The 111,869-nt window shown below is 69.6% G+C and carries 105 protein-coding genes, 1 tRNA gene, 1 other RNA gene and 1 riboswitch (2 of these 108 only partly in view); of the genes, 58 read left to right on the top strand and 49 right to left on the bottom strand.

Features of this window, described 5'->3' with window-relative positions; genetic code table 11:
- The 3 genes in view from AL072_RS02105 to AL072_RS02095 are tightly spaced (at most 34 nt apart) and all read right to left on the bottom strand, a layout consistent with a single transcriptional unit that may run on beyond the window.
- Positions 1-136 carry the 5' portion of a carboxymuconolactone decarboxylase family protein gene (locus AL072_RS02105; protein WP_045581716.1) on the bottom strand. Its footprint begins 218 nt before the window's first position, so 136 of the gene's 354 nt are visible here — the first part of the coding sequence; it begins with the start codon at positions 134-136; its stop codon lies beyond the left edge, outside the window.
- A 34-nt stretch (positions 137-170) separates the two neighbouring features.
- Positions 171-374: a YgaP family membrane protein gene (locus tag AL072_RS02100; protein WP_045581717.1), complete on the bottom strand. Its 204-nt coding sequence runs from the start codon at positions 372-374 to the stop codon at positions 171-173.
- The gene (locus AL072_RS02095; protein ID WP_245636728.1) at positions 371-715 is read right to left on the bottom strand and encodes an ArsR/SmtB family transcription factor; all 345 of its coding nucleotides are present in this window, start codon (positions 713-715) and stop codon (positions 371-373) included. Before AL072_RS02095 ends, AL072_RS02100 begins: the two co-directional genes overlap by 4 nt.
- Positions 716-865: 150 nt before the next feature.
- On the opposite strand from AL072_RS02095, the gene AL072_RS02090 reads away from it, so the two are divergent.
- From AL072_RS02090 to AL072_RS02075, 4 genes are all read left to right on the top strand, one after another.
- The gene (locus AL072_RS02090; protein WP_045581719.1) at positions 866-1,255 is read left to right on the top strand and encodes a rhodanese-like domain-containing protein; all 390 of its coding nucleotides are present in this window, start codon (positions 866-868) and stop codon (positions 1,253-1,255) included.
- Positions 1,256-1,403: 148 nt separating this feature from the next.
- Positions 1,404-1,607 (top strand): hypothetical protein, encoded by a 204-nt coding sequence (locus AL072_RS02085; protein WP_045581720.1) that lies wholly within the window; start codon positions 1,404-1,406, stop codon positions 1,605-1,607.
- Between the two features lie 284 nt (positions 1,608-1,891).
- Positions 1,892-2,737, top strand: a complete 846-nt coding sequence (locus tag AL072_RS02080; RefSeq protein ID WP_082108906.1) for a cytochrome c oxidase assembly protein — start codon at positions 1,892-1,894, stop codon at positions 2,735-2,737.
- Positions 2,734-3,885 carry a c-type cytochrome gene (locus AL072_RS02075; protein WP_045581721.1) on the top strand — a complete coding sequence of 384 codons (1,152 nt, stop codon included), beginning with the start codon at positions 2,734-2,736 and terminating at the stop codon, positions 3,883-3,885. Before AL072_RS02080 ends, AL072_RS02075 begins: the two co-directional genes overlap by 4 nt.
- A 129-nt stretch (positions 3,886-4,014) precedes the next feature.
- Here the strand turns inward: AL072_RS02075 and AL072_RS02070 are convergent, their stop codons facing one another.
- The 4 genes from AL072_RS02070 to AL072_RS02055 form a co-directional block, all read right to left on the bottom strand.
- On the bottom strand, positions 4,015-4,365 hold the full coding sequence (locus tag AL072_RS02070; protein WP_045581722.1) for a hypothetical protein: 351 nt from the start codon (positions 4,363-4,365) through the stop codon (positions 4,015-4,017).
- A gap of 7 nt (positions 4,366-4,372) precedes the next feature.
- A complete protein-coding gene (gene ctaD, locus AL072_RS02065; RefSeq protein WP_045581723.1) occupies positions 4,373-6,925 on the bottom strand; it encodes a cytochrome c oxidase subunit I in 2,553 nt (850 codons plus the stop codon).
- Positions 6,922-7,926: a cytochrome c oxidase subunit II gene (coxB, locus tag AL072_RS02060; RefSeq protein ID WP_245636727.1), complete on the bottom strand. Its 1,005-nt coding sequence runs from the start codon at positions 7,924-7,926 to the stop codon at positions 6,922-6,924. Before coxB ends, ctaD begins: the two co-directional genes overlap by 4 nt.
- Before the next feature lie 410 nt (positions 7,927-8,336).
- Positions 8,337-8,421: transfer RNA gene (locus AL072_RS02055), tRNA-Leu, on the bottom strand.
- A 178-nt stretch (positions 8,422-8,599) separates the two neighbouring features.
- Between AL072_RS02055 and AL072_RS02050 the strand changes: the two genes are divergently transcribed.
- Together AL072_RS02050 and AL072_RS02045 are read left to right on the top strand one after the other, a co-directional pair.
- On the top strand, positions 8,600-9,148 hold the full coding sequence (locus AL072_RS02050; protein ID WP_052709973.1) for a disulfide bond formation protein B: 549 nt from the start codon (positions 8,600-8,602) through the stop codon (positions 9,146-9,148).
- Positions 9,145-9,747, top strand: coding sequence for a demethoxyubiquinone hydroxylase family protein (locus AL072_RS02045; RefSeq protein ID WP_082108907.1), 603 nt, complete (start codon positions 9,145-9,147; stop codon positions 9,745-9,747). The genes AL072_RS02050 and AL072_RS02045 overlap by 4 nt, the downstream gene beginning before the upstream one ends.
- Before the next feature lie 17 nt (positions 9,748-9,764).
- On the opposite strand, the gene AL072_RS02040 is transcribed toward AL072_RS02045, so the two are convergent.
- On the bottom strand, positions 9,765-10,328 hold the full coding sequence (locus AL072_RS02040; protein WP_045581724.1) for an HNH endonuclease: 564 nt from the start codon (positions 10,326-10,328) through the stop codon (positions 9,765-9,767).
- A 440-nt stretch (positions 10,329-10,768) separates the two neighbouring features.
- Here AL072_RS02040 and AL072_RS35145 point away from each other — a divergent pair, with 440 nt between their 5' ends.
- Together AL072_RS35145 and gluQRS are read left to right on the top strand one after the other, a co-directional pair.
- Positions 10,769-10,936: a hypothetical protein gene (locus tag AL072_RS35145; protein WP_167543362.1), complete on the top strand. Its 168-nt coding sequence runs from the start codon at positions 10,769-10,771 to the stop codon at positions 10,934-10,936.
- Between the two features lie 123 nt (positions 10,937-11,059).
- Positions 11,060-11,914: a tRNA glutamyl-Q(34) synthetase GluQRS gene (gluQRS, locus tag AL072_RS02035; RefSeq protein ID WP_045581725.1), complete on the top strand. Its 855-nt coding sequence runs from the start codon at positions 11,060-11,062 to the stop codon at positions 11,912-11,914.
- Between the two features lie 105 nt (positions 11,915-12,019).
- Here the strand turns inward: gluQRS and recR are convergent, their stop codons facing one another.
- The 5 genes from recR to AL072_RS02010 all read right to left on the bottom strand — a co-directional run bounded on the left by recR (position 12,020) and on the right by AL072_RS02010 (position 16,731).
- Positions 12,020-12,613 (bottom strand): recombination mediator RecR, encoded by a 594-nt coding sequence (recR, locus tag AL072_RS02030; RefSeq protein ID WP_045581726.1) that lies wholly within the window; start codon positions 12,611-12,613, stop codon positions 12,020-12,022.
- Positions 12,614-12,873: 260 nt separating this feature from the next.
- Positions 12,874-13,197, bottom strand: a complete 324-nt coding sequence (locus tag AL072_RS02025; RefSeq protein WP_045581727.1) for a YbaB/EbfC family nucleoid-associated protein — start codon at positions 13,195-13,197, stop codon at positions 12,874-12,876.
- Between the two features lie 3 nt (positions 13,198-13,200).
- Positions 13,201-15,072, bottom strand: a complete 1,872-nt coding sequence (locus AL072_RS02020; protein WP_045581728.1) for a DNA polymerase III subunit gamma/tau — start codon at positions 15,070-15,072, stop codon at positions 13,201-13,203.
- A gap of 110 nt (positions 15,073-15,182) precedes the next feature.
- Positions 15,183-15,280, bottom strand: an RNA gene (gene ffs, locus AL072_RS02015) — signal recognition particle sRNA small type.
- Between the two features lie 257 nt (positions 15,281-15,537).
- Positions 15,538-16,731, bottom strand: coding sequence for a phosphoglycerate kinase (locus tag AL072_RS02010; protein ID WP_045581729.1), 1,194 nt, complete (start codon positions 16,729-16,731; stop codon positions 15,538-15,540).
- A gap of 307 nt (positions 16,732-17,038) precedes the next feature.
- Between AL072_RS02010 and AL072_RS02005 the strand changes: the two genes are divergently transcribed.
- Positions 17,039-18,643, top strand: coding sequence for a CYTH and CHAD domain-containing protein (locus AL072_RS02005; RefSeq protein ID WP_045581730.1), 1,605 nt, complete (start codon positions 17,039-17,041; stop codon positions 18,641-18,643).
- Positions 18,644-18,655: 12 nt separating this feature from the next.
- Complete coding sequence (locus tag AL072_RS02000; protein ID WP_045581731.1) at positions 18,656-19,279, top strand: ParA family protein; 624 nt, start codon at positions 18,656-18,658, stop codon at positions 19,277-19,279.
- Here the strand turns inward: AL072_RS02000 and AL072_RS01995 are convergent.
- The 3 genes from AL072_RS01995 to AL072_RS01985 all read right to left on the bottom strand — a co-directional run bounded on the left by AL072_RS01995 (position 19,261) and on the right by AL072_RS01985 (position 21,982).
- The gene (locus AL072_RS01995; RefSeq protein WP_045581732.1) at positions 19,261-20,037 is read right to left on the bottom strand and encodes a methyltransferase domain-containing protein; all 777 of its coding nucleotides are present in this window, start codon (positions 20,035-20,037) and stop codon (positions 19,261-19,263) included. The two genes, AL072_RS02000 and AL072_RS01995, sit on opposite strands and share 19 nt — an antisense overlap.
- Positions 20,038-20,168: 131 nt before the next feature.
- A complete protein-coding gene (locus AL072_RS01990) occupies positions 20,169-20,357 on the bottom strand; it encodes a hypothetical protein (protein ID WP_045581733.1) in 189 nt (62 codons plus the stop codon).
- 119 nt (positions 20,358-20,476) lie between these two features.
- Positions 20,477-21,982 carry a sensor histidine kinase gene (locus AL072_RS01985; RefSeq protein ID WP_045582589.1) on the bottom strand — a complete coding sequence of 502 codons (1,506 nt, stop codon included), beginning with the start codon at positions 21,980-21,982 and terminating at the stop codon, positions 20,477-20,479.
- A 129-nt stretch (positions 21,983-22,111) separates the two neighbouring features.
- Here AL072_RS01985 and AL072_RS01980 point away from each other — a divergent pair, with 129 nt between their 5' ends.
- The 3 genes from AL072_RS01980 (at position 22,112) to AL072_RS01970 (ending at position 25,067) form a co-directional block, all read left to right on the top strand.
- Positions 22,112-22,444: a hypothetical protein gene (locus AL072_RS01980; protein ID WP_045581734.1), complete on the top strand. Its 333-nt coding sequence runs from the start codon at positions 22,112-22,114 to the stop codon at positions 22,442-22,444.
- 86 nt (positions 22,445-22,530) lie between these two features.
- A complete protein-coding gene (gene rfaE1, locus AL072_RS01975) occupies positions 22,531-23,976 on the top strand; it encodes a D-glycero-beta-D-manno-heptose-7-phosphate kinase (RefSeq protein ID WP_045581735.1) in 1,446 nt (481 codons plus the stop codon).
- A 140-nt stretch (positions 23,977-24,116) separates the two neighbouring features.
- Positions 24,117-25,067 (top strand): MBL fold metallo-hydrolase, encoded by a 951-nt coding sequence (locus tag AL072_RS01970; RefSeq protein WP_045581736.1) that lies wholly within the window; start codon positions 24,117-24,119, stop codon positions 25,065-25,067.
- 19 nt (positions 25,068-25,086) lie between these two features.
- Here AL072_RS01970 and tyrS read toward each other — a convergent pair whose 3' ends face one another.
- The 8 genes from tyrS to AL072_RS01930 all read right to left on the bottom strand — a co-directional run bounded on the left by tyrS (position 25,087) and on the right by AL072_RS01930 (position 32,937).
- The gene (tyrS, locus tag AL072_RS01965) at positions 25,087-26,334 is read right to left on the bottom strand and encodes a tyrosine--tRNA ligase (RefSeq protein ID WP_045581737.1); all 1,248 of its coding nucleotides are present in this window, start codon (positions 26,332-26,334) and stop codon (positions 25,087-25,089) included.
- 245 nt (positions 26,335-26,579) lie between these two features.
- Positions 26,580-27,239 carry a YcbK family protein gene (locus AL072_RS01960; RefSeq protein WP_052709975.1) on the bottom strand — a complete coding sequence of 220 codons (660 nt, stop codon included), beginning with the start codon at positions 27,237-27,239 and terminating at the stop codon, positions 26,580-26,582.
- A 120-nt stretch (positions 27,240-27,359) separates the two neighbouring features.
- Positions 27,360-28,259, bottom strand: a complete 900-nt coding sequence (radC, locus tag AL072_RS01955) for a RadC family protein (protein WP_052709976.1) — start codon at positions 28,257-28,259, stop codon at positions 27,360-27,362.
- 104 nt (positions 28,260-28,363) lie between these two features.
- Positions 28,364-28,927: a cytochrome b gene (locus tag AL072_RS01950; RefSeq protein WP_045581738.1), complete on the bottom strand. Its 564-nt coding sequence runs from the start codon at positions 28,925-28,927 to the stop codon at positions 28,364-28,366.
- A gap of 64 nt (positions 28,928-28,991) precedes the next feature.
- A complete protein-coding gene (locus AL072_RS01945; RefSeq protein ID WP_052709977.1) occupies positions 28,992-30,434 on the bottom strand; it encodes a sensor histidine kinase in 1,443 nt (480 codons plus the stop codon).
- Positions 30,431-31,144, bottom strand: a complete 714-nt coding sequence (locus AL072_RS01940) for a response regulator transcription factor (protein ID WP_045581739.1) — start codon at positions 31,142-31,144, stop codon at positions 30,431-30,433. Before AL072_RS01940 ends, AL072_RS01945 begins: the two co-directional genes overlap by 4 nt.
- A 113-nt stretch (positions 31,145-31,257) precedes the next feature.
- Positions 31,258-32,211, bottom strand: coding sequence for a hydroxyacid dehydrogenase (locus AL072_RS01935; RefSeq protein ID WP_045581740.1), 954 nt, complete (start codon positions 32,209-32,211; stop codon positions 31,258-31,260).
- Between the two features lie 57 nt (positions 32,212-32,268).
- A complete protein-coding gene (locus AL072_RS01930; protein ID WP_045581741.1) occupies positions 32,269-32,937 on the bottom strand; it encodes a 4-carboxy-4-hydroxy-2-oxoadipate aldolase/oxaloacetate decarboxylase in 669 nt (222 codons plus the stop codon).
- A 337-nt stretch (positions 32,938-33,274) separates the two neighbouring features.
- Here AL072_RS01930 and AL072_RS01925 point away from each other — a divergent pair, with 337 nt between their 5' ends.
- Entirely contained in the window at positions 33,275-34,357 is a 1,083-nt protein-coding gene (locus tag AL072_RS01925; RefSeq protein WP_245636726.1) for a tripartite tricarboxylate transporter substrate binding protein, read from the top strand.
- A gap of 94 nt (positions 34,358-34,451) precedes the next feature.
- Here AL072_RS01925 and AL072_RS01920 read toward each other — a convergent pair whose 3' ends face one another.
- A complete protein-coding gene (locus AL072_RS01920; protein WP_045582594.1) occupies positions 34,452-35,420 on the bottom strand; it encodes a tripartite tricarboxylate transporter substrate binding protein in 969 nt (322 codons plus the stop codon).
- 669 nt (positions 35,421-36,089) lie between these two features.
- Here AL072_RS01920 and ykgO point away from each other — a divergent pair.
- The 8 genes from ykgO to AL072_RS01880 all read left to right on the top strand — a co-directional run bounded on the left by ykgO (position 36,090) and on the right by AL072_RS01880 (position 46,744).
- On the top strand, positions 36,090-36,215 hold the full coding sequence (ykgO, locus tag AL072_RS01915) for a type B 50S ribosomal protein L36 (protein ID WP_012973122.1): 126 nt from the start codon (positions 36,090-36,092) through the stop codon (positions 36,213-36,215).
- A 246-nt stretch (positions 36,216-36,461) separates the two neighbouring features.
- Positions 36,462-37,949, top strand: a complete 1,488-nt coding sequence (locus AL072_RS01910; RefSeq protein ID WP_045581742.1) for an FAD-linked oxidase C-terminal domain-containing protein — start codon at positions 36,462-36,464, stop codon at positions 37,947-37,949.
- A 14-nt stretch (positions 37,950-37,963) separates the two neighbouring features.
- A complete protein-coding gene (locus tag AL072_RS01905; RefSeq protein WP_045581743.1) occupies positions 37,964-39,286 on the top strand; it encodes an FAD-binding protein in 1,323 nt (440 codons plus the stop codon).
- 15 nt (positions 39,287-39,301) lie between these two features.
- Entirely contained in the window at positions 39,302-40,645 is a 1,344-nt protein-coding gene (glcF, locus tag AL072_RS01900; RefSeq protein ID WP_045581744.1) for a glycolate oxidase subunit GlcF, read from the top strand.
- A gap of 162 nt (positions 40,646-40,807) precedes the next feature.
- Positions 40,808-41,515, top strand: coding sequence for a phosphatidylcholine synthase (pcsA, locus tag AL072_RS01895; RefSeq protein ID WP_045581745.1), 708 nt, complete (start codon positions 40,808-40,810; stop codon positions 41,513-41,515).
- Positions 41,516-41,589: 74 nt separating this feature from the next.
- Positions 41,590-42,402, top strand: coding sequence for a DUF72 domain-containing protein (locus tag AL072_RS01890; protein WP_082108909.1), 813 nt, complete (start codon positions 41,590-41,592; stop codon positions 42,400-42,402).
- Positions 42,403-42,560: 158 nt separating this feature from the next.
- On the top strand, positions 42,561-45,332 hold the full coding sequence (locus tag AL072_RS01885) for a DUF2339 domain-containing protein (protein WP_045581746.1): 2,772 nt from the start codon (positions 42,561-42,563) through the stop codon (positions 45,330-45,332).
- Between the two features lie 95 nt (positions 45,333-45,427).
- The gene (locus tag AL072_RS01880; protein WP_045581747.1) at positions 45,428-46,744 is read left to right on the top strand and encodes a hydroxyacid-oxoacid transhydrogenase; all 1,317 of its coding nucleotides are present in this window, start codon (positions 45,428-45,430) and stop codon (positions 46,742-46,744) included.
- Positions 46,745-46,799: 55 nt separating this feature from the next.
- On the opposite strand, the gene AL072_RS01875 is transcribed toward AL072_RS01880, so the two are convergent.
- A complete protein-coding gene (locus tag AL072_RS01875; protein ID WP_045582596.1) occupies positions 46,800-47,222 on the bottom strand; it encodes a GFA family protein in 423 nt (140 codons plus the stop codon).
- A 207-nt stretch (positions 47,223-47,429) separates the two neighbouring features.
- Entirely contained in the window at positions 47,430-49,226 is a 1,797-nt protein-coding gene (locus tag AL072_RS01870) for an acyl-CoA dehydrogenase (RefSeq protein WP_045581748.1), read from the bottom strand.
- A 223-nt stretch (positions 49,227-49,449) separates the two neighbouring features.
- Between AL072_RS01870 and AL072_RS01865 the strand changes: the two genes are divergently transcribed.
- Positions 49,450-50,505 (top strand): lysozyme family protein, encoded by a 1,056-nt coding sequence (locus AL072_RS01865; protein WP_045581749.1) that lies wholly within the window; start codon positions 49,450-49,452, stop codon positions 50,503-50,505.
- Positions 50,506-50,641: 136 nt separating this feature from the next.
- On the top strand, positions 50,642-51,667 hold the full coding sequence (gene cobT, locus AL072_RS01860) for a nicotinate-nucleotide--dimethylbenzimidazole phosphoribosyltransferase (protein WP_045581750.1): 1,026 nt from the start codon (positions 50,642-50,644) through the stop codon (positions 51,665-51,667).
- 198 nt (positions 51,668-51,865) lie between these two features.
- Here cobT and AL072_RS01855 read toward each other — a convergent pair whose 3' ends face one another.
- The 4 genes from AL072_RS01855 to AL072_RS01840 all read right to left on the bottom strand — a co-directional run bounded on the left by AL072_RS01855 (position 51,866) and on the right by AL072_RS01840 (position 55,396).
- On the bottom strand, positions 51,866-52,435 hold the full coding sequence (locus tag AL072_RS01855) for a membrane protein (RefSeq protein ID WP_045581751.1): 570 nt from the start codon (positions 52,433-52,435) through the stop codon (positions 51,866-51,868).
- A gap of 33 nt (positions 52,436-52,468) precedes the next feature.
- Complete coding sequence (gene dapE, locus AL072_RS01850) at positions 52,469-53,620, bottom strand: succinyl-diaminopimelate desuccinylase (RefSeq protein ID WP_045581752.1); 1,152 nt, start codon at positions 53,618-53,620, stop codon at positions 52,469-52,471.
- 91 nt (positions 53,621-53,711) lie between these two features.
- A complete protein-coding gene (gene dapD / locus AL072_RS01845; protein ID WP_045581753.1) occupies positions 53,712-54,554 on the bottom strand; it encodes a 2,3,4,5-tetrahydropyridine-2,6-dicarboxylate N-succinyltransferase in 843 nt (280 codons plus the stop codon).
- Between the two features lie 92 nt (positions 54,555-54,646).
- Entirely contained in the window at positions 54,647-55,396 is a 750-nt protein-coding gene (locus AL072_RS01840) for a pyrimidine 5'-nucleotidase (RefSeq protein WP_045581754.1), read from the bottom strand.
- Between the two features lie 326 nt (positions 55,397-55,722).
- Between AL072_RS01840 and AL072_RS01835 the strand changes: the two genes are divergently transcribed.
- The 4 genes from AL072_RS01835 (at position 55,723) to AL072_RS01820 (ending at position 60,191) form a co-directional block, all read left to right on the top strand.
- A complete protein-coding gene (locus AL072_RS01835) occupies positions 55,723-57,477 on the top strand; it encodes a sensor domain-containing diguanylate cyclase (RefSeq protein ID WP_045581755.1) in 1,755 nt (584 codons plus the stop codon).
- Positions 57,474-58,784, top strand: a complete 1,311-nt coding sequence (locus tag AL072_RS01830) for a DUF2336 domain-containing protein (protein WP_045581756.1) — start codon at positions 57,474-57,476, stop codon at positions 58,782-58,784. The genes AL072_RS01835 and AL072_RS01830 overlap by 4 nt, the downstream gene beginning before the upstream one ends.
- Before the next feature lie 31 nt (positions 58,785-58,815).
- Positions 58,816-59,448 (top strand): hypothetical protein, encoded by a 633-nt coding sequence (locus tag AL072_RS01825; RefSeq protein WP_045581757.1) that lies wholly within the window; start codon positions 58,816-58,818, stop codon positions 59,446-59,448.
- Positions 59,449-59,534: 86 nt separating this feature from the next.
- Positions 59,535-60,191: a hypothetical protein gene (locus tag AL072_RS01820; RefSeq protein ID WP_045582597.1), complete on the top strand. Its 657-nt coding sequence runs from the start codon at positions 59,535-59,537 to the stop codon at positions 60,189-60,191.
- A 24-nt stretch (positions 60,192-60,215) separates the two neighbouring features.
- Here AL072_RS01820 and AL072_RS01815 read toward each other — a convergent pair whose 3' ends face one another.
- Positions 60,216-61,568, bottom strand: a complete 1,353-nt coding sequence (locus AL072_RS01815) for a pentapeptide repeat-containing protein (RefSeq protein ID WP_045582598.1) — start codon at positions 61,566-61,568, stop codon at positions 60,216-60,218.
- Between the two features lie 336 nt (positions 61,569-61,904).
- Between AL072_RS01815 and ffh the strand changes: the two genes are divergently transcribed.
- The 15 genes from ffh (at position 61,905) to thiC (ending at position 74,980) form a co-directional block, all read left to right on the top strand.
- On the top strand, positions 61,905-63,290 hold the full coding sequence (gene ffh / locus AL072_RS01810) for a signal recognition particle protein (protein ID WP_045581758.1): 1,386 nt from the start codon (positions 61,905-61,907) through the stop codon (positions 63,288-63,290).
- A 76-nt stretch (positions 63,291-63,366) separates the two neighbouring features.
- Positions 63,367-63,723, top strand: coding sequence for a 30S ribosomal protein S16 (rpsP, locus tag AL072_RS01805; protein WP_045581759.1), 357 nt, complete (start codon positions 63,367-63,369; stop codon positions 63,721-63,723).
- Positions 63,724-63,790: 67 nt separating this feature from the next.
- On the top strand, positions 63,791-64,357 hold the full coding sequence (gene rimM, locus AL072_RS01800; protein WP_045581760.1) for a ribosome maturation factor RimM: 567 nt from the start codon (positions 63,791-63,793) through the stop codon (positions 64,355-64,357).
- Between the two features lie 59 nt (positions 64,358-64,416).
- Positions 64,417-65,163, top strand: a complete 747-nt coding sequence (gene trmD, locus AL072_RS01795) for a tRNA (guanosine(37)-N1)-methyltransferase TrmD (RefSeq protein WP_245636788.1) — start codon at positions 64,417-64,419, stop codon at positions 65,161-65,163.
- 41 nt (positions 65,164-65,204) lie between these two features.
- Complete coding sequence (gene rplS, locus AL072_RS01790; RefSeq protein WP_045581762.1) at positions 65,205-65,600, top strand: 50S ribosomal protein L19; 396 nt, start codon at positions 65,205-65,207, stop codon at positions 65,598-65,600.
- Between the two features lie 101 nt (positions 65,601-65,701).
- Entirely contained in the window at positions 65,702-65,836 is a 135-nt protein-coding gene (gene rpmH, locus AL072_RS01785) for a 50S ribosomal protein L34 (protein ID WP_012973146.1), read from the top strand.
- Positions 65,837-65,844: 8 nt separating this feature from the next.
- Complete coding sequence (gene rnpA, locus AL072_RS01780; protein ID WP_045581763.1) at positions 65,845-66,243, top strand: ribonuclease P protein component; 399 nt, start codon at positions 65,845-65,847, stop codon at positions 66,241-66,243.
- Between the two features lie 15 nt (positions 66,244-66,258).
- The gene (gene yidD, locus AL072_RS01775; protein ID WP_045581764.1) at positions 66,259-66,588 is read left to right on the top strand and encodes a membrane protein insertion efficiency factor YidD; all 330 of its coding nucleotides are present in this window, start codon (positions 66,259-66,261) and stop codon (positions 66,586-66,588) included.
- A 55-nt stretch (positions 66,589-66,643) separates the two neighbouring features.
- Positions 66,644-68,386, top strand: a complete 1,743-nt coding sequence (gene yidC / locus AL072_RS01770) for a membrane protein insertase YidC (RefSeq protein ID WP_045582599.1) — start codon at positions 66,644-66,646, stop codon at positions 68,384-68,386.
- Between the two features lie 134 nt (positions 68,387-68,520).
- Positions 68,521-69,204 carry a ribosome biogenesis GTP-binding protein YihA/YsxC gene (gene yihA / locus AL072_RS01765; RefSeq protein ID WP_045581765.1) on the top strand — a complete coding sequence of 228 codons (684 nt, stop codon included), beginning with the start codon at positions 68,521-68,523 and terminating at the stop codon, positions 69,202-69,204.
- A 16-nt stretch (positions 69,205-69,220) separates the two neighbouring features.
- The gene (locus AL072_RS01760; RefSeq protein ID WP_045581766.1) at positions 69,221-70,528 is read left to right on the top strand and encodes a cation:proton antiporter domain-containing protein; all 1,308 of its coding nucleotides are present in this window, start codon (positions 69,221-69,223) and stop codon (positions 70,526-70,528) included.
- Between the two features lie 75 nt (positions 70,529-70,603).
- A complete protein-coding gene (gene argB, locus AL072_RS01755; protein WP_045581767.1) occupies positions 70,604-71,503 on the top strand; it encodes an acetylglutamate kinase in 900 nt (299 codons plus the stop codon).
- A gap of 60 nt (positions 71,504-71,563) precedes the next feature.
- On the top strand, positions 71,564-71,860 hold the full coding sequence (locus AL072_RS01750) for a hypothetical protein (protein WP_045581768.1): 297 nt from the start codon (positions 71,564-71,566) through the stop codon (positions 71,858-71,860).
- 62 nt (positions 71,861-71,922) lie between these two features.
- The gene (locus tag AL072_RS01745; RefSeq protein ID WP_045581769.1) at positions 71,923-72,906 is read left to right on the top strand and encodes a magnesium transporter CorA family protein; all 984 of its coding nucleotides are present in this window, start codon (positions 71,923-71,925) and stop codon (positions 72,904-72,906) included.
- 79 nt (positions 72,907-72,985) lie between these two features.
- Positions 72,986-73,122: riboswitch (TPP riboswitch) on the top strand.
- A gap of 115 nt (positions 73,123-73,237) precedes the next feature.
- Entirely contained in the window at positions 73,238-74,980 is a 1,743-nt protein-coding gene (gene thiC, locus AL072_RS01740) for a phosphomethylpyrimidine synthase ThiC (protein ID WP_045581770.1), read from the top strand.
- Positions 74,981-75,212: 232 nt separating this feature from the next.
- Here thiC and greB read toward each other — a convergent pair whose 3' ends face one another.
- Positions 75,213-75,764, bottom strand: a complete 552-nt coding sequence (gene greB, locus AL072_RS01735; RefSeq protein ID WP_045581771.1) for a transcription elongation factor GreB — start codon at positions 75,762-75,764, stop codon at positions 75,213-75,215.
- A gap of 101 nt (positions 75,765-75,865) precedes the next feature.
- Positions 75,866-78,949: an Rne/Rng family ribonuclease gene (locus AL072_RS01730; protein WP_045581772.1), complete on the bottom strand. Its 3,084-nt coding sequence runs from the start codon at positions 78,947-78,949 to the stop codon at positions 75,866-75,868.
- Between the two features lie 660 nt (positions 78,950-79,609).
- Between AL072_RS01730 and AL072_RS01725 the strand changes: the two genes are divergently transcribed.
- Positions 79,610-81,091, top strand: coding sequence for an N-acetylmuramoyl-L-alanine amidase family protein (locus tag AL072_RS01725; RefSeq protein ID WP_045581773.1), 1,482 nt, complete (start codon positions 79,610-79,612; stop codon positions 81,089-81,091).
- A gap of 213 nt (positions 81,092-81,304) precedes the next feature.
- Positions 81,305-83,848 (top strand): penicillin-binding protein 1A, encoded by a 2,544-nt coding sequence (locus AL072_RS01720; protein WP_045581774.1) that lies wholly within the window; start codon positions 81,305-81,307, stop codon positions 83,846-83,848.
- A 40-nt stretch (positions 83,849-83,888) separates the two neighbouring features.
- On the opposite strand, the gene AL072_RS01715 is transcribed toward AL072_RS01720, so the two are convergent.
- Both AL072_RS01715 and AL072_RS01710 read right to left on the bottom strand, forming a co-directional pair.
- Complete coding sequence (locus tag AL072_RS01715) at positions 83,889-84,839, bottom strand: SGNH/GDSL hydrolase family protein (RefSeq protein WP_045581775.1); 951 nt, start codon at positions 84,837-84,839, stop codon at positions 83,889-83,891.
- Between the two features lie 24 nt (positions 84,840-84,863).
- Complete coding sequence (locus tag AL072_RS01710; RefSeq protein ID WP_245636724.1) at positions 84,864-86,345, bottom strand: MBOAT family O-acyltransferase; 1,482 nt, start codon at positions 86,343-86,345, stop codon at positions 84,864-84,866.
- Positions 86,346-86,635: 290 nt separating this feature from the next.
- Between AL072_RS01710 and prfB the strand changes: the two genes are divergently transcribed.
- Both prfB and AL072_RS35480 read left to right on the top strand, forming a co-directional pair.
- Positions 86,636-87,767, top strand: a protein-coding gene (gene prfB, locus AL072_RS01705) for a peptide chain release factor 2 (protein WP_144428105.1) whose coding sequence is annotated in 2 segments (ribosomal slippage) — positions 86,636-86,704 and positions 86,706-87,767 — 1,131 coding nt in all. Because the reading frame shifts where the segments join, the coding sequence is not laid out codon by codon here.
- Positions 87,768-87,994: 227 nt separating this feature from the next.
- A complete protein-coding gene (locus tag AL072_RS35480) occupies positions 87,995-88,222 on the top strand; it encodes a peptidoglycan-binding domain-containing protein (protein WP_245636723.1) in 228 nt (75 codons plus the stop codon).
- Positions 88,223-88,245: 23 nt separating this feature from the next.
- On the opposite strand, the gene AL072_RS01695 is transcribed toward AL072_RS35480, so the two are convergent.
- The 4 genes from AL072_RS01695 to AL072_RS01680 all read right to left on the bottom strand — a co-directional run bounded on the left by AL072_RS01695 (position 88,246) and on the right by AL072_RS01680 (position 91,637).
- Positions 88,246-88,482: a hypothetical protein gene (locus tag AL072_RS01695; RefSeq protein WP_045581778.1), complete on the bottom strand. Its 237-nt coding sequence runs from the start codon at positions 88,480-88,482 to the stop codon at positions 88,246-88,248.
- A gap of 74 nt (positions 88,483-88,556) precedes the next feature.
- Complete coding sequence (gene otsB, locus AL072_RS01690; protein WP_045581779.1) at positions 88,557-89,357, bottom strand: trehalose-phosphatase; 801 nt, start codon at positions 89,355-89,357, stop codon at positions 88,557-88,559.
- Between the two features lie 940 nt (positions 89,358-90,297).
- Positions 90,298-90,510, bottom strand: a complete 213-nt coding sequence (locus AL072_RS01685) for a hypothetical protein (protein WP_245636722.1) — start codon at positions 90,508-90,510, stop codon at positions 90,298-90,300.
- Positions 90,511-90,710: 200 nt separating this feature from the next.
- Positions 90,711-91,637, bottom strand: coding sequence for an ROK family protein (locus AL072_RS01680; protein ID WP_045581780.1), 927 nt, complete (start codon positions 91,635-91,637; stop codon positions 90,711-90,713).
- 216 nt (positions 91,638-91,853) lie between these two features.
- Here AL072_RS01680 and AL072_RS01675 point away from each other — a divergent pair, with 216 nt between their 5' ends.
- On the top strand, positions 91,854-94,322 hold the full coding sequence (locus AL072_RS01675; RefSeq protein WP_082108977.1) for an ankyrin repeat domain-containing protein: 2,469 nt from the start codon (positions 91,854-91,856) through the stop codon (positions 94,320-94,322).
- Position 94,323: 1 nt separating this feature from the next.
- Here the strand turns inward: AL072_RS01675 and AL072_RS01670 are convergent, their stop codons facing one another.
- Both AL072_RS01670 and AL072_RS01665 read right to left on the bottom strand, forming a co-directional pair.
- Positions 94,324-95,124 (bottom strand): hypothetical protein, encoded by an 801-nt coding sequence (locus AL072_RS01670; RefSeq protein ID WP_144428104.1) that lies wholly within the window; start codon positions 95,122-95,124, stop codon positions 94,324-94,326.
- 32 nt (positions 95,125-95,156) lie between these two features.
- On the bottom strand, positions 95,157-96,131 hold the full coding sequence (locus tag AL072_RS01665; RefSeq protein WP_060721685.1) for a caspase family protein: 975 nt from the start codon (positions 96,129-96,131) through the stop codon (positions 95,157-95,159).
- Between the two features lie 275 nt (positions 96,132-96,406).
- On the opposite strand from AL072_RS01665, the gene AL072_RS01660 reads away from it, so the two are divergent.
- Positions 96,407-96,670 (top strand): DUF3126 family protein, encoded by a 264-nt coding sequence (locus tag AL072_RS01660; protein WP_082108912.1) that lies wholly within the window; start codon positions 96,407-96,409, stop codon positions 96,668-96,670.
- A 135-nt stretch (positions 96,671-96,805) separates the two neighbouring features.
- Here the strand turns inward: AL072_RS01660 and AL072_RS01655 are convergent, their stop codons facing one another.
- Entirely contained in the window at positions 96,806-97,447 is a 642-nt protein-coding gene (locus tag AL072_RS01655; protein ID WP_045581782.1) for a hypothetical protein, read from the bottom strand.
- A 193-nt stretch (positions 97,448-97,640) separates the two neighbouring features.
- Between AL072_RS01655 and AL072_RS01650 the strand changes: the two genes are divergently transcribed.
- The 7 genes from AL072_RS01650 (at position 97,641) to AL072_RS01620 (ending at position 103,868) form a co-directional block, all read left to right on the top strand.
- Entirely contained in the window at positions 97,641-98,516 is an 876-nt protein-coding gene (locus AL072_RS01650) for an ABC transporter ATP-binding protein (protein WP_425388564.1), read from the top strand.
- On the top strand, positions 98,509-99,387 hold the full coding sequence (locus AL072_RS01645) for an ABC transporter permease (RefSeq protein WP_045581783.1): 879 nt from the start codon (positions 98,509-98,511) through the stop codon (positions 99,385-99,387). The genes AL072_RS01650 and AL072_RS01645 overlap by 8 nt, the downstream gene beginning before the upstream one ends.
- Positions 99,384-100,544, top strand: coding sequence for an ABC transporter permease (locus tag AL072_RS01640; RefSeq protein WP_045581784.1), 1,161 nt, complete (start codon positions 99,384-99,386; stop codon positions 100,542-100,544). The genes AL072_RS01645 and AL072_RS01640 overlap by 4 nt, the downstream gene beginning before the upstream one ends.
- 72 nt (positions 100,545-100,616) lie before the next feature.
- Positions 100,617-100,952: a hypothetical protein gene (locus tag AL072_RS01635; protein WP_045581785.1), complete on the top strand. Its 336-nt coding sequence runs from the start codon at positions 100,617-100,619 to the stop codon at positions 100,950-100,952.
- 203 nt (positions 100,953-101,155) lie between these two features.
- Complete coding sequence (locus AL072_RS01630) at positions 101,156-101,929, top strand: ABC transporter ATP-binding protein (RefSeq protein WP_045581786.1); 774 nt, start codon at positions 101,156-101,158, stop codon at positions 101,927-101,929.
- Positions 101,922-102,776 (top strand): ABC transporter permease, encoded by an 855-nt coding sequence (locus AL072_RS01625; RefSeq protein WP_342669585.1) that lies wholly within the window; start codon positions 101,922-101,924, stop codon positions 102,774-102,776. The genes AL072_RS01630 and AL072_RS01625 overlap by 8 nt, the downstream gene beginning before the upstream one ends.
- Positions 102,777-102,830: 54 nt before the next feature.
- On the top strand, positions 102,831-103,868 hold the full coding sequence (locus AL072_RS01620; RefSeq protein ID WP_052709979.1) for an ABC transporter substrate-binding protein: 1,038 nt from the start codon (positions 102,831-102,833) through the stop codon (positions 103,866-103,868).
- Positions 103,869-103,929: 61 nt separating this feature from the next.
- Here AL072_RS01620 and AL072_RS01615 read toward each other — a convergent pair whose 3' ends face one another.
- From AL072_RS01615 to AL072_RS34785, 6 genes are all read right to left on the bottom strand, one after another.
- Complete coding sequence (locus AL072_RS01615; RefSeq protein WP_045581787.1) at positions 103,930-104,643, bottom strand: ABC transporter ATP-binding protein; 714 nt, start codon at positions 104,641-104,643, stop codon at positions 103,930-103,932.
- The gene (locus AL072_RS01610; protein WP_045581788.1) at positions 104,640-105,383 is read right to left on the bottom strand and encodes an ABC transporter ATP-binding protein; all 744 of its coding nucleotides are present in this window, start codon (positions 105,381-105,383) and stop codon (positions 104,640-104,642) included. Before AL072_RS01610 ends, AL072_RS01615 begins: the two co-directional genes overlap by 4 nt.
- Positions 105,380-107,215, bottom strand: coding sequence for an ABC transporter permease (locus AL072_RS01605; RefSeq protein WP_045581789.1), 1,836 nt, complete (start codon positions 107,213-107,215; stop codon positions 105,380-105,382). The genes AL072_RS01610 and AL072_RS01605 overlap by 4 nt, the downstream gene beginning before the upstream one ends.
- 55 nt (positions 107,216-107,270) lie before the next feature.
- Complete coding sequence (locus tag AL072_RS01600) at positions 107,271-108,530, bottom strand: ABC transporter substrate-binding protein (RefSeq protein WP_045581790.1); 1,260 nt, start codon at positions 108,528-108,530, stop codon at positions 107,271-107,273.
- 142 nt (positions 108,531-108,672) lie between these two features.
- Positions 108,673-109,113 carry a MarR family winged helix-turn-helix transcriptional regulator gene (locus AL072_RS01595; protein WP_045581791.1) on the bottom strand — a complete coding sequence of 147 codons (441 nt, stop codon included), beginning with the start codon at positions 109,111-109,113 and terminating at the stop codon, positions 108,673-108,675.
- 374 nt (positions 109,114-109,487) lie between these two features.
- Positions 109,488-109,661 carry a hypothetical protein gene (locus AL072_RS34785; protein WP_158511028.1) on the bottom strand — a complete coding sequence of 58 codons (174 nt, stop codon included), beginning with the start codon at positions 109,659-109,661 and terminating at the stop codon, positions 109,488-109,490.
- A 390-nt stretch (positions 109,662-110,051) separates the two neighbouring features.
- Here AL072_RS34785 and AL072_RS01590 point away from each other — a divergent pair, with 390 nt between their 5' ends.
- Both AL072_RS01590 and AL072_RS01585 read left to right on the top strand, forming a co-directional pair.
- A complete protein-coding gene (locus AL072_RS01590) occupies positions 110,052-111,320 on the top strand; it encodes an outer membrane beta-barrel protein (protein ID WP_045581792.1) in 1,269 nt (422 codons plus the stop codon).
- A 298-nt stretch (positions 111,321-111,618) separates the two neighbouring features.
- On the top strand, positions 111,619-111,869 hold the 5' end (the start) of the coding sequence (locus AL072_RS01585) for a polysaccharide biosynthesis/export family protein (protein ID WP_045581793.1). The gene runs 331 nt beyond the window's last position; 251 of the gene's 582 nt are visible here — the first part of the coding sequence; the start codon lies at positions 111,619-111,621; its stop codon lies beyond the right edge, outside the window.

Here is a 111,869-nt window from a genome sequence, read left to right as displayed (position 1 = left end):
TGGTGTCGAGCGCATCCGCCTTCAGCGCCGCCTGGGCCATTCCGGAAAATGCCCTCATCACCTCAGGCGCGCCGCCCCGCAGTTCGCGGATGGCGCCGGACAGTTCGCCGGTCATCTGCGGCCAATCCTTGTGCATGGTCGTCTCCTTTGGAAAAGATCGAAGAAATGGATCAGCGGAACGCCGGGCCGGCGGCGGCGCCGGCCCGCTTCAGCAGGATCGCCAACGGGCAGAAGCCGGTGAAGGACGATTGCAGCAGATTGGCCCCGACGAAGGCGGTCAGCCACAGCCACCCCGGGCCGTGCAACTGCGACAGCGCGAGACTGGCAAGGATTACCGTGCCGGCGAAGGCCATGACGATGCGGTCGATGCTCATGGTGTCTCTCCTGACGTGGAAGGGCCGCCGCAGGGACCGCCGGCTGTTCCGGCCCCCCGGTCGGGATGGCAGTACAGCTCGGCCAGTACGGCGATGACCGCCGTCACCTCACGGCTGGCAAGCGAATAGAGGATCGTCTGCGACCGCCGTCGGGTGCGGACCAGCCCGTCGGCACGCAGCCGCGCCAGATGCTGCGACAGGGCCGACTGGCTGAGCCCGGCCACCTCGCCCAATTGACCGACGCTGCGCTCGCCCTGGCCCAGTTCGCACAGGATCAGCAGGCGCGCCTCGTGCGACAGTGCCTTCATCAGCGTCACGGCGGGCCGCAGCCCCGGGGTCATGTCGAAAACATTCATTGACACTAATTTAGGAAATGCTGAATTATTGGTCAAGTGCTTTCCGCAGGCGCTTTCCGCAAGCGCTCTCCGGGGCCGCGGCTCCGCCCGCCCGATCCCATCCTTCGACGACGCCAACCGAGAGGTGCCCCCACCATGTGGCTCTGCTCCCTGATCCGCCGCCTGATCCCCGCCGCCCCGTCCGACATCCCGGCCGGCTCTCCCGCCGGCCGCATTGCGCAGGCCGACCCGCGGACCGTGATGCAGTGGCAGGCGGCCGGCGAGACCATCATCGTCGACGTCCGCGAACCCCACGAACACGCCGCCGGCCACATCCCGGGCGCCATCCTGAACCCGCTGTCGCGGTTCGACCCCGCGCGGGTTCCCGCCGATGCGGCCAAGCATCTGGTCTTCCACTGCCAGGGCGGCATGCGCTGCGGTCCGGCCGCCGAACGCATGATGGCGTCCGGCTTCACCGGCACCGTCAACCGCCTGCGCGGCGGCTTCGCCGGCTGGGTCCAGGCCGGCGGCCCGGTGGAGCGCTGACCTCGTAGGCATCACGATGCCGGCCGCTTCTGCATGCTTCCGGCAAGGTTGCATTCGGACCGGCCTTGCGGAAAAATACCGGGGTCATGACAGAAATCACCATCTTCCCGGATCGATGCCGGCGCGCGCAAACCAGCGGGGCCGCCGAATGAAACCCGCCTCCTCCTCGATCGTGGTCGACGAGGCCGGCCCACAGAATTTCACCCTCGCCGTGATGTTCGACGGCCGGCGCTTCGAGTGCGGCAGCTACATCAGCCGCGCCGCGGCGATGCAGGCCGGCCGGCTGTTCATCCAGCGCAAGGAGGGCGAGGCCACCGGCGGCCGGACGAAGCGCAAGCCCGGCAAGGGCTGACGATGGCCGCTCTCCCGGCTCGGCTCGGCGGGACCGTCCCGGCCGGGACCGACGGAAGGGCGAACCGGTGCCGTCGCGTCGGGAGATGGAGACCGCCCGGCGTCGATCCGCGGTGAACGCAGCCCCGGAGGGGATGCGGGAAAGATGGCGCGGCCCTCGGCAAGGCGCATCGCGTCGGCGCAGGTTCACCCGAAGATGTCCGTGCAGCAGCCTGCCCGTGGAACCAACGTCCCCGCCGTTCATTGGACAGAGCGAGGGAAACAGGGATCACAGGGAGGCATGCCGTGCCGGTCGAGGCGCCATCCGTCGTGCCGTATTGCGGCACTCCCCCCATACCGGGTGAATGGCTCACGGCCTGGAACCGCGATCCCGTTCTGCTCGGCGTCTTTGCCGCGGCCTTGCTTCTTCTCATGGGGCTGTCCCGCCGCCATGCGGGGGACGGCGTCCGCCACAGGCCCCTGTGCCTGACGGCGGGATGGCTGGTGCTGGCGATCGCCCTGATCTCCCCGCTGTGCAATCTCACCTCGGCGTTGTTTTCGGCCCGCGTCGCCCAGCATCTCCTTGTCATCCAGGTCGCGGCGCCGCTGTTCGTCCTGGCATGGCCGCCCGCCGCCATCCGCTGGCCGGGCTGGATTCGGGCGCTGGCGCGGCCTTTCGGGAGTCCGGAGATCGCCTGGGGCGCGTTCGGCCTGTTCCTCTGGCTGTGGCATCTCCCCGGCCCCTACATGGCCGCGCTTTCCAGCGATGCGGTGCTGTGGGCCATGCACGGGACGCTGTTCGCCGGCGCGCTCGCCGCGTGGAGAAGCGTGCTTGCGCCGTCGGAGCCGACCTTGCGGGTGCGGGGGCTGCTCGCGGCGTTCGGAACGTCGGTCCATCTGGCCATGCTGGCCGGCCTGCTGATCTTCGCGGCCGGACCGCTGTTTCCCTACCACGCGACGACCACGGCCCCCTGGGGGATCTCGCCATTGGAGGATCAGCAGCTCGGCGGCCTGATCATGGGGGTGGTCGGCTCCACCGTCTATGTCGCGCTCAACCTTCTGGCGGCGGCGCGCTGGCTCCGGCAGGCCGGGGGGAGCAGTGGTCGGGCGGGCGGCGCGCTTCTGCGGAAGCCGACGGGAGGGGGGGCATGATCCGGCTCCTGGTCGGGCTGGTCGCCGGGCTGGCCGCCACCGGCCTTGCCGGTGCCCTCCTGTTCGCCTGGTCCGGCCTCTACAGCGTCGCGGCGACCAAGGAGCATTGGCCACCCATCCGCTGGTTCCTGGACATGGCGATGCGGAACTCCGTCGAGACGCACGCCCTCTTCATCGAGGCGCCGGACCTGGACGACCTCGCGTTGATCGAACGGGGTGCCGCCCATTTCGAGAATGGCTGCGCCCCCTGCCACGGCGCACCGGACGCGCCGCGCAACCCGGTTTCGCAGCGCATGATGCCGCCCCCGCCCGATCTGCCGGGGCGGGTGGCGGACTGGAAGCCGAGGGAGCTGTATTGGGTGACCCGGCATGGTCTGCGCTATACCGGCATGCCGGCCTGGCCGGCGCCGGAGCGGGAGGACGAACCCTGGGCGGTCGCCGCCTTCCTGCTGCGGCTCGACGGCATGAGCGCCGAGGAGTACCGCCGCCTTGCCTTCGCGGAGGCGCCGCCCGCCCGCCGGGCCCGGCTCACCGAGCTGGCCGGCCGGGAGGAGGGCGCCCTGCAAACCTGCACCCGCTGCCATGGTCGCGACGGTGCCGGCAGCAACACGGGGGCCTTCCCGCGGCTCTCCGGCCAGCGCGCCGCCTACCTGTACGAGTCCCTGCGCGCCTTCGCGAGCGGCGAGCGCCCCAGCGGCATGATGCAGCCGGTCGTGGCGGGGCTGGACGAGGACACGATGCGGGCCTTGTCCGGGCATTACGCCGGCCAGACCAACGCGCCCAGTCCGCCGGTGCCCGAGGCGGAACCGGCCCTGCTGGAGCTGGGGCGCAGCCTGGCGACGGCCGGCGATCCCCAGGCGGGCGTTCCGGCCTGTTCCGGCTGCCACGGGCCGGACAACGACCCGCGCTATCCCTCCCTGGACGGCCAGCACGCCGGCTATATCGGCGATCAACTGCGGCTTTGGCGGACGGGCACGCGCGCCGACACGCCGCTGTCGCGAATCATGGGCGCCGCCGTGCGCACCCTGACGGAGGAGCAGATACGGGCCGTGTCCCTCCATTACGCCCGTATCCGGCCGCTCCAGGCGGCACCGCCCCAGGCAGAACCGGACAAGGCGGCAACAGGCGATGCCGGCGGCGAGCCCTGACGGGCGCGCGAAATCCTTATACCAGCGGCTCTTGATCCTGACAGGTCAGGATCAAGAGCTTCGGCGGCATGGGCCGCCGCCGCGCCAGTCGGCGCGGATACCAGCGGTCATCATCAATGACCGCTGGTATTAAGCGCAGGCGGGAAGCTGAAGCGCCGGCAGGCCGCTCCAGAGGATCGCGACGAATGCGACCCCCGCGCCGGCCATCCTGAGCCACCGTCCGAACCGCCGCAGATCCGGGTCGGCGGGGCCGGTGTCCCGGGCCGCCCACACCGCCACCGCCGCCACGCACAGCAGGGCCGCCAGCGTCGCGACCGTCACCGCGACCGGGGCCGGCGAGACGCCCCACAGGGTTTCCCGGTCGAGCCCGCGGGCGCAGATCACCGTGTTGATCGCGTAGACCGCCCCGAAATGCCCCGCCCAGATCAGGAAAGGCGACAGCATCCCGGCGAAGATGGATGGAAAGCTGCGTTCGCTCATGGCGGCCTCACACCGCCAGGCGCGGGAAGAGATGCAGCAGCAGCAGGGCCACGGCCCCCTGGGCCGCGCTGTACCACCCCATCAGCATCGTGTTGTCGAAGGTCACCCGCCGTTCGGCGTGCATCAGCCCGGCCAGCGAGCGCGCCAGGGTGAAGCCGATCATCAGCGTCATCACCGCGACATGGAAGGCCTGCCAAGCCACCAGCATCCAGGCGATCGCGCCATAGGCGCTCTCGGCCCCCTTCACGCCGCTGCGGAACTGGGCCTGTCCGTCGAACAGGACCGCCGCGAGCATGGCCAGCCACGCCAGCAGCAGCCCGATCCGCAAGGCGCCCTGCCGGTCGCGGCCGAGGGAGCGGCTCGCCCAGCCGATCGCCAGCGCCGCCAGCATCCACAGCGCCAGCCCGCCGCCCAGCCATTCCAGCCCGGGCAGGCGGGCGGCGTCCGGCCAGACCTCCGGGCTGACCGTCCACAGGAACAGGTAGGTGAAGATCAGGCAGGCGAAGGCGGTGCCGTCGACCAGCAGGAGGACCACGACGCCCCACCAGGAATGGCTCTTCGGCCCCTGGACATAGACCGGAACCCGCCAGCCGCCGCCGATGTCCTGGGGCGGGCGGTCCGCGCCCCTGTCCAGGCCCCACAGCCACCACATCACCATGGCGACGGCCAGCACGGCCGGAACCAGTGATGCCTGGTACCATTGCACGGTCAGCATCAGGAAATGCGCCGCCGTGAACAGCCCGGCCAGGAACGGCCCCCAATGCGGCCCCGGCAGCTGCATCAGGTACTGCGGCCGGGCATCGAGCGGGGCGGTGACGATGGTCTCGCGCCGTCCGGTCGGCGCGCCGGGCAGGTAATGGGCGCCCGCCTCCACCTCGCGCGGCAGGTCGGGGGTGTCCCACAGCGGGTATCGGCCGGTGACGTGGGGGATGCTGCGGGTCGCGTAGAGCCGGCCGGGCAGCCATTCCAGCGTGCCGGCGTTCCAGGGGTTTCCCGGCGCCCGCCGGCCCCGCCCCAGCACGCTGCGCGCCATGTCGACCAGCACCAGCAGCACCCCCAGCGCCAGCACGAAGGAACCGGCGGTGGAGATCAGGTTCAACGCGTTCCAGCCGAGGTCGCCGGGGTAGGTGTAGACGCGCCGGGGCATGCCGAGCAGGCCGCTCAGATGCATCGGAAAGAAGGTGACGTTGAAGCCGATGAACATCAGCCAGAAGGCCCAGCCGCCCAGCCGCTCCGACAGCATCCGCCCGTCGAGCAACGGCCACCAGTGGTACAGGCCGGCGAAGACCGGGAACACCATCCCGCCGATCAGCACGTAATGCAGGTGGGCGACGATGAAGTAGCTGTCATGGACCTGCCAGTCGAAGGGCACGACCGCCACCATGACGCCGGTCAGCCCGCCCAGGACGAAGATGAACAGGAAGCCCATCAGGAAGCGGGTCGCCGTGGTCCATTGCACCCGCCCGCCGCCGAGCGTGGCGATCCAGGCGAAGACCTGGATGCCGCTGGGCACCGCGACGGCCATGCTGGCGGCGGAAAAGAAGCTGAGCGACAGCGACGGGATGCCGGTGGCGAACATGTGGTGGACCCACAGCCCGAAGCTGAAGAAGCCGGTTCCCACCAGCGCCAGCACCACCCAGTCATGCCCGACCAGCGGGCGCCGCGCCAGCGCCGGCACCATTGTCGACACCAGCCCGGCGGCCGGCAGGAAGATGATGTAGACCTCCGGATGGCCGAAGAACCAGAACAGATGCTGCCACAGCAGCGGGTCGCCGCCCTTCGCGGCGATGAAGAAGGGCCAGTGGAAGGCGCGCTCGATCTCCAGCAGGGCGGTGGCGACGATCACCGCCGGGAAGGCGAAGATGATCATGCCGGCCATCACCAGCATCGACCAGGCGTAGATCGGCAGCTTGTCCAGCGTCATGCCCGGCGGCCGGGTGCGCAGGATGCCGACGACGATCTCGATGGCGCCGGCGATCGCCGAGATCTCGATGAAGCCGATGCCGAGCAGCCAGAAATCGGCGTTGATGCCGGGCGAGAACTGGAAGCTGGTCAGCGGCGGGTACATGAACCAGCCGCCGTCAGGAGCGGCGTCGAAGATCAGCGAGCAGAAGAAGGAGATCCCGCCGAAGGCGTAGGCCCAGAAGGCGAAGGCCGACAGGCGGGGAAAGGGCAGGTCGCGCGCCGCCAGCATGGCGGGCAGCAGGTAGACGCCGATGGCCTCGACGATCGGCACGGCGAACAGGAACATCATGCCGGTGCCGTGGACGGTGAAGAACTGGTTGTAGGTGCCATGGTCGAGCAGCGTGTTCTCCGGCACCGCCAGCTGCACGCGCATGGCGAGCGCCAGCAGCCCGGCGATCAGGAAGAACAGCAGCGCCGTGGCGATGTACCAGACGCCGACGACGGAGTTGTTGACCGCCGTCAGCCGCGCCAGCCCGGTCGGCAGCCGCCACAGCCGGCGGAGCGCCTCCTCCTCCCCCGGCGGGCGCGGCAGGGGGCTGGGAAGGGAGTCCGGAAGAGGACCGGGAGGGGGGGAGCGGTCGCCGGGCAGGGTCATGTCAGGCTCTCCAGCCAGGCGGCCAGCGCGTGCAGGGTGTCCGCGTCCATCACGTCGAAGGATGGCATGCGGCTTTCGGGTTTCAGATGCTGGGCGCCGGCGATCCAGCCGGCCAGCGGCCCCGCCCCGTTCGGCAGGCTGCCGGCGCCGAGCGACCGCCGTCCGCCGACCTTGCTGAGGTCGGGGCCGAGGCGCCCGTCGGCCGGCGTTCCGCGCACGGTGTGGCAGGACTGGCAGCCGAAGGCGAAGAAGGCGTCGCGCCCCCGCTCCAGCAGCGGGTCGGCCGGCTCCGCGGCCGGCCGGCGCTGACCGGCCAGCCACGCGTCGAAGCGGTCCGGCGGCTCGACGACGACGGCGAAGGCCATCAGCGCGTGCTGCGCCCCGCAATATTCGGCGCACTGGCCGCGATAGACGCCGGGCGTCTCGGGGGTCAGGGACAGCCGGTTGACTCGGCCGGGGATCATGTCGAGCTTGCCGGCCAGGCTCGGGATCCAGAAGCTGTGGATCACGTCGGCGCTGTCCAGGCGGATTTCGACCGGCCGGCCCGCCGGAAGGACGATCTCGTTGGCCGAGCGCACCGGCTCCTGGCCCGGAATGCGGTAGCGCACGTCCCACCACCACATGGCGCCGGTGACCTCGATCACCAGCGCAGGCTCCGGCGTGGCGGCGAGCCGGCGCGTCAGCCCGAACTCGTACAGTTGCAGCAGGGTCAGCGCGGCGATGGGAAAGAGAAGGCCGCCGCCGACCACCCAGCCGCGCCCGCCCCGGAAGCGCTCCGGCGGGACGGCCACGGCATAGAGCGCCAGGGCCATGACGGCGACGAAGATCGCCGCTCCGCCACCGAACAGGATCCAGGTGGCGTCCAGGGTCTCCCGCGCGCCGTCGCCGGCGGGAGCCAGCGCGGACTGCCGTCCCTCGCACGCGGCAAGAAGCGCCGAGCCCAGGGCGGTCGTCACCCTGGATGGGCGCATGCGCGGCGTCCACAGCGAAGGCAAGGCCATGCACGTCCTTTCCGGAGAGTCCCGGTCGCTCCTGGCGAAGCCACTGCTTGCCCTGTTCCCTCACAAACGCGCGATCGGGGAAATGGTTGCACCGGGTTCCGCTCCGGATCGGCGATCGCACCCAGCCGTTCACGCCGGTCGACACCCATGCCCCGGTGTTCCGTATGGGCGGTTCCGTATGGGCGGGACCGGCACCACAGGCATGGCGCGGCCCGGATGGTTCTGCGGTGGCCGGGCCGTCATGTGCATGCCAGTGTGCATGCCATCGCGCGCAGCAGCCGGGCAGCAGCTCGGGATGGCTGAGCGGAGCGGGGGGACAGGACGCTCGAAGGCTGGGAAGGGGGAGCCGGCAGCTTCGATGCGCTCGGCTTGCGCGGCGCAACGGCGAGACGCATCATGCCGGAATAAGATGGTGCGGGCGGTCGGACTCGAACCGACACTCCTTGCGGAACCGGATTTTGAGTCCGGCGCGTCTACCAATTTCACCACGCCCGCAGCGACGCCTCTTCTAACGCAACCGTTCGGAAACGGAAAGTGCAAAAGAACGGGGCGACGCCGCCGCCGCGCCGCTTATTCCCCGTCGCCGCCGCCGCCCCTGTCATGCCGTCGCAGGGGTCGGGCGGGCGGAGCTGCCGGCTGGCCGAACGGCTCCGTACGCGCTACCTTGTCGGCCATGACGACCAAGCCCCCGACCTCCCCCCTGTTCTGCCGCGTCCTCGACGATCCCCGCGTGGCCTCCCTGCTGCTGGCGCTGGCCAGCGCCGGGGTGCTGCTGTCGGCGCTGTTCTTCCAGTTCGTGCTGGATTACCAACCCTGCGTCCTCTGCATCATGCAGCGCTGGCCCTATGTGGCGGTGATGGCGTTCGGGCTGGTGACCTGGCTGTTCCGCCGCTGGAAGGGGCTGGGCGACGCGTTGCTGGTGGCGAGCGGGTTCGCCCTGCTGGCCGGCGCCGGGATCGCCGCCTATCATGTCGGGGTGGAACAGCATTGGTGGGCCGGCACCTCCTCCTGCGGCGGGTCGGCGCCAGTCAATTCGATCGAGGCGTTGCGCGCCCAGGTGATGGCCGCCCCGGTCACCCGCTGCGACGAGGTGGCATGGTCGCTGTTCGGCATCTCCATGGCGGGCTACAATGTGGCGATCTCGCTGGCGCTGGCGGCCTACGCCTTCGTCGCCGCGCGCATCGCCTACACCCGCACCCCGGTGTCGAGGACCGCATTGTGAGCGAAACGAGCTTCCCGAACTCTGGGCCGAACGCCAGCCGAACCCGCCATCCGTCCGCGTCGCGGGGCGCGCTGCCCGGCGACCTGCCGCGGCGCGACCGGCTGGCCCGCATCGTCCGTGTCGACCATGCCGGCGAATATGGCGCGAAGCGCATCTACGAGGGCCAGATCGCCGTGATCGGCAAGGGCCGCCACGGCAAGACCCTGCGCCACATGGCCGAGCAGGAGCTGGAGCATCTGGAGTATTTCGAGAGGCAGCTGACCCGGCGCCGCGTGCGCCCGACCCTGCTGCAGCCGCTGTGGCACGTCACCGGCTTCCTGCTGGGCGCCGGCACTGCGCTGCTGGGCGAGCGGGCGGCGATGGCCTGCACCGTCGCGGTGGAAGAGGTGATCGAGCGGCATTACGAGGCGCAGTTGAAGGAACTCGGCCCCGACGAGCAGGAGCTGGCCGACAGCATCCGCAAGTTCCAGGCGGAGGAGGTCGAGCATCGCGACATCGGCCTCGTCAACGAGGCGGAGCTCGCGGCCGGCTATCCGGTGCTGACCGCCGCGATCAAGGCCGGCACGCGGGCGGTGATCTGGGTGGCGGAGCGGGTTTAGGGGGCGTCCGCATCCGCCTACATCGGATCCAGTTCCGAGTCCCAATAAAGAAAATCCCGCCAACTTTCGTGAAGGAAGTTTGGCGGGAAGGCACGTCCATTCTCTTGCAGTTCGTAGGCGCTCGGCTGGAAGGGCGGACTGAGGGGGATCATGCCGCAGACATGCGGCAGCCGGTCGCCCTTCGCCAGGTTGCAGGCGGAACAGGAGGTGATGACGTTTTCCCACGTCGTCCGGCCGCCGCGCGACCGCGGGACCACATGATCGAAGGTCAGATCCTGGGTGGGGAAGGGGCGGCCGCAATACTGGCAGGTGAAGCGGTCGCGCAGGAAGACGTTGAAGCGGGTGAAGGCCGGGCGGCGGGTGGCGGGGATGAACTCTTTCAGCGAGATGACGCTGGGCAATCGGAGTTCGAAGCTGGGGGATCTGACGACCCGGTCATAGTGCGATACGATGTTGACCCGTTCGAGAAAGACCGCCTTGACCGCTTCCTGCCAGGACCATAGCGACAAGGGGAAGTAACTGAGCGGGCGGAAATCCGCGTTCAGCACCAGAGCCGGACAGTGATCGGGTGGTGGAGCCAATGGCCACTCCCTTGTCTGAAACCGTTTCTGTAACCGTGTCACGAACCCGGCGCGCGGTGTTGCGGCTCGTGCGCGGGCTGCTGTCTTATTGCCGTCTTATCAGCCCCGGCAGCCGGATCGCCGATCCGGGACAACCAGATACATAGAGGATCGGCAGCCGGGACTCAACATCTTGACCCGGCGGGACCCAATTTCTTCACCGATGTGTAACCTTTTTCGCGCTGTGGGCATCGCTCCCGGGGCGGGACAGGCCAGGGCGGGGGGAAGGACGGCCCAGGCGGGAGCACTCGCGCATCGGCTGTGACATCCCGAAAAAGATGCGTCCCTGCGCTTGTGCGGTTACCCCTCGTTAACCATGACGGCGGCATCGTGGACCTCGTTGATCCTAGACGATCCCGCCGGTTGCGCCGGCCGGACGCGACCCCGAGGAAAGTCCCGCCATGACCGCCGTCATCATCGACCTCGCCCAGAAGCGCCGCGAACGCGAGGAGCGTGACCGTCAGATCCGCATCGACGCCTTCGATCGCGAACTGCGCCGTCGGCTGGCTCTGTATCTGGAGGGTGAGGACATTCCGGTCGAGCCGATCCGCGACAACCCCTATTTCTGAGCCCCTCCCCCCTCGCGCATCGCGCGCCCGATCCGGCGGGCGATGCGCTGGCCTTATGTTTGGCGATCGGATTCACGCTTCAAATCGATGCCGATTTTACGCGATCCGATCTATAAGGCGGGAATGAGCGACCTCGTCACCCGCTTCGCCCCCAGCCCGACCGGGCATCTGCATCTGGGCAATGCCCATTCCGCCCTGTTCGGCTGGACCATGGCCCGCGGCGGCGGGCGCTTCCTGTTGCGGATCGAGGACATCGACCGCAACCGCTGCCGTCCCGAATATGAACGCGACCTGATCGAGGATCTGGCCTGGCTCGGCCTCGACTGGGACGGTCCGGTCCGGCGCCAGTCCGACCATTTCGACGATTACCGCGCCGCCCTGGCCCGGCTCGGGGCACTGGGCGTGCTCTATCCCTGCTTCTGCACCCGCAAGGACATCGCCGCCGAGATCGCGGCCGAGATCGCCGGGGCCGGCGCCGCCCCGCACGGCCCCGACGGGCCGCTCTATCCCGGCACCTGCCGCCACCGCCCGGCGGAGGAGCGGACGGAGCGGATCGCCGGCGGCGAGGCCTGGGCGCTGCGCCTGGACGTCGCCGCCGCATCCCGGCTGACCGGCCGCCTGCGCTGGCACGACCGCGGCCGGGGATGGCAGGAGGCGGTGCCGGAGCTGCTGGGCGACGTGGTGCTGGCGCGCAAGGACACGCCGACCAGCTACCATCTCAGCGTCACCGTCGACGACCATCTCCAGGGCGTGACGCTGGTCACCCGCGGCGAGGATCTGTTCTTCGCCACCCATCTGCACCGGCTGTTGCAGGCGCTGCTGGGCTACGATCCGCCCGATCACCATCATCACGGCCTGCTGCGGAACGCGGCGGGAGAGCGGCTGGCTAAGCGCGACCGCGCCCAGACGCTGCGCTCGCTCCGCGACGAGGGTCGCAGCCCGGCCGAGATCCGGGCGATGGCCGGCTTCCCCGGCTGAGGCGCCACCCCGGCAGGGTTGCCGGCAGGGCCGGTGGATGTTCGGGTTGCCGGTACTTCGGCATCGGTGCCAAGTTGCTGCAACTTGGCGTTCACCGTCATGCCGCTACAACGGCCGCCGTGCCTTCAACGCCGCGGTCAGCGTGCCGTCGTCGAGATAGTCCAGTTCGCCGCCGACCGGCACGCCATGGGCGAGGCGGGAGACCGAGACGTCGGCATCGGTCAGACGGTCGGTCACCACATGGGCGGTGGTCTGGCCGTCGACGGTGGCGTTCAGCGCCAGGATGACCTCGCGCACCGCCGGATCCTTGGCCCGTTCGGCGAGGCCGGAGATGTTCAGGTCGTCGGGGCCGACGCCCTGCAACGCCGACAACAGGCCGCCCAGCACATGGTAGGTGCCGTGGAAGGCGCGGGTGCGTTCCAGCGCCCACAGGTCGCCGGGGTCCTCGACCACGCAGATGACCGAGCGGTCGCGGCTGTGGTCGGCGCAGACGGTGCAGGGGTCGCGGCTGTCCAGGTTGCCGCAGACGGAGCAGGCGCGGATCGATTCGCCGGCCGCCGCCATCGCCTCCGACAAAGGCACCAGCAGGCTGTCCCGCCGCTTCATCAGATGCAGCGCCGCCCGCCGCGCCGACCGGGGACCGAGTCCCGGCAGCTTGGACAGCAACTGGATCAGGCGTTCGATTTCAGGTCCGATCATGGGGTGGGGTGCCGACACATATCTCCCTCTCCCGCCCCGGGAGAGGGAAGGGGCCCAAGCGGAGCTTGGGAAGGGTGAGGGGTGATACGAGGATAAGGGGGCCCATGTCCGGATCGCCCCTCACCCTCCCCGCCTGCGGCGGGTCCAAGGCCGCTCGCAAGTCTCGCGACCGCGCTCCGCCTACGATCACCTTCGGTGCTCGTCCGGCCTATGGCCGGCGGCTCCGCGCCCTCTCCCGGGGCGGGAGAGGGCAAGAAAGATCAGAAGGGCAGCTTCATGCCCGGCGGCAGCTTCAACCCGCCCATCATCTTCGAGGTCTCCTCGGCGACATGCTGCTCCACCTTCTTCTTGGCGTCGTTGAAGGCGGCGACGATCAGATCCTCCAGAACCTCGACGTCCTCGGGATCGACGATCGACTTGTCGAGCTTGACCTTCTTCATCTCGCTCTTGCCGTTGACGGTCACGACGACCATGCCGGCCGCGCTTTGGCCGGTCACTTCGACCTGCTCCAGGCTCGCCTGCATTTCCTGCATCTTGGCCTGCATCTGCTGGGCCTGCTTCATCATGTTGCCGATATTCTTCATCGGTCAGTACTCTCCTTCGTCGTCGAGGGGGTAATAGACCCCGTCGTCCTGCTGCTGAACAATGAAATCGGGTGTCTCGCCGTCATCCGCAACCGCTGCACTCTCCGCCGCGGCGACTTCGGCCAGATCGCGGACCTCGACGATCTTCGCGCCGGCGAAGGCCTCGATCACCGCGCGGACCACCGGGTTGGCTTCCGCCTCCGACCAGGCGCGGCGCTTCTCGGCCTTCTCCTGCTCGGCCAGCGTCGGCTGGGCCTGCCCGTCGGACAGGGCGACGATCCAGCGCTGGCCGGTCCATTCGGTCAGGAACTGTCCGACCTTGGCCGGCAGGGTCGGCGGCGCGGCCGGGCGCAGCTTGAGTTCGAGCCGGCCCGGCTCCATCCGCACCAGCTGGACCGTCTCCATCAGATAGCCGTAAAGCGCGCCCTCGCGCCGGTCGGAGAACAGCTGCACAAGGTTGCGGAAATCCGGCGGCATCGGCGACAGCTCCTCGCCCGCCGCGATGGCGGCCGGGGCGGGCGCCGCCGCCATGACGGCCTGCGGCTGGGCTGAGCCGTTGGAGCGCGCGACCGCATGGGTGGCGACCGCGACCGGGCCGCCGCCTGGACCACCGCCTTGGCCGCGGCCCATCGGCGCGCCGCCATTCGCCCCGCCGCCATTCGCCTGCTGGGCCTGGAACTGGCGGATCAGCTCGCCCGGGGTCGGCAGGTCGGCGGCATAGGACAGGCGGACGATCACCATCTCCAGCGCCTGCTGGGGCACCGGCGCCGCCTGCACCTCGCCCAGCCCCTTCAGCAGCAGCTGCCACGCGCGGGTCAGCGCCGGCATGCCGAGCTTGCCCGACAGCGCCGCTCCGCGCGTGCGCTCGGCCTCCGGCAGGGACGGGTCGTTGGCGCTGTCGGGCACCACCTTCAGCCGGGTCAGGTTGTGGACGAGATCGAGCAGGTCCTGCAGGATCACCACCGGGTCGGCGCCGACCCGGTGCAGGTCTGACAGGATGTCCATCGCCTCGGCGGGGCGGGCGGAGACGGCGGACTCGAACAGGTCGATCACGCGGGTGCGGTCGGCCAGCCCAAGCATGTCGCGCACCTGCTGCGCGGTGACGGTGCCGGCGGCGAGCGCGATGGCCTGATCCAGCAGCGACAGCCCGTCGCGCACCGACCCGTCGGCGGCGCGCGCCACCAGGGCGGCGGCGTCCCCCTCGATCTCCGCCCCTTCCAGCGCGGTGATGCGGGTGAAATGCTCCTTCAGCACCTGGGCGTCGACGCGGCGCAGGTCGAAACGCTGGCAGCGCGACAGCACCGTCACCGGCACCTTGCGGATCTCGGTGGTGGCGAAGACGAACTTCACATGGCTCGGCGGTTCCTCCAGCGTCTTCAGGAGCGCGTTGAACGCGCTCTTGGACAGCATGTGGACCTCGTCGATGATGTAGAGCTTGTAGCGGGCCGAGACGGGAGAATAGCGCACGCCGTCGATGATCTCGCGGATGTCGTCGACGCCGGTGTGGCTGGCGGCGTCCATCTCCATCACGTCGACATGCCGGTCCTCGGCGATGGCGCGGCAATTGTCGCAGACGCCGCAGGGGCTGACCGTCGGCCCGCCGGTGCCGTCGGGGCCGGTGCAGTTCAGCGCGCGGGCGATGATGCGGGCGGTGGTGGTCTTGCCGACGCCGCGCACCCCGGTCAGCATGAAGGCCTGGGCGATGCGGCCGGACTGGATGGCGTTGCTCAGGGTGCGGACCAGCGCGTCCTGGCCGATCAGCTCGTCGAAGGTCTTCGGCCGGTATTTGCGCGCGAGCACCCGGTAGGCCAGCCCGGTGGCGGGAGCCGGGGCGGGGGCGGAAAGGGCGGTGCTGTCGGCGGTGGTATCGGTCACGCGGCTGGCCTGTCGAAACGACGGGAGGGAAGGGGTTCGTTCGGGCCGCAGGATAGCGTCCCGGCGCCGCGCTGTCGCCGTCTGTTTCGTTCTGGCAATGTGAGAGGAGGGTGGGAGACTGGACGAACGACCCGAGCCGTAACTCGTTGCGGCTGCTTCCTTCCGGACCTGACCGGGTTGGCGAGGGACTCGTCCGACGCCAGCCTCCCGGCGCTGTTATGGCGATCCGAGCGGCGGGATGCAAGCCTATTCGAGCGCGGGGGTTTCGATATCGTGACGGTCAGGTGACAGCCGCTGAGCGGATTATGGGCAATTATGGCGCGCTCCATAATTTATGGCCGGCGATATAATTGCCTATAAAGCGGCTCAGCAGGCGTACGGCCTGGCATCGCCTCTCCGTTCCGATATGAAAAAGGCTCCGGGCATGAGCCCGGAGCCTTTCGCTGTGCGGTCCCTTGGAGCCGCTTACTTCTTCAGCGCCGCGACGCCCGGCAGTTCCTTGCCTTCCAGCCATTCCAGGAAGGCGCCGCCGGCCGCCGAGACGTAGGTGAACTTGTCCTCGACCCCGGCATGGGCCATCGCCGCCACGGTGTCGCCGCCGCCGGCCACCGACAGCAGGCCGCCGGCCTCGGTGCGGGCGGCGACCAGACCGGCAACCGCGTTGGTGCCGGCGTCGAAGGGCTGGATCTCGAAGGCGCCGAGCGGGCCGTTCCACACGATGGTCTTGGCGCCCTGCAGCTTCACGCCCAGGTACTCCACCGTTGCCGGGCCGACGTCGAGCGCCATCTCGTCCGCGCCGATGGCGTCGAAGGCGACCACGCGGTTGGCGGCGCCGGCCTTGAACTCCTTGGCGACGACGAAATCCTTCGGCAGCAGGATCTCGCAGTTCGACTCCTCGGCGGTCGCCATGATGGCGCGGGCCTGGTCGGCCATCTCCTTCTCGCACAGCGAGGCGCCGACGTCGGTGCCCTTCGCGAACAGGAAGGTGTTGGCCATGCCGCCGCCCAGCACCAGCAGATCCACCTTGCGGACCATGTTGCCGAGCAGTTCCAGTTTGGTCGAGATCTTGGCGCCGCCGACGACGGCGGCCACCGGACGCTCCGGCTTCTCCAGCGCGAGCGTCAGCGCCTTCAGCTCGGCTTCCATCAGGCGGCCGGCGGCGTTCGGCAGCAGGCGGGCGACGCCCTCGGTCGAGGCATGGGCGCGGTGCGCGGCGGAGAAGGCGTCGTTGACGTAGAGGTCGCCCAGCTCGGCCATCTGCCTGGCGAAATCCTGGTCGTTCTTCTCCTCCTCGGCGTGGAAGCGGGTGTTCTCCAGGAGGACGATGGCGCCCTCATGCACCTTGGCGATGGCCTCCTTCGCCTTGTCGCCGACGCAATCCTCGGCGAAGGCAACCTTCTGGCCGACGGCGGCGCTGAGCGCGTCCAGCACGTTGCGCAGCGAGTTCTTGGCGTCCGGGCCGTTCTTCGGCCGGCCGAAATGCGACAGGACCACGACCTTGGCGCCCTTGGACGACAGCTCCGTCAGGGTGGGGGCGAGGCGGTCGATGCGGGTGGTGTCGGACACCTTGCCGTCCTGCATCGGAACATTCAGGTCGGCGCGCACCAGCACCGTCTTGCCGCTCACCTCGAGGTCGTCGATCGTGTTGAAATCGGTCATCGTCGCACTTCCCGTATGTATGGCCGTCTTTATGGCCGCATTTATGGCCGTCCCGCGATGGATGCGGCCCCAGAGTCTATTCGGCGGAACCCAATCACAGCCCTGCCCGCTTTGCAACGGCCCAGGGGTGGGGCGAAATGGGGCATAATGACCCTGCAACCCCTTGAACGGAAGGGCGGATGCAGCGCCCGACATCGCCGCAACCACAGGCTTCTGCAACATTTCCGTAACTTGACCCTGTGCATGGCCTGTGCAAACACCCAACTGTAGGCCGATGGGCCGCAAAACGGGGGTTGAAGCGCAGGCGATGGCTGAGGCGGACATCAACCGCGAGACGGAATTGAAGCTGGCTGCGCAGCCGGAGGATTTCGACAGGCTGCGCGCCGCTCCCGCCATCGCAGACCGGGCGGCAGGCCCGGCGGCGACGCGAACCCTGGAAAGCACCTATTACGACACCGAGGACCGCCGGCTCGCCGCGCGCAAGGTGACGCTGCGGGTGCGCAAGACCGGCGACGGCTTTGTCCAGACGGTCAAGTCGGCCCCGGACGAGGACGGGATCGGGCGCGGCGAGTGGGAATGCGCGGTCACCTCCGCCACCCCCGACCTGACGCTGATCGCCGACGAGGCGGCCATCGACCTGCTGGGTCCGCTCGGCGAGTCGGAGTTGCAGCCGGTCTTCACCTCCATCGTCGAGCGCACGACCCAGGACGTGACGCTGGGCGAGGGGGACGGGGCCGCCCGCATCGAGATCGCCTTCGACCGCGGCAGCATCATGCTGCCCGACGGTCGGTCGCGCGAGCTGTGCGAGGTCGAGCTGGAGCTGAAGGAGGGCACGCCCGCCGCCCTCTACGAGCTGGCGCAGGATCTCGCCAAGGCCGCCCCGCTGCGGCTGGAGATGCGCAGCAAGGCGGAGCGCGGCCATGCGCTGGCCAACGGCGAGGCCGACAAGGCGGTGAAGGCGGAGAAGCTGCTGCTCGACCCCGAGACCACGGTGGAAGGGGCGGTCGCCCGCATCGTGCGCGCCTGCCTCGCTCACATGATCGCCAACGAGGCGGTGACGCTGGCCGGCGAGGATCCGGAGGGCGTCCACCAGATGCGCGTCGCCCTGCGCCGGCTGCGCTCGGCCACCGCGCTGTTCCGGCCCTTCATCCCGACCGTGCAATACCTCTGGCTGGTCGGCGAGATCAAATGGCTGGCCGGCAGCCTGGGGCCGGCGCGCGACTGGGATGTGTTCGGCGAGGAGCTGCTGGCTCCGGTGCGCGACGCCTTCCACCGCGCCGATGGGCATGGCCGCTCGGCGGTCGAGGATCTCGACACGCTGGCCGCCGCCGCCGAGGCCAAGCGCCTGCGGGCCTATGAGGGCGTGCGCGAGGCGATCCGCTCGGACCGCTACACCGCCTTCCTGCTGGGCGTCGGCGGCTGGGTGGAGAAGCGCGGCTGGCGCGACCAGCCGGTCAGCGAGGAATCGGTGCGGCTGTTCCAGCCGGTGATCGGGCTGGCCGACCATCTGTTGAACAAGCGCCACAGGAAGGCCAAGCGGGCCGGGCACGGCTTCGCCCATCTGCCGGTGGCCCAGCGCCACCAGTTGCGCATCGCGCTGAAGAAGCTGCGCTATGCGGTCGAGTTCTTCCGCAGCCTGTATGACGACAAGCCGGTGCGCCGCTATATCCAGCAGCTCGCCGCCTTCCAGGACGCGCTGGGCCATCTGAACGACGTGGCGACGGCGACACGGCTGCTGCACGAGCTGCATGACGACGGCAGCCGGTCGGCTCCCGGCGAGCCGCGCGCCGCCGGCATCGTGATCGGCTGGCACGCCCGCGGGGTGGCCGACACCGAAGCGGCGCTGGTCGCCCTGTGGCATGATTTCATCGACACCAAGCATTTCTGGTCGAAGCCGGACCCTGCGGTGTAGAGTCCGCGAGACATGCTCACGATCCTCGTCGCCAACATCAAGGGCGGCTGCGGCAAGACGACCGTCGCCACCCATCTCGCAGCTGCCTCCGCCGCGGCGGGGCTGCCCACCGTGCTGGCCGACGTCGACCGTCAGCGCTCCTCGCTCGGCTGGCTGGAACGCCGGCCGGACAAGGCGCCGGTGCTGGTCGGGCTGGACTGGGGGAAGGATTTCACCGACACGCCGCGCGGCACCAAGCGGCTGGTGATCGACGCCCCCGCCGCGCTGAAGACCAAGCAGATCGAGGATCTGGTCAAGATGGCCGATGTCGTCGTGCTGCCGGTGCTGCCCGGCGCCTTCGACGAGCAGGCGACCCAGCGCTTCCTGTCCAAGCTGGACGAGCTGAAGCGAATCGCCAGGAAGAAGACCATGGTTGCGGTGGTCGGCAACCGCATGCGCGCCCGCACCAAGGCGGCCGACCGGCTCGACGTCTTCCTGGGCGGCATCGGGCATCAGGTGGTGACCCGCCTGCGCGACAGCCAGATCTATGCCGACGCGGCGGCGACCGGCCTCAGCCTGTTCGACATGCCGGGCAAGCGCGCCGCCGAGCACCGCGGCGACTGGCAGCCGCTGCTGACCTACATCGACGGGGTTTGACGGATCGCCGCCGTGTTGCGGGCCTGGGCCACGATGAACAGCCAGCCGGTCGGGATCAGCATGCTGCCGCTGGAGTGCTGGGGGTAGGCACCCTCCAGCCGGCGGCGGTAGGCGGTCAGGAAGCCGTCGAGATCCGGCCCGGACAGCCGGTCCATCACCGGGGCCAGCGCCGCCTGATGCAGCCATTGCAGCAGGGGAACATCGCTGTCCACCGCGTGGAAATACCCGGTCTCCCACAGCTCGACGGACGCCGCCTGCGGAGCGAGCCAGTCGTAATAATCCTGAGCGGCATGTCGCGGCATCGCGGTCAGGGCCCCGGCCAGCCGGTCGGCCCAGGGGCCGCCGGCCGCGGTTTCCAGCAGCAGGCGATGGGCGGGCTGGTCCTGCGGCCGGGGCATGGCGATGGCAAGGACGCCGCCGGCGGCCAGCGACTGAAGCAACTCGGGGAACAGGCGGTCATGGTCGGCCACGCGGTGCAGCCCGCCGGCGGAGATCACCAGATCGGCCGGCCAGTGCGGCCGCCAGCCGGCAAGGTCGGCCTGGAGATAGCGCACGCGCGACGGCGTTTCCGCCGCCCAGCGCAGCATCGCCGGTGAATTGTCGACCGCCAGCACGTCGGCCTGCGGCCAATGCGCCGCCAGCATCCGCGACAATTGTCCGGAACCACAGCCGAGATCGACGATGTTGGTTGGCGTCAGGGAGGGGGGAAGTGCCGCCGTCAGGTCGATGACCGGCCGGCGGCGCAAGGCGTCAATCATCGCGAGGGCGTTGGGATCCCACGTCGATGGGCATGTCGTTGTGCATGTCATACGGCACCCGCTTTCCATGGGGCCGTGCCCCGGGCGGATCCGCCCGGCCGTCGCGTTACCGTTCGCCTGTCAGGGGATGGTCAGTGGGCCGAGCCCAAACGGTCGAAATGCCGGCCGATGGCCGAGAAGATGAAGAGCACGCAACCGAGAAAGACGATCAGGCCGCCGACCGCGAAGGCATCGTCCGCCGCGCGCGAGGAGGCGAGCAGTCCGACGAAAGCCATGATGCCGGCGAGGATGGAGTTGATCCAGTAGGAGAAGGCTTTCACGTCCCGGAGTCCTTTCAGAGCGGGGAGAGGGCAGAGGCGAAGCGCCCGCCTCCCGCCCCGCCGGGCGCACCGCGAACGCTTCCGAGTTGAAGGAATTCTGCGGGACGGCGCCCGCGGAATCAATGCGACACAAACGACTTGTGCCCTGCAACATCTACATGGCCGGAACCGGGCTTTCCTTGCGGTATGTCAAGCGCGAAGACCGTCCCGGCCGCCCCGCTCTCCACCAGCCGCAGTTCGCCGCCATGGGCGCGCACCACCTCCCGCGCGATGGCGAGGCCGAGGCCGATCCCGCCGGCACGGGCCGATCCGGCGAAGGGCTGGAACAGGTTCTCGCGCGCCCGCGGCGCCAGGCCGGGGCCGTCGTCGGCGACGGTCAGGGTCAGCCGGCCGCCCAATCCGGTGCCCAATCCGGTGGCGGAACTGGTCCCCGGTTCGGCCTGCAGCGCGATCCGCACCCGGCCGGCGCCCGCCTGCACGGCGTTGCGGCCGAGATTGACCAGCGCCCGGCCGAGCTGGGCGGCATCCACCGTCGCCCGAATGCCGGCCGGGATGTCGTTGACCCAGTCCGCCGCGACCCGGTCGCCGTCGGGACGGACGGTGGCCAGCACCTCCGCGCCCACCTCGTCCACCAGGGCGCGCAGGTCGGCGGGGGCGGGGGACAGCGGCAGCGTGCCGTCGCGGGTGAAGGACAGGGTCTGGCTGCACAGCTCCACCGCACGGTCGAGCGAGGCGACCAGCCGGGGCGTCACCCGCCGCACCTCCGGGTCGGCGCTCTCGCTCAGCCGCTCCGACAGCAGCGACGCGGTGGACAGGATGCCGCGCAGGTCGTGGTTGATCTTGGCGACCGCGGTGCCTAGCGCGGCAAGCCTTTCGCGCTGGCGCAGCGCCGTGCGGACTGTGCCCTGCATGGCGGCCAACTCGCGCTCGGCCACGCCGATCTCGTCGGCACGGCCGCCGGGCCGCAGCGGCGGGGCGCCGTCGGGATCGCGGCGGAAGGCGACGACCCCGGCGGTCAGCCGCCGCATCGGCCGAACCAGCAGCCAATGCAGCGTGACATAGACCAGGACCGCGGCGATCAGCGAGATGGCGATCGACACCGCCAGGATCCGGCGGGAGAAATCGAGCATCGCCTCGATCAGCGGCCGCTCGTCCATCGTCACCTCGACGCGCTGGGCCGGGTCGTTGGGCGAGCGGTCGATCACCCGGATCACGCGGTCGCGTTGGCTGCCGAAGGCCGCGCGCAGGGCAAGCGACAGCGCGTGGCCGGCATCGACGATCTGCATGCCCATGCCGGTGTTGCGCAGGTCGTACACCGCGTCGGCCACCGGCGGCATCGGCCGGGACAGCATGTAGACCCGCGCCCCCGGCTGGATCAGGTCGATGACATGGGCGCCGGTATAGGCCAGCAGCTTGGCCTGAAGCTCCTTCGTCACCATCAGGTCGGGGGCGGCCTCCACCGACAGGGCGGCGATGTGGGCGGCGGCCAGCCGCTCCTCCAGGTAGCTCATGCGGAAGCGCGCGATGGAGGGGGTGTAGATCAGCACCTCCGCCAGCAGGACGAACAGGATGGTGAGCATCAGCAGCTTGGCCGACAGGCTGGCGGCGATGGCGGGGCGGGGCATGGCGGTCCGCATGGGGCAGGGGTGGGGGCGCTTTCGCGCCGGCTGGAAAAGCTTAGGCGGGGACAAGCCCGTCTTCTACACTATGCCTGCTTTCCGCGGTGCGGAGGGGCAGCGGACGGAGATGCGGCGATGCGGGCGTTCCTGAGATACGAGGCGGCGGTGGCGATGGACCGCAATGCGGCGCTGACCGCGGTCGCCGATGCGCTGACGGCCGGCGGCGGCTGGATCGTCGATCACACGCTGTTCTCCGACGTCATGGCGACCATCCGTTTCGCGCTGCCCGGCGACCGGGTCGGGGCGTTCGAGCGGGCGCTGGCCGGGGCCGGCCTGCCGGTCGGGACTACGCCGGTCGGCCCGGCGCCGGTCGGCGATGCGTCCGCGGACGAGCTGAACGGGGTCATCACCCTGACCTTCACCAGCGGGTCGGGCGACCTGCGCCGCGACGTTCCCGCCTTTTCCTGACGGCCCGTTGCCGGGACGCCACGCTGCGTCGCCGCGCCATCTTTGTCCACTGGCGTTACCGCTTGCGGGTTGGTAAGACAAACGCCATGAGCGACCTTGCCCGTCACATCGACACCCTGTCGCGCGCCAAAGTGCTGTGCCTTGGCGACGTGATGCTCGACCGTTTCGTCTATGGTTCGGTGGACCGTGTGTCGCCGGAGGCGCCGATCCCCGTCCTGCGCATCGAGCGCGAGCTGCCCAAGCTGGGCGGCGCCGGCAACGTCGCGGCCAACCTCGTGGCGCTGGAGGCGGATTGCCGCTTCGTGTCGGTGGTGGGACGCGACGGGGTGGGCACAGACCTGCTGGCGCTGCTGCGGCGCGAGGGCGTCGGCGACGGCGCCATCGTGATGGAGGACGGGCGCCAGACCACGGTCAAGACCCGCTTCATTGCCGGACAGCAGCAGCTGCTGCGCACCGACATCGAGACGGTGGTGCCGATCACCGTAGCCGACGGCGTGCTGGACCGGGTGCGCAGCGTCCTGCCGGAGGTCGGTGGGGTCATCCTGTCCGACTACGGCAAGGGCGTGCTGACCGACGGGCTGGTGGTGGCGGTGATCGCCGCGGCGCGGGCGGCGGGGCGGACGGTGGTGGTGGACCCGAAGGGCCGCGACTACCGCCGCTACCGCGGCGCCAACATCGTCACGCCCAACCGCAAGGAGCTGATGGAGGCCACCGGCCTGCCGGCCCGCTCGGACGAGGAGGTTGTCGCCGCCGCCCGCCAGCTGATCGACGGCTGCGGCATCGGCGCCGTCGTCGCCACCCGCAGCGAGCAGGGCATGTCGGTGGTGACCGCCGACGGCGCGGTGCATCTGCCGGCCGAGGCGCGCGAGGTGTTCGACGTGTCGGGCGCCGGCGACACGGTGGTCGCGACGCTGACCGCGGCGCTGTCGGTCGGGATCGATCTGGTCGATGCCGCCCGGCTGGCCAATCTCGCCGCCGGCATCGTCGTCGGCAAGGTCGGCACCGCGGTCGTCCGCTCGGCCGAGCTGCTGTCCGGCCTGCACGAGCAGCAATGGCGCCACGGCGAGGAAAAGGTGCTGACCCGCGACGCCGCGGCGGAACGGGCGGAGCGCTGGCGGCTGCGCGGCAAGCGCGTCGGCTTCACCAACGGCTGCTTCGACCTGCTGCATCCCGGCCATATCTCGCTGCTGAAGCAGGCGCGGGCCGCCTGCGACGTGCTGGTGGTCGGGCTGAACAGCGACCAGTCGGTGAAGCGCCTGAAGGGCGACAGCCGGCCGGTGCAGAACGAGACGGCGCGCGCCACCGTGCTGGCGTCGCTGGGCTGCGTCGATCTGGTGGTGATCTTCGACGAGGACACGCCGGAGATGCTGATCCGCGCGCTGCGCCCCGACGTGCTGGTCAAGGGGGCGGACTACACCATCGCGACCGTGGTCGGTGCCGATTTCGTCCAGGGCTATGGCGGCAAGGTGGTGCTGGCCGAACTGGTGCAGGGCCAGAGCACGACCAACACGATCAAGCGGATGAAGGCGTAGGGTCTGCTCTTTCCGGCGATCCGCCGCGGGGCCGCAAACGCGTTGCATGGTTTCAGGTGAAACGATATGGTTGGCCCAACCGATCAATCTTAGCGGCGCCCCCTGATCTCGGGGACGCGTCCGCGCCTGGGAGCCAGCCGATGTCCAAGAATTTCGCCTCGCATGCCGACCTGGAGGAAAAGACCGTCAGCTTCGACCGGCTGTCGGACAACGCCTATGCCTATACGGCGGAGGGCGATCCCAACACCGGCATCGTCATCGGCGACGACGCGGTGATGGTGATCGACACCCAGGCGACGCCGGTGATGGCGCAGGACGTCATCCGCCGCATCCGCGAGGTCACCGACAAGCCGATCCGCCATGTCGTGCTGTCGCACTATCATGCGGTGCGCGTGCTCGGCGCCTCGGGCTATGCGCCGGAGCAGATCATCGCCAGCGAGGACACCCGCGACCTGATCGTCGAGCGCGGCGAGGCCGACATGGCGAGCGAGATCGGCCGTTTCCCCCGCCTGTTCCGCGCCGTCGAATCGGTGCCCGGCCTCACCTGGCCGACCATCACCTTCCGCGGCCACATGACGATGTGGCTGGGCTCGCTGGAGGTGCAGTTGCTGCAACTCGGCCGTGGCCATAGCAAGGGCGATACCGTGGTGTGGCTGCCGCAGCAGAAGATCCTGTTCTCCGGCGATCTGGTGGAATATGGCGCCACCCCCTATTGCGGCGACGCCTATTTCACCAATTGGCCTGCGACGCTCGACGCGCTGGCGGCGCTTGAGCCGGAAAAGCTGGTGCCCGGCCGCGGCGCCGCCCTGACCAGCAGGGATCAGGTGCAGGAGGGGCTGCGCGGCACCCGCGCCTTCACCAGCGACCTGTTCGAGTTGGTCAAGCAGGGGGTTGCCGAGGGCAAGGATCTGCGGGCGATCTACAAGGACACCTATGCCGCGCTGAAGCCGAAGTTCGGCCATTGGGTGATCTTCGACCATTGCATGCCCTTCAACGTCACCCGCGCCTATGACGAGGCGACGCAATACCCCGACCCCCGCATCTGGACCGCCGAGCGCGATTTGGAGATGTGGCGCCAGCTCGAAGGCTGACGCCACCTCCCCCCCACTGTCAGGGCGCCAGGATCAGGCGGACATGGCGCTTGCGGCCGGCCGACAGCACGGCGGGGCCGGTGAGCACCGCCGCCTCGTCGGTCACCGACTCGCCGTCCAGCCGGGCGCCGCCCTCGCGGATCAGGCGGCGGGCGGCGCCCTTCGAGGCGGACAGGCCGGACGCCACCAGCGCATCGACCAACGGCACCCCGGCCGTTCCGGCTCCGCGCTGCAGGGTGATCTCCGGCAGGCCGTCGCCGCCGGCCGCCAGAGGGGCGCCGGCCGCTGCCGCTGCCCGTTCGGCCTCGGCGCCGCCGTGGCACAGGCGGGTCGCCTCGGTCGCCAGCAGGATCTTCGCCTCGTTGATCTCGGCCCCTTGCAGGCGCTCCAGCCGGGCGATCTCGTCCAGCGGCAATTCGGTGAACAGGCGCAGGAAACGGCCGACATCGGCATCCTCGGTGTTGCGCCAGAACTGCCAGAAGTCGAAGGGGCTGCGCGCATCGGCGTTCAGCCACACCGCGCCGCCCGCGGTCTTGCCCATCTTGGTGCCCGACGCGGTGGCCAGCAGCGGCGTGGTCAGGCCGAACAGCTCCCGCCGCTCCGCCCGGCGGGCCAACTCGATCCCGTTGACGATGTTGCCCCACTGGTCCGATCCGCCCATCTGCAGCAGGCAGCCGTGGCGCCGCGCCAGCTCAAGGAAATCATAGGCCTGGAGGATCATGTAGTTGAACTCCAGGAAGGTCAGCGGCTGTTCGCGCTCCATCCGCTGGCGCACCGACTCGAAGCTCAGCATGCGGTTGATGGTGAAATGGCGGCCGACGTCGCGCAGGAAGGGCACGTAATCCAGCCCGTCCAGCCAGTCGGCATTGTCGACCATGACGGCGTCGGCCGGGCCGTCCCCGAAGGTCAGGTACTGGCCGAAGACGCCGCGCAGCCCGGCGGCGTTGGCGGCGATCCGCGCATCGTCCAGCATCGGGCGGCTGGTGTCGCGGAAGCTGGGGTCGCCGATCCGGGTGGTTCCGCCGCCGATCAGCACGATGGGGCGGTTGCCGGTGCGTTGCAGCCAGCGCAGGGCCATGATCGACAGCAGATGCCCGACATGCAGGCTGCCCGCCGTGGCGTCGAAGCCGACATAGGCGGTCAGTGTGCCGCCGGGCGCGGCGGCGGCAAGGCCCGACAGGTCGCCGGCCGGGTCGCTGCATTGGTGGAGGAAACCGCGCTCGCGCAGGATGCGGAGGAACTCGGCGGCGCTGGAACGGGTGGGCATGGTGACGTCTCTTGCGGAAGGGCCGGGCCGTCCGGAGACTGTCTCTGTGCGAAGAGGACCATGGCCGCCGGACTTGCGACGGCATGGTTTCGGGTATGACCGATCGACGCCGCGCTATGTGAGCGGCGGATAATACGTCGTGGCCACAGGCGTGGCGGGGAGGACGATGCGGTCGGTCATGACGGCATCGATACACCGGCCGGCGGGAAAGCGCCACTCTTCCGAAGGGCAGGAGAGCGATGCGCTCAGCGCCGTCCCAGCATCTGGCGGCGGGCCAGCGCGCGATGCAGCTGCAGGCGCTGGGACACGGTGCGCGGACGGGCGCCCCTGACGCCGGGGGCGAACAGCCCGTCCAAATTCTGGCCGAACATCTCCCAATTGCGCAGCGGGCCGGTGTCGATGTGCAGGAAATGCGAGCGCGGATACCAGCCGACCCCGCCGCGCTTGAGGTCCAGCGCGCTGCGGTGGGCGTCGGGCAGGCGCGACGGGAAGGTCACGTCGAGCGCGCGGCCCAGCAGATGCTGGCTGTGCTCGGCCACGCCCAGGCTGCGGGCGGCCAGCATGGCGTTGGTCTCCGGCGTGCGGAAGGCGGACAGGATGGTGGCCTTCGGCTGCCCGACCGCCTCCATGATGTCGGCCAGGAAATCGAGCGTGCCGACATCGATCGGGCCGACCTTGTTGGCACGGTGGTCGCGCAGCAGCTTGGCGAGGTCGGCCATCGCGTCGGGCAGCGGGCCGGAGGCGTCGCGGTAGGGACCGTCGAAGGTCTCGCCCGTATGCTGGTTCCTGAGGCTGATGCGGCGCGGGGCGGCCGGGGCGGCAAGGGCGCGGCCGGACATCAGCACCAGGGCGCCGCAACCGATCAGCAGGCCGCGGCGCTTCATGGACAGGGGCGGGGAGGACATGGAGTCGGGGGTTCTTTCCGCGGGGGCAGCCTCACGTCAACAAAATGGTGTCCGATTCGCAATTGCAAAGTGGCGGAGCATGGCGCCGCTGCGTGGGCCGCAGGGGCTGGCGCCTGTCCGTCACAGCAGGCGCTGCGACTTGAAGCTGGTGTGCCGGCCGCCCTTGCCGATCACCAGATGGTCATGGACGATCAGGCCGACGGCGTTGGCTGCGCGCACGATCTCCTTGGTCATCTCGATGTCGGCGCGGCTGGGGGTGGGATCGCCGGACGGGTGGTTGTGGACCAGGATCACCGCGGCGGCCGACAGTTCCAGCGCCCGCTTCACCACCTCGCGCGGGTAGACCGGGGTGTGGTCGATGGTGCCGCGCTGCTGCACCTCGTCGGCGATCAGGGTGTTCTTGCGGTCGAGGAACAGCAGGCGGAACTGCTCGGTCGGCTCGTGCGCCATCGCGGCGGAGCAATAGTCGAGCAGCGCCTGCCAGGAGGCCAGCACCGGCCGGTCGATCACCCGCTGCTGCAGGGCGCGCAACGCCGCCGCCCCGACGATGCGCACGGTGGCGACGGCATTGTCGGTGCCGAGCGACACCCCTTCCGCCTTCAGGCCGCGCAGCCGTTCCGGCGGCGCGTTGACCACCCCCCACAAATCGCCGAAGGTCCGGATCAGCAGCTTGGCGAGCGGCTTCACGTCGCGCCGCGGGCTGGCGGCGAACAGCACCATCTCCAGCAGCTCGTAATCCTCCAGCGCATCGGCGCCGCGGTCGAGGAAGCGGCGGCGGAGCCGCTCGCGGTGGTCGACATAATGGGGATCCTCGCCGGGATCCTCACCGCCGCCGCCGCTGTCGGTGGCCGCCCGTTCCGCGTCTTCGGCGCTCCGCACGCTTGCGACGGCACCGGCGTCCGGGACCGGAGTCGCCGGAAAAGGCAGGAGCCCGGCGGCGAGCCCGGCATCCTCCATCTCGGTTCCACCTGTCCTGCCGCCGGTTCCCCGGCCGCGGCCCGTCGTCCTGCGTCCCGCCATCGCCCATCGCCATGCATTTGTATGATGGGAACTATAGCGGCTGGAAGCGCGAGCGCACAGAACAAGCACCCGTCTGGCGCGAGAAAAGGGAGGCGGCCGACCGTTCAGTCGGCGAGGCCGGGCTGTTCGTCATCGTGCCGCCTGGGCAGCATGCGGGCCAGGACGCCGTCGCGGCGGACGAGATGGTGCCACAGCGCCGCCGCCGCATGCAGGGCGGCCAGGGCGAGGATCAGGTTGGCGCCGAGCTCGTGGATGTCCTTCACCGAGCGGCCGAGCGTGCGGTCGGCCTCGACCGGCGACGGGATGGTGAACAGGCCGAAGAAGGACAGCGTGTCGCCGCGCAGCCAGGTCAGCCCCACCCCGACCAGCGGGATCGCCAGCATCAGCGCATAGAGCCCGAGATGGACGGCGTGGGAGGCGCCGCGTTCCACCGACGTCATCGAGGACGGCAGGTCGGGGACGCCGCGGGCGAGCCGCAGACCCAGCCGCGCCAGGACCAGCCCCAGCAGCAGCAGGCCGAAGGAGATGTGCAGCCACCAGATGGTGGCCCGCATCGGGTGTCCGCGTTCGTAGAACTCCTCGCCGAAGGTCAGCAGATAGACGCCGACGATGAGGAGCGCGATCAGCCAGTGCAGGGCCTTCTGGGCCGGGCTGTAGGTGGTGGTCATCGGGGAAACTCCGGAAAGGCTGACGGGTTGCCCACCGGACTAGCCTGCCAGGCTTACGGGCGGCTTACGGGGTGCCGATGACCGCCGCAGCAGGCGCTCCCGCGGCGGTTTGCCGCAGCGTGGCGGGAAAGCGCAGGCTGAAGGTGGTGCCGCCGCCCGGCGTGTCGTCGATGGCGACGCTGCCGCCATGGGCGGCCATCGTGCGTGCGACGATGGACAGGCCCAGGCCGGCGCCATTCCCGCCGCCGCCCGTGCCGCCGCCGCTCCTGCTGTCGCCGCCGCCCTGCCAGAAACGCTCGAAGACGCGGGTGCGCAGGGCTGCCGGGATGCCGGGGCCGCGGTCGATCACCCGCAGCAGCGGCTCGCCCATGGTGGAAACCGCCAGCTCGACGCTGACGGTGCTGCCGGGCGGTGCATGCGACACGGCATTCTCCACCAGATTGCGCAGGGCGCGGAACAGCGGATCATGGGCGCCGCGCACCGGCAGCGGCCGCTCCTGCCCGATCACCTCGATCCAGCGGCCACGGCCGAGCGCCAGCGGGGCGAGATGGGCCGCGACCTCCACCGCGAGCGGGGCGAGATCGACCGACTCGTCCGGCGCGATCTGCAGGGCGTCCAGCCGGGCGAGGTCGAGCAGCTGGTCGACCAGCCGGGCCATGCCGGCGACATCCTCGCGAATCGGGGCGCCGGGGGCGCCGATCAGCGCCAGATGGGCGTCCAGCACCGCCAGCGGCGTGCGCAGTTCGTGGGCGGCATCGGCGATGAAGCCGCGCTGCGCCCGGTAGCCGGCCTCCAGCCGGTCGAGCGCCTGGTTGACCGCGCGGACCAGCGGCAGCACCTCGCGCGGCATGTCCTCTTCCGGCAGCCGTTCCGACACGCTGTCCGGCCCGATCGCGGCGGCCCGGGCCGAGGCGCGGCGCAGGGGCCGCAGGCCGCGGTGGATGATCATGAGGTTGACCAGGATCAGCACGAGGGCGAAGGGCAGCCAGATCCAGCCGAAATGCTCGATGAACTCCTCCAGCAGCCATTCGATGTGCAGTTCCTCCTCGCCGGAGGCGACCTGGATCCACAAGGAGCGGTCGCCGGCGACGATGCGGCGGCTCAGCCCGTAGAGCGCCGGTTCGCCGTCGCGCGCCGGCACCCGGAAGACGCCGTGCGACCGCTCCGATCCGGTCGGGTCGAGCGGGCCGGATACCCCGTCGGACCCCAGCAGCAGCCGGCCGTCGCCATCGACCAGGGCGAAGGACGCGCCGTTCGTCCGCAGCATCGCCCGAACCGGCTCGGGCAGGGCGGTCGCCAGCCGGTCGTCCGGCCCGCGCACCGATTTCTCGATCATGCGGGCGACGCCCGACAGCGTGCGCTGGCGCATGCGGTCGTGGGTGCCCTTGAACTCGACATAGAGCAGCAGCGCGGTGGTCGCGACCGCCAGCAGCGTCACCAGGACGAGCCAGCGCGCGATGGCGGCCAGCAGGGATGGTGGCCGCGATGGAGGCCGGGCCCCGGTCATCCGCCGTCTTTCCCGCCGGTCCCTGCATCGCTGCCGGCCGGACTCTCGATCAGGATATAGCCGATGCCGCGCAGGGTCTGGACGCCGGCGCTGGCGCCCGCGGCCAGCAGCCGCTTGCGCAGCCGGTGGATCAGCACCTCCACCGCATTGGAGCCGATCTCCTCGCCGAAGCCGTAGAGACCGTTTTCCAGCGCCGACTTCGGCACCACCCGGCCGGCGCGGCGCAGCAGCAGCTCCAGCGCGTCCAGCTCCCGCCGGCTGAGGTCGAGCGGCCGCCCACCCACCGTCGCCAGCCGTTCGGCCGAATCGAAGGCGATGTTCCCCAACTGCAGCACCACGCCCAGCGCCGCCCCCGGCCGGCGCAGCAGGGCGCGGATTCGGGCCACCAGCTCCTCCAGCGCGAAGGGCTTCAGCAGATAGTCGTCGGCGCCCAGGTTGAGGCCCCTGACCCGGTCGTCCACCCGGTCGCGGGCGGTCAGGATCAGCACCGGCGTCGCGTCGGCCCGGTCGCGCAGGCCCGACAGCAGGGTCAGCCCGTCGGCATCGGGAAGGCCGAGGTCGAGCAGCACGGCGTCGAAACCGGCGACCGCCAGCGCGGCCGACGCCTCTTCCGCGCTGTGGACGAGGTCGACGGCGAAGCCGGCCTTGCGCAGGCCCTCGGCGGTCAGGGAGGCCAGCCGGACATTGTCTTCGATCAGCAGCAGCCGCAAGGCGGGGACCCCGGAGCCGGTGGGATGGGGGGCGGTGCCGCGACTGTCCGCCTTTTCCCCACCCGCCGCAAGCCGGGCGCCCGCCGGAGGTTGCCCGCCCGGCTCTTGCCCGCTCAGACGATCGCGGTGTCCGGGATGGTGCCGGTCAGCACGGCGCGGACGCCGTCGGCGGTCATGTGGCCGGTGCGCGAGCGTGCCTCTTCGGTGGTGGCGCCGATGTGCGGGGTCAGGATCAGGTTCGGCACGCCGTGGAACGGGTTGTCGGCCGGCACCGGCTCCGTCGCGTAGACATCGAGCAGGGCGCCGCCCAGCCGGCCGTCGGTCAGCGCCGCGGCCAGCGCCGCATCGTCGACGATGCCGCCGCGGGCGACGTTGACCAGGATGGTGCCCGGCTTGAAGCGGGCGATCACCTCGGCGCTGACCAGGTTGCGGGTGTCCGGCGTGAGCGGCAGATGCAGGCTGATGGCGTCGGCATTGTCCCAGATGTGGTCGAACGACACCTTCCGCACGCCGGTACGGGTCCACACCGGATCGTCGTCCGCCACATGCGGATCGGCGGCGATCACCGTCATGTCCAGCCCCTGGGCGCGGCGGGCGACATGACGGCCGATGCGGCCGAAGCCGACGATGCCCAGCGTCCTGCCCGACACCTCGCGCCCGATCAGCCGGCCGCGCGGCCATTGCCCGGCCACCACCTGCGGCGTGGCGAAATAGGTGGATCCTCTCACCAGCATCATCAGGCCGGCGATGGTCAGTTCGGCCACCGACACCTCGTTGGCACCGGTCGCCGGCAGCACCACGACGCCGCGCTGGCGGCAGCCGGGCACGTCGATGTTGTCCAGCCCGACGCCCAGCCGGCCGACCGCCTTCAGGTTGGGGAAGGCGTCGAAGAAGGCGCCGCGGATCTGGGTCTCGTCGCGGATGCAGATGGCGCGGGCGTCGCGGCCCAGGGCGTACAACTCGTCGAGCCGCTTGTGGAGCGTCTCGTCATACAGGACGTCGAAGTCGCGGCGCAGGTCGTCGACCGCGCTTGGCTGCATGAATTCGGAGATGATGATGTCGGGCATGGCGGCTGCTTCGGTCGGTGGGGCGGCGGGGTGGGGCGATGCTGCGGAAGCGCGGCGTTACAGCGTGATGCCGGCGGCGTCGAGATAGGGCTTCAGGTTCAGAAGCTCGATCGTCGTCTCGCCGGCCTGCAGCTTGTGGCGGTAGGACTCTTCCGCGGCCTCGCGCGCCGCCGCCTTCTCCAGCGTCTCGGCGGCCAACCCCTGGGGCACCACCACCACGCCGTCGTCGTCGGCCACCACGATGTCGCCGGCCGACACGATCACGCCGCCGCAGACGATGGCCGTGTTGATGTCGCCCTTGGCGTCGGTCTTGTTGGTGCCCTTCATGTTGGTGCCGCGGCAGAACACCGGGAAGCCCATGTCGCGGATGGCGATGGCGTCGCGCACGCAGCCGTCGATCACCAGCCCGCCCAGGCCGCGGGCGATGGCCGAGGCGGTCAGGATGTCGCCCCAGGGGCCGGCATCGGTCATGCCCTTGAAGTCGACGACCAGGATGTCGCCCGGCTTGGCCAACGCGACGGCGATGTGGATCATCAGGTTGTCGGTCGGCCCGCAGGACACGGTCAGCGCCGGCCCGCACAGCCGCATTCCCGGGAACAGCGGCTTGATCGGATGGCCCATGGCGCCCTTCTTGCCCATCGCCTCGTGCAGGGTGGCGGGGGACTGGGCACGCATCGCCTCCACCGTGGCGGCGTCGGGGCGGATGAAGTCCTTGTGAACGGTCATTTCGGGAAAAGCCTTTCAACTATGAGCGGTATTCGGCCTCGATTGCGCCGGATGCGGCGCGATGCGCGAAGTCCCGATGGAATGAACAAGTATTAGAACATTTTTGTGGATGCTGAAAACATCCAAACGAAGGTTGATCGCGGGAAAATCGCGTTTACGATGGTGTGGCCGCAAGAATGCGCCGGAGCTGTGTCTGGCGATCGATAAAAAGCAATTCAAGGATGCCGCATCCGTGTCGGTGGCGGCCCCGGCTGTTTCAGCGGATGCGAACCGAAGGAGGCGATGTATGGATACGAACGCGCGTTCCGCCCGGTGCGGTGGATCGACAGGACCGGCCATGGCGGCGGCCGGGGGTCGCCGGTTCAGCGGTTTGATGCCGGGCGGCCTGATCCCGCGCGGCCTGATCCCGCGCGGCCTGATCCCGCACAAGGTGGCGCGGCTGGCGGCCGCCGCCGGGCTGGCGGTCTGTGGACTGGTGGCCGCCGCCGGACTGGCGGTCTGCGGACTGGCGGGGTCCGCCCTGGCGGCCTATCCGGAAAAGCCGATCAGCCTGATCGTCGGCTATGCGGCGGGCGGCGGGTCGGACTTCATCGTCCGCTCGCTCGCCCCCTTCATCGAGAAGGAGCTGGGCGGCAGTGCCCGCGTCATCGTGATGAACCGGCCGGGTGCCGGCGGCGAGATCGGCTTCGCCGCCATCGCCGACGCCGCCCCCGACGGCTACACGCTGGGCCTGATCAACTCGCCCAACGTCGTGACCATCCCGATCGAACGCCACGCCCGCTTTTCGCTGGACCGGCTCGACCCGCTCTTCAACCTGGTCGACGATCCCGGTTCCTTCGTCGTCCACAAGGACAGCCCCTTCCAGTCGCTGGCCGACGTCGCGACCTATGCCAAGGCCAACCCGAACAACGTGACGGTCGGCACCACCGGCATCGGCTCCGATGACCATCTGGCCATGCTGATGTTCCAGCGCCTGACCCAGACCCAGCTGACCCATGTGCCCTTCCCCGGCAGCGCCGACGCCCACCGCGCGCTGCTCGGCCGGCACATCCAGCTGACCTCGATGAACATCGGCGAATCGGCACGGGCGCGCGAAGGCGACCCGATCCGCATCCTGGGGGTGATGACCGACCAGCGCTCTGTCCAGGCACCGGATGTGCCGACCTTCAAGGAACTGGGCTTCGACGTGAAGATGTCGTCGTTGCGCGGGCTGGCCGCCCCGGTCGGCCTGCCGCCGGACGTCCGCGCCAGGCTGGTCGAGGCGATCGGCAAGGCGGTCGAGCATCCGGAATTCCAGGAGATTGCCCGCAAGGCCTACCAGCCGCTGCGCCTGCTGCCCTCCGAGCCGTACGCGGCGGAGCTGAAGGCCCAGGAGGCCACTTTCCGCGCCATCTGGAAGGAGACGCCCTGGCTGAAGTGACCGCCCCGGTATGAAGCGGGGCATGAGGCGGACATGAAAAGGGCGCCGGCGGTCTGCCGGCGCCCCTTCTTTTTCATTCAACCCCGGAGTCGGCTTATTTCAGCCAGGGGTTCGTCGCCCACAGCGCGCGCAGTTCCTTGGTCGAATCGGCCAGCTCGGCGGAATATTTCTCCGGCGGCAGCAGGCGGATCGGCTGGTACAGCTCCTTCGCCTTGGCCTGGAAGCCCGGGTCGTTGGCCGCCTTGTCCAGCGCGTCGACCAGCTTGGTGCGAACCTCCGCCGGCAGCCCCTTCGGTGCGGCGATGCCGCGCAGCGACGACATCAGCGCATTGAATCCCTGCTCCTTGAAGGTGGCGGCGTCGGGGGCCTGGGCCACCTTCGACTCGGCCATCACGCCGAGGACGGTGATCGGATCCTTCTGCTTGTACTGCATCGCCTCGCCGATGTTCACCGAGCTCAGCATGATCTTCTTGTTGGCCAGCGCCGCCTCGGCGGCGGCCGACCCCTGGAAGGGCACATGGGTGAAGGTCACGCCGGCCTGACGCTGGAACACCAGCATGGCCAGATGGTCGTCGGAGCCGATGCCGGTGGTGCCGACGGTGACGCCGTTGGGGTTCGCCTTGGCGAAGGTCACGACGTCGGTCAGCGACTTGAACTGGCCGTCGCTGTGGACCGCGAAGGAGCTGGGATCGTCGACCAGATTGTAGAGCGGGTCGAGCCGGTCCAGCGAATAGCGGGCTTGGCGCTCGATCGGGATGGCGTTGACGTTGGGCGAGTTGATGGCGCCGATGGTGTAGCCGTCGGGGGCGGCGTCGGCGATGGCGGCGAAGCCGATCTCGCCGCCGGCACCGGGCTTGTTCACCACCTCGACCCGGCTGCCGTCACCCAGCTGCTTTTCCAGGAAGGGTGCCAGCGCGCGAATCAGCAGGTCGGTGCCGCCGCCGGCGCCGAACGCCACGATCATCGTGATCGGCTTCTCCGGATAGGCCGCCTCGGCATTCGTCGCCGAAGCCAGCAGCGCACCGGCCGCAGCCGCCAGAGTCAGAGCTTTCCAGAACTTCATGATCCCCCCTTGGATGATGCGCCAGGCACGGCTGCCCCAGGGCATGCCGCACGCACGGTACCGGGCGACGCCGGGGCCGGCTTCGGGCGAATTGCCTAAATTCCTGACGAATTCGGCTGTAATCGCACGGGTCGACGGTTCCGGTGCCGCTGAATATCCGAAGATGTTCCTACATCAGCAAGAACAACTCTTCAACTCCGCAGCATACGATTTTGTGGCATCGCGTCAATACACCGCAGAATATTGTGATGGATTGGAGAACGTTGTGGCTTCATTCAAATAAGTATTGTGTATTGGTTCGCGTTCCGCCGGCTTCCTGCCGCTCGTCATCGAATGGCGGGAAGTCTAACCGGCGATCGGCGGAAGTCATCCTTCGGCGGTGTCGCAGTGGCTACGGCAGATGCCAAGTTGTATATCTTCTGAACATATGACCCGGATCAGCGACAGATTTCTCTTTATTGGCGAGAATGGCGTGGGCAGACGATCCGGATTGTTTGTGGTCCGTGCATGGTCTCGCGCCAAGGGATCTCCGGCATGGCCATCTTGCGGCCGGTGCCGGCGGGCGTTCGCACCTGCGTTTCGGGGCGAACCGCGGGCGTTGACAGCCGGTAGGCACCGCACTATGGTGCGCGCCTTCAATCGAGCCGCCGAGCGTTCAGGAATAGCATCATGAAAATCGTCAACTCCCTGAAGTCGATGAAGACGCGCCACAAGGCTTGCCGCGTGATCCGCCGCAAGGGCCGTGTCTATGTCATCAACAAGCAGAACCCCCGTTTCAAGGCCCGCCAGGGCTGATCGGCCCCGCCAGGGTCGATAGACTGCGAGGCCGGGCATCGCGCCCTGCCTCTCCGTCATCGGGTGTTCACGCAAGAGCCGCGCCTTCGGGTGCGGCTCTTGCGTTTTGGGCATCCCGCATCCCGCATTCCGGACATCGGCCTGAGCATCGGCCTGAGCATCGGCTTGTGCATCTGCCGGGGCGAATGATACGTGTGGCTGACGAGTTCGCCGCAACGGGATGCAACGGGATAAGGACGGCCCGCGATGAAGATGCCGGTGCCGGACGGCGGGGTGATCGCCCGCCGCCGTGAGATCGTCGAGGCGTTGCGCGCCATCGTTCCGGGCGAGGGCGTGATCGTCGACGAAAACGAGCTGCGCGCCTACGAGTGCGACGGGCTGACCGCCTACCGCCAGCTGCCGATGGTCGCCGTGCTGCCGTCCACGGTGGAGCAGGTCAGCCAAATCCTGAAGACCTGCAAGGCGATGGGGGTGAAGGTGGTGCCGCGCGGCGCCGGCACCTCGCTGTCGGGTGGCGCCTTGCCGCTGGCCGACGGCGTGCTGCTGGGCATGGGCAAGTTCAAGCGCATCCTCGACATCGATTATGCCAACCGTTGCGTCACCGTCCAGCCGGGGGTGACCAATCTCGGCATCTCCAACGCGGTCGCGCAGGAGGGCTTCTATTACGCCCCCGACCCGTCCAGCCAGATCGCCTGCACCATCGGCGGCAACATCGCCGAGAATTCCGGCGGCGTGCATTGCCTGAAATATGGGCTGACCACCAACAACGTGCTGGGGCTGGAGCTGGTGCTGATGGACGGCACCATCATCCGGCTGGGCGGCAAGCATCTGGATGCCGGCGGCTACGACCTGATGGGCATCGTCACCGGATCGGAAGGACTGCTGGGCGTCGTCACCGAGGTCACGGTGCGCATATTGAAGAAGCCGGCCACCGCGCGGGCGGTTCTGCTGGGCTTTCCCAGCAGCGAGCAGGGCGGCGACTGCGTGGCCGCCATCATCGCCGCCGGCATCATCCCCGGCGGCATGGAGATGATGGACCGCCCGGCCATCCATGCGGCGGAGGCCTTCGTCCATGCCGGCTATCCGCTGGACGTCGAGGCGCTGCTGATCGTCGAGCTGGACGGGCCGGCGGCGGAGGTCGACCACCTGATCGACCGGGTCGAGGCCATCGCCCGGACCAAGGGCGCCTGCTATGCCCGGGTGTCCAACAGCGAGGAGGAGCGGCTGGCCTTCTGGGCCGGGCGCAAGGCCGCCTTCCCGGCGGTGGGGCGGATCAGTCCCGATTACTACTGCATGGACGGCACCATCCCGCGCAAGGCGCTGCCGCTGGTGCTGCAGCGGATGCAGGAGATGTCGGACCGCTGCGGCCTGCGGGTCGCCAACGTCTTCCATGCCGGCGACGGCAATTTGCACCCGCTGATCCTCTATGACGCCAACAAGCCGGGCGAGCTGGAGGCGGCGGAGGAGTTCGGCAACGACATCCTGCGGTTGTGCGTCGAGGTCGGCGGCGTGCTGACCGGCGAGCATGGAGTCGGGGTCGAGAAGCGCGACCTGATGACCGACCAGTTCGACGAGGTCGACCTGCAGCAGCAGCAGCGGCTGAAATGCGCCTTCGACCCCGACGGGCTGCTGAATCCCGGCAAGGTCTTCCCCACGCTGCACCGCTGCGCCGAGCTGGGCCGGCTTCATGTCCACCAGGGCGAGCTGCGCTTTCCCGACATCCCGCGTTTCTGAAGGGCCGGCCCGCCATGACCATCACCACCCTGAAGCCGGAGACCGCCGCCCAGGCCGCCGATGCGGTGCGCTGGGCCCTGTCGGCCGGCGAGCCGCTGGAGATCCTGGGCAGCGGCAGCCGCCGCGGGCTCGGCCGCCCGGTGCAGGCCGGCCACGCGCTCGACCTGTCGGGTCTGTCGGGCGTCGTCGCCTACGAGTCGGAGGAGCTGGTGCTGACCGCGCTGGCCGGCACGCCGATGGCGACGATCCGGGACATGCTGGCCGACCGCGGGCAGCATCTCGCCTTCGAGCCGCCGGCCATCGACGGCGATGGGTGCGGTGAGGGCGGGGGAACGCTGGGCGGGTTGATCGCCAGCGGGCTGGCCGGGCCGCGGCGCATCTCGGCGGGGTCCGCCCGCGACCACACGCTGGGCATTGCCGGCGTCAGCGGGCGGGGCGAGGCCTACAAGGGCGGCGGCAAGGTGGTGAAGAACGTCACCGGCTATGACATGCCCAAGCTGATGGCCGGATCCTTCGGCACCCTGACCGCGCTGACCGAGATCACCGTGAAGGTGCTGCCGGCACCGGAGGACACCGCGACCCTGCTGCTGTTCGGCCTGGACGATGCCGCGGCGGTGGGGCTGCTCGACCGGGCCTTGCGCAGCCCCTACGAGGTGTCGGGGGCGGCGCATCTGCCGGCGGGGATCGCCGCGCGGTCGGGCGTGGCCGGCGTGGCCGGGGCAGGCGGGGCGGTGACGCTGGTGCGGGTCGAGGGCTTCGGCCCGTCGGTCGCCGCGCGCGTGGCCATGCTGCGCGAGGAGCTGCGGGCCGACGCGGTGCTGGATCGCGGCTGCTCGCTGGCGGTCTGGCGCGAGGTGCGGGACGCGGTGTGGTTCGGGGGAGTGGCTGCGGGCGGCCCCCACCCTAACCCTCCCCCGCTGGGCGGGGGAGGGGACTCCGCCGCCCTTGCGCCTGACTCCCTCCCCTGCCCAGTGGGGGAGGGCTGGGGAGGGGGCAACCGCAGCGATACTCCCCACCTGTGGAAACTCTCGGTCCCGCCGTCGGCCGGGCCGGCGACCGTCGCCGCCATCCGCCGGACGCTCGACGTCGAGGTCTTCTACGATTGGGGCGGCGGGCTGGTCTGGATGGAGGCGCCGCCCGAGTCGGCAACCGCGATCCGCGGCGCGCTGTCTGCCGGCGGCCATGCCATGCTGGTGCGGGCGCCGGACGCGGTGCGCGCCGCGACGGAGGTGTTCCAGCCGCTGCCCGGACCGCTGATGGCGCTGAGCCGCCGGGTCAAGGACGGCTTCGACCCCAAGGGCATCCTCAACCCCGGCCGCATGTACGCGGGGCTGTAACGGGACGACGACCAGATGCAAACCAACTTCTCGCTGGCCCAGCTGGCCGACGCCGCGATCCGCGACTCCGAGCAGATCCTGCGCAAATGCGTGCATTGCGGCTTCTGCACCGCGACCTGCCCGACCTACACCATCCTGGGCGACGAGCTGGACAGCCCGCGCGGCCGCATCTACCAGATCAAGGACATGCTGGAGAAGGGCGGCCCGCCGCCCGCGACCACGGTCAAGCACATCGACCGCTGCCTGTCCTGCCTGTCCTGCATGACGACCTGCCCGTCGGGCGTCCATTACATGCATCTGGTCGATCACGCCCGCACCCACATCGAGGCGACCCATGTCCGCCCGCCGGCCGACCGGGCGGTGCGCGACCTGATCGCGCGGGTGCTGCCCAATCCGCGGCTGTTCCGGCTGGCGCTGCTGGGCGCCTCGCTGGGTCGGCCGTTCCGCGGCCTGCTGCCGAAGCGGCTGGCCGCCATGCTGGAACTGACCCCCGCCAGCGTCCCGGCGCCGAGCCACAGCGACCGGCCGGGCGTCCATCCGGCCGAGGGGCCGCGGAAGAAGCGGGTGGCGCTGCTGATCGGCTGCGCCCAGCAGGTGCTGGCGCCGCAGATCAACGAGGCGACGATCCGCCTGCTGACCCGCCACGGGGTCGAGGTGGTGGTGTCCAGGGGGGCCGACTGCTGCGGCGCCCTGACCCACCATATGGGCAAGGAGGATCTCGCCCACGCCGCCGCGAGGAAGACCATCGACGCCTGGACGGCGGAGATCGAGGGTGCGGGGCTGGACGCCATCGTCATCAACGCGTCCGGCTGCGGCACCAGCGTGAAGGATTACGGCCACATGTTCCGCGAGGATGCGGCCTATGCCGCCAAGGCGGCGCGGGTGGCGGCTCTCGCCAAGGACGTCACCGAACTGATGGACGAGATCGGGCTGGGCCGGCCGGTGGTGGAGACCGGGCAGGCGGTCGCCTACCATTCCGCCTGTTCGATGCAGCACGGCCAGCGGATCAAGGAGCCGCCGCGTGCCCTGCTGCGCGCCGCGGGGTTCAAAGTGAAGGAGATCCCGGACGCGCATCTCTGCTGCGGGTCGGCCGGCACCTACAACCTGCTGCAACCGGAGCTGGCCGGGGAACTGCGCGCCCGCAAGGTCGCCGCCATCGAAAGCACCCAGCCCCAGGCGGTCGCCGCCGGCAATCTCGGCTGCATCACCCAGATCGCTTCCGGCATCGGGGGCGGGAGCGGGGGCGGCCTGCCGGTGCTCCACACGGTCGAGCTGCTGGACTGGGCGACCGGCGGCCCGATGCCGGACGCGCTGGCCGGGCGGGCCGCCTTCCGCCAGCCGGCGGCGCGGGGGGCCTGAGACCGGGGTGCAACGGCGGCCGGCGCGTATCAGCGTGGGCGGAGCCGGGGGTTTCGTACCCCCACAATTCTGTGTTTATCTGCGTCCATCTGTGTCAGAAAATCCGCCCGCTCCGACCCCTTGCCGTCCCTCCCGTCCCAGCCACCCACGGAAACTGTCCGCATGAGCGCCGCCTACGGAATCACCCATCGCCTGTCGGCCTGGGGCGTTCACATCTTCACGGCCAGCGGCGCCGTGCTCGGCCTGCTCGGGCTGCTGGCGGCGGCGGCGGGCGATGCGAAGCTGTGCCTGATGTGGCTGGGCATCGCGCTGGTGGTCGACGGCGTCGACGGCACGCTGGCCCGCCGGGTCTCGGTCAAGCAGGTGCTGCCGGGAATCGACGGCTCGGCGCTCGACCTCGTCATCGACTACCTGACCTATGTCGTGGTGCCGGCGGTGTTCATCCACCGATTCGGCCTGCTGCCGGAAGGGCTGGTCAGCGTCGCGCTGGCCGCCTGGATCCTGCTGACCGCGCTCTATTGCTTCGCCAATGTCGGGATGAAGAGCGGCGACAATTATTTCGTCGGCTTCCCGGCGATCTGGAACGTCGTCGCCCTCTATCTCTGGCTGCTCGACCTCGGGCCCTGGATCAATGCGGCGGTGATCGTGCTGCTTGGGCTGTTGACCTTCACCACCGCCAAGTTCCTCCATCCCTTCCGGGTCAAGGCGCTGATGCCGCTGAACATCGCGGTGACCAGCGTCTGGCTGCTCTGCTGCATCGCCCTGGTGGTGCTGGAGCCGGCCCGTCCCGGCTGGCTGTTCGGCCTGTGGCTGGCGACCTCGGTCTATTACGCCGCCGTTTGCGCCTGGCGGACCCTGCGCGGTCCCTGATCCTTTCGGGAACCTGACCGGATGGCGGGCGTTGCCTTCGGGCAGTCCGCCAACCGCTCCGGAAGGGTTCCGCCTTGGCCGAAGACGCCTCCGGGCAAGCTCCCCTCAAGGAATCGTGCGGCAGGCCCGCGGTTCATCCGATCCGGGTCGGCACGGCCGGCTGGGGCATTCCCAAACTGTCGGCGCCGGCCTTTCCCGCCGATGGCACGCATCTGGAGCGCACCGCCCGCGTGCTGCCGATGACCGAGGTCAACAGCAGCTTCTACCGCCCGCACAAGCCGGAGACCTGGGCGCGCTGGGCGGCCTCCACCCCGGCCGGGTTCCGCTTCGCGGTGAAGCTTCCCAAGGCGATCAGCCACGAGGCCCGGTTGGCCGGCGCCGGGTCCGCGCTGGACAGCTTCCTGGCAGAGGCGGGGAGGCTGGGCGACCGACTCGGGCCGCTGCTGGTGCAGCTGCCGCCCAGCCTGCGCCTGGACGCCGCGGTCGCCGACGCCTTCTTCGCAGGCTTGCGCGCCCGATTCGGCGGTGACGTGGTGTGCGAGCCGCGCCATGCCTCGTGGTTCACGGCGGAGGCCGGGGCGCTGCTGGCCGCCAACCGCGTGGCCCGTGTCGCCGCCGACCCCGCCCCGGTGCCCGTTGCCGGGAACCGGGGGGCCGGGGAGCCGGGCGGCTGGGACGGGCTGCGCTATTGGCGGCTGCACGGCTCACCGGTCATCTACCGCTCGGCCTATGGGCCGGCGGTGCTGGATGCGCTGGCCGCGCGCTTCCTGGCCGAGGCGGTCGAGCGGCCGGTCTGGTGCGTCTTCGACAACACCGCCGACTTCCATGCCGTCGACGATGCGCTGGCGCTGACGGCGAGGCTGGGCGATGCCGCGGCCCGGCCGTGAGGACCATCCGGTCGGGAAGAGTGCTCCGGAGTCCCGCCCGATCGCCCATCGGATGAGCCCCAGCGTGACCGAGACAGGCTATTGTTGCGCCGATATGCTGCCATCGATTGTCTCGGGAAACGGGGGCAAGGGTTCAACGGCGTGCAGGCGGTGCGGTTATGGAGTTCCTCGTCCTACTGCTGATCTTCGGCTTCCTGACCCACCGGCTGGACCGCCGGCTGAAGGCGCAGGAGACGGAGATCGCTGCCCTGCGCAGCCGTCTGGACGAGGCGCTGGCCGGTGCCGCCCCCCTGTCGGCGGTGGTGTTGGCGGCGGATGAGGCGGCTCCGGTCCAGGCCCCCGCTCCTCTTGCGGAGCCGCCGCCGGAGGAGAGCGCCGAGCCGGTCCTCGCCGCGGAAACGGCTGTCGAGACGCCGCCCGGCCCTCCGCCCGAACCCGCCGTCCCGCCGCCGCCGCCGCGGCCGGGCTGGCGCGAGCTGGAGGAGTCGCTGGCCTCGCGCTGGCTGATCTGGCTCGGCGGCGGCACCATGGCGCTGGCCGCCGCCTTCTTCATCAAGCTGTCGGTCGAACATGGCTGGCTCGGGCCCGGTGTGCGGGTGGCACTCGGGCTGCTGGCCGGGGCCGGGCTGATGGTGGGGGGCGAGTGGCTGCGCCGCCAGCCCATGCAACGCGCCGTCGCGGCGCTGCGGCCGGACCATGTGCCGCCGGCCCTGACCGCCGCCGGGCTGTTCACCGCCTTCGCCAGCGTCTATGGCGGCTTCGCCCTGTTCGACCTGTTCCAGCCGCTGGTCGCCTTCGCGCTGCTGGCGGCGCTGTCGCTGGCCGGCATCGGCCTGTCGCTGCTGCAGGGGCCGGTCATCGCGGCGCTGGGGCTGCTGGCCGGCTATGTCACGCCGCTGCTGGTGCCGTCCGACCATCCCGATGCCTGGGGCCTGTTCGCCTATCTGCTGGCGCTGAACGGCGCCGGGATGGCGGTGGTGCTGTACCGTGGCTGGCGCTGGCTCGGCTGGGGGGCGCTGGCCGGCGCGGCGCTCTGGCCGCTGGTGTGGATGATCGACCCCTGGCGCAGCGGCGACGCGCTGCCGACCGGGCTCTACCTGCTGCTGACCTCGGCGCTGTTCCTGGTTCCCGCCATGCTGGGGGTGCTCGACCAGGGACTGCCGGAGCCTGAACCGGCAACCGGCTGGCGCGCGGCCCTGCCCGGCTGGATCCGGCGCAAGCGGCGCCATCCCGCCGACCGGCTGGCGATGACGGCGATGTGGCTGTTCGGCCTGCTGGTCGCCGCGGTCGGCTGGTCCGATTCGCATGGCCCGGTGTCGCTCGTCGTGCTGGCGCTGTTCGCGCTGCTGGCGCTGGCCGCCGGCCGGCGGACCGAGCGGATCGCCGGTGTCGCCTGGATCGCGGCGCTGGCCGTCCTGCTGGACCTTGCACCCTGGAGCCTGCCCTATGTCCCGGCCGGCCCGCCGCCGTTGAATGCCGACGGGCAGCCGCTGATCGTCGCCGATCCCGCCGGCTATCCGGGGGAGGTCGCGTATTTCCTGTGGGTGTCGGCCGGATTCGCCGCGCTGTTCGGCATCGGCGGCTTCGCGCTGTTGTGGGGCGCACGGCGGGCGGCGCTGTGGTCCTCGCTGTCGGCGCTGGTGCCGCTGGCCCTGCTGACGCTGGCCTATGCCCTGGTCGAGCCGCCGGAGACCGCCGTCGGCTGGCCGGCGGCGGCACTGGCGCTGGCGGCCCTGCTGGTCGGCGCCACCACGCCGCTTGCCCGCCACCGCCACCGGCCGGGCGCCTCGCTCGGGCTTGCCGCCTTCGCCGCCGGGGCGACCGGCGCCATCGCGCTCGGCGCGACCATGACCTTGCAGGAAGCCTGGCTGACGGTGGCGCTGGCGATGCAGGTGCCGGTGCTGGCCTGGCTGGAGCGGCAGATGGCCCTGCGCGAGCTGCGCGGCGTCGCCCTGCTGGTGGCCGTCGCCGTGCTGGTGCGGCTGGCGGTCAACCCCTGGGTGCTGGACTATGAGGGGTATGGCTGGATCGCCTATGGCTACGGACTGCCGGCGCTGGGTTTCCTGGTGGCGGCGCGCTGGATGCGGACCTCGTCCGACGGAAGAGGCGATGATCTGGTGGTGATGGTGCTGGAGGCCGGCGCCCTGATCTTCACCACCCTGATGCTGTCGCTGGGCATCCATCGCTGGATGGCCGTCAGCCTGGAGGCGGAGCCGTCCGGCCTCACAGAGGTGGCGCTGCACACCCTGTCCTGGCTGGGCCTCGCCCTGCTGCTGGCCGCCGACCGGCGGTGGAGCGCGCGGGCCGTTGCGGTGTGGGGCCGGCGCCTGCTGGCGGCGCTGGCGGCGGCGAGCGCCGTCTTCCTGCATCTGCTGGCGCTGAATCCGCTGTGGAACTTCGAATGGGTCGGCGAGTGGCCGGTGGTCAACCGGCTGCTGCTGGCCTACGGCGCGCCGGCCCTGCTGGGGCTGGCCTATCTGTGGTACGACCCGCCGCCGTCGAAGCCGGTCCGGCAGGCGGCACCGGTGCTGGCGCTGCTGCTGGTCGCGACCAATCTGGCGCTGGAGATCCGCCGGACCTTCCAGGGGCCGGTGCTGTCCGGCTACGGGGTGTCGGACGCCGAATGGTACGCCTATTCCGTCGGCTTCCTGCTGTTCGCCGTGCTGATGCTGGTGGCTGGCATCCGCTTCGGCTGGGGCTGGATGCGCCATGCCGGGCTGGCGCTGGTGCTGGCGGTGGTCGCCAAGGTCTTCCTCAGCGACATGTCTGATCTGGAGGGGATGTACCGCGTCGCCTCCTTCCTCGGGCTCGGCGTCAGTCTGGTCGGCATCGGCTGGCTCTACCAGCGGCTGCTGCGGCCGCCCGCGGCGGGACCGCCGTCCGTGCCACCGACTCCGGCAGATGATCTGTTGGACCAACGGACTCATTGACAGGCTGCGCTGCGGTGCGTTCCCATACGGTGAAGGATGGGCCGGGACGAACCCGGCCGCCACCAGAGCCCATCGCCAGCGGAGGAACGACGCCCATGGACCGCGACATGCACGGCAACGCCTATCCCATCCTGCCCGACGGCGAGGAGGGCTTCATCGTCGAGGCGGCGCGGATGAAGTTCGGGCCCGGCATGCTGGCGGAGTTGGGCGGCGACGCGCTGTCGCTGGGCATGACGCGGGTGGCGCTGTTCACCGATCCGCGGGTGGCGGCGACGGCGCCCTTCGGCATCGCGCTGGAGTCGCTGAAGCGGTCCGGCATCGAGGTCGTGGTCTTCGACCGCTGCCGGGTGGAGCCGACCAGCGCCTCCTTCCTCGACGCCGCGGACTTCGCGCGGGACGGCGGCTTCGACGGCTATGTCTCCATCGGCGGCGGGTCGGTGATCGACACCGCCAAGGCGGCGAACCTCTACGCCACGCACCCGGCCGACTTCCTCGCCTACGTCAACAAGCCGCTGGGGGAGGGCATCCCGGTGCCCGGCCCGGTCAAGCCGCACATCGCCTGTCCGACCACCTGCGGCACCGGCAGCGAGACCACCGGCGTCGCCATCTTCGACCATGTGGAAAAGCAGGTGAAGACCGGCATCTCGTCGCGTTTCCTGCGGCCGAGCCTCGCCGTCGTCGATCCGCGCACCATCGACAGCCTGCCGCCCGGCGCCATCGCCGCCACCGGCTTCGACGTGCTGACCCACGCGATCGAGAGCCACACCGCACGGCCCTTCCGCTCGCGTCCGAAACCTGAGTCGCCGACGGCCCGCCCGCCCTACCAGGGCGCCAACCCCTGGTCGGACATCGGCAGCCTCCAGGCGATCCGGCTCGGCGGGCAATGGCTGGAGCGGGCGGTCAATGACCCCGACTGCCTGGAGGCACGCGACGCGCTGATGTTCGCGGCGACGCTGGCCGGGCTGGCCTTCGGCAATGCCGGCGTGCACATCCCGCACGCCATGTCCTATTCGGTGGCGGGGATGAACCACAGCTTCACCGCGACCGGCTACGAGACGGTGGAGCCGATGGTGCCGCACGGCATCTCGGTGGTGCTGAACGCGCCCGCCGCCTTCCGCTTCACCGGCCCGGCGGCCCCCGAGGCGCATCTGCGCGCCGCCGAAGCGCTGGGGGCGGACGTGCGCGGCGCCGCGCCGGCGGATGGCGGCGAGCTGCTGGCGACGCGGCTGATCGGGATGATGCGGGCGACGGGGTTGCCGAACGGGTTGTCGGCGCTGGGCTATGGCGAGGCCGACATTCCGGGTCTGGTCAGGGGAGCCGCCGCCCAGCAACGCCTGCTGACCATCGCCCCGCGCCCGGTGTCGGAGGACGACCTGCGCGGGCTGTATGCGGATGCGATGCGCTACTGGTGATCGAGAGGGTGGAAGCGGGCGGGACTCGGTGTTCCGCCCCTCCCCATGCCCCTCTCTATTCCGGCACCGTTTCGCCGGAACCGCCGAACTCAGCCGGGAAATCCTTCAGCTTCGGCAGGCCGTCGCGCATGGGCAGCACCGTCTCGGCGTAGTTGACGTGAACGGCGGGGGTGAAGGTCAGGGTCGGTATCGTGGCGGCGAAAACGTCCACCAGGCCGAGCGGCGGGTGGTTGGTCATCAGATGCCCGCCGCATTTCGCGCAATACTGACGTTGGCTGAGCGGCGTCTTCTGGAAGGTCGCGAGGTGTTCGGCGCCCGCGGTCACCCGTACCGCGTCCGGTTTCCACAGGCTGAAGGCGTTGACCGGGCCGCCGGACCATGAGCGGCAGGAGCGGCAATGGCAGTAGCCCATGGCCTCCGGCGAGCCCGTGACCTCAAGTTCGACCGCGCCGCAAAAACAGCTTCCCGTGTGAGTCATGGCGTTCACATCATCTTCGTTTGCGTCACAAACAATAGCAAAATGACGCTGACAATGGTGAGGCTCAACCAATCATTGGGCTCTCATCCCTTCGATAGAGGACGGAAAGCTTCTCCGAACGTTCGGAAATCCATGAGGAGGATACTGGAGGGCAGGTGCGATGGTGAGGCCCCCCTCTCATGAGGGGAGGGGGGCCGAAAGCGATCCTCAGAACTGTTCTTCGCTCAGCGCCATCACCGTGTTGCGGGCGCTGGCGATGGTGGGCAGCAGGGCGGGGGCGGTGGCCAGAACCTGCTCGGCGTAGAAGCGGGCGACGATCAGCTTGCTTTCCAGGAAGGCCGCATTGGCGCCCGGCTGGCGCATCCCCTCCATCGCCTTGACGGCCGACCGCGCCAGCATCCAGCCGCCGGCCACACTGCCCCACAGCTTCAGGTACGCCACCGCACCGGCCGCGGCGCCGCGCAGGTCGCCGTCCGCCTGGGTCGCCACCATCCAGTCGACCGCCTTGTCCAGCGCGTCCAGCCCGGCCGCCAGCTCGGTCCGGATCACCGCGAGGTCGTCGCCGGGGGCGGACTCCAGCGCATGGACCGTCGCCCGCATGTCGGCGACGAAGGTGCGGGCGGCGGCCCCCTTGTCGCGGCCGGTCTTGCGGAAGGTCAGGTCGTTGGCGTGGATGCCGTTGGTGCCCTCGTAGATCGGGGTGATGCGGGCGTCGCGGTAATGCTGGGCGGCGCCGGTCTCCTCGATGAAGCCCATGCCGCCATGGATCTGCACGCCGGTCGAGGCGACCTCGCAGCCGATGTCGGTCGACCACGCCTTGACGATCGGGGTCAGCACGTCGACCCGCGCGGTCGCTGCGGCGCGCACCGCCGGATCCTCGTGGTGGCGGGAGATGTCCAGCTGGGTGCCGGCATAGAGTGCCAGCGCACGGGCGGCCTCGGTCTTGGCGCGCATGTCCAGCAGCATGCGGCGCACGTCGGGATGCCTGATGATGGCGACGCCGGAGCCCTTGGGATCGGCCAGATCCTTGCTCTGCACCCGGCTCTTCGCGTAGTCGCGGGCCTGCTGGTAGGCGCGCTCGGCGATCGCCACGCCCTGGATGCCGACGCCGAGCCGGGCGTTGTTCATCATGGTGAACATGTATTCGATGCCGCGGTTCTCCTCGCCGACGAGATGGCCGACCGCCCCCCCGTCGTCGCCGAAGGCCATCACCGCGGTCGGGCTGGCCATGATGCCCAGCTTGTGCTCCAGGCTGGCGCAGCGCAGGTCGTTGCGCTCGCCCGGCGTGCCGTCGGGCTTGGGCAGGAATTTCGGCACGATGAACAGGCTGATGCCCTTGATGCCGGCCGGGGCGTCGGGCAGGCGGGCCAGCACCAGATGGACGATGTTCTCCGTCAGGTCATGCTCGCCATAGGTGATGAAGATCTTCTGGCCGGTGATGCGGTAGCTGCCGTCCTCTGCCCGCACCGCCCGGGTCCGCACCGCGGCGAGGTCGCTGCCCGCCTGCGGCTCGGTCAGGTTCATCGTCCCGGTCCATTCGCCGGAGATCATCTTCGACAGATAGACCGCCTTCTGCTCGTCGCTCGCATGCTCGGTCAGCAGATCCACCGCGCCCTGGGTCAGCAGCGGGCACAGGCCGAAGGACAGGTTGGCGGCCTGCCACATCTCGTTCACCGCGAAGGCGACGGTCCAGGGCAGACCCTGCCCGCCATGGTCCGGCTCGAAGGGCAGGCTGTTCCAGCCGGCTTGCGTGAACTGGCCGTAGGCCTCCTTCCAGCCGGTCGCGGTGCGGACGACGCCATTCTCCAGCGTCGCCCCCTCCTTGTCGCCCACCCGGTTCAGCGGGGCGAGCACGCCGGAGGCGAATTTGCCGGCCTCCTCCAGGATGGCGTCGACCAGATCGGGAGCGGCGCCGTCGCAATCGGGCAGTGCGGCGATGGCATCGAGGCCGACCACCTCGTTCAGGACAAAGCGCAGATCGTCGACCGGAGCGGTGTAGGTCATGGCAGGGCGATTCTCCCGGGGCAGGATTGTTTGCTTTACCTATAGGTTAACATACAGCATCGGATGGTGTTTGGCGAGTGGGGCTGTTGCTGTGCACCATGTGCCGCGCGTCAGGGAAAGGCTATGCCTGCGGCGGGGCGGCATCAAGAGGGCGGTCGGTCTGGCACGCGATCTGCATGGTTCAGGAAGCCTCCCATCGGGGCCTTCAGACGGGGATCGACCCATGACCTACGCTTCCGCCCTCGGCAACCCCAGCGACACCGCCGCCCGGCAGGCCCGCGCCTCCCAGGGACCGGCCAATGTCGAGGCCGCCGTGCGCAATGCCAGCGCGAAGACGGGGGTCGATTTTTCCTACCTCATGGAAAAAGCTGCCGTGGAGAGCGGGTATCGCACGGACATAAAGTCCTCCTCCTCCTCGGCGACCGGGCTCTACCAGTTCATCGACAGCACCTGGCTGCAGACGATGAAGGAGCATGGCGCCGACCATGGCTACGGCAAATATGCCAGCGCCATCCAGACCCGCGGCGACGGCCGCCCCTATGTCGCCGACCCGGAAATGAAGAAGGAGATCCTGGAGCTGCGCAAGGATCCCACCGCATCCGCCCTGATGGCCGCGGAATACACCCGCGACAACAAGGAGTATCTGGAGGAGACGGTGGACGGCAAGATCGGCTCGACCGAGCTGTACATGGCGCATTTCCTGGGGGCCGGCGGCGCCTCGAAGTTCCTGAACGCGATGCAGGACAATCCGGGCCGCAGCGCCCGCGACGTCTTCCCCGACGCGGCGGCGGCCAACAAGAACGTCTTCTACGACAAGGCCACCGGCAAGGCGAAGTCGCTGAAGGAGATCTACGACCGCTTCGCCACGAAATTCTCCGAGAACCCGCTGGCGAGTTTCGCCCCGTCCCAGGTTGCCACCGACGCGGTGCGCAGGCAGGACATGCCGGACGGCTTCACCACCCAGGTGCCGATGGCCCCGGCCAAGGCGCTGAACGGCACGCCGCTGTCGATCTATCAGGTGCTGGCGCTTAACGCGCTGGAGACGCCGGACGAGGTCGACAGCGTCAGCGGCCGCCCGGCCCGCCTGCGCGACAAGGAGCATCGCCGCATGCGCGACGAGCCGGTGCGCACCGACCAGTCGGACACCGGCGTCGCCATGGGCTTCGGCCTGGGGCTGGGCCGGATCATCGGGCTGGAATCGGCGACGCCCGTCGCCACCGCGACCGCTGGCGCGACCACCGGAGCGGCCGGGACGGTCGCGGTCGGCAAGGCGGCTTGAGCCGGGGCGGAGCGCGGGCCGGAACGGGCGATGCGGGGCGCGGAAGGGTCAAAATGCCCTACGCTGCCGCTTTGACTTGAGGGGCGGATGGGTGCAAGGTCGCGCCGTTTTTGGCGCTCACCCCTCAGGACCGATCATGAGCAACCAGCAGCCCGCCGTCACCTTCGAGGAAATCCGCGCGCTCGTGCGCAACCTGCCCGGCCCCGACCTGGAGGCCGGCACCGCGGCCCTCCAGCGCGAACGGCAGCTGACCAAGCCGCCGGGCTCGCTCGGCCGGCTGGAGGAGATCGCGCAGTGGATGGCGACCTGGCAGGGCGAGCATCCGGCGGACCTGCGCCGCCCGCGCGTCGCCGTGTTCGCCGGCAACCATGGTGTCGCCGCCCGCGGCGTCTCGGCCTATCCCGCCGAGGTGACGGCGCAGATGGTCGCCAACTTCCAGAACGGCGGCGCCGCGGTCAACCGGCTGTGCGAGGTGGCCGACGCCGACCTGCGCGTCTACGAGCTGGACCTGGAGAACCCGACCGCCGACTTCACCCAGGGCCCGGCCATGGGCGAGGAGGACTGCTGCCGCACCATGGCCTACGGCATGATGGCGGTGGAGATGGGCGTACAGCTGCTGGCGCTGGGCGAGATGGGCATCGCCAACTCGACCTCGGCGGCGGCGATGTGCCTTGCCCTGTTCGGCGGCGAGGCGGCCGACTGGACCGGCCGCGGCACCGGCATCGACGACGCCGGCCTGGCCCGCAAGATCGCCGCGGTGGAGGCCGGCGTCGCCGCCAACCCGCAGGCCAAGGACGACCCGTTCGAGACGCTGCGCTGCCTGGGCGGTTACGAATTCGCCGCCATCGCCGGCGCCATCCTGGCCGCCCGCGTCGCCCGGGTGCCGGTGCTGCTCGACGGTTTCGCCTGCACCGCCGCCGCCGCGGTGCTGTTCAAGGCCGACCGCCGCGCGCTCGACCATTGCATGGTCGCCCACCGCTCGGTCGAGCCGGGCCACACCCGCCTGATGCAGGCGATCGGCAAGGAGCCGCTGCTGGATCTCGGCATGCGGCTGGGCGAGGGCTCCGGTGCGGCGCTGGCGATCAACATCGTCAAGTCGGCCGTCGCCTGCCACGCCGGCATGGCGACCTTCGCCGAGGCGGGCGTCAGCACGCAGGGGTGAGTGGGGGGTGGGGCTGGTTGCCCCCTCCCTAACCCTCCCCCGCTCTCAGCGGACCTACGGTCCGCCTGTCGCGTCAGCACAAACCGCAGGTTTGTGCGAGAGCTTTGCGGGAGAGGGAACTCCGCTGCACTCTCGCAAAGCTCCTACCCCCTCTCCCGCGGAACGCGGGGGAGGGATGGGGAGGGGGCCGACAGAGCCTCACAGCATCCCGTCGGCCAGGTCGCTGATGCTTGCCGACAGGAACAGGTCGAGCAGCACCAGCGCCGCGGCGACCAGCCCGGACAGCGACAGGGCGGTGCGCAGCACGAACCATTGATAGGTCAGCATCGCCATCATCACGCCGAACACCATCGCTTCGGACAGCATCGGCGGCAGCAGGCCGCTGACCGACAGCAGGACGGTCGGCAGATAGATCGCCATCTGGACCACCGCCGACCAGTTGTAGGCGGCGAGCGCGCCGGGATAGAGCTGGTCCTTGCCCATCAGCGTGGAGATGCGGAACAGGGCCAGCGGGAAGGCGGTCCAGCTGACGACGTAGGCGATGGCCTCCACCGTCGCCAGTTGCAGGATCGGCGTATCGGCCAGCTGGTCCCACAGCCGAATCACCAGCAGCAGCGCATAGGCCGGCAGGACCACCAGTGCGGCGTAGAAGGACTGCAGGGCTCCGTCCGGCGTTCGGTCGAAGAACTCCATCCCCGTCCGGTCGAAGCGGGCCAGCCGGTAGGCGCCGGTCAGCGCCGACAGGATCGCAGGCGTGGTCAACGGCATCGTCCGGCCTCGGTTTGCGGTCTCACCCGGTCCTTACCCGCCCAGCCGGGTGAACACGTCCTTCAGGATGGACTCGTAGACGGCGGTCAGCTTGCGGATGTCGTCCACCCCGGCATATTCGTCGACCTTGTGCATGGTCTGGCCGACCAGCCCGAATTCGACCACCGGGCAGACATTCTTGATGAAACGGGCGTCGGAGGTGCCGCCGGTGGTCGAATACTCCGGCCGGCGCCCGGTCACCCCCTCCACCGCATCGGCCACCAGCTCGGTCAGCGGGCCGGGCGGCGTGACGAAGCTGTCGCCGGAGCGGTAGATCTCCAGCTCATAGGCGCCGCCGACGGCATCGAAGGTCCGGCGCAGCCACGCCTCGATGCTCTCGGGGGTATGGGCGTCGTTGAAGCGGATGTTGAAGGTCGCCTTGCCCTGGGCCGGGATGACGTTGGTCGCCTTGTTGCCGACGTCGATGGTGGTCAGCGCCAGGGTGGAGGGCTGGAAATGCGCCGTGCCCTCGTCCATCGGCTGCTCGGTGACGGCGGCCAGCATGCGGACCAGCCGCGGCAGCGGGTTGTCGGCCAGATGAGGGTAGGCGACGTGGCCCTGGGCGCCGAACACGGTGAGGAAGCCGCTCAGGCTGCCGCGCCGGCCGATCTTGATCATGTCGCCCAGCGCCTTGGGGTTGGTCGGCTCGCCGACGATGCAGGCGTCGATGCGCTCGCCCCGTTCGGCCATCCAGTCGAGAACCTTGCGGGTGCCGTTGATCGCCACCCCTTCCTCGTCGCCGGTGATCAGCAGGCTGATCGAGCCGGCCGGCGGCCCGTCCTCCAGACGGCGGGACACGGCGGCGACGAAGGCGGCGACGGCGCCCTTCATGTCGACCGCGCCCCGGCCGTACAGCCTGTCGCCCATCACCTCGCCCGCGAAGGGATCGATCGTCCAGCCCTTGCGCTCGCCCGGCGGCACCACGTCGGTATGGCCGGCAAAGCAGAAATTGGGCCCCTCGCTGCCGAGCCGGGCGTAGAGATTCTCCACCGGCTCCGTCCCCTCCTGCTGGAAGCGCAGGCGGTGGCAGGTGAAGCCCATCGGCGTCAGCGCCGCCTCCAGCACGCCGAGCGCACCGTCGTCGCGCGGCGTGACGCTGGGGCAGCGGATCAGGTCCTGGGCGAGGGCGACGGGGTCGATGGTCATGGGGGGGTCCGGGTTCGCAGGTCTCGGTCCGTCTCCCGCCTCCCGCAGGAACGAGGGTCTTGCGGGAGGCGGGAGACGGATTGTAAGCGGATCAGTCCCGCAGCAGGTCGTTGATCGCGGTCTTCGAGCGGGTCTTCTCGTCTACGCGCTTGATGATGACGCAGCAGTACAGGCTCGGTCCCGGGGTGCCGTCGGGCAGCGGCTTGCCGGGCAGCGAGCCGGGGACGACGACCGAATAGGCCGGGACGCGGCCGGTGAAGACCTCGCCGGTGTGGCGGTCGATGATCTTGGTCGAGGCGCCGATGTAGCAGCCCATCGACACGACGGCGCCCTCCTCGACGATCACGCCCTCGACGATCTCGGAGCGGGCGCCGATGAAGCAGTTGTCCTCGATGATGACCGGGTCGGCCTGCAGCGGCTCCAGCACGCCGCCGATGCCGACGCCGCCCGACAGGTGGACGTTCCGGCCGATCTGGGCGCAGGAGCCGACGGTGACCCAGGTGTCGACCATGGTGCCGCTGTCGACATAGGCGCCGACATTGACGAAGCTCGGCATCAGGATGACGCCGGGGGCGACGTAGGACGACTTGCGGGCGATGGCGCCGGGCAGGGCGCGGAAGCCGGCGTTCTGGAACTGGGCCTCGCTCCAGCCCTCGAACTTCGGCGGCACCTTGTCGTACCAGGAGGAGCCGCCGGGGCCGCCGGGGATCATCTCGTTGGCGTTCAGGCGGAAGGACAGCAGCACCGCCTTCTTCAGCCACTGGTTGACCTTCCAGCCGTCCGCGGTCTTCTCCGCGACGCGCAGGTCGCCGGCGTCGAGCGCGTCGAGCGCCGCGTTCACGGCGTCGCGGACGGGGCCGGTGGTGGCGGTGTTGAGGCCGTCCCGGTCGTCCCAGGCGGCGTCGATGGTTGCTTGCAGGCTGGCGTGGCTCATGTCGCGGTCGTTCGGCTGTCGATGGTCCAGGGGACGGCACCATGGAGCCGGGCCGCACCCCCTGTCAACCGCGCCGGGTTTGCGGGAAAGCGCTATGCCGCCCCTTCCGCCCCCGCTCCCGCCGCCCCCGCTTCCGCCACGGCCGCCAGCCAGGAGGGCAGGTCGTCCACGGTATGGTCGATGTGGATGCCGGCGCCGACGCCCGCCTTCTCGTACTCCTGGTCGCCGCGCACCCAGACGGTGGTCATGCCCAGCGCATGGGCGGGGGCGAGGTTGCGGGCGATGTCCTCCACCATGCAGGCGTCCGCCGGGTCGATTCCGTGGCGCTCCACCAGCGTGGCGTAGGGGCGGGGATCGGGCTTCGGCACGAAGCCGGCGGCGGCGATGTCGAACACCGCCTCGAACCGGTCGAGGATGCCCAGCCGGCCGGCGACGTTCTCGGCATGGCGGACCGAGCCGTTGGTGTAGATGATCTTGCGGCCGGGCAGCCGGTCGAGCGCGCCGGCCAGCAGGGCCGAGGGCTGGACGCCGGCGACGTCGATGTCGTGGACATAGTCCATGTAGGCGACGGGGTCGACGTCGTGCTCCACCATCAGGCCGCGCAGCGTGGTGCCGTAGTCGCGGAAGAACCGCTTCTGCCGCACGCGCGCCTCGTCCAGGCCGAGGCCGAAATGCCCGGCGATGAACTCGTTGATCCGGCGGTCGACCTGGGCGAACAGGTTGCAGGACGCCGGATAGAGCGTGTTGTCGAGGTCGAAGATCCACACCGCGCGGTCGCGCAGCGAGGCGGCGGGGGACGCGGATTCGGCAGCCGGAACGGCGGGGGAGGTCGGGACGGTCATGCCCCAAGAATGGGGCCGCCGCGGACCGGCCGCAAGACGCTTCACATGGTCGCAGACGCGGTTGGGGCCGGGCGGGGACCGGCGGCTGCCGCGATGGTAAAGACTCCGATCAATCTTCCCAGGGGCCGTCCCTCATCGTTGGTTGATTGAAGATTAATCCCCGAAAGGGTAGCATAGACCAGACCATATGAAGGTTTGCAGCCTAAGGTTTTCCACCGGCCTGCTCCTCGCCGGACGCGGTCGCCCGGTCGGGATCGCGCATTGGATCAGCCCTTTGGATTGGATCAGCCCTTTAGATCGTCCCCGAGACCGTCCTTGAGTTTGCCGTGGACCTGCTTCTGACCTCCGGTTCCTCCACGCCCGCCGCCGATTCGGCCGGCTCCGCGACGCTGGTTGCGCTGTATCCCGGCCCGGCCCTGCGGCTGGACCCGGCCCTTGCCGTCGTCGAAGCCAATGCCGAGGCGGAGGACATGATGGACAGCGACCCGCGCTGGCTGCCCGACCTGCGCACATGGCTGTCGGCGTTCAGCGTCGCGCCGGGCCTGCGCTCGGTGCCGGTGGAGTCGCTGCGCGGGATCATGATCGTCGAATGGGCCGGCGTGCCGCTGCCTGACGGCAGCTTCCTGCTGCTGGGCCGCGACGACACGCTGGAGCGGCAGCTGCGCCACACGCTGACCGAGTCGCGACGGCGCTACAAGGATCTGGTCGAGGTCTCCTCCGACTTCGCGTGGGAAACGGGGCCGGACGGCGCCTTCGTCTTCGTCAGCCACAAGGGGGCGCTGGGCTATCCGGCCGACGCGCTGATCGGACGCGACCCGCGCGACCTGGCGCTGGACGAGGCCGATGCCCTGCCGATGCCCTTCGACTGCCGGCGCCCGGTCGACCAGGTCGAGCTGTGGCTGAAGGCCGCCGACGGCCGGCCGGCCTGCGTCGTCGCCTCCGCCCTGCCGCTGTTCGGGGGCCAGGGGAATTGGATGGGCGCGCGCGGCGTCTGCCGCGAGGTGACGGAACAGGTGCTGCGTTCCAACGAGCTGGCGCGCATCCGCAACCGGGAGCGGCTGCTGGGCCATATCGTCCACACCCTGCGCGACCGGCTCGACGCGGCGGAGGCGCTGGCCGTGGCCGCCACCGAGACGGCGCGGGCGCTCAGCGCCGACGGCTGCCGCATCTACCGCGCGGACGAAGGGGGCGGCGGCAACGGCAGCGGGCGTGTGTCCCTGTCGCTGGTCGCGGCGTTCGGGGCGGAGCCGCCGGAACTCGGCGGCGCGCTGCTCGACCGCATCGCCGGCAGCGGGGACCTGCTGGTCGACCGGCTGGGCAGCGTGCAGCTGATCGGCGAGCGCACCGAATACCGGCAGGTGGTGAACGGCGCCCTGCTGGTCTGGCGCGCCGCCGATTCGGAGCCGTGGGACGACGACGACCGCCATCTGCTGTCCGGCGTGGCCGACCATATCGGCATCGCCCATGCCCATCTCGCCTACCAGGAGCGCCTGCGCCGCCTGTCGGAGCGCGACGGGCTGACCGGCCTGTTCAACCGCCGCACCTTCTTCGAACGGCTGGAGGAATCGATCTCCCGGCCGGACAGCGGGCCGTCCGCCCTGCTCTATGTCGACCTCGACAATTTCAAGGCGGTCAACGACCTGCACGGCCACCAGCAGGGTGACACGGTGCTGAAGGCGGTCGGCACGCTGCTGACCACCGGGGTGCGGCCGGGCGACCTGCCGGGCCGGCTGGGCGGCGACGAGTTCGTGCTGTGGCTCGGCCGCGCCGACCAGTCGAAGGCCTGTGTCGTCGCCGAACGGCTGCTCAACGGCATGCGTGACCTGCTCCATCTGTCGGCCGGCCCGGAAAAGCCGCTGGGACTGTCGATCGGCATCGCCATCCACGTCCCCGGCCGCGGCGAGACGGTGCGGGAACTGACCGACCGTGCCGACGCCGCCATGTATGACGCCAAGAAGAGCGGCAAGGGGCATTACGCGCTCGCTCCGGACCATCCGCCCGACGACGAATCGCCCGACTCCGACCCGTCCCCGGCGCCCGTCCAGTCCACCGACATCCCTGTTGCGGAGTCCGCCCCGTGACCGCGCGTCCCGACACGCTCGACCCCGCCGACTATGAATCCGCCAAGCGGATGGTGCAGAGCGAGGATCCGGCGGTTCGCCGGAAGGTCGCCGAACACCCCAAGACCCGGCCGGAGCTGCTGTATTTCCTCGCCGCCGATGCCGCGGCCGAGGTGCGGCGCGCCATCGCCACCAATGCCGGCACCCCGCGGCAGGCCGACCTGCTGCTGGCCAAGGACCGCGAGGTCATGGTGCGCCGGGCGGTGGCGCAGAAGATCGCCCGCCTGCTGCCGGAACTGTCGGCCGACCAGGCGACGCAGATCGAGCGGCTGACGGTCGAGTGCCTGGAAACCCTGGCCCGCGACCAGGCGTCGGAGGTGCGCGGCATCCTGGCGGAAGCGCTGAAGGATCTGCCCAACGCTCCGCACGGCCTCATCAACCGGCTGGCCCGCGACGTCGAGCTGTCGGTCTGCGCGCCCGTCCTGCAGCATTCGCAGATCCTGACCGAAGAGGATCTGACCGACATCATCCTGCGGGGGCCGGTGCGGGGCGCGATGACCGCCATCGCCAGCCGGCAGAACGTCACCGCGTCGGTCGCGGACGCCATCGCGCGTTCGGACGACGAGGCGGCGGTGACGACGCTGCTCGGCAACCCGTCGGCCCAGATCCGCGAGGAGACGCTGGACCGCATCCTCGATCAGGCGCCGCAGCACGAGCCGTGGCATTCGCCCCTGGTGCGGCGTCCGCGCCTGCCTGCCCGCGCGGTGGCCCGACTCGCCAGCTTCGTCGCCGACAGCCTGCTGAAGGTCCTGCAGGATCGCGATGACCTGGAGCCCGAGGCGGCGCGCGGGCTGGTGGAGGCGGTGCGCCGGCGGGTGGGGCAGGCGGCCGGCGCAACGACCGGCCTGCCGCAGGGCCCGGTCGATTTCGGCGAGGCGGCGGCAGTGGCCGCCGGGCCGGAAAAGCCGGTGGAGCGGCCCAGCGACAAGGCGGCGCGCCTGAACAAGGAAGGCAAGCTGACCGAGAAGCTGATCGAGGGCTCGATGATCGAAGGCGACCGTGGCTTCGTCATGGCCGCGTTCGCGGAGCTGGCGCAGATCCCGCTGCCGGTGGTTGACCGGATCGTCGCCACCCATGCGCCCCGCGCCGTGACCGCGCTGGTGTGGCGTGCCGGGCTCACCATGCGCTTCGCCCGGCAGGTCCAGTTGCGGCTCGCCCAGATTCCGCCAAAAACGGCGCTTAATGCTCGGGACGGCACGCACTATCCAATGACCGACGAAGAGATGCGCTGGCAGCTCGAATTCTTCGGCGTCGAGGCGAAGGCGTGACGTTCCTCAGCCTTTTCGGGTTATTGCCGGCATGCGTGTCGCCTTTCTCGCCTTCTTCGTCATCCTGATCGCAGCTTCCACCGGCTTCGCCGCCCCGCCGCGCGAAACGCCGGAGGAGCGCGACGTCGCCGCGACCTTCGACGCCGCGCGAACGGCGCTGGCCGAACGGCGGGGATCGGCGGTGATCCCGCTGCTCACCCGCAACTCGGTCAAGACGCTGGAATCGGTGCGCGACGCCGCCCGGCAGCCCGGCGACGCGCCGTTGCAGCGGCTGGAACCGGCGGAACGCTTCGCCGCCATGGGGCTGCGCCGCCATCTCGGTCCGTCCGAGCTGCGCCGCATGTCGGTCGGCGACATTGCCAATCACGCGCTGAAGGCCGGCTGGCTCGGCCCCAACGTCGTTGCCCGCAGCGCGCTCGGGCCGGTGCGGGTGAGGGGCGACCGCGCCTCCGGCCTGCTGATGGTCGACAACCGGCCGGCGCTGGTCCCTGCCGACTTCGTGCGCGAGGGCGGGGTCTGGCGCATCGACATCACCAGTGTCTTCACCTTCGGCAGCCAGATGCTGAAGGGCTTCGCCGCCATGTCCGGCAAGGACGAGAGCGCCTACATCGCCGAGCTGCTCGACAAGCTGCCGGCCAAGGCGGGTGCGGTGAAAGCACGCTGAGATCGTCCAGCCCATCCGGGCGGTTGCGGCGATTCCGGCGATTGCGTAGACTCGGTACCCGCTTCCACCAAGCGTTGGCGCCGACCATGACCGCACCGGAAGAGTTCCGCCCCGCCACCGCGGCCGGCCGAAGCGTCCGCTGCGGCGCCGCGTTTCATGCCGCTGTGCTGGAGCTCGCCGCGGCGCGCCGGGTCGGCGTGCCGGATCTCGCCGCCGCCGCGCTGCTGCTGGTGCCCGCCGCCTCTGCCGATCCGGGGGTGCGCGATGGCGGCGGTGAGGCGCTGCTGGAGGTCGGCGCGACGGCCGTTTGCGACGCGGCCTCCGACCAGACGATCCGCAAGGCGCTGGCCGCCGCGCTGGCGCTGGCCGATCCCGGTGCCCGCATCCTGGCGGGCGACGACGTCCGCCGGCTGGAGGCGGCGGTGGAGACGCTGGGCTACCGCAACAAGACCCTGGCCCACGCGCTGCAACGGCTGTCCTTCCAGCCGCTGGATGGCCGCATCACCGAGGTGCGTGACGCCGCCCAGCTGTTCGGCTTCGTCAATCAATGGTGCTTCGACGAAGAGCAGGTGCGGCGGCGGTTTCGCGAACTGGCGCCGGTCTATCATCCCGACACCGGCATCGTCGCCTGCCGGGAGCGGATGGGGCAGCTGATCGACGCCCGCAACCTGCTGGTCCACCATGTCCGCACCGTCTACAGCTCCGGCGACTGGGTGGCGAAGCGGGGCGGGCCGCCGAGCTGAGGTGCTATGGCCTGAAGCGCGGGTTCAGAGCTCCAGCCCGATCGCCTCCTCGACGATCGCCTGATCGAACGTGGCGCCGTCCAGCATCGCCCCGGTCAGGTCGGCCCCGGTCAGGTCCGCCTCGCCCAGATTGGCCCCGGTCAGGTCGGCGCCTGCCAGATTGGCGCCTGCCAGATTGGCCTTGCGCAGGTCGGCCTTGCACAGCAGCGCCATGCCCAGCCGGGCGCGCTGGAGGTTGGCGCGCCAGACATGGCCGCTCATGGTCTGGATATGGACCGGGCCGAGCTGGGCGCCGGTCAGGTTGGCCCCGGTCAGGGTGGCACGTTCGAAATTCACCCCGCGCAAATCGGCGTTCGACAGGTCGGCCTTGCGCAGGTCGGCCAGCGACAGGTCGGCGATCGCCATCGACGCGCCGGCCAGCGAGGCGCCCCGCAGGGCGACGCATTGCAGGATCGCCGCCGACAGGTTGATGCCGTCCAGCTTGCGCCCGCACAGGTCGAGCGCCGACAGGTCGGCGCGCTTGCCCGCCTTGCCGCCGCTGTCGATCCAGGCCAGATGCTCGATCAGGATATCGCGCAGGTCGTCTTCCGGATTCTCCAGCGTCTTGGCCAGGACCGCCGCCTGGATGTTGGGCGAGCGCAGCTGCGCCGCGTCCAGGATCGCACCGATCAGGGTGGCGCCGGAGAAGTTGGTGCGGTTGATCGCGCAGCCGGTCATCACCGCCCCCGACAGCTTGGCGCCCGACAGGTTCGCCTCCGTCAGATCCGCGTCGGTCAGGTCGCAGCCGGTCAGGTTCGATCCGGTCAGGTTGGCGCGCATGAACTTGGTGCCGCGCAGGATGGCGTCGGTCAGGTCGGTCTGCATGACGAAGGCGTTGGCGACCTTCGCCCGCGACAGGTCGGCGCCGCGGATCGTCGCCGCCGTCAGTTCCGACGTCAGCACCGAGTCCTCGTATTGATTGGAGAACATCTCGCCGCTGGCGTCGTAATGCAGCAGCGTGCCGTCGCGCAGGTCGACCTCCACCAGGATGGCCTCGCTCAGCACGGCGCCGCGCAGGCAGGCGCCGCGCAGGTCGGCCCGGCGCAGGTCGGCCTTCTCCAGGTTGGCCAGCCGCAGGTCGGCGGCATAGAGGTTGGCATTGCCGAGGTTGGCGCCGGTCAACCGCGCGCTGAACAGCTTGGCGCCCGACAGGTCGGCGTCCGACAGGTCGATGCCCGACAGGTCGAGATGCGACAGGTCGCGCATCTTCAGGTTGGCGCGCACGCCGCCGGGCTGGCTCTTGCGGAAGGCCTGGTGGCGCAACAGGATCGCGTTGAGCTGGCTCTGGTTCAGCTTGGTTCGCGGGCTGTTGGAGCCGAAGCCCTGGGCGGACGACATCGCCGGCATACCTTATTCGAGTGGGTTATCCATGATGGCAACAAGTCGCCAAAATTTCATTAAGAGTCGGGAACATGTGACAAGTGTGGGGGCGATAACCGCATCCCGGCAAGACAGACCTTGGGATAGCTCCCGAACCGGACATTGCGGTGGTTGACTCAAGGCATCGCTTTCCCTATGTTCCGCCGACCTGTCTCCCGCCAAGCCGATAGACCGGGTACCCCGGCCCCATGCCGGGTATCTCCGCCAGTCCGCGAGTGTCGCGCACTGGCGCTTTCGTGCTTGTGCGGATGGCGGCCCTGAAACCTGTTCCGTAACCTGGGAATCGACAACCGCATGTTCGAAGGCCTGACCGGACGCCTGGGCGACATCTTCGACAAGCTGCGCCGCCGCGGCGCGCTGAGCGAGGAGGACGTCTCCGCCGCGCTGCGCGAGGTTCGCGTGGCGCTGCTGGAGGCCGACGTTGCGCTGCCCGTCGTCAAGCAGTTCGTCGCCCAGGTGAAGGAACGGGCGATCGGGCAGGAGGTGCTGAAGTCCGTCACCCCCGGCCAGCAGGTCATCAAGATCGTCCACGACAACCTCGTGGAGATGCTGGGCGAAGGCGCCGACATCAACCTGAACGCCGCAGCCCCGGTGCCGGTCCTGATGGTCGGCCTCCAGGGTTCCGGCAAGACCACCAGCACCGCCAAGATCGCGCTCCGTCTGAAGACCAAGGAGCGCAAGAAGGTCCTGATGGCCTCGCTGGACGTCCGCCGTCCGGCCGCCCAGGAACAGCTGAAGATTCTCGGCGAGCAGACCGGCATCGCCACGCTGTCCATCGTCCCGGGTCAGGACCCGGTCGCCATCGCCAGGCGCGCCATGGAGACCGGCCGCCTCGAAGGCTACGACGTGGTGATGCTCGACACCGCCGGCCGGCTCTCGATCGACGAGGAGCTGATGGCGGAGGTCGCGGCGGTCCGCGACGCGACGAAGCCAGCGGAAACGCTGCTGGTCGCCGACGCTATGACCGGCCAGGACGCCGTCACCGTCGCCACCAACTTCAATGACAAGGTCGGCATCACCGGCATCGTGCTGACCCGCATCGACGGCGACGCCCGCGGCGGTGCCGCCCTGTCGATGCGCCAGATCACCGGCAAGCCGATCAAGCTTTTGGGCACCGGCGAGAAGATCGACGCGCTGGAGCCCTTCCACCCCGACCGCATCGCCGGCCGCATCCTCGGCATGGGCGACGTGGTGTCGCTGGTGGAGAAGGCCGTCGAGACCATCGACAAGGACGAGGCCGAGAAGCTCGCCCGCAAGATGGAGAAGGGCCAGGGCTTCGACCTTGACGACATGGCGATGCAGCTGAAGCAGCTCCGCAAGATGGGCGGCATGTCCGGCCTGATGGGGATGCTGCCGGGCATCGGCAAGATCAAGGATCAGATGAAGGACGCCAACATCGACGACGGGATGATCAAGCGCCAGGAGGCGATCATCTCCTCGATGACCAAGGCAGAGCGCAAGACCCCCGACATCATCAAGGCTTCGCGCCGCAAGCGCATCGCCGCCGGTTCCGGCACCTCGGTGCAGGAGGTCAACAAGCTGCTGAAGCAGTTCGAGACCATGCGCGGAATGATGAAGCAGGTGCAGAAGCTGGGGAAGAAGGGGATGCTGCGCGGCGGTCTCGGCAACCTGCTGCCGAAAGGTTTGGGCGGCTTCGGCGGGAAGGGACCCTTCGGGTGATCCTCCCGCCCTGAAAAATCACCTGTGACCGAACTCACCTGTAATCGTTTGACTTGAGAAGAGAAAGTTTCGACCAATGGCTCTGAAGATTCGTCTGGCTCGCGGTGGTGCGAAGAAGCGTCCGTTCTACTCGATCGTCGTCGCGGACGCCCGCAGCCCGCGTGACGGCCGCTTCGTCGAGAAGATCGGCACCTACAACCCGATGCTGCCGCGCGAGCATGAGCAGCGCATCATCCTGAACGCCGAGCGCGCCAAGCATTGGCTGTCGGTCGGCGCCCAGCCGACCGACCGCGTCGTCCTGTTCCTGGCCAATGCCGGTCTGGTCGAGAAGCCCGCCTTCCGCGAGACCCCGAAGCAGTCGGCTCCGAAGGCCAAGGCGCAGGAGCGTCTGAAGGCCGAGGCCGCCGCCGCCGCGGCTGCCGCCGAAGGCTGATAAGGGTGACGGTGGGCCTGGTGGCCCGCAGGGTTGAGGTCGTGACGACGTGCCGGGTGTTCCTTCGATGACCGCCAAAATCTGTGTCGGCCAGTTCGCGGGATCGCACGGCGTGCGGGGACTGGTGAAGCTTCGCAGCTTCACCGCCGAGCCCGCCGACGTGATGGCCTACGGCCCGCTGACGGACGAAGCCGGCTCCCGCCGCTTCACGGTGACGCTCCAGGGCATGGTCAAGGATAATTTCCTGGCCAAGGTCGACGGGGTGACGAGCCGGGAGCAGGCGCAGGCGCTGGCTGGGGTGCGGCTCTACGTCGACCGCGCCGCCCTGCCGGAGACGGAGGACGGGGACGAGTTCTACCATGCCGACCTGATCGGTCTGCGTGCGGAACTCGTCGACGGAACCCTCTACGGCACGGTGAAGGCGGTCTACGATTTCGGCGCCGGCGACATGCTGGAGATCCGCATCGCGAGCGGTGCCCTGGAGATGCTTCCCTTCTCCAAGGCCTGCGTGCCTGTGGTGGATGTCCGGGCCGGCCGCGTCGTCGTTGATCTTCCGGCGGTGATCGAAGCCCGCGAGGGCTCCGGTGACGAGGCGGAGGAGGGGGAAGGCGACAGCGGGGAGGAGGGGCCGTGAACCACGGCGCCGACGGCCCGCGCGTCTGGACGGTCAAGGTTCTGACGCTGTTCCCGGAAATGTTTCCGGGGCCGCTCGGCCAGTCACTGGCCGGCAAGGCGTTGGAAAATGGAGTCTGGGCGCTGGAATCGGTGGACATTCGCTCGTTCGCGCGCGATAAACACCGCTCCGTCGACGACACCCCCTTCGGCGGAGGGGCCGGCATGGTCATGCGGCCCGATGTGCTGGACGCGGCTTTGACTGCGACGGCGGGGCCTGTGGGGGCACCGGAACGCGGCCGGGCGATTTATCTGTCGCCGCGCGGACGGGTGCTGAACCAGGAGCTGGTCAAGGAGCTGGCCGCCACCCCGGTGGTGACGCTGCTCTGCGGCCGGTACGAAGGGGTGGACCAGCGGGTCCTCGATGCGCGCGGCCTCGAAGAGGTCAGCCTCGGGGATTTCGTGCTGTCCGGCGGAGAACCCGCTGCGCTGAGCCTGATCGATGCCGTGGTGCGCTTGCTCCCCGGCGTCATGGGCAACGTGGAGACGGCGGGGGAAGAGAGTTTCGAACGGGGGTTGCTCGAATACCCCCACTACACCCGGCCTGCGGTCTGGACCGACGGGCAGGGTGTGGAGCGCGCGGTGCCGGAGGTTCTGCTTTCCGGCCACCACGGAAAGGTCAAGGCCTGGCGCCTTGCCGAGGCGGAGGCGATCACGGAGGCCCGACGGCCGGACCTGTGGTCGCTCTACCAGGCGGGGCGTCCGGCGAAAAACGTTACGAACAAGGGTCGGCGGCAGGCTCGCCGGCGCGACCCGAAACCGGAGTGACGGTCCGCCGCGAGGCGCACCGATAGAAAAGGGGTAGTGCTATGAACCTGTTGCAGCAGCTCGAGCAGGAGCATATCGAGAAGGTCCTGGGCGACAAGAAGATCCCGGTCTTCTCCTCGGGCGACACTGTGCGCGTCAACGTCAAGGTCGTGGAAGGCACGCGCGAGCGCGTCCAGGCCTATGAGGGCGTCGTGATCGCCCGCAAGAACGCCGGCCTGAACAGCTCCTTCACCGTCCGCAAGATCAGCTACGGCGAGGGCGTGGAGCGCGTGTTCCCGCTTTACTCCCCGCGCATCGACTCGATCGAGCTGGTCCGCAGGGGCGCCGTCCGCCGCGCCAAGCTGTATTATCTGCGCGATCTGCGCGGCAAGGCCGCTCGCATCTCCGAGCGCACCACCGGCCGCGGCATGGTCAACGGCCGCCGGGCTGCCGAGTAAGGCGCCTTCGGGTTCGTTCCAGGTTCATAGATTTGGCGCCCGGCCGTCCGGCCGGGCGTCTTCTTCCCGTCACCACCAGCAAAGCTTAAGGAGTAGGCGCCATGAAGCGCACGTTCCAGCCCTCCAAAATCGTGCGTAAGCGCCGCCATGGCTTCCGCGCCCGCATGGCCACCGTCGGCGGCCGCAAGGTGATCGCCCGCCGCCGCGCCCGCGGCCGCAAGGTTCTGAGCGCCTGATTCCCGCGATGGCGCCGCCGGACCAACGGGTCGGGCGCCTGATGCGGCGGCCGGAATTTCTGGCCGTGGCCGGGACCCGCCGCAAGCATGTGGCGCCCGGCCTGATCCTCCAGGTGCGCCGGCACGACGACAGGCAGCGGCCCGCCGATGGCGAGCCGCGCATCCGTCTTGGCCTGACGGCGAGCCGCAAGGTCGGCAATGCGGTGGTGCGCAATCGCGCCCGCCGCCGTTTGCGTGAGGCAGCGCGGCAGATCCTGTCCGTCCATGCCGCGCCCGGCCATGATTTCGTGCTGGTCGCCCGCGGCGACACGGCCGAGCGGCCATGGCCCGACCTGATCGGCGACCTGACCGCCGCGCTGAAACGCCTCGGCCTGTGGCGCGAGGCGGAGGGGCCGGTGGAGAGGTAGGGAGGCCGCGACGTCATGTTTCGCATCGCGGGCCTCAGCCCTCTCGCGCATCTGCTCCGCGCGCTCGTCTATCTCTATCGCTGGACCTTGTCGCCCTTCGTGGGCTGGCATTGCCGTTTCCAGCCGACCTGCTCCTGCTACGCCATCGACGCGCTGGAAAAGCACGGCGCCATCCGGGGGGGATGGCTGACGCTGCGCCGGCTCGGGCGTTGCCATCCCTGGGGCGGGTCGGGCTGGGATCCCGTGCCCGATCCGGTGGCGGCGCAGGCTGCGGCGACGCCGCATCGCTGCGGCGCTCCGGAAAAAGGGCATGCGGCGGTTGCCCAGCCCGGCGAAAAGCCGTAACAAGGCCGCGCACACGCCGCCCTTCTTCCAAAGGCCCCACGGCAACCGGGACGCCATGACCGACCAACGCAACCTCATCATCGCGATTGCCCTGTCGATCGCCATCCTTCTGGGCTTCCAGTATTTCTACGAGAAGCCTCGGGTGGAGCAGCAGAAGCAACTCGCAGCCCAGCAGGCCGCCCAGACGGAGCAGTCGGTGCCGGTGCCGGCCCCCGGCGTGCCCGCCCAGCAGCCCCCCGGCATGGCCCCCCAGGGCATGGCCGAGGTCGCGAAGGAGCGTCCCGTCCTGCTCGCCGAGCAGCTGGCGGCCGGCACGCGCGTGAAGATCGACACCCCGGCCCTGCACGGCTCGGTCAACCTCGTCGGCGGCCGCATCGACGACCTGACGCTCGCCCAGTATCACGAGACGCCGGAGCCGGGCAGCCCGGAGATCGTGCTGCTGGCCCCGGCCGGCACGCCCGCCGCCTATTACGCCGAGTTCGGCTGGGTGCCGCAGGGCGCCGGCATCGCCACCCCGACCGCGACCACCCGCTGGACCGCCGACGGCACCGCGCTGACCCCGGCCAAGCCGCTGACCCTGAGTTGGGACAACGGTCAGGGTCTGGTGTTCGAGCGCAAGTTCGCCGTCGACCCGGACTTCATGTTCACGGTGACGCAGACGGTGCGCAACACCGGCGCGGCCCCGGTCACCCTGCTGCCCTACAGCCTGGTGTCGCGCAGCGGCACGCCGCACACGTCGGGCTATTACATCCTGCATGAGGGCCCGCTCGGCGTCTTCAACGGCTCGCTGACCGAGGAGAATTACGACAACGTCCGCAAGGCCGGCTCGATTTCCAAGGAGACGACCGGCGGCTGGGTCGGCATCACCGACAAATACTGGCTGGTCTCGCTGGTGCCCGACCCGAACGAGAAGGTCACCGCGCGCTTCCTCTATAATCAGGTCGCCAACACCGACCGCTACCAGACCGACACGATGGGTGCTCCCGTCACGATCGCCCCTGGCGCGTCGGCTGAGAACACCGGGCGCCTGTTCGCCGGCGCCAAGCAGGTGAAGCTGCTCGACGCCTATTCCGAAAAGCTGAACATCAAGAATTTCGACCTCGCCATCGATTTCGGCTGGTTCTACTTCCTGACCAAGCCCTTCTTCTATGCGCTCGATTTCTTCGGCCAGGTGCTCGGCAACTTCGGCCTCGCCATCCTGCTGCTGACCGTCTGCGTCAAGGCCGTCTTCTTCCCGCTCGCCAACAAGTCCTATCAGGCGATGAGCAAGATGAAGGCGCTGCAGCCGAAGATGCAGGAGCTGCGCGAGAAGTTCAGCGACGATCAGGCGCGCATGAACCAGGAGCTGATGGCGCTGTACAAGCGCGAGAAGGTCTCGCCGGTGTCCGGCTGCCTGCCGATCCTGATCCAGATCCCGGTGTTCTTCGCGCTCTACAAGGTGCTGTTCGTGACCATCGAGATGCGGCACGCGCCGTTCTTCGGCTGGATCCACGATCTGTCCTCGCCCGATCCGACGAACCTGTTCACGGCATTCGGCCTGATCCCGTGGAGCCCGCCGACCATGCTGCATCTCGGCCTGTGGCCGTTGATCATGGGCGTGACCATGTGGTTCCAGCAGAAGATGAACCCGGCACCGCCGGACCCGATCCAGCAGAAGGTGTTCCAGTTCCTGCCCATCATCTTCACCTTCATGCTCGCCGGCTTCCCGGCCGGTCTGGTGATCTACTGGGCCTGGAACAACACCCTGTCGGTCCTGCAGCAATGGACCATCATGAAGCGCATGGGCGTGAAGGTCTGATCCTCCGGTCCCGATCCGCCTCCCCGGGCCTGCTTTCCCAGGCCCGCTTTTCCAGACCTGCCGCCGGCAAAGACCCTTGACGGGCCCTTGCCGGCGGTATGTTTTTTCAGCCCATCCAAACGCGAGCGCCCGCCATGACCACCTCCGACAAGCCGACCGCCGCCACCCCCAGCATCGTTTCCGGCTTCGACGAGGCCGCGCTGGAGGCCGGACGGCTGCTGTTCGCCAAGGAGTGCGACTTCGTCTGGGGCGCCAACGCGCTGAACCAGTTGCCCGAGGCCGACCTGCCGGAGGTCGCCTTCGCCGGCCGCTCGAATGTCGGCAAATCCAGCCTCGTCAACGCCCTGACCGGGCGCAAGACGCTGGCCCGCACCTCCAATACGCCGGGCCGCACCCAGCAGCTCAACTTCTTCAACCTCGGCGACCGGCTGAAGCTGGTGGACATGCCCGGCTACGGCTATGCCAAGGAATCGAAGGAGAAGGTGGAGGCGTGGAACGACATGGTCCGCCGCTTCCTGCGCGGTCGCGTCACCCTGCGCCGGGCGCTGGTGCTGATCGATGCGCGCCATGGGCTGAAGCCCAACGACGACGAGATCATGGCGATGCTGGACCGCACCGCCGTGCCCTATGTCGTCGTGCTGACCAAGGCCGACAAGGTGAAGCCGGCGGAGCTGGACAAGGTGCGCAAGGCGACGGAGCTTGGGTTGAAGAAGCATCCTGCCGCCTTCCCGGACATCCACGTCACCAGCTCCGAAAAGGGCACCGGGATCGCGGAGTTGCGCGCCAGCCTGGCGGCGCTCGCGCTCGCCGTCGACTGAGCGCGAGGCGGCGGCGATGGTTGGACCGTCACCCGCGCTGCTGTTCCTCCTGCAGTCGCTGCTGCTGATCGGCGGGCCGTTCCTGCTGTGGCGTCTCGGCGGCGGGCGGCATGTCGCCCCCATGGTGGTGATCCAGATCCTGTTCGGGGTGGCGCTCGGCCCGTCGCTGCTCGGCCGGCTGGCGCCGGACCTGTGGGGGGTGCTGTTCGCCCCGGCGGCCCTGGTGCCGCTGTCCGGGCTGGCGCTGATGGCGGTGGTGTTCTTCGCCTTCCTGACCGGCCTGCATCTCGATCCGGCGGAGTTCCGCGGCCGGGGCAGCGCCTTCGCCGCCGTGGCGCTGTCCAGCATGCTGGTGCCCACGCTGCTGGGCGGCGCACTGGGCTGGTGGCTGGCCGGCGCCTTTCCGGCCATGACCGGGCCGCGCGCCACGCCGGGCCTGTTCGCCGCCGGCTTTGGCATCTGCGTCGGGGTCACGGCGCTGCCGGTGCTCGGCGCCATCCTGCGCGAGATGGGCCTGCTCGGCGATCGGGTGGGCCGGCTGGCGCTGGGCTATGCCGCGGTGAACGACGCGCTGCTCTGGCTGCTGATCACCGCCGTGCTGGCCTGGACCGCTGGAGATGGGGGTGCCGGGGGCGGGGCCGGTGGAGATGGGGGCAAGGGCTGGGCGGTCGCCACCGTGGCGTTGCTGGGCTTCGCCTATGTCGGGGTGACGGTGCTGGCGGTCCGCCCGTTGCTCGACCGCCTGCTGGAACGGGTGGCGCCGGACGGGCGGATGGGCGACACCGCGGTGGTCGTCACCTGCGCGGCGCTGCTGGCGTCCGCCGCGGTGACGGAAGTGATCGGGCTGCATTACATCCTGGGCGCCTTCGTCGCCGGCACCGCGATGCCGCGCCGCTTCGCCGCGGCGATCCTGGATCGGCTGGAGCATTTCTCCACCCTGATCCTGTTGCCCTTCTTCTTCACCCTGACCGGGCTGAAGGTGACGCTGACGCTGGACGACCCGGCGCAATGGACGGTGTTCGGGCTGGCCAGCCTGGTCACGCTGGTCGGCAAGATGGTAGGAACCGCGTTGCCCGCCCGGCTGACCGGGGAGTGCTGGCCGGACGCGCTCCGGCTCGGCACGCTGATGCCCTGCAAGGGACTGATGGAGGTCATCGTGTTGACCGTCCTGCTGGAGGCGGGGGTGCTGTCCGGTTCCTGTTTCTCGGCGATGGTGCTGATGGCGGTGACGGTGACCGCCCTGACGCAGCCGATGACCCGGCTGGCCGGACGGTGGCGGCCGGCGGAGATGGAAGGGGCGGCGCTGGGCGGGTCCGGCCGTTAAATTGCCCCCTAGGCAACCGGCCGGCCTTTCCGTTAAAGAAGCCCAACCGTCCACCCCGACAAAGGGCATCCTCCCGTGCAGACTCCCACCCGTGACGAGTGGCTCGCCAAGGCCCGTACCCTGTCCGAAGCGCTGCCCTACATGCGCCGCTATGCCGGGAGCACCTTCGTCATCAAGTACGGCGGCCATGCCATGGGCGACGCCGGGCTGGCGGAGCTGTTCGCGCGCGACATCGTGCTGCTGAAGCAGGTCGGCATCAACCCGGTGGTCGTCCATGGCGGCGGCCCGCAGATCGGCCAGATGCTGGAGCGGCTGAAGATCAAGTCGAGCTTCATCGACGGTCTGCGCGTCACCGACAAGGAGACGGTCGAGGTGGTCGAGATGGTGCTGGCCGGCTCGATCAACAAGCAGATCGTCGCCGCCATCAACAGCGCCGGCGGCCGCGCCGTTGGCCTGTCGGGCAAGGACAGCAACCTGATCATCGCCCGCCGGCTGGAGCGCGTGCAGCGCGACCCCGACAGCAACATCGAGAGGGTGCTGGACCTCGGCTTCGTCGGCGAGCCCTACAAGGTGAACCCGCAGATCCTGCACGCTCTCGCGCAGTCGGACATCATCCCGGTGATCGCGCCGGTCGGTTTCGACGTGAACGGCGACACCTACAACATCAATGCCGATACGGCGGCCGGCGCCGTCGCGGCGGCAGTGAAGGCGGCGCGCTTCTTCCTGCTGACCGACGTCGCCGGCGTGCTGGACAAGAACAAGACCCTGATCGAGAAGATGTCGCTGGAGGATGCCCACAAGGCCATCGCCGACGGCACCGCGTCCGGCGGCATGATCCCGAAGATCGAGACCTGCATCGGCGCGGTCGAACAGGGCGTCGACGCCGCGGTCATCCTGGACGGCCGCGTTCCGCATGCGCTGCTGCTGGAAATCTTCACCGAGGGCGGCGCCGGCACCCTGATCGGCAAGGCCTGACGGCCCATATAGGGGGGAAGCCGGCCGACCGCAGGAGGCCGGCCGTAGGGGAGGAAGCCGATGAGCGACCTGCGCAAGGAACTGCTCCGCCAGATGAAGGCCATCCGCGACCGGATGGACCCCAAGCTGGTGGAACGTGCCAAGCTGGCGGTGTTCGGCAAGGTTCCCTACGACAGCGACGCGGCCAAGGAAGCGGTCGGCCACTTCCTCGATGCCCGGGATGACGGCGGTGCCTTCCGCCGCAAGCTGGAACAGGCGCTGAAGGAGGAAGGCGCGGCGCTGGATCTGGACGGCGAGCAGGCGCCGGAGCCCGCGCCGGCCCCGTCCAAGCCGCGGCGGGGCGGCAGGGTGACCTGACCGAAAAGGGCCAAGAGCCGCCCGGAGCCCATTCTCCAGCCAATTTCGCAAGGAGCGCACCCTTGCTGCATGTCTTCGTCAATGACGGCGGTCTGCTGCGCTGGGCGCGGGAGGCCACCGACGAGGCGGCGCCGCTGCCCGAGGCTGCGGTCTGGCTCGACCTGATCAACCCGACGGCCGACGAACTGGCGCAGGCGGAGGCACTGATCGGCGCCAGCCTGCCGACCCGCGAGCAGATGGCGGAGATCGAGGAGTCGAGCCGCCTGCGCGTCACCGGCGGAACGCTGACCATGACCGTCACCGCGCTGGTCTGGGCCGATACCGACGAGCCGCGCATCGCGACCGTCAGCTTCGTGCTGGCCGGGCGGCGGCTGGTCACCATCCATGACATCGACCCGCAAGCCCTGCTGGCCTTCCGCCGCCGCGCCACCCATGGGCAGGTCGCCGCGTCGCGCGGGGAGCTGGTGCTGGCGGCGCTGGTCGACGGCATGGTCGACCGCACCTCCGCCGTGCTGCGGCGGACGGGGGTGGAGCTGGACGTGCTGAACCGCCGCTTCTTCCGTGGCCGCAAGCTGCGCTCGCGCGGCGAGACGCTGGACGATTCGCAGACGCTGAAGCGCATCGGCCATGCCGGGCATCTGATCGGCAAGGCGCGGGTCAGCCTGGCAAGCCTCACCCGCATGACCGATTTCCTGGCGCGCGGCGACGGCTGGAACTCCGGCAAGGCGACGCGGCGCTGGGCCAAGACCACGTTGCAGGATCTGCGCGGGCTCGACCAATATGCCCGTTTCCTGGCTGGCAAGGTGGCTCTGGCGCTGGACACCGCGCTGGGCCAGATCAACGTCGAGCAGAACGAGATCGTCAAGATCGTGTCGGTCTTGACCGTGCTGCTGTTCCCGCCGACCCTGGTCGCCAGCATCGGCGGCATGAATTTCAGCGACATGCCGGGGTCCGACTCGCCGTTCGGCTATCCCTCCACCCTGCTGCTCATGGTTCTGTCGGCACTGCTGCCAATGATCTATGTGCGGCTGAAGCGCTGGATGTAGCCGGCATTTTCCACAATATGGCAGGCGGATCGTCTGCGGCTCTTTCCTTTTGACAGGCGGCGCCCGCCCCGGCAGGATGGGCTCATTCCAGGGGGGTCCCGACAGGGGACTGAGATACCAACGGCCGGACGGCGCGACAGGCGCCCCGCGGCAGCGTGGTGACCCTTTGAACCTGATCCGGGTCATACCGGCGAAGGGAGGGACCTCGTGACGGGCCGCATCCGGCCCAGGCCGTCCGTTTTTACCCGCCATGGGTAACGGTCCGCACGAAGACACCGCACCTCCGTCCGCAGTCCCGGGTTTGTCCGCCCACCTCCGACGGAGAAACCCAATGCCCAAGGACTTCAACGAATCCGCTGTCCGCATCTCGACCGGCCCGCTGCCGTCGTCGCGGAAAATCCATGTGCCCGGCACCCGCTTTCCCGAACTGCGCGTCGCCCTGCGCGAGATCGCGCTGTCCGGCGGCGAGCCGCCGCTGGCCGTCTATGACCCCTCGGGCCCCTACACCGACGATCAGGTCGCCATCGACGTGCGGGCCGGGCTGGCCAAGCACCGCCGCGACTGGATCCTGGCGCGCGGCGATGTCGAGGCGACCGCGGGCAAGATGGCGGCCGGCGACGTGTTGCGTGCCCGGGGCGGCGTCGCGGTCACCCAGATGGCCTACGCCCGCGCCGGCATCGTCACCGCCGAGATGGAATACATCGCCATCCGCGAGAATCTCGGCCGTGCCGCAGCGCTTGAGGCGGCGAGGGACGGCGAGGATTTCGGTGCCGACATTCCCGATTTCATCACGCCGGAGTTCGTGCGCGACGAGGTGGCGCGCGGGCGGGCGATCATCCCGTCCAACGTCAACCACCCCGAATCGGAGCCGATGATCATCGGCCGCAACTTCCTGACCAAGATCAACGCCAACATCGGCAACTCCGCCGTGACCTCCTCGATCGAGGAGGAGGTGGAGAAGATGGTGTGGGCGATCCGCTGGGGCGCCGACACGGTGATGGACCTGTCGACCGGCGCCGACATCCACCAGACCCGCGAATGGATCCTGCGCAATTCGCCGGTTCCCATCGGCACGGTGCCGATCTACCAGGCGCTGGAGAAGGTCAAGGGCAAGGCCGAGGATCTGACCTGGGAGCTGTTCCGCGACACGCTGATCGAGCAGGCGGAGCAGGGCGTCGACTATTTCACCATCCATGCCGGGCTGCGGCTGGCCCACATTCCGCTGACGGCCAAGCGGGTGACCGGCATCGTCTCGCGCGGCGGCTCGATCATCGCCAAATGGTGCCTGGCGCATCACCGCGAGAATTTCCTCTACGATCATTTCGCCGATATCGTCGAGATCTGCCGCACCTATGACGTGGCGCTGTCGATGGGCGACGGGCTGCGGCCGGGCAGCCAGGCCGACGCCAACGACGCCGCCCAGTTCGCCGAGCTGGAAACGCTGGGCAAGCTGACCAAGCTGGCCTGGGCCCGTGACGTCCAGGTGATGATCGAGGGGCCGGGCCATGTGCCCATGCACAAGATCAAGCACAATGTCGAAAAGCAGCTGGCGCTGTGCGGCGAGGCGCCCTTCTACACGCTGGGGCCGTTGGTGACCGACATCGCACCCGGCTACGACCACATCACCAGCGCCATCGGCGCGGCGATGATCGGCTGGTTCGGCACGGCGATGCTCTGCTACGTCACGCCGAAGGAGCATCTGGGATTGCCCGACCGCGACGACGTGAAGGCCGGCGTCATCGCCTACAAGATCGCCGCCCACGCCGCCGATCTCGCCAAGGGCCACCCGGCGGCCCGACTGCGTGATGACGCCATGTCGCGGGCCCGCTTCTCGTTCCGCTGGCGCGACCAGTTCGCCCTGTCGCTCGACCCCGACACGGCGATGGCCTACCACGACGAGACGCTGCCGGCGGAAGGTGCCAAGACCGCACATTTCTGTTCGATGTGCGGGCCGAAATTCTGCTCGATGAAGATCACGCAGGAAATCCGCGAGGCCGCCGAGTCGGGCATGGCGGAGATGTCGTCGAAGTTCCGCGAATCCGGCGGGGAGATCTACCAGCCGGCCGCGGAGTGAGGTGTGGGGGAGGGGGCGCGCTGTGCCCCCTCCCTAACCCTCCCCCGCTCTCGGCGGACCTGCGGTCCGCCTGCCGCGTCAGCACAAAGCAGAGCTTTGTGCGAGAGCTTCGCGGGAGAGGGAACTCCGCAGCAATTCCGCAAAAATCCTACCCCCCTCTCCCGCCCTCGGCGGACCGAAGGTCCGTCCGATAGGGGGAGGGATGGGGAGGGGGCGACCGGACAACCACCCGTCACTCCGCGTAGCCGATCTCCAGCACCTCGATCTGCTCCATCCCGGCCGGCGTGCGCACATCGACCACATCGCCCACGCGGGCCTTCAGCAAGGCGCGGGCGATGGGGGAAATCCAGCTGATATGGCCGCGGTCGGGGTCGACCTCATCGGCGCCGACGATGGTGACGGTGTTCTCGGTGCTATCGTCGCGGGCATAGGTGACGGTGGCGCCGAAGAAGACCTGCTCGCGGTTCTTCTGGTCCTGCGGATTGACCACTACCGCCGATTCCAGCCGCTTGTTCAGGAAGCGGATGCGGCGGTCGATCTCGCGCAGCCGCTTCTTGCCGTACAGGTAATCGCCGTTCTCCGAGCGGTCGCCGTTGCCGGCGGCCCAGGACACCACCTCGACCACCTTCGGCCGCTCCACCCGCAGCAGGTGGCGCAGCTCCCCCTGCAGGCGCTGGAAGCCGGGCGGGGTCATGTAGTTCTTGAACCCCTGGGGAAGCGGTGCCGGATCGTCTAGCTCGTCGTCGTCGGGCGTGTCGTTCTCGCGGGTGAAGGCCTTGCTCATGGTCCGACCTGTCCAAGTGGCAGGGAGATAACGTCCGGGAAAAGGAAAAGGCGCCCTGCGGCGCCTTTTCCGTTCCTCAGGTCCTGAAAGGGCCGTTCGGCTTACCGCTTCCACCAGCCGCGGCGCGGCTTGGCCGGGGAGTCGGCGTCGTCGCCGGCAGTCGCCGGTTCAGATGCCGCCGGCTCGGGAGCGGCGGCCGGCGCCTCGACCGTCGGGGCAACCGCCGGAGCAGCTTCCACCGGGGCTTCGGCAGCGGCCTTGCGCTTGCGCGCCGCCTTCTTGGCAGGAGCCTTGTCGGTGGCGACCTCCGCCGGGGCTTCGGCGGCAGCGGCGGCCTTGCGCTTGCGGCCCTTGGCCGGCGCTTCGGCGACGACCGGAGCGGCTTCCGCCGGCGCTTCGGCCGCGGCCTTGCGCTTGCGGGACGCCTTCTTGGCCGGAGCCGCTTCGGCGGCGGCTTCCGCCGGCACCTCGGCCGGGATCGCCGGAGCGGCTTCCACCGGCGCTTCGACAGCGGCGGCCTTGCGCTTGCGGCCCTTGGCCGGTGCTTCGGCAACGACCGGGGCGACGACCGGAGCAGCCTCCACCGGCGCCTCGGCCGCGGCCTTGCGCTTGCGGGACGCCTTCTTGGCCGGAGTCACCGCCGGCGCTTCGGCGGAAGGCACAGGAGCCGGAGCGGCGTTCTCGACCACCGCTTCCGGTGCCGGAGCGGACTCGCCCGCCAGGATCCAGTCGAGGTCGGGAGCCTCGGCCGGGGCCGGGGGGTGGGCCGCAGCGGTCTCGGCCGGCAGGTCGGCGGCGGTTTCCTCGCCACCCTCCAGGCCTTCCGCACCCTCGCGGCGCGACCGGCGGCGACCGCCGCGCTTGCCGCGGCGACGCTTCTTACGGCCATCGCCATTGCGGTCGCCGGCATCGGCGCCGGTCTCGTCCTCGCCTTCGCCCTCACCCTCTTCCTCGTCGGCTTCGTCGCCTTCGAGGTCCACGGGTTCGGAGATCGCGGCTTCCGGGATCGCCTCGGCCGGGGCGGCGGCGAGCGGGGCGGCCTCGTCGGCCTCCTGGTTCACCTCGTCGCCGGCCTCGTCGGTCTCGTCGCCGGCTTCGGCATCGCCCGAACCCTCCGGACGGCCGTCCTCGCGGTCACGGCCACGGCCGCGGCGGCGGCGGCGGCGGCGGCGTCGGTCCTCGCCATTGGCGTCGCCGTTGGCCTCGGCACGCTCGCCGGTCTCTTCGGTCTGGGCGGCCTGGACGGTCTCGGTTTCGACCTCCGGCTCCTCGACGATCTCGACCGGCTCGGCGGCGAGCGCGCGATCGGTCTCAGCCATCACGCGGTCGGCGCTGACCAGCGGCGCGTCCTCGTCGGCCAGACGGGCCTTGTTGCGCTCCAGACGGTGGTCCGGGGCGATCAGGGTGTCGTCGGCCTGGACCATGACGCTGAACGCGTGACGCTCCTCGATCTTGGCCAGTTCGCCGCGCTTCTGGTTGAGGATGTAGAGCGCGATGGAGGTCGGGACGTAGATGGTGATCTCGGCCGACCGCTTGCGGATGCCCTCCTCCTCAATGGCGCGCAGGACGTGCAGCGAGGCCGATTCGACCGAGCGGACGACGCCGGTGCCCGAGCAGTGCGGGCAGCGCTCGAAGTTGGTCTCCAGCAGCGAGGGGCGCAGACGCTGGCGCGACAGCTCCAGCAGGCCGAAGGCGGAGATGCGGCCGAGCTGGATGCGTGCCCGGTCGTTCTTCATCGCCTCCTTCATGCGGCGCTCGACGGCGGCGTTGTTCCGCGGCTCCTCCATGTCGATGAAGTCGATGACGATCAGGCCGGCCAGATCGCGCAGACGCAGCTGGCGCGCCACCTCGTCGGCGGCCTCCAGGTTGGTCTTGTAGGCGGTTTCCTCGATGTTGCGCTCGCGGGTCGACTTGCCGGAGTTGACGTCGATGGAGACCAGCGCCTCGGTCGGGTTGATGACGATGTAGCCGCCGGACCGCAGTTGCACCACCGGGCTGTGGATGGCGTCGATCTGGGTTTCCACCTGATAGCGGTGGAACAGCGGGATCTGGCTGTCGCGGTACAGCTGGACTCGCTGGGAATGGCCCGGCATCAGCATGTCCATGAATTCGCGCGCCGTGCGGAATCCGGTATCGCCCTCGACCCAGATCTCGTCGATGTCGTTGGCGTAGAGGTCGCGGATCGACCGCTTGATCAGGTTCGCTTCTTCATAAATGAGGCAGGGCGCCGACGACTTCAGCGTCTGTTCGCGGATGTCGTCCCACAGGCGCAGCAGATATTCCAGGTCGCGCTTGATCTCGGGCTTGGAGCGCTCCAGGCCGGCGGTGCGCAGGATGACCGCCATGCCGTCCGGAATGTCGAGATCCGACAGGATTTCCTTCAGGCGCTTGCGGTCGGCCGGATTGGTGATCTTGCGGGAAATCCCGCCGCCGCGCCCGGTGTTGGGCATCAGCACGCAATAGCGGCCAGGCAGCGACAGGTAGGTGGTCAGCGCCGCACCCTTGTTGCCGCGCTCCTCCTTCGTCACCTGCACCAGCATGACCTGCCGGCGCTTCACCACTTCCTGGATCTTGTAGGAGCGCAGCGGACGCGAGCGGCGGCGCTGGGTCTCGACCTCCTCGTCCTCGTCGCCGCCGAGCATGTCGGGGGTCGGGACGGAACCTTCGGACGGAGCGCCGCGGTCCTCGGCGGCGTTCTCGGAGCCGAGCGCTGCACCGCTGTCATCTTCGTCGGAGCCGCCTTCGGACTCCTCGTCGTCACCCTCGTCGTCGGAGGCCTCCGGCGCGATGGGCGAGGGCATCGGCGACCATTCCTCGACGATCTGCTCGGGGCGAATCGGCTCGGCCATCACGGCGCCGTCGGCGGCGGCCTCGGCCCGGGCTTCCGCCTGCTCCTCCAGCCGGCGCTCCTCGGCCAGCAGGGCCTCGCGGTCGGCCATCGGGATGCGGTAATAGTCGGGATGGATTTCGGAGAAGGCGAGGAAGCCGTGGCGGTTGCCGCCATATTCCACGAAGGCCGCCTGGAGCGAGGGCTCGACCCGCGTCACCTTCGCCAGGTAGATGTTGCCCTTCAGCTGCTTGCGGCTGGCGATCTCGAAGTCGAGTTCCTCCAGCCGGTTCCCGTTGACCACGGCGACCCGGGTTTCTTCCGGGTGCGTGGCGTCCACCAGCATGCGCTTGGCCATATACGTTCCTCAACGGCGCGACCCAGGGAACCCGCGCGACCGGTCGGGCCGCCTGGACGCAGCGTCTGTTGTGGGCGAAGCATACGGCGCGACGGACCGGAGCCGCCGAACGGCGCTGACGAGAGCAGCCAGGACGGACCGGTGGACACGCGCCGGGCTGCCGCCTTGCGGCCACAGCCAGCTTCGAGGTTTCGTCCTCTCACCGCCAATCCGAACGCGCCACCCCGCGACGACCCTCCGGCGCGGACGGCCGGACGGGCGGGGTCGGGGGCGACGCCGCAGCCCCGATGGACGGCCCCGTGACCGGCGATCGGCTGATCCGGGGATCAGCGAGATCGGCGCCCACCTTGGGATTCCGGCCCGAATCTGGCGAATTGCGGTCTGTCGCAAAGATACCATAGACAAGCGATCCCTCTTGCACAACGCGGAAATGCGCCGATTCGGCGAACTGTTTCGCCGCACGGAAACGTGGGGGTGGTCGGGGCGCGGCCTTCCGCCGGCCGGACCAGTGTTGCAGGAACGGCACCCCCGCCGGCAATTGACACGGGATCTGACGATCCGCGTTGAGAGCGTTGAATTGGCTGGGCTATAGCTGGACGGATCGCGCAGTGTCCGCACCGCGTACCTTTTGCCGTTCCCGTCTGCCGCCGAGGAGAGTCGATGCCACGGCCGCCCAGCCTGCCGACCGCCGCCACGCCGGCCCGCCCGTCCGCATTCCGCCTGTTCGCCGCGGCGGTGCTGGTTCTGCTGGCGTTGCTGCTCGGTGTCTCCGGCCCCTCGACGGCGCAGACCACGGCCGCCTTGCCGGTCCCGCCCCAGCGGACCGCGGTGGTCGACGCCCGGCTTGGCCTGCATCCGGACATGACGCGCTTCGTGCTGGAGCTGAGCGATGCCGTGCCCTTCTCGGTGTCGCTCGCCGCCGATCCCTACCGGGTCATCGTCGACCTGCCCGATCTGGTCTGGCCCGGCGGGTCGCTGCCGGTGGAAGGCAAGGGGGTGGTGGCGCGCTACCACCATGCGGCCGGGCAGGGTGCGGGCGGCCAGCGCGGCACGCGCCTCACCTTCGAGACCGTCGGCCCGGCCCGCCTGCGCGACGGCTTCATGATCCCGGCGCGCGACGGCCGCCAGCCCCGCCTCGTCCTCGATCTGGAGCGGACCACGCCGGCGGAGTTCCGCCAGCTCGCTGCGGTATCCGGGGGCAAGGATGGCGGCAGGACCGCCGAAGGCCGGGGGCCTCTGACGATGGCGTCGGTGGTGGCGTCGGCGATGGCGGTGCCGCTTCCCAGTCAGACGCTGTCGACCGAGTCCAGCGCCACCGCGTCGAGCGCCGTCGCCGCCCCGCCGCCTTTCGCGCCGCTGCCGCCGATCCCGCCGGCGCAGCTGATGCCGGCCGCGCTGCCCATCGCCCCGCCGCCGCCGGAGAACAAGCCGCCGGCCGTGGCGGAACGGCCGCTGATCGTGCTGGACCCCGGCCATGGCGGGCAGGATCCCGGTGCCATCGGCGTCGGCGGCGTCTATGAGAAGGACATCACGCTTGCCGCCGCCCGCGAGGTGAAGCGCCAACTGGAGGCGACCGGCCGCTACCGGGTGAAGCTGACCCGCGACAGCGACGTGTTCATCCGCCTGCGCGACCGCGTCACCATCGGACGCGACGCCGGGGCGGACCTGTTCATCTCGCTGCACGCCGACAGCATCAGCAGCGGCGACATGCGCGGCCTGTCGATCTACACCCTGTCGGACAAGGCGTCGGACCGCGAGGCGGAGATGCTGGCCGCCAAGGAGAACCGCTCCGACGCGCTGGTCGGGCTCGACCTGTCGGGGGAGAACCGGCTGGTCGCCAACATCCTGATCGATCTGGCCCAGCGCGACACCATGAACCATTCCAAGCGCTTCGCGACGCTGGCCTTGCAGACGCTGGCGCGGGACGTCCCGCTGATCCCGAACAAGCCGCACCGGCAGGCCGGCTTCGCCGTGCTGACCGCCCCCGACGTGCCGTCGGCGCTGATCGAGATGGGCTATCTGTCCAACCGGCAGGATGTCGGGTTGCTGTCCTCCTCCACCCATCGCGAACGGCTGGGCAGGGGGCTGGCGCGCACCATCGACGCCTATTTCCGCTGGCTGCACGGGTCGCAGCGCAGCTGAAACGCCGCCGGGGACGCCCTTCTACTCCCTTTGCGCCGGCGCTTTCCCGCCGACGCCCTCTGCGCGTCACATTTTCCTGACATGACGGGAACGGGGGCGGCGCTTCACGCCGCGGCGGTGTAGGATGCGCCGCCTTGTCAGGCGTGCCGGCCGTCCGGGACCGATGGGTCCGGGGCCGCGGCGCGTCCTTCGTCGTTTCTTGCGGGATCGGTCATGCGCCTTCTTCTGTCCTTGCTGATGGCCTTCGTGATGCTGGCGCTTGCCGGCGCCGGGGGGCTGGTCTTCCTGTTCGAGCATTACGACAACGACCTGCCCGACTATACCAAGCTGGCGAACTACGAACCGCCGGTGACGACGCGCATCTATGCCGGCGACGGTCGGCTGATGGCCGAATTCGCCTCGGAACGCCGCGTCTTCGTGCCGATCGACGCCATGCCGCGCCGGGTCATCAACGCCTTCATGGCGGCCGAGGACAAGAATTTCTACGCACACCAGGGCGTCGACCCGCTCGGCATCCTGCGCGCGATCCTGACCAACATCGAGAATTTCGGCCGCGACCGCCGGCCGGTGGGCGCCAGCACGATCACGCAGCAGGTCGCCAAGAACATGCTGCTGACCAACGAGGTGTCCTTCGCCCGCAAGATCAAGGAGGCGATCCTGGCGGTCCGCATCGAGCGGGCCTTCACCAAGGACCGCATCATGGAGCTGTATCTCAACGAGATCTTCCTGGGGAACCGGTCCTACGGCGTGGCCGCGGCGGCGATGAACTATTTCAACAAGGCGCTGGACGAGCTGAGCATCGAGGAGGTCGCCTTCCTGGCCGCGCTTCCCAAGGCGCCGTCCAACTACAACCCGGAACGCCAGCATGACGCCGCCATCGCCCGCCGCAACTGGGTGATCGGCCGCATGTCGGAGGATGGCTACATCACCCCCGACGAGGCCAAGTCCGCGCAGGGCCGGCCGCTGCAGACCCGCAAGCGCGACGACCAGGAGGTGGTGACGGCCGAATATTTCGCCGAGGAGATCCGGCGCGAGCTGGTGAAGCTCTATGGCGAGCAGGCGCTGTACGAGGGCGGGCTGTCGGTCCGCGCCTCGATGGACCCGCAGTTGCAGACGGCGGCGACCAAGGCTCTGCGCGACGGGCTGATCGCCTATGACCGCCGCCATGGCTGGCGTGGGCCGGTCGGCCGGATGGATAATTTCGACAACTGGCCGAAGAAGCTGGCCGCCATGCCGCCGCCCGCCGGGTCGGAGGGCTGGAAGCTGGCCGTCGTGCTGAAGGACGATCAGGCCGACGGTCTCGACATCGGGCTGACCGACGGCAGCCGCGGCCGCATCCCCCTGTCGGAACTGCGCTGGGCCCGCCCCTGGAAGGAGGGCGAGACCCTGGGGCCGGCGGTCCGCAAGCCGTCCGACGTCGCCAAGCTGGGCGACCTGCTGCTGGTCGAGCCGGTGAGCGGCCCGGCCGGCAAGGACGAGGACGAGAAGCCGGCCAAAAAGGGCGACAAGGCTGCGGCGAAGGAACTGCCGCCCGGCAGCTACGGCCTGCGCCAGATCCCGACGGTGCAGGGCGGGCTGGTCGCGCTCGATCCGCACACCGGCCGCGTGCTGGCGATGGTCGGCGGCTTCTCGCCGGCCATGAGCGTGTTCAACCGCGCCACCCAGGCGCTGCGCCAGCCCGGATCCTCCTTCAAGCCCTTCGTCTATCTGACCGCGCTGAACCAGGGCTTCACCCCGTCGTCGCTGGTGATGGACGCGCCCTTCTCCTTCGATCCGGGCGGCGGGCAGCCGGTCTGGCGGCCGGAGAACTACAGCCACGAGTTCTACGGCCCGACCCCGCTGCGCGTCGGCATCGAGAAGTCGCGCAACGTCATGACCGTCCGCCTCGCCCAGCAGATCGGCATGGACAAGGTCAAGGCGCTGGCCGAGAAGTTCGGCATCGTCGACAACCTCCAGCCCTACCTGCCGATGTCGCTGGGAGCCGGCGAGACGACGGTGCTGCGGCTGTCCACCGCTTATGCCATGCTCGACAATGGCGGCAAGCGGGTGGTGCCGACCTTCATCGACCGCGTCCAGGACCGCAACGGCAAGACCATCTTCCGCCACGACAACCGCGCCTGCGAAAACTGCTCCGCCGTGGCCTGGAAGGACGGGATGGCGGTGCCGGCGGTGCCCGACACCCGCGAGCAGGTCAACGACCCGCGCACCACCTACCAGATCGTCTCGATCCTCGAAGGCGTGGTTCAGCGCGGCACTGCGGCGGCCCTGAGGTCGCTGGGCAAGCCGCTGGCCGGCAAGACCGGCACCACCAACGACAGCCATGACGCGTGGTTCATGGGTTTCTCGCCCGATCTGGTGGTCGGCACCTACATCGGCTTCGACCAGCCGCGCTCGCTGGGCGGGCACGAAACCGGCGGCTCGGCCGCGGTGCCGGTGTTCAAGGAGGTCATGCAGGTGGCGCTGAAGGACAAGCCGGCCACCCCGTTCCGCGTTCCGCCGGGGCTGCGTCTGGTCCGCGTCAATCCGGCGAATGGCCAGCTGGCCCAGCCCGGCGACAGCCGCGCGATCTGGGAGGCCTTCCTGCCCGGCACCGAACCCAACCCCGACCAGCCGCAGATCGTGCTGGACGGCTCCTCCCAGGGGAGTTTCGGCGATCCCAACGCCGGCCCCAATTCCGCCATGGGCTTCGGCGCCACCCAGCCGGGCGTCCCGGCCCCGCCTGCCGCGGCGACGCTGGGGACCGGCGGGCTGTACTGAGCGGAAGATCGAAGGGGCGTCCTCGCGGGCGCCCCTTTCGTCAATGCGCTACCGGTGCCGACAGCGAGGCGATGGCGTCCGCCGGTGCGACCGGGCAGGTGCCGAGCGGGCGCAGGTCGGGGGCCAGCGCTGCGAACATGGCGCGCACCCCGTCCTCGTTGACGTGCAGGGCGTCCATGAACAGCTCGTCCCTCTGCACGGCGCGGCGGGCGTCGATCATGGTGACGCCGGCGGGCAGCCGGGTCTTCAACTCGGCAAAGAAGGCGTCGAAATTCCTCAGCTTGCCGGCATAGGTCGGGAAATAGGGGGTGACGACCACCGCGACCTGCGTGCCATGCTCCCGGGCGCTGCGGACGATGCGGTCGAGTGCCCGCCAGTTGGCCTCGTCGGCGGTCATCAGCTCGTCGGGGGCGGCGGCGAGCTGGGCCTTCAGCGGGGCGGGGATGGCGCCGACCAGCGTGCGGTCGGCGGCCGGCTTCAGTAGCCCGGCGGCCAGCCGCATGGTCTGGTTGTTGTTGAAGGTCATCAGGTGGAAGGCATGGTTGGCCAGCCACAGCGTCTCGTTCTCCTGCCGGACGAAGGCGTCGATGCGCGGCGAGTAATGGGCCAGCATCGGCAGGTCGGCGAGGTCGTGCGGGTTGTCGACCAGCCCGGTCGGCTCCAGCACAAGCAGGCGCGGGGCGCCATGCCGCTCGACATAATCCTCCCACAGCAGCGCCGACAGCACGGTCGGGGCGCCGCCCATGCCCAGGTTCAGCGCCTCGCCGCAGGCCGTCTCCCGCAGTGCGGAGACCGGGAAATGGTTGTCCGCCCGCGAGTTGCCGAGCACGACCACATCGACCGGCCGGGCATCCGGGTCCGGCTGGCGGTAGATCGCCATGAAGCGGTCGCTGGAGCGCAGCAGCAGGTCGCCAAGCGCCGAGGCGAGAACCCGGTCCATCGCCGTGACGGTGGCGAGGATCAGCACGATGCAAGCCAGAAGGCGGTACATGGGGGTGGTCTCCGTCCGGTCGGGTCAGAACTGGAAATAGATGAAGGCGTGGTTGGCGAAGCTGCCGAACAGCAGCATCACCAGGATCAGGGCGGAGCAGGCCATCGACCGCGCCACCACGTTGGTTCCGGCATAGCGGCGGCCGGCGCCGCGCTCGACCAATGCGTCGACCAGCAGCACGATCAGGCCGGTGACGGCGACGCGCAGCAGCGAGCTGGCCTGCTGGTTGCCCTGCTGGAGGCCGAAATCGCCGTCGGCGATGATGCCCAGGATGGTCCACACGGTTTGGAGATTGTCGGCGCGGAAGGGCAGCCAGGTCAGCGTCACCACGGCGAACACCAGCCCGACCATCACCAGCCGGCCGGCGGCCAGCGCCGGGCCGCCCAGCCGCAGCGGGCTGACGGCGGCCAGCCGGCGCAGGCCGTCCTCCACCAGCATCAGGCCGCCATGCAGGGCGCCCCACAGCACGAAGGTCCAGTTGGCGCCGTGCCACAGGCCGGAGATCAACATGGTGATGACGACGTTGCGGATGCGCAGCCAGCGTGTCCGGCTGCCGCCCATCGGCACATAGACATAGTCGCGGAACCAGGTGGACAGCGAGATGTGCCAACGCCGCCAGAAGTCGCGCATGCCGGTGGCGAAATAGGGGCGGGCGAAGTTGTCGCACATGGTGTAGCCGAAGATCTGTGCCAGCCCAATGGCGATCAGCGAATAGCCGGCGAAGTCGCCGTAGATCTGGAGCGAGAAGCAGGCCAGCCCGATGAGATGCTGGAGGGCGTTGAAGAATTCCGGTTGGTGGAAGCGGGCATCGACCACCACCGCGGCGTTGTCGGCCAGCCCGATCTTCAGGAAATAGCCCCAGATCACCTTTTCCAGCCCGGCGAAGCGTTCCTGGAATGGAATGTCGCGCGGGCGCTGCTGGATTTGCGGCAGCAGGTCTCGGGCCCGCACGATCGGGCCGGCCACCAGCTGCGGGAAGAAGGCGACGAAGGTGGCGTAGCGCATCAGCGACCGTTCCGGCTGCTTCACCTCGCCGGTGTAGAGATCGATGCCGTAGCTGAGATTCTGGAAGGTGTAGAAGGAGATGCCGACCGGCAGCAGGATGTCCAGCGTCCGCCGCCCGATCTCGATCCCCAGCGAGGCCAGCGCGATCTCGGCGCTGTCGGCGAAGAAGTTGTAGTATTTGAAGTAGAACAGCATGCCCAGGTTGGCGCCCAGGCTGATGAACAGGTACAGCTTCCTGGTCTGGCGGTCCGTCGAATCGGCGATCTTCAGCCCGCAATAGAAGTCGATGAAGGTGCTGAGCGCCAGCAGCCCGCAGAACCGGTAATCCCAGTAACCATAGAAGATGTAGCTGGCCGCCAGCAGGAAGGGCGTGAAGGCGCGCGTGCGCGCCAGCGCCATGAAGCCGGCGCTGAATACCGTGATGAACAGCAGGAAATTCAGGCTGGTGAAGCTCATCATGCCCCCGGCAGAGATGCTCGGCGCCTCTGCGCGACCGCGCAAGAAAGGCGAAGTTCGGAGGCGAAGATAACCACGATTTCGGCGATTTCCCGCAGCCGCGGTAGGGTTGTGCCGCCGGCTATGGGGCGTACTCTGAAATCAACTTGGCGGATGATTCCAAACGGTTAGGACCACCAAGCCGGGGCTGGGCCATACACGAAAGTGGCAAGCCATCCCATTACGCGCGCATTGCCGCCCTCCGGCCGGTCATTAAGAGGGTGCAAGCCGGAGACCGAGCCGCTACATATGCACCCGACATATCTTTCAACTCTGGCTGACGAGGAGGCACCGCCATGCGGGCCGAGATCGAAGCGGCCGCCGGCGAGATCAGAGAATCGCTGGCGCTGCTGAGGAGGCATCTTTGACTGGGACAATGCACTGCGGCGTCTCGACGAACTGAACAACCTCGCCGAGGATCCCAAGCTTTGGGACGATCCCTCGCGCGCCCAGACCATCATGCGCGAGCGCACCCAGCTCGACACCTCCGTCGCCGGCTACCGTGCGCTGGAGCGTGACCTGTCCGACAGCCTGGAACTGATCGAGATGGGCGAGCTGGAGGGGGACGCGACCGTCGTCGCCGATGCCGAAGCCCAGCTCTACGGCCTTCGCAAGCGGGCCAACCAGCTCCAGATCGAAAGCCTGCTGTCGGGCGAGGCCGATGCCAACGACTGCTTCGTCGAGGTGAATGCCGGCGCCGGCGGCACGGAGGCCCAGGATTGGGCGCTGATGCTGATGCGCATGTACACCCGCTGGGCCGAGCAGCATGGCTACAAGGCCGACTGGCTGGACGAGACCCCGGGCGAAGAGGCCGGCATCAAGTCGGCCACCGTGCAGATCAAGGGCCACAACGCCTATGGCTGGCTGAAGACCGAGGCCGGGGTGCACCGTCTGGTGCGCATCAGCCCGTTCGACAGCCAGGCGCGGCGCCAGACCAGCTTCGCCGCCGTCTCGGTGTCTCCGGTGATCGACGACAAGATCGACATCGAGATCAACGAGAAGGACTGCCGCATCGACACCTACCGGGCGTCAGGCGCCGGCGGCCAGCACATCAACAAGACCGACTCGGCGGTGCGCATCACGCACATCCCGACGAACATCGTGGTGAGTTGCCAGCAGGAGCGGTCGCAGCACAAGAACCGCGCCAAGGCGTGGGACATGCTGCGCGCCCGCCTGTACGAGCGGGAGCTGAAGATCCGCGAGGATGCCGCCGCCGCGCTGGAAGCGACCAAGACCGACATCGGCTGGGGCCACCAGATCCGGTCCTATGTCCTGCACCCCTACCAGATGGTGAAGGACCTGCGGACGGAGGTGGAGACCTCGCAGAGCCAGGCGGTGCTGGACGGGGCGCTCGATCCCTTCCTGGAGGCGGCGCTGGCCTCCAGGATCAAGGGCCAGAGCGACGATGCCCACGCCGCGGGCGGCTGACGGCACCGGGAATGGGAAGGGCGGCCGCAAGTGGCCGCCCTTTTCGATTCAGGTCGCCCTTTTCGATTGGGCCTATTGGAATGAAAAAGCCGGCGTGGCTGTTTCAGGAACCTGTGCGACCAATCAACCGGAGTATTCGTCCTATGAACCGTTACCTGCTTCCGGCCCTGTTCGGAGTCCTCCTCATGGCGTCGCCGGCCTTTGCAGCCTGTGAGTCTTCGGATAACTTGCCGCAGGAGATGTACCAGGCCTTCGTCTCGGGCACCCAGGAGGCGCTGAACGAGCATGGTTTCAACGCCGGTTCGGTGGACGGCAAGATGGGCTCGCGCACCCGTACGGCGATCCGCTCCTACCAGCGTGCGGCCAAGCTGCCGGTCGACGGCTGCGTCAGCCAGGGTCTGCTCGACCATCTGAACTTCAGCCAGCCGAAGATCTACGCGCCCGGCAAACGCTGACGGGCACGCGGTTTGGTGGTGGGTCAGGCCAGCATGTCGAGCAGCCGGCGGCTGTTCTCCTGCGTGGCCTGCAACACCTTGGCGTTCGCCGCGAAATCGACCTGGGCCGAGCTCAGGTCGAGTACCACCGCCGGATCCAGGTTGCCAGAAGCGATCTGTTCCGACGCCGCCGCGACCCGCGCCTGGGCGTCCTGCATCCCGTCGGCCGCACTGCTTTGCGGCGGGTAGGGTGCGGCGGCGGTGGCCGATCCGATGTCCATGGGCGGGTTCTGTCCGGCTGGTTGAGCGGCCAGGATAGCGGCGGGCGGGTTTAGGGTTTGTGAATGAGCCGGGTTTAACCCGCGGCAAGCCAGTCCGCCAGCCGGCCGAGAAAGGCCGCGGCCTGGTCGGGGTCGTGCAGGCTCCAGCCGGCCGCGGTCGGCGCGGGGGTTTCCATCACCCGGATGCCGATGCCCGCCGCCGGTCCTAGTCCGGCCAGTGCGCGGAAGGCATCCTCGTCGGTCTCGTCGTCGCCGAGATAGATCGGCACGGTTCCGGTCCCGTCCAGTCCCAGCGCCTCCAGCAGGGCGAGAACGGCACGGCCCTTGTCCCAGGGCAGGTTCGGGCGCAGCTCGAACAACTCCTTGCCGCCCGTCATGCGCAGGCGCGGCCGGGTCTCCACCGCCTCGCGGACCGCGTCGGCGACCGCCGGCTTGTCGGGCGGGGCGACCTGACGGGTGTGGATGGCGATGGCGAAGCGCTTGCGCTCGACCAGCGTGCCGGCGATGCCGTCCAGATGACCGCGCAGATGCCGTTCGGCATCGTCCAGGTCGGGCAGATACTCGACCCCGACCTGACGGCGCAGGTCCGGCCCGCGCAGGTCGAAGCCATGGCTGCCGGCATAGACCAGCCCGTCGACCGCAACCATCCCGGCGAGGTCGTCGAGATCGCGGCCGCTGACGAACGCCACCGGGCACAGTGCCGACAGCCGCCGCACCACCGCACGGGCCTGCTCCGGCATCACGGCGAGTTCCGGCCGCGGGGCGATGGCGGCCAGCGTGCCGTCGTAATCGAGGAACAGGGCAGGGTTGCGGCCGGCGAGAGCCGCGGTGAAAGCATCGAAGTCCGCAAAGGCGGATGGGGTGGAGAAGGTCACGGAGAATCCTCGCGCCGTTGCCTGAACTGGCGGCGACCGGCCGGCACGCCGCAGGATGGAAACGGCCGGAACCCTGGAACCGCCCGTGGAACCGCCCGGATCGGACGCGTGGAATGGCCATGCTGTGGCCGATCGGCAACATTTTCCCCTAAAAGCTTCGGCCCCACGCAGGGGCCGGCTTTGGAGGTTGCAGCACCTCCCGCTTCTGGTACTGTTGCAGTGCAGCAAGCGATTGCTGCGTCGCCCTTCTTGGGCGTTTCCTCCCTAAACTCAAGGCCGCTGTATTCAGCGGCCTTTTTTCTGCCAGAAAGCCCCTAGGGAAGGCAACCCCTGACAAAAGTCATAGCGCTGCGATCCGAAGGCATCGAACGCAGCGGTTGACCCGCCGGATGAGGCACTTACGGCCCATCGGCGGTCCCGTGGGCGGTCGTGCAGGGACCATGCATGGGGCTTCGGCTTTGCCGAAAAACCATTCTAAGACAATGGGTTCGTGCGGAACGGCCAAGCCGTTCCTCGTCGCGGCGCGGGGCAGTCCGGTTGGCAGCGCGCCTGCCCGGCGACCGGGATGCCGTTGGGACCGCAGCCGATGCGGCAGCTCATATATTTTTTTTACGGGTGCAGGCTTTTCGGGACTGGGGGCGAAAAACCGCCGCAGGCGAACGGAGGGGCTGCCCCCGGCAGGCGAACTGTCGTATAGAACCTGTCTAACACGCATGCCAGCCGCCATCCACAGGAGCCGTTCCCATGGACATCGCAATCATGGTTCTCGCCGTCGCGTTCTTCTTCTGGCAGACCATCACCGATTGATCGGATGCAATCGGGCCGGCTCCTGCCGACCGGTGCGCGCAAAAAGGGCGGTCCCGGCGGACCGCCTTTTTTTCATGCCATTGTTCGCGCCGCCGCGTTTGGGAAATGGGGGCGAGCGGGCCGGCGTGAATGGTCAATCCGCGGCGATGGGCGGCTCCAGCCGGGCATGGGCCGACGCGATCAGCTGCAGCGTCTCCATGATCGAGCCGATGGCCTCATGGAGGTCGGCCTGTTTGTCGCCGGGCAGTTGTGCCAGCACCGTTTCCAGCTCCACCGCCGCATCCTGCAAACGGGCGCAGGCATGTTCCAGATGGCGGCCGGTGCCCAGGTCATTTGCAAAATGCAAATGGGCCGACGATTTTCCCGGCCGTGTCGCGTTCCGGTTTGCAAAATGCAAATGAACGCCGTTGCCCGTGGCCCGCGTCCCCAACTTCTTCCGCATCATGGGCATACCCCCGTTCGGTCCGACCCGGGAATGCGCAAGTCCCGTGCCAGCGCGTGATCGTTGGTTGCGATCGGGTCGAGGATGCCGGCCGGAGGGCCGCGTCATGCCGGCCACAGGCGCGCGGCGCCGCGCATGCCGCTCTCGCCGCCATGGCGGGCAACGGCCATCCGGGTGCGCGGCGTGGCCGCCAGGGTCCAGGCGCCCCAGCGTTCCATCACGGTCTCGCACAGGCCGGGCAGGGCGGACAGGCCGCCGCCGACCACGACGATGTCCGGGTCCAGCAGATTAAGCACCGGGGCGAGGGCGCGGGCCAGCGCATCGGCGTGGCGGGCGAGCGTTCCCGCCGCCACCGCATCGCCGGCCAGGGCGTGCGCGGCGATCTCCGGCGGGTCGAGGGACAGGCCGGTGCGGTGGCGGTGCAGCCGGGACAGGCCGGCTCCGCACAGGACAGTCTCCAGGCAGCCGCTCTTGCCGCAGCCGCAGGCGACCGCGGGACCGTCGGCGTCGTCGCGCCAGGGCAGCGGCGCATGGCCCCATTCGCCGGCCAGCCCGTTGGCGCCGGGCAGGATGCGCCCATCGACCACGATCCCGCCGCCGACGCCGGTGCCGAGGATGATGCCGAGCACGACGCCGCCGCCGGCCGCGGCGCCGTCCGCTGCCTCCGACAGGGTGAAGCAGTTGGCGTCGTTGGCGATCCGCACCGGCCGGCCGATCCGCCGCGCCGCGTCTTCGGCGAAGGGGCGGCCGTCCAGCCAGGGCAGGTTGACCGCCCGCACCCGGCCGGCGGCGGCATCGACCACGCCGGGCAGGCTGATGCCGACGCTTCCGGTTTCACGGGGGGCGGCATCGCAGGGCCCGGTTTCGCCGCCGCATCGGCCGTCCAGCGCGGCCACCGTCTCCGCCAGCGCGTCCAGCGTGGCGTCGTAGCCGCGGGGGGTGGGGCGGCGGTGGCGGGCGCATTCCGTCCCATCCGCGTCGAGCGCCACGGCCGCGATCTTGGTGCCGCCCAAATCGATTCCGAGTCGCATGCTGTCGCCGTCCGGATGGAAGGGGGAGGGGTGCTTCGGGGCCAACCCTATACCGCCGCCCTTTGTGGCGGGCCAGCGCCGCGTTCACGCCGGAAGGGTCAATCCACCCACCCCGGAAGAGAGGGGGCGACCGCCCTTTGCCCCGTCGGGGCTTGGGGGACGCATCACTAGAGTCTCAGCAGCGCTTCCTTCACTGATCGGCGTCTTGAGATGTCCATGGACCGTTCTGCCCCGAAACATTCCCCGCGCGCCCGGCGCGCCGCTCCGGGCCACCACGATCCCGTCGGCACCCCTGCGGCCACGCCCGCCGAAATCCGCGATGGACTCGTCCTTGCCTTCCTGGCGCGCAAGCGGCTGCTGGTGCTGCTGGGCGATGCGGGCTCCGGGCGGCCCGCGCTGTTCCGGCAACTGGTGGAGCATGTCGAGGCCGATGGCGCCATGGCGCTTCCGGTGATGGCGTCGGTCGGTGCCCAGCTGGAGGATCTGGTCGCCGCGGCCGGCAATGGGGCGCTGCCCGATCTGGCGGCAGCGGGCGAGGAGGGCGACGGCGACTTCGATGCGCTCATCGGCGCGCTGGAGGAGCGGCTCGACCTGGCCGGCGCCGGACTGCTGGCGGTCGACAATGCCGCCGTGCTCGCCCCGCCGGTGCTGGCCGATCTGGTCGAGCTGACACGGGCGGAGACGCCGGCCGGCCGCTTCCTCCAGGTGCTGCTCTGCGGCACGCCCGAGCTGGAAGCGACGCTGGCGCGTGCCGGGCTGGCCGGCGAGCTCCGTGAACTGGGAGTGGTCTACCGCCTGATGCCCGGCAGCGGCAGTGCAGGCGGTGGGGTTGCCGACGATGCGCCGGCCTCTCCGCCTTCCGCCACACCCATCCCCGCACCGGTACAGCGTCCGGCGCCGATCCTGGCGGCTCCGTCTCCGGCAGTTCAGCCCTCCGCCGCCGTTCCGCCGGCCAACGACTGGTCCGCCGAGCAAGGGTTGGCCGAGCAACGGTTGGCCGGGCAGGGAGCGGGCGATTACGATTGGAGCGACCGTGGCGCCGAAGCGGCGGCAGGTTCCGGCGCTGCGGTGCCTCCCGGTGTGATGCCCGCCGGTCGGATGGCCGGGCAGGCGCCGCGCCGGACCGCCCTGTATGCCGGTGCGGCGCTGACCACGCTCGTCCTGCTGGGGGCCGCCGGTGCGGCCATCGCCACGGCGGTGCCCGGCGCCTCGCCCGGCCGGGCGCTGGCGATGATCGAAGAGGGTTGGACCCGCGCGCGTGCCGCCGTCGAGCGGACCGTGCAGGGGCTGGGCGGCGGCGGCGCACCGGCTGGCCCGCAGGCCGCCGCCGGCATGCCGGCGGCCCGCTCCACGCCCATCGCCACCCCGGCGCCGACCGTTCAAACCGTGCCCCTCGCAAGGGCATCCGCCGTTCCGCCAGCCACGACGGCCGAGGGACCTGCGGCCGGCACCCTGACGGTGACGAAGCCGGCGGTCCCGGCCTCCGTGGCCCCGTCGGCGACCGTCCCGACCCAGACCCAGACCCAGACCCAGACAGCGATGGTCCAGCCGGCCCAGCCGACCGTCGCGGCCCCGACGCCGGGCTCCAGGTCTGCCGCTTCCCTTTCGGGCGGGACCGCATCCGGCGGGACTGCGGAGGCGGCGCCGGGCAGCGCCTCGCTGCCGCCGCTGGAGGAGCCGTCGGCAACCCCGGCGATCCCGGCGGTGCCGCAACCGGCCGTGCCGGACGCCGAGGCTGCGCAGCGGGTGCGCGCGATGGTCGACCAGGCCCGCCGCCAGATCGCCGGCAAGCGCCTGACCACCCCGCCCGGCGACAATGCGTATGAGACGATCCAGCGCCTGCGTCAGGTCGCGCCGGCTGCGCCCGAAGCGGCGGAACTGCTGACCACCATGGAGGACACCTATCGGCGCTGGGCGATGATGGCGGAACGCGACGGCGACTGGTCGGAAGCCAGGCGCTTCTACGAGCGGGCGCAGATGGTCTCCCCCGACAGCCCCGATCTGGCCGACCGCATCCGCGCGGCGTCGGAACAGCGTGCCTACACCGGACCTGCGGCGGGAACCGGCACGGGGACCGCCGGTGCCGGCCCCACCGCGCCGGCCAGGGCCATTCCCGGCTTGCAGGACCGCGAATCGGTGCTGGCCCTGCTGCGCAACCCGGCGGAGCTGTCGCGGACGCTCCAGGGCGGCACCAGCCCGGACACCCGTCTGGACAGCGGCAAGACCCTGCTGATGATCGCCGCCGAACAGGGGCTGACCGACGCGGTGCGCGTCCTGCTGGAGCGCCGCGCCCGCACCGACCTGCGGACGTCCGACGGCGCGACCGCGGTGATGTATGCCGCCTGGGGCGGGCATGACGCCGCGGTCCGGGCGCTGGCCGACGGCGGAGCTGAGCTGGACGCCACCAACAGCGACGGCAAGACCGCGCTGATGGCCGCCGCCGCCCGCGGGCACGAGGAGGTGGCGCGTACGCTGCTCCAGCGCGGGATCATGGTCGACCGCACCACCGCCTATGGCTGGTCGGCGCTGATGTATGCCGCCAACAACGGGCACGAGGCGGTGGCCCGCCTGCTGCTCGACCATGGCGCCAACCCCTACCGCATGGACGCCAACGGCAACTCCGCCCTGACGCTGGGCGCGCTGCAGGGGCATGTCCAGGTGGTGGAGGCGCTGAAGCCGCGCTGACCTACTGGTCGAGGCGGACGGAACCGCGCCATTGGCCGGCGCTCTGTCCGCCGTTCGAATAGTGGAAGATGCCCGGCCCGTCCGGCTGGCCGTTGCTGAAGCGCCCGGCGAAGCGGCTGCCGTCCGTGAAGGTCATCACGCCATAGCCCGACATCAGGTCGCCCGACCATTCCCCCTCATAGGTCTGGCCGTTGGCGAAGCGGTAGACGCCCACCCCCTGGCGGACCGGCCGGCCCAGCCCCGGATTTGGCCCTGAATTCGCCCCCGAATTGGAGGATGGCTGCGCCCAGGCACCTTCATAGCGGTCGCCGGCCGGGAAGCCGTAGGTCCAATAGCGGCTGTCGGGACGGCTGCGGGCCCGGTCCGCCGCGGTGCGGGCGTCGCCCAGCGCACGCATCGCCTGCTGCTCCGCACCGATGGCGGGACCGTCGGGACCGGCCGGTCCCGCACCGGGCGGAAGGGTGGGGAAGCTTCTTGCGGACTCCGGTTGGAGCGGGTCGGAGGCGCCGGTGGCCGGCGGCTCCGGTGCGGGATCGCCGAAGGACGGGCCGGCCCCGATTTCGGCCTCCACCGTGCCGCGCGGGCGGGCGGCCTGCGGCGACGGATCGGCCCAGCGGGCGGCGAGGGCGCCCGCGGTGACATAGCCGATCCGTCCGGACGAGGGCCCGGACGCGGCGCGCACCCGCAGCCAGCTTCCCTCCGGCACAGCCTCCAGCACCGTCACCATCGTGCCGGCCGGAAGTTGCGCCACCCCCTGGGCGCCGACGGCCGGCCGGTCGAACAGCACGCCGGACTTCGCCATCTCGTACGCGCCGGGCGGAAGGCTGGGGGTCGTCACCACCGGGGGGCCATGGCCGGCGGTTCCTTGGCCGGGGTAGCCTTGCGGCTCTGCTGGGCTTGGGGTTGTCCGGACTGGTCGGCCGTCTGGCCGTCTGGCAAGGCATTCGGGGGTTTGGCCGCGGCGGCGACCGCCGGAACCAGCACCAGCGGGTCGCCCAGCCGGTCCTGCAGCCAGGGCAGCTGTTGCCCGTCGCTGCGCTCGGCCACCACGCGCGCCACTTCGGCCAGCGACTCGCGGAAGGGAATGCCGGGCCTGACCATCTCGCGGGCCAGCGCGGCGGCGAAGATGCCAGGCCCCTTCTCCGGCCGTGGCGGCACCGGCGGCACGCCGGGACGGTGGGCGTAGACGACGAACAGGCCGTCCGCCTCCATCGGCGTGCCCAGTGCCCCGCCGCCGACCCGCCGGGCCAGCGCATCGCCGGCGGTCGGGTCGATCACCACCACCGCCTTGCGCCCGCCATCCCTCAGGTCGCCGAGCAGCATGTCGAGGTCCAGGGCGGCGCGCGGCAGATCCTCGGCTCCCGCAGGCGCGGCGTCGGCCGGCAGCAGGAATTCCCGCTCCCCCAGACCGACCGCGAGCCCTGTGTAATAGACGAAGCCGAGATCGGCACCCGCCAGCGCCTCGCGGAAACGCTCCAGCGACGATTCCATGGCGACCCGTCCGACATCGTCCGCACGCGTCACCGAAAACCCGGCGCGGCGCAGGGCCGACGCCATGGCCGAGGCGTTGGCGGCCGCCCGGTCGGAGCGGCCGTCGAGCCCGGCGTAGCGGCCGTTGTCGATGACCAGCGCCACACGCTTCCCGGTGTCGGCCCGGGCCGGACGGTCGATGGGGGCGGCGGCCAGCAGCGCCAGCGCCAGCGCCAGCGCCGTGCCGGCCAGCAGCCTTTTCCACCGACTGCTGACGGGCCTGCTGACGGGCAGGGTGCAAAACGGCGTACGGGTGCGGAACTGGGCATTCGTCGTCAAGGCGTTCGGTCCCTCGTCATTCGGGCCGTCTTTCCGGCCGTCTTTCCGGCGGCATCCTTGCCGCCGCCCGGCCGGGCTGGCGTACCGCCGTCGGGAGCATAGCCTTTTCCGCCGTTGCACAGCCCCGCTCTTTCGGGTCCGGCCGTCGTGGCGGCGTTACCCCGCGTGGACGGTGCGGGGGGTGCGGCACACGGTACGGATGTCGCGAGGTATCGCTTTCCCTTCGCGGCGAAGCCGCCTATATGAACGGTCCTTCGCAGACAACGAGGTTCGCCATGCCGCCCGCCAAGCCGTCCGTCGTCCGGATGTCCGACACCGAAATCGCCCGCGTGCAGATGTATCTGCGCAAGACGCTGGGCAACCCCAAGATCGTGATCGAGCCGCCGGCCAAGGCCGGCCAGTCGGCCGAGGTGACGGTGGATGGCGAGTTCTTCGGCACATTGAACCGGGACGAGGATGAGGGCGAGATCTCCTACGCCCTGAACGTCGTCATCCTGGAAGAGGATCTGCCGGAGCCGCCGGCCATTCCGCGCCGCTGACCCTGGTCCAGGCTCGATCCCAGGCTGTCCGCCCTGGAGTTTCGTGCGTTTGATATGAAACGCACGAAACCCTGGCCTTATGTTTTGGCGATCGGAGTCACGCTTCAAATCGATGCCGATTTTGCGCGATCCGATCTAGCGGCTGCGGGCGCGAAGCTCCGCAGCCAGGGACGCCAGCAGGGTCTGTCCGGCCGGAAGCGTCAGGCCGCGGACCAGCACGATGGCGTTGTGCCCGCCGCGCCGGTGCATGACCAGCCGCACGTTGCGGCTGCCGGCGGCCTTCAGTTCGGCCTTCACCGCGTCGTTCGGCGCCACGTTGCCGGCGACCAGCGCCATCTCCGCCCGGTGGCCGTAATCGTGCGACGGATCGATCCAGGCCACGAACAGCGGCTTGCCGCCGACCATCGGGTACAGCGCCAGGTCGCGGATCGTCTCGTGCGGGTGGATGCGCGCGCCGTCCACCGTCAGGCCGCGGTCGGTCACGCCCAGTCGCACGGCACGGCGCTGCACCGTCTCCGTCAGCGTCACCACCCACAGCAGCAGCACCGGCACCGCGCAGAAGACGGCCAGCCATTGCAGCATGCCGCCGATCTCCTCCGGCGCCAGCCCGGCCCCGGCGATGAAGCCGGTCGCCAGCAGGCCGGCGATCAGCAGATAGCGCGTGCGGATCATCGGCGTCAGCACCGGCGTGGCGACGAACACGGTTCCGCCCGCGCTGTCGTCGCGCTTGATCTCGAGGCTTGGCGGCGTCCTGGGCGGCGGCTTGGCGGCGGGCATGTCGGCGTGAACTGGGGCGGAGGCGGGGCGGTGATCCTGGTCCGGCGGGTTGCGGGCCGTCCAGTCCTTTCTGCTCGTTTCCCTACGTCCGATCCCGGCCACTGAGTTGCCGCGACCCTGGTGCCGCAACCGGGGCGGTGATAGCGTGCCGTTGCTTTCCTCCCGACCGACCCGCCGTGAAGGACCGTCACCCGTGACCGCCCCCAATCCGTTCGATGCCAGGGAGGCGACCGCTCCCCGATCCGGCACGGAACAGCCCGCTTCGCCGTCCGCTTCCCAGACAGCCGCCCCGACCGTGGTGGAGGCGCGCAAGCTCTCCCTTGTCTATCCCACCGCGGACAAGCCGGTGACGGCGCTGAGCGAGGTCGACCTGACCATCTTCCGCGGCGATTTCGTCTCGCTGATCGGCCCCAGCGGCTGCGGCAAGACCACCCTCCTGCGCGTCATCGCCGACCTGGAGCGCGCCACCTCCGGCCATATCGCCATCGAAGGCATGACACCGGAGCAGGCGCGGCTGAAGCGGCTCTACGGCTATGTGTTCCAGGCGCCGGCGCTCTATCCCTGGCGCACGGTGGAACGCAACGTCATGCTGCCGCTGGAGATCATGGGCGTCGCCCGTGCCGAGCGGCAGGCCCGCGCCCGCGAGCAGCTGGAGCGCGTCGGACTGTCGGGTTTCGAGCGCAAATTCCCCTGGCAGCTGTCGGGTGGCATGCAGCAGCGCGTGTCCATCGCCCGGGCGCTGGCGTTGCAGCCCGACCTGCTGCTGATGGACGAGCCGTTCGGTGCGCTCGACGAGATCACCCGCGACCATCTGAACCTGCATCTGACCCAGCTGTGGCGGGCGACCGGCAAGACCTGCGTCTTCGTCACCCATTCCATCGCCGAGGCGGTGTTCCTGTCGACCCGCATCGTGGTGATGAGCCCGCGCCCCGGCCGCATCCTCGACGTCATCGACTGCAACTCCCTGCCGCGCGAACGGACGCTCGACATCCGCGAGTCGCCGGAATTCGCCGCCATCGCCCACCGCGTCCGCGAGGGGCTGAAGGAGGGGCACAGCTACGATGATTAAGCGTGCTCTTCCCGTGACCGTGATGACGCTGCTCGTGCTGGCGGCTTGGTACGCCGGGGCGGCGTGGCTGAACTGGCCGCAGGCGGCGGAGACGCTGGCCCGCGCGGGCAAGCCAGCCGGCTTCGGCCCCGCCGGATTTTGGGACGTGCTGGCCCAGGCCTATGCCATGAAGCGGCCGATCCTGCCCACCCCCGGCCAGGTGGCGGTCGAGCTGTGGAACTCGCTGACCGGCTATGCCCTTTCCAGCCCGCGCAACCTGCTGTTCCACGCCTGGGTGACGGCGGAAGCCGCGCTGACCGGGCTGGCGATGGGGCTGGTGCTGGGCATCCTGCTGGCCGCCGGCATCGTCTACACCCGCACGCTGGAGGCCAGCCTGCTACCCTGGGTCATCGCGTCCCAGACCATCCCTATCCTGGCGATCGCGCCGATGATCGTCGTCATCCTCGGCAACATCGGCCTGACCGGGCTGCTGCCGAAGGCGGTGATCTGCATGTATCTGTGCTTCTTCCCGATCACCGTCGGCATGGTGAAGGGGCTGCGCTCCGCCGATCCGCTGTGGCTCGACCTGATGCGGACCTATTCGGCGAGCGGGATCCGGGCCTTCTGGTCGCTGCGGCTGCCGGCCTCGATGCCGTTCCTGTTCGCAAGCCTCAAGGTGTCGGTCGCCATCAGCGTCGTCGGCGCCATCGTCGGCGAGCTGCCGACCGGCGGACAGGCCGGGCTGGGGGCGCGGCTGCTGTCGGGGTCCTATTATGGCCAGACGGTGCAGATCTGGGCGGCGCTGATCATGGCCTCGCTGCTGTCGGTGGTGCTGATCGCCGTCGTGCGCGGAATGGAACTGGTGCTGCTGGGCCGGGCGGGTGCGCGATGAGCGATGCGACGACGACTCCCTATCGCACCAGCCTGCGCACCGCCGCCGACTGGGGGCTGGTCGCCATCGCGCTGCCGGCGCTGGCCGCGCTGGCGCTGCCGCTGGGACGGCTGGCGGATGGGGGGGCCGGCGGGGCGGTGGGCTGGTTCGGCGGGACGATGGCGCCGCTGTTCCTGATCGGCGTGGTGCTGGCGGTCGTCGCCGGGGCCAGCGCGCCGAAGCGGGTCTGGGGTGCCTGGGCCGAGCTGGCGGGGGTGGCGCTGGCCTGGCTGCTGCCGCTGCATCTGTTGAACGAGGGGGTCGACCTGTCGGCCGGCTGGGGGCTGTGGCTGTTCCTGCTGGCGGCGACGCTGCTGCTGTGGCGGGTGATGGCGGTGCTGGCCGGCGTGCCGGGCTGGACGCGCGCCGTCATCGTGCCCGGCCTCTTCGGCCTCGGCCTGCTGGTCGGGTGGGAGGTGCTGGTGCGCGGCTTCCAGGTGCCGGCCATCCTGCTGCCGCCGCCGAGCCGCATCGCCGCGGCGCTGGCCGTCAATGCACCTGTGCTGTGGGACGATTTCCGCCAGACGGTGCTGACCTCGGTGCTGCGCGGCTATGTCATGGGCTGCGGCGCCGGTTTCCTGGTGGCGATTCTTGCCGACCGGGTGCCCTTTCTTGCCCGCGGACTTCTGCCGCTCGGCAATCTCGCCAGCGCCATTCCGGTGGTCGGCATCGCGCCGATCATGGTGATGTGGTTCGGCTTCGACTGGCAGTCGAAGGCGGCGGTGATCGTCGTCATGACCTTCTTCCCGATGCTGATCAACACGCTGGCCGGGCTCGGCAACTCCGAGCGCATCCAGCTCGACCTGATGCGTTCCTATGCCGCCGGCCATGCGCGCACGCTGGTCAAGCTGCGGCTGCCGAACGCGCTGCCCTTCCTGTTCAACGGGTTGAAGATCAATTCGACGCTGGCGCTGATCGGCGCCATCGTCGCCGAGTTCTTCGGCACGCCGGTGGTCGGCATGGGCTTCCGCATCTCCACCGAGGTGGCGCGGATGAACCTGGACATCGTGTGGGCGACCATCGCGGTGGCGGCGCTGACCGGCTCCGGCCTTTATGGCGGCCTGGCGCTGGTGGAGCGGCTGACCACCTCCTGGCATCCGTCGATGCGGCAACGCTGAACCCCGGCACTCCCCGGCTCTGGCACGCCGGTTGCTTCGTGCCTGCCGTTCCAGCCGGGAGGGGAGGTGGGCATGGCCGACATCGTCGTACTGAAGCATGTCCGCCTGACGCGGGCCTTGCAGGCCATCGAACTGGCCGCGGCCTCGCTCGACGGCGAACTGGTCGCCCTGCGCGCCGCGGGGCAAGCCGGGCTGCTGGGCAACCACGCCGAGGAAGCCACGCTCCTGCGCACCTATGTCCGCACCCTGCGCGTCCTGTTGCAGGCGATGACCCCCGACGAGATCGACGAGGCCGGGCTGGGGGAGCGCCATGCCCAGGCGGAGGAGGCGGTCGGCCGCTGCGCCGCCGCGTTGCGCGTGCTCGACGGCAGGCCGGGCGGCACCGGCGCGGTGAGCGGGACCGCCTGACCGGCTGTCGCGAAGGCGACAGGACGGAATGCGGGGCTTTTGTCGGAAATTGACGCGTTTTCACCATGGTCATACCGTCGTATGGCTGGAATGCGAATCTCCTTTCCGCTGCGTGCCGCCGGATCGCCGCGCTATAGTGGCAAGCCCAACGAACAGTCGGTTTTCCCAGCCGGCGGGACGTGCAAAGCGACACATAGGGCGCGATGAGGCTTCTCGTTTCCAACCTGACCCACCGCTATGACGATCTGACCGTGCTCGACGGCATCGATCTGGCATTGGCGGAGGGCGAAATCCTGGCCGTGATCGGCCCCAGCGGCTGCGGAAAATCGACGCTGCTCGGCATCGCCGGCGGCATCGTCGCCCCGACCTCCGGCACGGTCCGGGTCGAAGGCGACCTGCCCGCCGGCTGCCTCAACCCGATCACCTTCATCTTCCAGGACTTCGCCCTGCTGCCCTGGCGCAGTGTGGAGGACAATGTCGCCCTGGTGCTGGAGCATCACCCGCTCTCATCCGCCGAACGGCGCGAGCGTATCGACAGCGGGTTGCGCCGCATGGGGCTGTGGGAGTTCCGCAAGGCGCTGCCCAAGCAGCTGTCCGGCGGCATGCGCCAGCGGGTCGGCATCGCCCGCGCGCTGGCGGTGCGTCCGGCCATGCTCCTGCTCGACGAGCCGCTGTCGGCGCTGGACGCCCAGACGCGCGAACTGCTGATGGACGATTTCCTGGAGCTGTGGCGGCGGGAGAAGACCACCGCCCTCTACGTCACCCACAATCTGGACGAGGCCCTGCGGCTGGCCGACCGTGTCTGCGTGCTGAGCCGCCGCCCCGGCCGCGTCCGCGAACTGGTCGCCATCGAGGAGCCGCGGGATCGTCGGCAGGAGCCGTCGGCCCAGGCCCATCTGGCGCAGGTGCGCGAACGCCTGTGGCACCTGATGAAGGCCGAAGCCCAGATGGCCGACCGGGAGATCGCCCGTGCCTGACAGCCTGAACCCCTCGGCGGCCGCGCCGGTCGCCGCGCCTGTCCCCGCCCCCGTCATTTCCGGAACGGCGCAGCCCGTCCGCTTCCGCGGCGGCGGCTTCACCGTGAAACGCCATCCCTGGGCGGCGCTGGCGGCCTTCGCCCTCCTGATCGCGCTGTGGGAGGGGGCGAGCCGCCTCGGCCTCGCCAGCCCGCTGTTCCTGCCACCGCCGAGCGCGGTCGGCCGGGCGCTCGCCGGCATGGTGACGGACGGCTCGCTGTGGCTGAACCTGAAGGCGTCGCTGGGGCGGATCGCCGTCGGCTGGGTGCTGGGCACGCTGGGCGGCATGCTGGTCGGCTTCGCCATGGGCATCTTCTCCACCGCCCGCGCGGTGGGGGTGCCGCTGGTGTCGGCCTTCTTCCCGATCCCGAAGATCGCGCTCTTGCCGCTGTTCATCCTGTGGTTCGGCATCGGCGAGCCGTCGAAATTCGCCACCATCGGCTTCGGCGTCTTCTTCCCCACCGTCATCGCCACCTACAGCGCCATCGACCAGGTGCCGCGCAACCTGATCCGCATGGCGCAGAGCTTCGGCCTGCCCTGGCGGTCGATCCTGCGCTCCATCGTGCTGCCGGGCGCTCTGCCGGGCATCCTGGCCGGTTTCCGCATCACCGCCTCGATCGCGCTGATCCTGGTGGTCGCCGCCGAGATGATCGGCGCCGAATACGGCATCGGCGCCTTCGTGCTGATGGCCGGCAACCTGATGCAGACCGACACGCTGCTGGCCGGCGTGCTGGTGCTGTCGCTGATGGGGCTCGCCATCGGCACGGTGCTGTCGCAGCTCGAACGGCGCCTGCTGAACTGGCGCTGACCGCCTCTTTTTCCCAAGAAACCTGAACCAAGCTGCACTGGGAGGACTCCGTCCATGACCCTCGCCCGCCTCACCCGGCGCGTCCTGATCGCCACCGCCGGAGCCGTGCTGGCCGCCGGCGGTTTCATGTCCGCCGGTACGTCCGCCGCGCTGGCGCAGCCGCTGGACAAGGCGACGGTCGGCGTTCTGGCGCTGTCCTCCTCCGGCCCGATCTTCATCGCCAAGGCCAAGGGCTATTTCGCGAAGGAAGGGCTGGACGTCGAGCTGAAGATGTTCACCTCGGCCCAGCAGGTGCCGGTGGCGGTGACGTCGGGCGATGCCGATTTCGGCGTCACCGGGCTGACCGCCGGCTTCTACAACCTCGCCTCCAAGGGGGCCGTCACCATCATCGCCGCGCAGAGCCGCGACGAGCCGGGCTTCCCCTTGAGCGCCTATCTCGCGACCAATGCCGCCTTCGAGGCCGGGCTGAAGGCGCCGGCCGACCTGAAGGGCAAGCGGATCGCCATCACCACCGTCGGCTCGACCTTCCATTACATGATCGGGCTCCTGGCGCAGAAGCACGGCTTCACGGTCAAGGACGTGACCATGGTGCCGCTGCAGGACGTGCCGAAGATGGTCGCCGCCTTCAAGGGCGGGCAGGTCGACGCCATCATCGCCCCATCTACCGTGTCGCGCCAGCTGGTGGCCGACGGCGCCGGCAAGATGCTCGGCTGGGTCGGCGACGAGACGCCGTGGCAGCTCGGCGCCCTGTTCACCGCGCCGAAGACGATGAAGGACCGCCGGCCGCTGGTGGAGAAGTTCGTCCGCGCCTACAAGACGGCGCTGGCCGAATACCACGCCGCCTTCAACGGCAAGGACGCCACGGGCGCGCTGGTGAAGGGCCCCGGCTATGACGAGCTGCTGGCGATCATCGCCGACGCCACCAAGCAGAAGCCGGACATCGTCGCCGCCGGCCTGCCCTATGTCGACCCGCAGGCCCGCCTGCTGGTGGACGATGTGGTCAATCAGGTGAAGTTCTGGCAGTCGGAAGGCCAGGTCGACAAGGCGCTGGACCCGAAGTCGGTGATGGATCTCAGCCTCGCGGGGCAGTGACGAGCCTTCCTTACTCCGGACTGGAACAAGCCCTCTCCCCAGGGGGAGAGGGAGGATTCGGTTACACCGCCAGATAGGCCGTCCTCACCCCGTCATCCGCCATCAGCTCCGCCATCGTGCCGGTCCAGCGCAGGCGCCCGGTCTCGATGACGCAGGCGCGGTCGGCGACGGCGGCGGCGAAGGACAGGCTCTGTTCGGACAGCAGGACCGACAGCCCCTCCGCCTTCAGGCGCCGCACCGCGTCGGCCATCTGTTTCACGATCAGCGGCGCCAGCCCTTCCGACGGCTCGTCCAGCAGCAGCAGCGACGGGTTGCCCATCAGGGTGCGGGCCAAGGTCAGCATCTGCTGCTCGCCGCCGCTCATCCGGGTGCCGCGGCGGCCGCGCATCTCGGCGAGGTTGGGGAACAGGGCGAACAGCGTCTCCGGCGTCCAGGCCGGGGCGCCGGGGCGGGGCGGCTGGCGGCCGACCTCCAGATTCTCCTCCACCGTCAGGTCGGCGAAGATGCGGCGGTCCTCCGGCACATAGCCGACGCCGAGCCGGGCGATGCGGTGGGCCGGCAAGGCCGCAAGGTCGCGCCCCTCGAAGCGCAGCAGCGCGGCGCGCCGCTCCACCAGACCCATGATCGCCTTCAGCGTGGTGGTCTTGCCGGCGCCGTTGCGGCCCATCAGCGCCACCACCTCGCCCCGGCCGACCGTCAGCGCCACGCCGTCGAGGATGTGGGCGCGGCCGTACCAGCCATGCAGATCCTCGACCGCCAGAAGAGGGTCGCTCATGCCTCGCCTCCCAGATAGACCGACTGGACGCGGGCGTCGGCGCGGACCTCGTCCGGCGGGCCTTCCGCGATCAGCCGGCCGCGGTCGAGCACCAGCACGCGGGTCGCGTGGCCGAAGACGACGTCCATGTCATGCTCTGTGAACAGCACGGCGAGGCCACGCTCGCGCACCAGCTCCGCCGTCAGCGCCATCAGGGCCAGCCGTTCGGCCGGGGCCATGCCGGCGGTCGGCTCGTCCATCAGCAGCACCGCCGGCTCGCTGGCCAGCGCCATCGCCAGCTCGACCCGCTTCAGGTCGCCATAGGCGAGCACGCCGCAGGGGCGGCCGGCCTGGGCAGCCATGCCGACCCGCTCCAGCAGGGCGAGCGCCGGCTCGCGGAACTGCTCCGCTGCCGGCCGCCACAGGCCGAACAGCCGGCGGGCGCGCGACAGCAGCACCATCTGCACATTCTCCGCCACCGTCATCGAGGCGAAGGTCGCGGTGATCTGGAAGGTCCGCCCGACCCCCAGCGCCCAGATGCGCCGTGGCGGCAACCCGATCAGCTCGGTCCCATCCAGTTTCACCGACCCCCGGTCGGGGCGGAGCTGGCCGTTCAGCAGGTTGAAGCAGGTGCTCTTGCCGGCGCCGTTCGGCCCGATCAGCGCCAGCAGGTCGCCCGAGCGCAGGGTGAAGGACACGCCGGCCACCGCCTGGACGCCGCCGAAGGACCGCTGCAGGTCGCGCACCGCCAGCTCGCTCATGACTGCGGTCTCCTCAGGGTGGAGAGGAAACCGACGATCCCCTTGGGGAACACCAGCACCAGGGCGACGATGACGAGACCCAGCGCCAGCCGCCACCAGTCGGTCAGGCTCATCACCTCCGATTCCAGCAGGTGGAAGACCGCCGCGCCGGCCAGCGGTCCGGCGACGGTCTGGATGCCGCCCATCAGCACCATCACCAGCGCGTCGACCGATTGCGGCACCGCCAGCAGGGTGGGGAAGACGCTGCCCTTGGCGAAGGCGTAGAGCCCGCCCGCCAGTCCGGCCGCCGACCCCGCCAGCACGAAGGCCATCCACTGGAAGCGCCGCACGTCGATGCCCACCGACTCGGCGCGCAGCGCCGAATCGCGGCCGGCGCGCAGGGCGTAGCCGAAGGGGGCGAAGGCCGCCCGGCGCAGCAGCCACAGCGTCCCGCCGCACAGGCCCAGCGTCAGCCAGTAATAGGCGGCCTTACCGGACGCCCAGCCCGGCGGCCAGACGCCGAGGATGCCGTTGTCGCCGCCGGTCACCGCATACCATTGGAAGGTGATCGACCAGGCGATCTGGGCGAAGGCCAGCGTCAGCATGGCGAAATAGAGTCCCGCGCGCCGGACGCAGAACCAGCCGGCGACCAGCGCCCCCAGCCCGGCCAGCAGCGGCGCCCCGGCCAGTGCCAGCGGCATCGGCGCGTCCATGTGCTTGACCAGCAGTGCCGAGCCGTAGGCGCCGAGCCCGAACCACGCGGCATGGCCGAAGGACACCAGCCCGCCCAGCCCGATCAGCAGATGCAGGCTGGCGGCGAACAAAGCGAGGATGACCACCTCGGTCAGCAGGATCAGCGCATAGTCGCCGGCAACAAGCGGCGCCGCGGCCAGCACCGCCAGCAGGGCCAGCGCCCACAGGCCGGCATGGCGCCCGCCGGACAGCGGCACCGTCACCGCCGCCGGTGCGGTCGGCGGGATTTCCTCGGCCCGGCCGAGCAGGCCGTGCGGGCGCAGCACCAGCACCACCGCCATGAACAGGAAGACCAGCACCAGCGTGATCTGCGGGAAGACCAGGATGCCGAAGGCCTGCAGCTGCCCGATCAGCAGCGAGGCGAGGAAGGCGCCGGTCAGGCTGCCCATGCCGCCGACCACGACGACGACGAAGGCCTCGACCACGATGGCCATGTCCATCTGCAGGGTCACCGCCTCGCGCGGAACCTGCAGCGCCCCGCCGAGTCCGGCCAGCGCGCAGCCCAGGAACAAGACGCCGGTGAACAGCCGTGCCGGATCGACGCCGAGCGCGCTCGCCATCTCGCGGTCCTGCGTCGCGGCACGGACCAGCGTGCCCCAACGGGTGCGGTTGAACAGCAGCCACAACAGCCCGAGCACCAGCGGCCCGAGCCCGATCAGCACCAGATCGTAGAGCGGGAAGGGCTGGTCCAGGATGTCGACCGATCCCTTCAGCCCCGGCGCCCGCCGGCCCAGCAGATCCTCCGGCCCCCAGACCCAGGCGGCCAGATCCTGCACCACCAGCACGACGCCGAAGGTGCCCAGCAGCTGGAACAGTTCCGGCGAGCGGTAGAGCCGGCGCAGCAGCCCGGCCTCCATCGCCGCCCCCAGCACGCCCATCGCCAGCGCGGCGGCGGCGACCGAGCCCCAGAAGCCGGCCGGCGTGGAGCCGAACCGCTCGATCAGCGACCAGCCGACATAGGCGCCGACCATGTAGAAAGAGCCGTGCGCGAAATTCACGATCCGCGTCACGCCGAACACGATGGTCAACCCCGACGACACCAGGAACAGCGTCGCCGCGGTCGCGAGCCCGCTGAGGGCCTGGACGAGGAGGAAGGACATGGGGCGGGGGTGTTCCGCGGGGGATCATGGGGAGGGGGCAATCGAAGCCCGGCGCCTACTCCGCCGGCCGCAGCTTGCGGACCGCCTCGTCCGACGGCAGATAGTTGGCGCCGTCGGCATAGCGCCAGTCCTTCATGGTGCCGCGGCCGTCCTTGACGGTGGTTGTGCCGACATAGGCGCCCATGGTCGCCTGATGGTCCGATGCGCGGAAGGTGACCGGGCCGACCGGGGTGTCGATGGTCAGGCCGGCCAGCGCGTCGACGATCGGCTCGGCATTGGCGGATTTGGCCTTGGTGACGGCGGCGGCCACAGCCTTCATGGTGATGTAGCCGACCAGCGAGCCCTGCTTGGGCGTGTCCTTGAAACGGGCGGTGTAGGCGGCGACGAAGGCCTTGTGGGCCGGCGTGTCGATCTGCTCCCAGGGATAGCCGGTGACGATCCAGCCTTCCGGCGCCTCGTCCTTCATCGGCTCCAGATATTCCGGCTCGCCGGTCAGCAGGCTGACGACCTTGCGGTTGCGGAACAGGCCGCGGCCCTCGCCCTCGCGCACGAATTTGGCGAGGTCGGCGCCGAAGGTGACGTTGAAGATCGCGTCGGGCCTGGCGGCGGCCAGCGCCTGCACGGTGGGGCCTGCCTCCAGCTTGCCCTGCGCCGGCCACTGCTCGGCGACGAACTCGACGTCCGGGCGCTTTTCCTTCAGCAGCTGCTTGAACCACGCGACCGCCGACTGGCCGTATTCGTAGTTGGGGGCGACGGTGGCCCAGCGCTTGGCCGGCAGCTTCGCCGCCTCCTCGACCAGCATGGCCGCCTGCATGTAGGTGCTGGGGCGCAGGCGGAAGGTGTAGCGGTTGCCCTTGGACCAGGTGATGGCGTCGGTCAGCGGCTCGGCCGCGACGAAGGGCATCTTGTTGCGCGCGGCGAAATCGGCGACCGCCAGCCCGATATGGGAGAAATAGGTGCCGGCCAGCACGTCCACCGCCTCGTTCGTCACCAGCTCCTGCGCGACGCGCACCGCATCATCGGGCTTGCCGGCATCGTCGCGCGAGACGACCTGCAGCTCGCAGCAGCCGATCACGCCGCCCTGGGCGTTGATCTCCTCCAGCGCCAGCTGCCAGCCCTGGCGGTAGGGAATGGTGAAGGCAGGCAGGCCGGTGTAGCTGTTGATCTCGCCCACCCGCACCGGTGCGCCGCTGAACTGCGCCGTTTGGGCGGCGGCAGGCCCGGCAGCCGCCGCGACTGCCGCGGAGACGGCGAACAGGGCGGCCGAAAGAAGGGATTTCGCCAGCGGTGCGGCGGTCGGACGGCGGTGCTTCATCCTGCGGGGACCCCGGTTCGAGAGTGACCAGCGGCGTGTCCGCGCCGCGACGCGGCACAGCACCCGGCGTTCATAGCAAACCCCACGCAAAAGTCACCGCATTACGTCACCGCTTCCCCTGCCGAGACCAAGGACGGCCTCCTCACATCAGCCGGGCCAGCAGGGCCATGAACTGTACGCGCTCCTCCTCCGTCAGCGGTTCCAGCGTCCGCTCATGCACGGCGGCGGCGTTGGCGGTCAGGTCGGTCACCAGGGCGTAGCCGATCCGGGTCAGGCTGACGCTGGTGCGGCGGCGATCCTGCGGGTCGGGGTGGCGCTCGACCAGATTGCGCTCGACCAGCCGCAGGATGACGCCCTGCGTCGTCGCCGGGTCCATGTAGGTCAGCCGGCCGAGCTGGTTCTGCGATAACGCCCCCTCGCTGTGCAGGGTGGCCAGCGCCGACCATTGGGTCGGGGTCAGCATCGAATCGCCGATCAGGTCGATGAAGATCGCCGAGGCGCGCTGATGAGCCCGCCGCAGGCGGTGATGAACCTGGCCGGCCAACTGATAGTCGTCGGGAGGCGGTCGTCCGAAGTCGTCCATGATGGCTACGGGCCCGTGGTTCGCGCCCGCCTTCGGTCCGGGACGAAGGCTGGGGCGGGCATGGACCGCCGCTCCCGGCTGCGTGGGCAAGGGTGGCGGGGCAATGGCCGCCCGATCGCCACCCTGTGCATCCATTATGCGTTCCTGATGGAAAGCCTAGGGAAGACAACGACCATGGGGCAACCTTAACCGATGCGGCATAGAGCCACAGTGATGCTTGCTTCGGGGACAGGCGCGGAAAAGAAAGTGGTCCCGGCTGGAAAGCAAGCGGCCTGACGGCAGTACGAAAATTTCGCGCTTTCACCCTTTCGAACCATGTGGACGACCACAGCCGGACCGGGCCATGGCACACGATTGTCGGCACTTCTTCTTGGTCAGGGCTTCTTCTTCGGCGGATAGCTGTCGGGCGGTGCCGTCTTCTCCGCCGGGCTGGCCGGACCGTCGCCGGTGGGTGGTGGCACGCCGCCCGGCGTGTAGGGTGGCATGGCGTCGTCTGGCGGGCGCATGGGCGAGCGCGGCGGGGGCGGCGTGTCGAGTCGGCGGGTCATGCGGCATCTCGCCTTTTACAGGAAACGTCATGAACAACGCGGCGGTGCCGGGCCTGTTCCAAACAGGAGCCCGCGCCGCCTTCAGTTCTTTCCGGACGGATCTATGACCTTCATCTTAGGACCGTCTAAAAAGGCGCGCGAATCAAGCGCATCATTGCCGCAGGCGGTCTTCCCGCACTGCGAGCTTTTGTTGCGGCCACACCACAGGACGCCGCAAAATTGGGGCAGGGTGGGCTTCACTGTTGCGCGGGAACCACGCCTTGTTGTGTCTTTGCCGAGGATGCATCCCCGCCGGGTCCGCTCAAGGATCGGGCGGGCGAGGGCGTCCCACCAAGGAGCCGGCTCCCCGGCCCAGTGAGCCGACCGAATCCAGCCAAGCGCGGTGACTCCATGAAAACCAGCACCCTTTCCCTTCTCGCCCTCGCTCTCGCCTCGACCGGGCTGACGTCGCTTCCAGCCGCCGCCCAGGACGACCTGCAGCGGGGCGAAACCGTGCTGGAGCGTCGCCGGCCGGAACTGGAACAGCTCGGCGTCCGCGCCGGCTCCTTCCTGTTCCTGCCGCGGGTCGAGGCCGGCACCACCTATGACACCAACGTCTATGCCACCCGCGACAACCACGAGGACGATTTCATCTGGACCGTCAGGCCGCGGGTGGACATCAAGTCCGACTTCTCGGCCCATGCGCTGAACTTCTCGGCCTCGGCCGATGCCGGCCGCTACAGCGACCATTCCGGCGAGAACTACACCGATTACGCCGTGCAGGCGGACGGACGCTTCGACGTGAACAAGGGCGGTGCGCTGGACGGCCAGCTGTTCCACCGCCGCAACCACGAGGGGCGTGGCGATATCAACAGCTTCTCCGGCTACACCGAGCCGGTGATCTACCGCACCAGTGGCGGCGAGGCCGGCTACACCCAGCGCTTCAACCGTCTGCGCGCCCGCGTGTCCGGATCGGCCCAATATTCCGAATATGACGATGTCGGACTGATCGGCGGCGGCGTCGCCCGTCAGGGCGACCGCGACCGCTGGGAATATGCGACGGTCGGCCGGGTCGGCTATGAGTTCATCGAAGGGTACGAGGCCTTCGTCCAGGGCACCTATTCCTGGACCCGCCACAAGAACGACCGTGACGCCTTCGGCGTCGACCGCAATTCGGACGGCTACGAAGTGGTGGGCGGTCTCGCCACCGACCTCACCGGGCTGATCACCGGCGAGATCTTCGCCGGCTACCTCACCCGCGACTACAAGGATTCGCGGCTGGAGGATTTCAACGGCCTGTCCTTCGGCGGTCGCCTGAACTGGGCGGTGACGCAGTTGACGTCCGTCACCGGCACCGCCAGCCGGCAGGTGCGCGAGAACAGCGCCAGCCCGGGCCTGGGCTCGGCCTCGAGCTACACCCGCACCTTGGTCGCGCTTGGCATCGACCATGAACTGCTGCGCACGCTGGTGCTGAACGGGCGTCTGCAATATCGCCAGGACGATTTCAACGGCGACAGCCGCAACGACAAGGTCTACACGGCCGGCGTCGGTGGCACCTATTCGATGAGCCGTTACCTGTATCTGACCGGCGGTTACACCTATGAAAAGCGCAATTCCAATCTGAATGCCGCCGACTATTCCGACAACCTGATCTATCTGCGTCTCGGCGCCCAGATGTAGTCCGGCGGTGCCGCTTCGGTCATCCGGCAAGCACTCGGCCGAACGGCCTAAAAATTCCTGCTGAACAATACAGAGCGTCCGTCCTATGACGGGCGCTCTTTTCTTATGGCTGTATTTCACTGCCAAGTGGCATGTGCTGGAGGGATCCGAAGGCGGTAATTCCTCTCCACTTTTTCCCAAGCGCTTGCGAGTTGCTAGTCTCCACCCGAATTCAGGTGCGTGACCAGGGAGCGCCGCCGCAATCCGGCTCGATCGGGCGTTGCGGCAGGCCTCCGCCAGCCAGGGAAGGGGTTTAGGGATGAATCGACGGCATGTGATCCGTGCGCTGGGCCAGGGGATCGGATTGGCCGCGCTCGCCGTTGCCATGGTCGGCTGTGCCGGCAACGACGCACCGATGGAGACCGCCAGCGTCAACCAGCTCAGCGAGTATCGTCTGGGATCGGGCGACGCATTGCGCGTCATCGTCTTCGGTGAAGAGCAGTTGTCCGGCGAGTTCCGGGTGGACGGCGCCGGCAAGGTCGCCATGCCGCTGATCGGCGAGGTGTCGGC

It is taken from the genome of Azospirillum thiophilum (genome assembly GCF_001305595.1).
GTDB lineage: Bacteria > Pseudomonadota > Alphaproteobacteria > Azospirillales > Azospirillaceae > Azospirillum > Azospirillum thiophilum.
This window is presented reverse-complemented; position numbering and strand designations above follow the sequence as displayed.

Excerpts from the sequence above, each read along its gene's own strand:
- AL072_RS01905 (WP_045581743.1), top strand. The coding sequence starts at position 37,964 with ATGACCATCACCACCCTGAAGCCGGAGACCGCCGCCCAGGCCGCCGAT.
- AL072_RS01920 (WP_045582594.1), bottom strand. The coding sequence starts at position 35,420 with ATGAAGTTCTGGAAAGCTCTGACTCTGGCGGCTGCGGCCGGTGCGCTG.
- AL072_RS01595 (WP_045581791.1), bottom strand. The coding sequence starts at position 109,113 with ATGGACGACTTCGGACGACCGCCTCCCGACGACTATCAGTTGGCCGGC.
- AL072_RS01610 (WP_045581788.1), bottom strand. The coding sequence starts at position 105,383 with ATGAGCGAGCTGGCGGTGCGCGACCTGCAGCGGTCCTTCGGCGGCGTC.
- AL072_RS02005 (WP_045581730.1), top strand. The coding sequence starts at position 17,039 with ATGGCTGAGGCGGACATCAACCGCGAGACGGAATTGAAGCTGGCTGCG.
- AL072_RS01970 (WP_045581736.1), top strand. The coding sequence starts at position 24,117 with ATGTCCAAGAATTTCGCCTCGCATGCCGACCTGGAGGAAAAGACCGTC.
- AL072_RS01720 (WP_045581774.1), top strand. The coding sequence starts at position 81,305 with ATGCGCCTTCTTCTGTCCTTGCTGATGGCCTTCGTGATGCTGGCGCTT.
- AL072_RS01615 (WP_045581787.1), bottom strand. The coding sequence starts at position 104,643 with ATGAGCGACCCTCTTCTGGCGGTCGAGGATCTGCATGGCTGGTACGGC.
- AL072_RS01855 (WP_045581751.1), bottom strand. The coding sequence starts at position 52,435 with ATGCCGTTGACCACGCCTGCGATCCTGTCGGCGCTGACCGGCGCCTAC.
- AL072_RS01930 (WP_045581741.1), bottom strand. The coding sequence starts at position 32,937 with ATGACCGTTCACAAGGACTTCATCCGCCCCGACGCCGCCACGGTGGAG.
- yidC (WP_045582599.1), top strand. The coding sequence starts at position 66,644 with ATGACCGACCAACGCAACCTCATCATCGCGATTGCCCTGTCGATCGCC.
- AL072_RS01960 (WP_052709975.1), bottom strand. The coding sequence starts at position 27,239 with ATGTCCTCCCCGCCCCTGTCCATGAAGCGCCGCGGCCTGCTGATCGGT.
- AL072_RS01880 (WP_045581747.1), top strand. The coding sequence starts at position 45,428 with ATGGACCGCGACATGCACGGCAACGCCTATCCCATCCTGCCCGACGGC.
- AL072_RS02010 (WP_045581729.1), bottom strand. The coding sequence starts at position 16,731 with ATGACCGATTTCAACACGATCGACGACCTCGAGGTGAGCGGCAAGACG.
- AL072_RS01910 (WP_045581742.1), top strand. The coding sequence starts at position 36,462 with ATGAAGATGCCGGTGCCGGACGGCGGGGTGATCGCCCGCCGCCGTGAG.
- AL072_RS01865 (WP_045581749.1), top strand. The coding sequence starts at position 49,450 with ATGACCTACGCTTCCGCCCTCGGCAACCCCAGCGACACCGCCGCCCGG.
- dapD (WP_045581753.1), bottom strand. The coding sequence starts at position 54,554 with ATGAGCCACGCCAGCCTGCAAGCAACCATCGACGCCGCCTGGGACGAC.
- tyrS (WP_045581737.1), bottom strand. The coding sequence starts at position 26,334 with ATGCCCACCCGTTCCAGCGCCGCCGAGTTCCTCCGCATCCTGCGCGAG.
- AL072_RS01630 (WP_045581786.1), top strand. The coding sequence starts at position 101,156 with ATGAGGCTTCTCGTTTCCAACCTGACCCACCGCTATGACGATCTGACC.
- cobT (WP_045581750.1), top strand. The coding sequence starts at position 50,642 with ATGAGCAACCAGCAGCCCGCCGTCACCTTCGAGGAAATCCGCGCGCTC.
- recR (WP_045581726.1), bottom strand. The coding sequence starts at position 12,613 with ATGATCGGACCTGAAATCGAACGCCTGATCCAGTTGCTGTCCAAGCTG.
- greB (WP_045581771.1), bottom strand. The coding sequence starts at position 75,764 with ATGAGCAAGGCCTTCACCCGCGAGAACGACACGCCCGACGACGACGAG.
- AL072_RS01925 (WP_245636726.1), top strand. The coding sequence starts at position 33,275 with ATGGCGGCGGCCGGGGGTCGCCGGTTCAGCGGTTTGATGCCGGGCGGC.
- AL072_RS01875 (WP_045582596.1), bottom strand. The coding sequence starts at position 47,222 with ATGACTCACACGGGAAGCTGTTTTTGCGGCGCGGTCGAACTTGAGGTC.
- AL072_RS02100 (WP_045581717.1), bottom strand. The coding sequence starts at position 374 with ATGAGCATCGACCGCATCGTCATGGCCTTCGCCGGCACGGTAATCCTT.
- AL072_RS01840 (WP_045581754.1), bottom strand. The coding sequence starts at position 55,396 with ATGACCGTCCCGACCTCCCCCGCCGTTCCGGCTGCCGAATCCGCGTCC.
- AL072_RS01715 (WP_045581775.1), bottom strand. The coding sequence starts at position 84,839 with ATGTACCGCCTTCTGGCTTGCATCGTGCTGATCCTCGCCACCGTCACG.
- AL072_RS01725 (WP_045581773.1), top strand. The coding sequence starts at position 79,610 with ATGCCACGGCCGCCCAGCCTGCCGACCGCCGCCACGCCGGCCCGCCCG.
- rfaE1 (WP_045581735.1), top strand. The coding sequence starts at position 22,531 with ATGAGCGACCTTGCCCGTCACATCGACACCCTGTCGCGCGCCAAAGTG.
- yihA (WP_045581765.1), top strand. The coding sequence starts at position 68,521 with ATGACCACCTCCGACAAGCCGACCGCCGCCACCCCCAGCATCGTTTCC.
- AL072_RS01760 (WP_045581766.1), top strand. The coding sequence starts at position 69,221 with ATGGTTGGACCGTCACCCGCGCTGCTGTTCCTCCTGCAGTCGCTGCTG.
- AL072_RS01660 (WP_082108912.1), top strand. The coding sequence starts at position 96,407 with ATGCCGCCCGCCAAGCCGTCCGTCGTCCGGATGTCCGACACCGAAATC.
- trmD (WP_245636788.1), top strand. The coding sequence starts at position 64,417 with ATGTTTCCGGGGCCGCTCGGCCAGTCACTGGCCGGCAAGGCGTTGGAA.
- pcsA (WP_045581745.1), top strand. The coding sequence starts at position 40,808 with ATGAGCGCCGCCTACGGAATCACCCATCGCCTGTCGGCCTGGGGCGTT.
- gluQRS (WP_045581725.1), top strand. The coding sequence starts at position 11,060 with ATGAGCGACCTCGTCACCCGCTTCGCCCCCAGCCCGACCGGGCATCTG.
- yidD (WP_045581764.1), top strand. The coding sequence starts at position 66,259 with ATGTTTCGCATCGCGGGCCTCAGCCCTCTCGCGCATCTGCTCCGCGCG.
- AL072_RS02090 (WP_045581719.1), top strand. The coding sequence starts at position 866 with ATGTGGCTCTGCTCCCTGATCCGCCGCCTGATCCCCGCCGCCCCGTCC.
- rimM (WP_045581760.1), top strand. The coding sequence starts at position 63,791 with ATGACCGCCAAAATCTGTGTCGGCCAGTTCGCGGGATCGCACGGCGTG.
- rnpA (WP_045581763.1), top strand. The coding sequence starts at position 65,845 with ATGGCGCCGCCGGACCAACGGGTCGGGCGCCTGATGCGGCGGCCGGAA.
- AL072_RS01730 (WP_045581772.1), bottom strand. The coding sequence starts at position 78,949 with ATGGCCAAGCGCATGCTGGTGGACGCCACGCACCCGGAAGAAACCCGG.
- AL072_RS02085 (WP_045581720.1), top strand. The coding sequence starts at position 1,404 with ATGAAACCCGCCTCCTCCTCGATCGTGGTCGACGAGGCCGGCCCACAG.
- AL072_RS01985 (WP_045582589.1), bottom strand. The coding sequence starts at position 21,982 with ATGCCCCGCCCCGCCATCGCCGCCAGCCTGTCGGCCAAGCTGCTGATG.
- AL072_RS01600 (WP_045581790.1), bottom strand. The coding sequence starts at position 108,530 with ATGAAGCACCGCCGTCCGACCGCCGCACCGCTGGCGAAATCCCTTCTT.
- coxB (WP_245636727.1), bottom strand. The coding sequence starts at position 7,926 with ATGGCCTTGCCTTCGCTGTGGACGCCGCGCATGCGCCCATCCAGGGTG.
- AL072_RS01695 (WP_045581778.1), bottom strand. The coding sequence starts at position 88,482 with ATGGACATCGGATCGGCCACCGCCGCCGCACCCTACCCGCCGCAAAGC.
- ykgO (WP_012973122.1), top strand. The coding sequence starts at position 36,090 with ATGAAAATCGTCAACTCCCTGAAGTCGATGAAGACGCGCCACAAGGCT.
- AL072_RS34785 (WP_158511028.1), bottom strand. The coding sequence starts at position 109,661 with ATGACCCGCCGACTCGACACGCCGCCCCCGCCGCGCTCGCCCATGCGC.
- AL072_RS01945 (WP_052709977.1), bottom strand. The coding sequence starts at position 30,434 with ATGACCGGGGCCCGGCCTCCATCGCGGCCACCATCCCTGCTGGCCGCC.
- AL072_RS01670 (WP_144428104.1), bottom strand. The coding sequence starts at position 95,124 with ATGGCGAAGTCCGGCGTGCTGTTCGACCGGCCGGCCGTCGGCGCCCAG.
- AL072_RS01655 (WP_045581782.1), bottom strand. The coding sequence starts at position 97,447 with ATGCCCGCCGCCAAGCCGCCGCCCAGGACGCCGCCAAGCCTCGAGATC.
- ffh (WP_045581758.1), top strand. The coding sequence starts at position 61,905 with ATGTTCGAAGGCCTGACCGGACGCCTGGGCGACATCTTCGACAAGCTG.
- rplS (WP_045581762.1), top strand. The coding sequence starts at position 65,205 with ATGAACCTGTTGCAGCAGCTCGAGCAGGAGCATATCGAGAAGGTCCTG.
- radC (WP_052709976.1), bottom strand. The coding sequence starts at position 28,259 with ATGGCGGGACGCAGGACGACGGGCCGCGGCCGGGGAACCGGCGGCAGG.
- AL072_RS01870 (WP_045581748.1), bottom strand. The coding sequence starts at position 49,226 with ATGACCTACACCGCTCCGGTCGACGATCTGCGCTTTGTCCTGAACGAG.
- dapE (WP_045581752.1), bottom strand. The coding sequence starts at position 53,620 with ATGACCATCGACCCCGTCGCCCTCGCCCAGGACCTGATCCGCTGCCCC.
- AL072_RS01675 (WP_082108977.1), top strand. The coding sequence starts at position 91,854 with ATGGACCGTTCTGCCCCGAAACATTCCCCGCGCGCCCGGCGCGCCGCT.
- AL072_RS01620 (WP_052709979.1), top strand. The coding sequence starts at position 102,831 with ATGACCCTCGCCCGCCTCACCCGGCGCGTCCTGATCGCCACCGCCGGA.
- AL072_RS01635 (WP_045581785.1), top strand. The coding sequence starts at position 100,617 with ATGGCCGACATCGTCGTACTGAAGCATGTCCGCCTGACGCGGGCCTTG.
- thiC (WP_045581770.1), top strand. The coding sequence starts at position 73,238 with ATGCCCAAGGACTTCAACGAATCCGCTGTCCGCATCTCGACCGGCCCG.
- AL072_RS01640 (WP_045581784.1), top strand. The coding sequence starts at position 99,384 with ATGAGCGATGCGACGACGACTCCCTATCGCACCAGCCTGCGCACCGCC.
- AL072_RS01605 (WP_045581789.1), bottom strand. The coding sequence starts at position 107,215 with ATGTCCTTCCTCCTCGTCCAGGCCCTCAGCGGGCTCGCGACCGCGGCG.
- AL072_RS01750 (WP_045581768.1), top strand. The coding sequence starts at position 71,564 with ATGAGCGACCTGCGCAAGGAACTGCTCCGCCAGATGAAGGCCATCCGC.
- AL072_RS02070 (WP_045581722.1), bottom strand. The coding sequence starts at position 4,365 with ATGAGCGAACGCAGCTTTCCATCCATCTTCGCCGGGATGCTGTCGCCT.
- AL072_RS02050 (WP_052709973.1), top strand. The coding sequence starts at position 8,600 with ATGACGACCAAGCCCCCGACCTCCCCCCTGTTCTGCCGCGTCCTCGAC.
- AL072_RS01815 (WP_045582598.1), bottom strand. The coding sequence starts at position 61,568 with ATGTCGTCCGCCCAGGGCTTCGGCTCCAACAGCCCGCGAACCAAGCTG.
- ctaD (WP_045581723.1), bottom strand. The coding sequence starts at position 6,925 with ATGACCCTGCCCGGCGACCGCTCCCCCCCTCCCGGTCCTCTTCCGGAC.
- AL072_RS01680 (WP_045581780.1), bottom strand. The coding sequence starts at position 91,637 with ATGCGACTCGGAATCGATTTGGGCGGCACCAAGATCGCGGCCGTGGCG.
- AL072_RS02025 (WP_045581727.1), bottom strand. The coding sequence starts at position 13,197 with ATGAAGAATATCGGCAACATGATGAAGCAGGCCCAGCAGATGCAGGCC.
- AL072_RS02095 (WP_245636728.1), bottom strand. The coding sequence starts at position 715 with ATGACCCCGGGGCTGCGGCCCGCCGTGACGCTGATGAAGGCACTGTCG.
- AL072_RS01995 (WP_045581732.1), bottom strand. The coding sequence starts at position 20,037 with ATGATTGACGCCTTGCGCCGCCGGCCGGTCATCGACCTGACGGCGGCA.
- AL072_RS01645 (WP_045581783.1), top strand. The coding sequence starts at position 98,509 with ATGATTAAGCGTGCTCTTCCCGTGACCGTGATGACGCTGCTCGTGCTG.
- rpsP (WP_045581759.1), top strand. The coding sequence starts at position 63,367 with ATGGCTCTGAAGATTCGTCTGGCTCGCGGTGGTGCGAAGAAGCGTCCG.
- AL072_RS01935 (WP_045581740.1), bottom strand. The coding sequence starts at position 32,211 with ATGCCCGACATCATCATCTCCGAATTCATGCAGCCAAGCGCGGTCGAC.
- AL072_RS01825 (WP_045581757.1), top strand. The coding sequence starts at position 58,816 with ATGCGTGTCGCCTTTCTCGCCTTCTTCGTCATCCTGATCGCAGCTTCC.
- AL072_RS01590 (WP_045581792.1), top strand. The coding sequence starts at position 110,052 with ATGAAAACCAGCACCCTTTCCCTTCTCGCCCTCGCTCTCGCCTCGACC.
- AL072_RS02075 (WP_045581721.1), top strand. The coding sequence starts at position 2,734 with ATGATCCGGCTCCTGGTCGGGCTGGTCGCCGGGCTGGCCGCCACCGGC.
- AL072_RS35145 (WP_167543362.1), top strand. The coding sequence starts at position 10,769 with ATGACCGCCGTCATCATCGACCTCGCCCAGAAGCGCCGCGAACGCGAG.
- AL072_RS02000 (WP_045581731.1), top strand. The coding sequence starts at position 18,656 with ATGCTCACGATCCTCGTCGCCAACATCAAGGGCGGCTGCGGCAAGACG.
- AL072_RS01950 (WP_045581738.1), bottom strand. The coding sequence starts at position 28,927 with ATGACCACCACCTACAGCCCGGCCCAGAAGGCCCTGCACTGGCTGATC.
- AL072_RS01820 (WP_045582597.1), top strand. The coding sequence starts at position 59,535 with ATGACCGCACCGGAAGAGTTCCGCCCCGCCACCGCGGCCGGCCGAAGC.
- rpmH (WP_012973146.1), top strand. The coding sequence starts at position 65,702 with ATGAAGCGCACGTTCCAGCCCTCCAAAATCGTGCGTAAGCGCCGCCAT.
- AL072_RS01885 (WP_045581746.1), top strand. The coding sequence starts at position 42,561 with ATGGAGTTCCTCGTCCTACTGCTGATCTTCGGCTTCCTGACCCACCGG.
- AL072_RS01980 (WP_045581734.1), top strand. The coding sequence starts at position 22,112 with ATGCGGGCGTTCCTGAGATACGAGGCGGCGGTGGCGATGGACCGCAAT.
- glcF (WP_045581744.1), top strand. The coding sequence starts at position 39,302 with ATGCAAACCAACTTCTCGCTGGCCCAGCTGGCCGACGCCGCGATCCGC.